Genomic DNA, 114,878 nt, shown 5'->3' on the forward strand with positions numbered 1-114,878 from the left:
TCTACCTGCAGGTCGGGCTCATCACCACGATCGGCGTGTCCGCCAAGAACGCGATCCTGATCGTCGAATTCGCCGAAGAGCGGATCGCCGAGGGGATGAGCGCCTTCGACGCGGCGGTGGAGGCGGCAAAGCTGCGGCTGCGCCCAATCCTGATGACCAGCCTTGCGTTCGTGTTCGGCGTGATGCCCTTGGCGGTGTCGACCGGCGCGGGTGCGGGCGGCCAGAATGCGATCGGCCGCGCCGTGGTCGGCGGCATGTTGTCCGCGACGGTGCTGGCGATCTTCTTCGTGCCGATGTTCTTCGTCGTCGTGCTGCGCCTGTTCGGGCATGGCAAGGACGAGAACGAGCCGCACGACGATGCGCCTGCGCATGACGATCATCCCACGGGCGACACCGCCCATCAGGGGGCCTGACGTGAAGAGTTCCTCGTTTCTCGCCGCGCTGGCGCTGACCAGCGCGCTCGCCGGGTGCAACATGGCACCCAAATACGAACGCCCGACCGGCGCGGTGCCGCTCGCCCTGCCGGAGGGCGGCGTGTACCCGCGCGCCGCCACCGATGCGCCCGACGTGACGCAGATCGGCTGGCGCGACTTCTTCCTCGACGCGCGGCTGCGGCAGGTGATCGAGACGTCGCTCGCCAACAACCGCGACCTGCGCGTCGCGGCGGCCAACGTCCTCCAGGCGCGCGCGCAATATCGCGTTCAGCGCTCGGCCGTGGTGCCGACCACCGGCGTCACCGGGTCGGCGACCTACACCAACAACCTGTTCGGCGCGATCGGCGCGGCAGGCGGCGGCGCTACCGGCGGCACCGGGACGGGCACGGGTGCCGGAACCGGTACTGGCACTGGCACTGGGACGGGTGGCACCAGCGGCGGCAGTGGTGCCGCGGCGGGCGGAGCGGTCGGCGAAAGCTCGTCGAACATCCAGTTCTATTCGGCCAACGTCGGCTTCTCGGCGTTCGAACTCGACCTGTTCGGGCGCGTCCGCAACCTCAACCGCGCCGCGCTCGAGCAATATTTCGCCACCGAGGAGGCGCAGCGCAGCACGCGGATCAGCCTGATCGCCGAAGTGGCGAGCGCGTGGCTGCAACTCGCCGCCGATCAGGAGCAACTCCGGCTCAGCCGCGAGACGCTCAAGACCTTCGAGGAGACGGTGCGGCTCACGAGCGCACAGTTCCGCATCGGAGTCGCCTCCGAGCTGGAGGCGCGGCAGGCGGAGACCAACTATCAGGCGGCGCGCAACGACATCGCGACGCTGACCGCGCAGGTCGCGCGTGACCAGAATGCGCTCAACCTGCTGGCGGGCACCACCGTCACGGCGGAGCAGCTGCCCGATTCGCTCGGCACGGTTGCCTTCACCCGCGACGCGCTGCCTGGCGACGTGTCCTCGGCGGTGCTGCTGCGCCGCCCCGACGTGTTGCAGGCCGAGCATCAGCTGATCGCGCAGAACGCCAATATCGGCGCGGCGCGCGCGGCGTTCTTCCCGCGCATCTCGCTGACCGCGACGATTGGGACGATCTCTTCGGCGCTGTCGGGGCTCTTCGGCGGGGGCACGTTCAACTACAATGCCGCGCCGTCCGTGCAGCTCCCGCTGTTCGACGGCGGGCGCAACGCCGGCAATCTCGATTATGCCAAGGCATCGCGCGAGGCGGCGGTCGCCACCTACGAGAAGGCAATCCAGACCGCCTTCCGCGAGGTCGCCGACGCGCTGGCGCAGCGCGGCACGATCGGCGAGCAGCTCTCCGCGCAGGGCGCGCGCGCCAATGCGGCATCGGTGGCGGCACGGCTGTCCGACGCGCGTTACCGCGCCGGGGTCGATTCGTTCCTGACCTCGCTTGACGCGCAGCGTACCGCCTATTCGGCGCAGCAGCAGCTCGTGACCACCCGGCTGACGCAGGCGAACAACCTGATAGAGCTTTACCGCGCGCTGGGCGGCGGTTTGGCGGGAGAGGTGCCGGCGACGGCCGATCGCTAAGGCCCCTTGCGTCCGGTGGTGATCGGCGTACCCTGTCGTGGAAAAACGACGGAGAGGATTTGGCGATGGTCACCCCGGACGTGCGCGCAGGCGAAGAAAGCCTGGTGATTCTCCAGAGCTTGCTGTGCGTGCTGCGCGAAAAGAACATCCTGTCACGCGCCGATGTCGAAACGCTGTGCGAGCGCGTCGCGATGCGCGCCTCGGCGGCGGAACGCGATCCCATGCCGTGCTGCGCCGAGGCGACCCGCGCGGCGGCGACCGAGATGGCGCGGATCAAGGATTACATCGGCCAGCATTACGGCGGGAAGCACCGGCGGATTTGAAGCTTCCTCCGTCATTCCCGCGCAGGCGGGAATCCAGACGCGCAGGTCCGTGCAAGGGCCGCACCGTCCGAGGTTCTGGATTCCCGCCTTCGCGGGAATGACGGAGTGGATGACCTTCCCATTCCTCGCGCCCGGGGAGGCTTCGTTTGCCTAAACCGCAACGCCGTCATTGCGAGCGCAGCGAAGCAATCCAGAGCCGGACCAGGACGCCCTGGATTGCTTCGCTGCGCTCGCAATGACGAAAAGGAGCATCACCCGTCTCGACCGCCAATGATGACAGGTAGGCGAAAGCGGCGACCATCTCGACGCGCCCCCGCGAACCGGCGTAAGGCGGGCGGGTGATTCAACGGCATATTTCCGCATGACCGCCGAAACCGGGCTCGCCGCGCTGTGGCTCGCCGCCGCGCTCGCCGCGTTGCAGGTGCTGCTCGGCGTCATCGCGCTGCGGCGAAACATGCCGCAGGCGGTCGGCGCGATCCGCGCAGTCGCGATCGTGCAGGGCGCGCTGGCCGCGATCGCGATGGGCGCGCTGATCCGCGCGTTCCTCGACACCGACCTGTCGGTCGTGCTGGTCGCCGCCAACAGCCATTCGATGAAGCCGTGGCTGTACAAGTTCGCAGGCGCGTGGGGCAATCACGAAGGCTCGATGCTGCTGTGGGTGACGATCCTCGGCGTCGCCGGTGCAGCGGTCGCGAAGTTCGAGCATCGCCTCGCGCAGCCGACGCTGGTCGCGACGCTGGCGGCGCAGGCGGCGATCGCGCTCGGCTTCTACGCCTTCCTGCTGTTCGCCTCCAACCCGTTCGCGCGGCTCAGCCCGCCGCCACCCGATGGCGCGGGGCTCAATCCGCTGTTGCAGGACCCGGGGCTCGCCTTCCACCCGCCGACGCTCTACGCCGGCTATGTCGGGCTGTCGGTCGCCTTCTCCTTCGCGGTCGGCGCGCTCGTCACCCGCGATGTCGGGCCAATGTTCGCGCGCGCGATGCGGCCGTGGGTGCTGGCTGCGTGGATCTTCCTGACGCTCGGCATCACCGCGGGCAGTTATTGGGCCTATTACGAGCTCGGCTGGGGCGGCTGGTGGTTCTGGGACCCGGTCGAGAACGCCAGCCTGATGCCGTGGCTCGCCGCGACCGCGTTGCTCCATTCGGTGACGGTGCTCGCCACCCGCGACGGCCTGCGCGCGTGGACCGTGATGCTGGCGGTGGTCGCCTTTTCGATGAGCATGATCGGCACCTTCCTGGTCCGTTCGGGCATCCTCACCAGCGTCCACGCCTTTGCGGTCGATCCGCGGCGCGGGAGCTTCATCCTCGTGCTGCTGCTGCTGTACATCGGCGGCGCGCTGGCCTTGTTCGGCGCACGCGTCGGCAGCGTCCGGCAGGGCAAGTTGTTCGAGCCGTTCAGCCGCGAAGGCTCGCTGGTCGCCAACAACCTGCTGCTGACCGTGATCCTCGGCATCGTGCTGATCGGCACCTTTTACCCGATTATCGCCGCTGCGTTCGATATCCAGCTCTCGGTCGGCCCGCCGTTCTTCGACTCGACCGCCGGGCCGATCGCGCTGCTGCTGGTGGCCATCATGGCGGCCGGGCCGCTGCTCCGCTGGCGGCGTGACGAGGCCGAGGCGCTGATCCAGCGCTCCTTCCCCGCGATCGCCGCCGCGCTGTTCGCCGGGGTCGGCGTGTTCCTGCTCGGCGGGCCGATCGGCGTGCTGCCGCTCGCCGGAGTCGCGCTGGCCGCCGGGCTGGCGGTGGCGAGCGTCGCGCCGCTGGCGAAGCGCAACCTCGCGCGTGCGCCGCTGCACCTGTGGGGCATGGTGATCGCGCACCTCGGCATCGCGGTGTCGTTGGCGGGGATGGCGATCAGCACCGCCTATACGCAGGAGACGTTGCTCGCGGTCGGGGTCGGCGATCCGGCGCGGATCGCGGGCTATACCGTCCGGCTGGAGGGGGTGCGTCCGCTGGTCAGCGACAATTGGAGCGCGCTCGAGGGGCGGCTGGCGGTGACCGACGAGAGCGGCACGCGCTTCGTGCTGCGCCCGCAGGTCCGCTATTTCACGACGCCGGTGACGACCACCAACGAAAGCGCGATCGCGACGATGTGGAACGGCCAGCTCTACACGGTGCTCGGCGCGCTGGGTGACGACGGGCGCTGGCAGCTGCGGCTGTGGTGGAAGCCGTTCGTGACGCTGATCTGGCTGGGCGGGGCGATGATCGCGATCGGCGGCGCGCTGTCGCTGGTCGGGCACCAATACCGGCTGTGGCGGACGAAGCAGCGTGCGGAGGCATTCGCGTGAAGCGCTGGCTGGTGTGGCTGCCGCTGTGCGCGTTCGGCATCATCGTCGCGGTGATCGCCTGGGGGCTGTGGCAGCCCGCCGACCGCACGGTGCGCTCGGCATTGGTCGGGCGACCGCTGCCCGATTTCGTCCTGCCCGCGATCGCCCCCGGCAAGCCCGGCCTGGCCAGCGCCGACTTCAGACAGGGCAGCCCGCGGCTGCTCAACGTCTTCGCGAGCTGGTGCGTGCCATGCGTCGCCGAGGCCCCGCAATTGCTGACGCTCAAGGCGGCGGGCGTGCCGATCGATGCGATCGCGATCAAGGACACGCCCGGCGACGTCGCCGCCTTCCTGCGCCGCAACGGCGATCCCTACGCCCGCGTCGGCGCCGACGCGCACAGCCGCGTCCAGCTCGCGCTCGGCTCGTCGGGGGTGCCCGAGACGTTCGTGGTCGACGGCAAGGGCGTGATCCGCGCGCAGCATGTCGGCGACATCCGCGCCGAGGACGTGCCCGAGCTTCTGCAAGCACTAGCGGACGCGAAATGAAGGCGCTGGCGGTTGTCACCTTGCTGCTCGCCGCGCCGCTCGCCGCGCAGACCGCGCTGCCACGGCTCGCCTATACCCAATTGCGCGACCACGATCAGGAGCGGCAGGCGCGCGCGCTGATGGAGACGCTGCGCTGCGTCGTCTGTCAGGGGCAGTCGATCGCTGATTCGGATGCCGACATGGCCGGCGAAATGCGCGCGCTGGTCCGGCAACGGATCGCGCGCGGCGAAGCGCCCGAGGCGGTCCGGTCGTGGCTGATCGCGCGCTACGGCGATTACGTCAGCTACGCCCCGCCGTTGCGCGCCGCGACCCTGCCGTTGTGGCTCGCGCCTTTGGCGTTGCTCGCACTGGGTGCGTGGCTGGCGCGCGCGACCTTCCGTCGGCGGTGATGCGTCGCCCGGCGTGATCGTGCGTTGAGCGCGCGATTGTTCGGGAGATCGTAATGCGTTCGTTGTTCACCACTGCCCTGATTGGCGTCGGTGCCGGATTGGCCGCCTCGTTCGTCATGGACCGCTTTCAGGACCTCGCCGCGCCCGCCTTCGGAATGGACGGCGGCAATGACGACCCGTCGACCGTCAAGGCTGCCGACACGCTCAGCAACGCGGTCGAGGGCCGACCGCTCACGCAGAAGCATCGCGAAGCGGCGGGCTCGGCGATGCATTATGCGCTCGGGGCAGCGATCGGCGGCGGCTATGCGTTGGCGGTGCGGCAATGGCCGGATCTGGCGAAGGGCTGGGGCGTGCCGACCGGGCTGACGACGATGCTGCTGCTCGACGACCTGCTGGTCCCCGCGGCGGGCTGGGGACCGTGGCCGGAGGCAGAGGTGCCGGGCAATGCCTATGGCCTCGCGTCGCACCTCGTCTTCGGGGTGGCGCTGGAGGGCGTGCGCCGCGCGGGCGAGGCGTTGCCCACCTGAGCCCCACGCGCTAACCCATGTTCCTTGTCTCCGGGGGTGTCGTCCATGTTCTCGCCGATCGTTCGTCCGCTCGCCCTGCTGGGCACGGCCTGTGCCCTGCTCGCCGCGCTGCCGGCCGCGGCGGAATGTACGCGCGAGAAGGTGCGCGTCGACCTGCCCGAACAGCGGTTGGACGAGCGGGTGCAGGCGCTGGCGCATCTGTCGGGGTGCTTCATGGAGGTCGACACCACGTTGCTGACCGACAAGCAGGCGGGGCGGCTAAAGGGGCGGATGATCCCGCGCGACGCGCTCTATCGTTCGCTGCGCGGCAGCGGGCTGGAGGCGGCGCGCTACAAGGGACATTGGCGGATCGACCGTCGCCAGCAGGAGCGGTTCGCACGCCGCGTCGCGACGCTGCGCGCCACCACCGCGGAACAGCGCGAGCGCGATGCGATCAGCGGCCTGCGCGCGGCCGATGTCGGCCACACGCTCCGCCATGTCGAAAAGGCCGTGCCGCGCGAGGTGAACGAGCAGGCGCACCTCAACGTCATCGACCGTGTCCGCTACGATGAGAAGCTTGACCGTGTCGCGCGCAAGATCGGCACGCCGCCCGCTCCGCTGGCAATGGGCTGGGTCGCGCCGGTCAATTAACGCATCGTCATCCCGGACTTGATCCGCATGAAGCAGTCACCGTCATTGCGAGCGTAGCGAAGCAATCCAGGGCCGCATCAGGATGCCCTGGATTGCTTCGCTACGCTCGCAATGACGGTCTACCGCTCCCGCCACCAGATCAGCACCGCCAGCACCACGCCCGCCGCGATCCCGGCGAGGAACCCGATCGAGGGCTGTCCGGCATAGAGGCCGATCGCGGTACCGCCCAGCGCGCCGATCGCGATGGGAAAGCCGCCGGCGGAGGGGGAGCGCGGGGGAGGAGCCATGCCGCGCTGTGCCACGGCCGCCCGCGATGCGCCAGCCGCCGCGACAGGCCGGGGCACGCGCGGGACATGGTTTCGCAATCGTCGTGCATTGGCTCTTCTTCTCGACGAATCGCTCGGCTAGACCGCGAGGCATGTGGCCGGACGTGGGGCGGCACCGCGTGCTGGGTCACGTCGTGTGCGGCGCGATGATTGTAACGGGACCGGCGTTCGCGCAGACCGCGCCCACGCCGCCGCTGGTCGTGCCGCCGGCCCCGATGAGCGATGTCGATCCCAACGACCAACTCGCGCCGCTGCCCGACATCGGGGTCGACTGGCCCGATCTTGCCACCGCTCCCGGTGAGCCGACCGCCGCGGCGAGCAACGTCGCCGCCAGCTTCCGCTACGGCTGGCGGATCGATGGGGTCGACACGGTCGGCGGGCCGTTGTTGCAACAGCGGTTCCGCGAACTGTCGGTGCTGGCCGGCGCGGAGGGCAAGGAGGCCAATGCCGCGCAGCTCGATCGCCGCGCGCGACAGGACGCCGACCTGCTCGTCACCTTGCTCAAGGGCAGCGGCTATTACGACGCCACCGTCACGACGCGCGTCGAGCGCGCGAAGAACCGCCCCGTGGTGGTGCTCGCCGCCACGCCGGGGCCGCTCTATCGCTTCACCGGGGTGACGCTCGCCGGGGTCGAGGCGGTGGGGGCGAAGGCGCCGGTGCTGCGCAACGCGTTCGGCGTGAAGGCGGACGATCCGGTCAATGCCGACGCGATCGCCGCCGCCGAGGCCAATCTGAAGACCCGCATCGGCGAGGAGGGCTTCCCGTTCGCGCAGGTCGGCGACCCTGAGGTGGTGGTCGACCGCGCGACGCAGACCGCGACGCTGGCGATGGAGGTCGCGCCCGGCACCGCCCGACGCTTCGGCCGGATCACCGTCAACGCCGACAACAAGGTGTTCGACGCCGCGCACGTGCAGGACATTGCGCGGTTCAAGCCCGACCAGCCCTTCGAGACCTCGCAGGTCGACGATCTGCGCCGTGCGCTCGTCCAGACCGGGCTGGTCTCGACCGCCGAGGTGCGCGCGGTGCCCGGTGCCGATCCCGGGATCGTCGACGTCGCGGTGCGGCTGGAGCCCGCGCCGCCGCGCACCGTCGCGGTCGAGCTGGGCTATGGCACCGGCGAGGGCGCACGCTCCGAAATCAGCTGGACGCACCGCAACCTTTTCCCGCCGGAAGGCGCGGTGACGCTGCGCGGCGTCGCGGGCACGCGCGAGCAGCTCGGGCAGATCACGTTCCGCCGCAACAACTTCCACGCGCGCGACCGCGTGCTGACCGCGCAGCTCTCCGCCGCGCATCTCCGCCGCGACGCGTTCGACGCGCAGACGATCTCGCTGTCGGCGGCGCTGGAACGGCAGACCAATATCTTCTTTCAGAAGACCTGGACGTGGTCGCTGGGGGCCGAACTGGTCGCCACTGACGAGCGCGACGTGATCGCCTCGACTGGCGTGCCGCGCCGCCGCACCTTCCTGATCGGCGCGCTGCCGACCAGCCTTGGCTATGACGGGTCCGACGACCTGCTCAACCCAACGCGCGGCTTCCGCCTGTCGGGGCGGGTCAGCCCCGAAGTGTCGTTGCAGGACACGGTGTTCGGCTACACCCGCGTCCAGCTCGACGCGAGCAAGTATCAGCCGGTCACCGACGCGATCGTGCTGGCGGGGCGGTTGCGCGTCGGCACGATCCTCGGCGCGCCGCGCGACCAGATCGCACCGTCGCGGCGCTTCTATGCCGGCGGCGGTGCGTCGGTGCGCGGCTACAGCTTCCAGTCGATCGGCCCGCGTGACGTCAACAACGACCCGATCGGCGGGCGCAGCCTCGCCGAATTCGCCATCGAGGCGCGGGTGAAAGCGTTCGGCAATTTCGGCGTCGTGCCGTTCCTCGACGGCGGCAACATCTATACCGGCGGGCTGCCCGATTTCGGTGGCCTGCGTTACGGCGCCGGGATCGGCGTGCGTTATTACAGCAACTTCGGCCCCATCCGCGTCGATGTCGGCACCCCGCTCAACCCGCAGCGCGGCGATTCGCGGATCGCGGTCTACGTCTCGCTGGGGCAGGCGTTCTGATGCGCGCATTGCGCCTCTTCGGTTTCGTCGTCGCAGGCCTGCTCGCGCTGGTCGCGATCGTCGCGGTGGTGATCGATACCGACATCGGCCACCGCATCGTCGCCGACCGCGTCAACGCGCTCCAGCCCGACAACGGCCTGCGCTTCCGGCTCGGGCGGATCGAGGGTTCGTTGTACAGTGAGGCCGAGCTGGTCGATTTTCGGCTCTACGATCCCAAGGGGCTGGTGCTGTCGGTGCCGCGCGCGCGGCTCGACTGGTCGCCATTTGGCTGGCTCCACAACCGGCTCGACATCACCGCGCTCGACATTCCCGTCGCCACGCTCGCGAAATTGCCCGAACCGCGCGACACCGGGCGTAGCGGGCCGCTGCTGCCGAAATTCGACATCGCGATCGGGCGTTTGTCGGTCCAACGGCTGATCGTCGCGCCGGCCGTGACCGGGCGGCTGCGCGACGGGCGGCTGCTCGCGCGCGCCGATATCCGCAACGGCCATGCGGTGGTCGCGCTCGACGCGCTGGTGGCGGGCAGCGACCGCGTCAGGCTGCGGCTCGACTCACGTCCCGACGCGGGCAAGTTCGATATCGCCGCCCGCGCGCAGGGCGCGGCGACCGGGGTGCTCGCGCAGCTGACCGGATTGCGGCGGACGGTCGCGCTCGACGTCAGCGGCGCCGGTGACTGGCGGCGCTGGCAGGGGCGGGCCGTGGCGGTCGCCGGCGGCACGCGGCTCGCCGACCTGACGCTCGGCAATGCGGCCGGTCGCTACACCCTCACCGGCACCGTCGCCCCCGCCAGCGTCACGCGCGGCAAGCTCCAGTCGCTGACCGCGCCACGCGTGCTGGTCGACGGCGCGGGCACGTTCGTCAGCCGCCGGCTCGACGGCACGCTGTCGCTGCGCTCGCCGTCGCTCGCCTTGCAGGCCGAGGGGATCGTCGACCTCGCCGACAGCGCGTTCCGTAATCTGCGCGTGACCGGCCATTTGCTGCGCCCGCCCGCGCTATTTCGCAACATGACCGCGCAGAACTTGCGACTACGCGCGATTCTCGATGGTAATTTCCGCACATTCGCGTTCGATTACCGCCTCACAGCGGACCGCTTCGCGTTCGACAACACCGGTTTCGAGCAGGCGCGCGCCGCCGGCCGCGGCCACTGGGGACCCCGCCCGATCGCGCTGCCGGTCGCCTTCACCGCCGCGCGCGTCACCGGGGTCGGCGACGTCGCAGGCGGCATTCTCCGTAACTTATCGGTGGCGGGGGTGCTGCGCGTCACCGCCGACACCGTCACCGGCGACGGGCTCAAGCTGCGCTCGGACAAGCTGTCGGGCGATATCGGACTGACCCTCGACCTGCACACCGGGCGCTTCGACGTCGCGCTGTCGGGCGCGCTCGGGCGCTACCTGATCCCCGGACTGGGCGTGGTCGACGTGCGCTCGCAATTGCACGTCGTTCCCGGCCCCGACGGCCACGGCACGCGCGTGATCGGTCGCGGCACCGCCCGTATGTTGCGGCTCGACAACGGCTTCTTCCGCAGCCTCGCCGGCGGCCTGCCGCAGATCGAGACGCTGCTGGAACGCAGCCCCGATGGCGTGCTCCACTTCACGCAGCTCGTGCTGACCGCGCCGTCGCTGCGGCTCGCGGGCAGTGGCTATCGTCGCCGCGACGGCACGTTCGTGTTCGACGGATCAGGGACACAAAGCAGCTACGGCCCGGTCCAGCTCAAGCTCGACGGCAAGATCGAGAAGCCGACGATCGATCTCGTCTTCGCACGCCCCAATGCCGCGCTGGGGCTGAGCAACGTCCGCGCACACCTCGATCCGACGCCGCAGGGTTTCGCCGTCACCGCCGCGGGCGGGTCGCGGCTCGGGCCGTTCGATGGCGCGGGCGCGATTCTGTTGCCGCCGGGCGGGCAGGCGCAGATCGCGATCGCGCGGCTCGACGTCAGCGGTACGCGCGCGACCGGCACGCTCGACATCGTCGACGGCGGGTTCCGCGGGCGGATGAATGTCGCGGGCGGCGGCTTCAGCGGCGCGCTCGACTTCACGCCGGTCGGCGCGGTGCAGCGAATCAGCGGCCGGATCGACGCGCGCAACGCGCGGCTCGCCGGTGCGGCGACCGTCCGGCAGGCGCGGGTCGACTTCAACGTGCTGCTCGAACCCGATGGCGCGCGCGTCAACGCCACCACCAGCGGCGCGGGGCTGCGACGTGGCGCGCTGTCGGTGTCGCGCTTCTCGGGGCAGGCGGCGCTGACCGGCGACACCGGCGAGGTGCGCGCGTCGATCGCCGGATCGCGCGGCGTCGGCTTCCGCGTTGATACCGTGACTCAGATCACCGCTGACGGCTATGCGGTCCGCGCTTCGGGGACGATCGGGTCGCAGCCGATCCGGCTTGAGACGCCCGCGGTGCTCCGCCGCGACGGCGACCGCTGGATACTAGATCCAACCAAGCTGACGTTCGCAGGCGGTGCTGCGGAAGTGTCCGGTCGCCTCGGCAACGGCGAGACGGCGGTGCGCGCGTCGCTCACGCGCCTGCCGCTCGGCGTGCTCGACATCGGCTATAGCGGTCTCGGGCTCGGCGGTACCGCGACCGGCACGTTGGAGCTGAACGCCCGCGACGGTGCCCCGCCGACCGGGCGCACCAATCTGACGATCCGCGGCCTCACCCGCTCGGGGCTGCTCAGCTCGTCCGCGCCGATCGACATCGGCGTTGCGGGCGTGCTCAGCCCCGACAAGCTCGGCGTGCGGATGGTGATGGCGTCGGGCGGGCGCACCGTGGGTCGTGCGCAGGCGTTGCTCAAGCCGCTGGGCAGCGGCGACCTCTTCGAGCGGCTGACCAAGGCGGGCGTGTTCGCGCAGCTCCGCTATTCCGGCCCCGCCGACACGCTCTGGCGGCTGACCCGCATCGAGCTGTTCGACCTGTCCGGCCCGGTCGCGCTGTCGGCGGACGTCACCGGCACGGTCGCCAGTCCGCAGATCCGCGGGCTGGTCCGCGCCAGCAACGCGCGCATCCAGAGCGCGACCACCGGCACCGTCGTCACCAACATCCAGACCGCCGGGCGCTTCGACGGGTCGCGGCTGCGGATCGAGCGCTTCACCGGCGATGCCGGGCGCGGCGGGCGGGTGACCGGCACCGGCACGTTCGATTTCGCCGCCGCGAACGGCATCGCGTTCGACCTGCGCATCGACGCCGATCACGCCGTGCTGATCGACCGCGAGGACATCGGCGCAACCGCGACCGGGCCGCTCGCCTTCACGTCGGACGGGGTGGGCGGGGTCATCTCGGGCGACGTGCGGCTCGACAGCAGCCGCTACCGGCTCGGCCAGGCGACCGTCGCCAGCGCGCTGCCGCAGATCAACGTCCGCGAGATCAACGTGCCCGGCGGCGATCAGACCGACGACGATGCCGCCGCGCCGTGGCGGCTCGACGTCCACGCCCGCGCGCGCAACGGCCTGATGGTCTCGGGGCTGGGGCTCTCGAGCGAATGGACCACCGATGTCCAGATCGCCGGCTCGCCGACCAATCCCGCGATCACCGGACGCGCCGATCTCGTTCGCGGAGATTACGAGTTCGCGGGGCGCGAGTTCGAATTGTCGCGCGGGATCATCCGCTTTGCGGGCGAGATACCGGCCAACCCCGCGCTCGATATCGAGGCGGCGGCGAACACCACCGGGCTCAACGCGACGATCCGCGTCACCGGTGTCGCGCAAAAGCCGGAGATCAGTTTCGCGAGCACCCCGGCGCTGCCGCAGGACGAATTGCTTTCGCGACTGCTGTTCGGCACCTCGATCACCAACCTGTCCGCGCCCGAGGCGCTCCAGCTCGCCGCCGCGGTGGCGGCGTTGCAGGATGGCGGCAACGGGCTCAATCCGATCAACGCGGTGCGCCGCGCGGCAGGGCTCGACCGGCTGCGCATCCTCCCCGCCGATCCGCAGACCGGGCAGGGCACGTCGATCGCCGCGGGCAAATACGTGACGCGGCGGCTCTACGCCGAGATCATCACCGATGGCGCGGGCTATTCCGCGACACGCGTGGAGTTCCAAGTGACGCGCTGGCTGTCGCTGCTGTCGTCGATCTCGACGCTGGGGCGGCAGAGCGGCAACGTGCGGGTGTCGAAGGATTATTGAGCGGAGGCTCGAAATAACCTGCTGCGAGACGCCAGCCCGACATCGCTCGATGGCTCCTCAGCACGAACGAAGTGATTGGCGGCAGGTTGATGCTTTGTCTCACCCACCTCGGTTCGTCCCGAGGAGAGGCTGAGCCTGTCGAAGCCTCGTCTCGAAGGACAAGCGCACCCGCTGCCACGCCAATTCACCCTATCCTGCGGCAACACGCCGGAACCCCGCGACAGGGCCATTGTTGAGCGCCAGACGATGACCACCCCACAACTTCTCTCGATCGCAACCCTGATCGGGATGATGGCGCTCTTCATCTGGGGGCGCTTCCGCTACGATGTGGTCGCGATCATCGCGCTGCTCGCCAGCCTCGCGCTCGGCATCGTCGCGCCCGCCGACGCCTTCAAGGGCTTCTCCGACGACATCGTCATCATCGTCGCCTCGGCGCTGGTGCTGTCGGCGGCGGTGCAGCGCTCCGGGGTGATCGAGCGCGTGCTGCGGCAGGTCGCGCGCCGCGTCCGCCGCGTGCGCGGGCAATTGCTGGTGCTGACCGGCTCGGTTGGCGTCGCCAGCGCGCTCGTCAAGAACATCGGCGCCCTGGCGATGCTGATGCCCGCCGCTATCCAGATGGCGAAGAAGAACAACGCCTCGCCGTCGGTGTTCCTGATGCCGATGTCATTCGCCTCGCTGCTCGGCGGGCTGATGACGCTGGTCGGCACCTCGCCGAACATCATCGTCAGCCGCTCGCGCGAACAGATGCTGGGCGAGCCGTTCGGGATGTTCGACTATACGCCAGTCGGGCTCGGGCTGCTGGTCGTCGGCTTGCTGTATCTCAGCATCGCCTATCGCCTGATCCCCGCCGACCGCCGCGCCGCGCCGAGCATGGCCGAGGCGCTCGACATCACCGGCTATGTCACCGAGATCGTGATCCCCGAAGGCTCGCCCGCGGTCGGCGAGACGGTCGAAGCGTTCCTCGACCGCCACGAACATGAGGTGACGATCACCCGCATGGTGCGCGCCGGGATGCGCAGCCATCCGCTCGCGGCGACCGAGCTGCGCGCGGGCGATACGCTGATCCTCGGCGGCGACCCCGATGCGCTCGAACGCGCGATCGCGGGCGACAGGCTGACGATGGAAAGCGAGGAGCGCGAGAAGCGCACCGATCGCGGCGAGAGCGAGATCGGCGTGATCGAGGCGGTCATCAACCTCGGCTCGCCGCTGGAAGGGCAGACCGCCGGGCGGCTCGACTTGCAGGCGCGCTACGGCGTCAACCTGATCGCGATCTCGCGGCGCGACGAGCGCTTGTCGCGACGGCTCGGCAATATCGCGCTGCGCACCGGCGACGTCGTGGTGTTGCAGGGCACGCTCGACACCTTGCCCGAGAAATTGCGCGAACTCGGCTGCCTGCCGCTTGCCGAGCGCGAGCTGCGGCTCGGCACCAGCCGGCGCGGCTGGTTGCCGGTCGCGGTGCTCGGCGCGGCGATGTTCGCGACCGCAATGGGCTGGGTGCCGGTCGGCGTCGCCTTCTTCGCCGCGGCGGCGGTGGTCGTGGTGACGGGGTTGCTGCCGGTGCGCGAGGCGTACAACCATATCGAGTGGCCGATCCTCGTGATGCTCGGCGCGCTGATCCCGGTGTCGGATTCGCTGCGCACCACCGGCGCGTCGGATGTGATCGCGACGTGGCTGGCGCAGACTGCGGCCGTGCTGCCGGCGTGGGGCGCGGTGGCGCTGATCCTCGCGGCGGCGATGGCGGTGACGCCGTTCCTCAACAATGCCGCGACCGTGCTGGTGATGGCCCCGATTGCCGCGCAATTCGCGGGTGATCTCGGCTATCGCCCGGAGGCGTTCCTGATGGCGACTGCGGTCGGCGCGGGCAGCGATTTCCTCACCCCGATCGGGCACCAGTGCAATACGTTGGTGCTGGGGCCGGGCGGCTATCGCTTTGGCGATTATGCGCGGCTCGGCGCGCCCCTGTCGGCGCTGGTGCTGCTGGTCGGCACGCCGCTGATCCTGTTCTTCTGGCCGCTGCATTGATCGGCATCACATAGAAATATCGGCTTCTTTCCGGGGCGTTCGCGGCGCGCGGCGCGTTTGCGACAGCACGTTTCCAGAAGATGTGACGGAGAGAGAAGATGAAGCGTTTCCTGCCGGTCGCTGCCCTCGCCATCGTGCTCGCCACGCCGGCCGTCGCGCAGCAGATGACCCCCAACGCCTATGTCGCCGCCGCCGGTGCCGGTGATCTTTACGAAAAGACATCGAGCCAGATCGTGCTGCAATCGACCAAGGACCCCAAGGTCCGCTCGTTTGCGCAGGGCATGATCCGCGACCACAACAAGAGCACCGCGATGGTCAAGAGCGCGGCGACGAAGGCCGGGCTGAAGCCCAAGCCGCCGGTGATGACGTCCGCGCAGAGCGGGATGATCGCGCAGCTCCGCAAGGAGAGCGGCACCGCGCGCGACCGGACCTACCTGACCCAGCAGCAGACCGCGCACCAGCAGGCGCTAGCACTACATCAGGGCTATGCCGCCAACGGCACCGCGGCACCGCTGAAGACCGCCGCGGGTGAAATTGCGCCGGTCGTGCAGCACCACATCGACATGCTCACGGGCATGTAAGGTCGGGGGACCCTCTATCACTTACCGGCGCCCCGGACTTGATCCGGGGCCCCGCTTCTTCTTGCCCGGCGGGTTGAGACAGCGGGACCCCGGGTCAAGCCGAGACCTCTGCGAAAGGCGCCCGAGAAGGCGGGTAAGGCTTTTCTGGCCGATGGGGGGAGCCGTCAAGCGTGCAGGTAGGTGGGTGTATGTCCCCTGCCGAGAAGCCTCGAACGGGTCGTTCAAGCAGCAGCCCGCCGCAGATTATAGGCGATGGCGGCAAGGTCGACCTGGAGGCGGCATCGTTCGAGGCCGCGGTAGCGCATTCTGACCAGGCCGTAGGAACCGCGCTTGAGTTCGGAAAAGGTCCGCTCGACGGCGCCGCGTATCCGTCCGATCAGCTTGTTGCGCACCGCCTGCCAAGGGGGAAGCGTCGGTTGCCCGCGCACGCGGCGATGCTGGATGCGGTCCTTGATGCCGCGCGCCTTGAGCGCCTCGCGCCGGGCGCGCTTCTCGTAAGCCTTGTCGGCATAGACGGCGCGCTCGTCGCCCAGGATGAGGTCGTCGGCCACTTCGCTCTCATAGGTCTTGGCCGGCGTCACCCGCCGGCTGCGGATCAACCCCGAACCCTGGTCGACACCGACATGCACCTTATAGCCGAAGAACAGCCGGCGTCCCCGGTCGACGCGCGTCCAGCTGGCGTCGGGGTCGTTGGCCGAATGGCTCTCCCCGCCTTCCGCCGGCCGGGCACTGCGCGGCGGACAACGGACCGCCGCCTCCACCAGCGTGGCGTCGATCAACGTACCGGACTTGACCAGGAAGCCTGCCGCATCGAGCTGACGCTGCACCTCGACGAACAGCGCCTCGCCCAGCCCCGCCTCGACCAGCGCCAGCCGGAAGCGGCACAAGGTCGTCTCATCCGGCGTCGGCTCCTCCAGCGCCAGGCCGCAGAACCGCCGGAACGATACCCGGTCGGATAGCGCCTCCTCCAGCCCCGGGTCTGACAAGCCATACCATTGCTGCAGCAGCAGCGCCCGCACCATCGCCAGCGCCCGGTACGGCGGACGTCCCGTCGTCCCGGGCCGCACCCGCCGCACCAGCGCCTCCACCGGCGCCCAGTCGATCAGCGCCGCGATCCGCTCCAACCGCGCATTCCGGCCAAACCCCGCCGGCAAAAACGCCTCCGCAAATCCCCGCTGTTCCATCGACGCCGATCCTCCCACAGCATCGAATCATATCCATGCCGAAACGTCAGCACATTTTCGCAGAGGTCTCGGTCAGCCCGGGGTGACGATGGGAGGGAAACCAAAGGCTGTCCGTCACTTCGGGCAGCTGTCTCCCGCCCCTGCGTCCAGATCGAGGCACCGCCCGTCGAGCCCCGACACCGGCAGTCCGATCGTCGCCGCCAGCGTCGGCGCGATGTCGACCGTTTCAACCGACAGCGGCTGCTCGAATGCGACCATCCCCTTGCGCCAGAACAGGATCGGCACGCGCCGGTCGTAGTCCCACGGGCTACCGTGCGTCTCGACATAGAAGGGTGCCGGGGTGACGATCGTCGTCACGCGCGGCTTGAGCAGCACCATCAGGTCGCCCGATCGCTCCGCATCAGAGGAGGCGCGGGCACGCTCGATCAGCGTCCACGTCTCCGGCGGGGTTTTGGCGAAGGGCGTTGCCGCGATGTCGTCGCGGGTGAACGCCGCGGCGACCTGCGGCATCGCCAGATAGCGGCGCTTCGCCTCGGCGAGCACCTGCTTGCGCCGGGCGGCGGGCACGCTGTCGGCGATGTACACGTCGCTCTCCGGCCCGATCAGCACCGGCCCGGCGATGCCGAGATCACGCCCGATCGCCGCGCCGACCAGCTTGGCGGCGTTGCTGGCGGAAGCATGTTCCTCCATCGGCATCGCGCGCTGCTGCTGGCGCTCGGTCATGTCGTGCGCGCCGTGATCGGCAGTCAGCATCACCTCGTAATCCAGCCCCCATTCGTCGAGCTGCGACAGGAACGCGCCGATCGTCTGATCGAGCTGCGCCATCTGGATGCACATCTCGGAGCCCTGCGTGCCCAGCGCATGGCCGACATAATCGGTCGCCGACGCGCCGACCGCGATCAGGTCGGTGCCCGCGCCCTGGCCGAGCTTCATGTCCTGGATCAACCCCGCCGCCAGCGCGAACACCGCGCCGTCGAGCGCAGGCGAGGCGCGGAACGACTTGGCGTCGCCGCCTGCGCGCTGGAACTGCCCGGTGCCGATCGTCTGCGCGCCGACCGTGATCGGCTGCGCCAGTCCCTTGCAATAGCCGGGCAGCGGCAACGGTGCCTGCGCCCCCGCCAGCAGCTTGCCAACCGCGTCATTGGCGCGGGTCACCACCGCCGGGACCGGCGCGGTGCTGCGCGATGGAAGCGTAACGAAATGATCGGTCGCCCAGAACCACATCTGGTCGGTGTGGTGCCCGCCCATCATGATCGCCGCGCGATCCTTGCCCGCGACCGCGACGACGCGGGTGCGCGGATCGGCACGCTTCATCATGTCGCCCAACGTGTCGACGCGCAGATGCAGGTCGGAAGGCTGGTATTTGTCGTGGTCCGAGCCCGGCGCGCGCTCGTCCTCCGCACAATAGACGACCTTGTCGGGACGCCCGGCGCGTTGGTCGATCCAGTTGTTGGCGATGATCCCGGTATGTGCCGGGCGCATCCCGGTCAGGATCGTCGAGTGGCCGGGGCAGGTCTCGGTCGCGGCATGGCTTTGATAGCCCGACGGGAAGACTACACCCTGCTGGAGCCGGGCCAGCCCGTCGGTGTAGCGGTTGCGGTACTGGGCGAACAGATCCGCGGAGAATTGGTCCACCGAGATCGCGACGATCAGCTTGGGCTTGCCCTGCGGCGTCGCTGCGGCAGCGGCCGACGGCGTCTGGGCGGTGGCGGGAAACACCAGCGCGGCGGTGGTCAGCAAAGCGGCGGCAAACAACGATTTCATCGGGCAACCTTGATGCAACGGGGAAGCGAAGCGGCTATGATCCCGCTCCGATGATCAGGCAAGCAATGCGCGCGGCGCTTTTCACTCTGATGACAGCCGTTTCGCTGCTGCTTGCCGCCACGGCCGGTGCGCAGACGCGGCATGTCGCGATGACGCTGATCGCCGAGAGCGACCGGCCGGCGCCGGGCAGCACCGTCGCGCTCGCGATCCATGCGGTGCCCGATACGGGCTGGCACGGTTATTGGCTCAACCCCGGCGATGCGGGGGTGGCGACGCGCGCCACCTGGACGCTGCCCCCCGGGGCGACCGCGGGGGCGCTCGCCTATCCGCCGCCGGGGCGGCTGGTGATCGCCGGGCTGATGAATCACGTCTACGAACGCCCGTGGACAATGCTGACGACATTGACGGTGCCCAAGGCACTGGCCCCAGGCACCGCTCTGCCAGTGCGGGTCAAGCTCGACTATCTCGTCTGCACGGAGACGATCTGCGTTCCCGAGACGCAGGAGTTGAGCACGCAACTGAAAATTGGCGACGCGCCGGTCACGCCCCAGCGCCGCGCGCAGTTCGACGCTTGGCGCCGCGCGCTTCCGCGCCCGCTTGGCAGTGCCGCGACATGGCAGATCGACGCCGGGCGCTTCCGGCTGTCAGTCCCCTATCCCGCCGATGCACCGCTCGGTCAGGCATGGTTCTACCCGGCGCGAAGCGGCGCGACCGACTACGCCGCTACGCAGACCGTTAATCGCGACGGCGAGCGGCTGGTGATCGAGACCAAGGCGGCGGCCACGCCGGAGCACGGCGCGCTGGAAGGCGTGCTGACGCTCGGCGACGGCACCGCGCTGGCGCTGCTCGCACAGCCCGGCAGCGTCGCGCCCGCAAAGGGGTCGGCGGCACTCGACTGGGGCGTCGCGCTGGCGGCGTTCGGTGGCGCATTGCTCGGCGGGCTGTTGCTCAACATCATGCCGTGCGTTTTCCCGATCCTCAGCCTCAAGGCGCTCGGGCTCGCGCGCTCGGGCGAGAGCGAACGCCACGCGCGGGTCGAGGCGCTCGCCTATACCGCGGGCGTGGTGCTGGTGTGCCTCGCGCTCGGCGCGACCCTGCTGGTGCTGCGCGCGGGCGGGGCGAGCGCGGGCTGGGCGTTCCAGTTGCAGGACCCGCGCGTCGTCGGCGTGCTGCTGCTGCTGATTGTCGCGATCGCGCTCAACCTCGCCGGTTTGTTCGAGCTGCCCACCCCGCGATTCGCCGGGCGCAGCGGCGCGAGCGGCGCGTTCATGACCGGCGCGCTCGCCGCCTTCGTCGCGACGCCGTGCACCGGGCCGTTCATGGGCGCGGCGCTCGGCGCGGCGCTGGTGCTGCCGCCGGTCGCGGCGCTGCTGGTGTTTGCGGGGCTAGGGCTCGGCATTGCGCTGCCGTTCCTGTTGATCGGCTTCGTCCCCGCGCTGCGGCGCCGGCTGCCGAAGCCGGGGATGTGGATGGTGCGGCTGCGCCACGTCCTGTCGGTGCCAATGTTTGCGACCGCGCTCGCGCTCGCCTGGGTGCTCGGGAGACAGGCCGGGGTGGACGGCATGACGATCGCGCTCGCCGCGGCGCTGCTCGCCGGGCTCGGGCTGTGGTGGAGCGGGCGGCGGCAGGCGCAGGGGGAACGGCTGGTCTGGGCGCCCGCGCTGGTCGCGCTGCTGCTGGGAGGTGCCGCGCTCGCCACCGTCCGTGCGCAGCCGGCAGGCGCGGCCATTGCCAAGGTCGCGGGTGCTGAGCCGTTCACCGAGGCGCGGCTCGCGGCGTTGCGCGCGGAAGGACGGCCGGTGTTTGCCTATTTCACCGCCGACTGGTGCCTGACGTGCAAGGTCAACGAAAAAGCCGCGATCGAGACGCGCGCGGTGGCGGATGCCTTCGCGCGCAACAAGGTCGCGGTGCTGGTCGGCGACTGGACCGATGGCGACCCGGTGCTCGGCCGCTTCATCGCGCAGCACAATCGCGCCGGAGTGCCGCTTTACCTATTTTACTCGCGCGGTACCGCCACTCCGCGCGTACTTCCGCAGGTGCTCACTCCGACGATGCTCACATCGTTGCGCTGACAGCTGCTGCACTGCAATGAAATGTTGCACGGGGCGTTGATCTCGCTCAGCATGCGACGAATCCGGTTGTCGGGCGTTGCAGGGGACAAATGGGGAAAGCGGCGTTTGACGAGATCATGGGGGCAAGCAGCGCCGACGGCGCGCGCCCCGAGTTGCGGGAATTGTGTCGGTGGCTCGCCGACACGCCCGACGGCGAGTTGCGTCGTCGGCAGCAATCCGCCGAAACGACCTTTCGCCAGCTCGGCATCACCTTCGCCGTATATGGGGAGAGTGACGCCGGCGAGCGGATCATCCCGTTCGACATCGTGCCGCGCGTCTTCCTCGCCGACGAATGGGCGCGACTTTCCGAGGGGCTGATCCAGCGCGTCGAGGCGATCAACGCCTTTCTCGTCGATATTTATGGCGAGCAGAAGATCCTGCGTGACGGCGTACTGCCCCCCGACCTGATCCTCGGCAATGCGCAATTCCGCCCGGAAATAGCGGGAATCCGCCCCCCGCATGACGTCTGGGCCCATATCTGCGGGATCGACCTCGTCCGTACCGGCCCCGACGATTTCTTCGTGCTGGAGGACAATGCCCGAACGCCGTCGGGCGTCAGCTACATGCTGGAAAACCGCGAGGCGATGGTGCGGCTTTGCCCCGAACTGTTCGCCAAGTTCCGCGTCGCCGCGGTCGACAGCTATCCCGATCGGTTGCTGGAGACGATGCGTTCGGTGGCGCCGCGCGGCTGCGGCGGGAAGCCCACCTGCGTGGTGTTGACGCCCGGCCACTACAATTCGGCCTATTACGAGCACAGCTTCCTCGCTGATTCGATGGGTGTCGAGCTGGTCGAGGCCGCCGACCTCGTCGTCGATGACGATGTCGTCTACATGCGCACCATCGAGGGTCGCGTGCGCGTCGATGTCATCTATCGTCGCGTCGACGACGACTATCTTGATCCGCTCGTCTTCCGTGCCGATTCGATGCTCGGTGTGCCGGGGCTGATCGCGGCCTATGCGGCGGGCAATGTCGCGATCCTCAATGCGCCAGGCAACGGCATCGCCGACGACAAGGCGATCTACAGCTACATGCCTGAGATCGTGAAATATTACTCGGGCAGCGATGCGCGGCTGCCCAACGTCGAAACCTATCGCTGTCGCGAACCGCAGGCGCTCAAATACGTGCTCGACCATCTCGGCGAATTGGTCGTCAAGCTGGTCGATGGCTCGGGCGGCTACGGAATGCTCGTCGGCCCGACCGCCTCATCGGCGGAGATCGAGCGCTTTCGCGCCGCGCTGATTGCGGTGCCCGAACGCTATATCGCGCAGCCGACGCTGGCGCTGTCGACCGTCCCGACATTGGTTGAGCAAGGCGTGGCGCCGCGCCACGTCGATTTCCGCCCGTTCGTGCTGACCGGCGCAAAGGGCGTGCAGGTTGTTCCCGGCGGGCTGACCCGCGTCGCGCTGCGCGAAGGGTCGCTGGTCGTCAATTCGTCGCAGGGCGGCGGGACCAAGGACAGTTTCGTGCTCATGGACGAGCCACGCGGCATGACCCAGACGATGTCGGGCGCGGGGGGCACCATGACGCAGACGCTCGGGCCGGGGCAGGGCTGATGCTCAGCCGCACCGCCGCCTCGCTCTACTGGCTCGGTCGGTATGTCGAGCGTGCCGATTTCCTCGCGCGGCTGATCGAAGCGACGCTGCGCCTCGATGTGCTCTCCCCGCGCTCGGCGGGTGAGGATGCGTGGCGCACCGCGCTCGCGGTCAGCGAAACCGCCGACGCCTTCGCTGCGGGTGGCCATGCGCTGACCCGCGAGGAGGTCGCGCATTTCCTGCTCGACAGCAGTGCGCATCGCGGCTCGATCCTGCGCTGCCTCGCGATGGCGCGCGACAATGCCCGCGCGGTGCGCACCGCGCTCAGCCGGGAGGCGTGGCAGGCGATCAACGGCGCATGGCTGATCTTCGACCAGCGCATGACCCGGCTCGACCCCACCGCGACGCTGAACGTGGTCGATGCGGTCAAGGCCGAGACGCGCGGATTCGAGGGCGCGGTGCACCGGATGCTCCGCAACCAGACGACCTCGTTCATCCGGCTGGGGCAGGCGGTCGAGCGCACCGACAACACCGCGCGGCTGCTCGACGTCAAATATCACATCCTGCTGCCGGAGGGCGAGCGCGTCGGCGGCACGGTCGACCGCGACCAATGGACGACGATCCTGCAGACCGTCTCGGCGGTCACTGCCTATCGCTGGCTGTACAATGACGGCCTCAATCCCACCAACGTCATCGACCTGCTGCTCAGCCGCGCCGAGCTGCCGCGCAGCCTCGCCGCATCGATCGAGGAAACAGTCGCCGCGCTCACCGCGCTTGCCCGCGCCAGCGGCACGCAGGGCGAGGCCGACCGGATGGCGCGCACCCGCCAGGCCCGCGTCGCGCGCACCCGCACCGGCGACGTGATCGCCGCCGGGCTCCACCAGCATCTTCAGGCCCTGATCGTCGAGAATGCGCAATTGCACGACGCGATCGGCCGCCAGTTCAAGTTCCACTGATGCGCCTGACCATCGACCACCGCACCACCTATCGTTTCACCGCACCGCAAGGGCGCGTGGTGCAGCTGCTGCGGATGACCCCGCGCAACACGCACGACCAGACGGTTGCGGCGTGGAACATCAACATCGACTGCGACGCGCGGCTGCGCGAACATCGCGACGGCTTCGGCAACATTACCACGATGCTCTATGCCGAGGGACCGCTGTCGGGGATCGAGATCAGCGTTTCGGGCGAAGTGGTGACCAGTTCGTCGAGCGGCGTGCTCCACGGCACGTTCGAGCCGCTGCCCGCCGCGCTGTACCTGCGCAGTACGCCTGCAACGCACGCCGAACCCGCGCTCGCCGCCTTTGCGCAGGCTGAGGTCGAGGGGCGTGCCCGAATCGCCGCACTCCATGCGCTCAATACCGCGCTGCACCGTCGCTTCGAGGTCGTCGACGGCCGCCCCGAGCCGGGGCTCGCCGTCACCGCCGCCTTCGCGCGCGACACCGCCACCGCGCGCGATCTGGCGCAGATGTTTGTCGCCGCCGCGCGCGCCGCCGCTTTTCCGGCACGTTATGTCACCGGATATTGTGACATATTGGCCGGTGGTCGCGCGACGCCGCACGGCTGGGCGGAGGCGTGGGTCGAAGGGCTCGGCTGGGTGGGATTCGACCCGACCCTCGGGTGTTCGCCCGAGGCGCATCACGTCCGCGTCGCGGTCGCGCTCGACGCTGCGGGTTGTTCCCCGGTCGCGGGGTCGCGGCTGGGAGAGGGCCGCGAATGCCTCGACGTTGAGGTGCAGGTCAGCGGGCAGGATTGACCGCACGCATCGGATCGTATACCACTCGCGCCAACATCAAGAGTCGACCTAGTTCGACGCCAACCTGCTCCCGAGCAAGGTGGCGCCTCCGGCGATGGGGGGATGTGGCCGGACCGGCAACCAACGGGACCTTTCGCCACATATCGTCTTCGACCCCTGATGCCTGAAATCGAGCAACAGGATCAGCGACCGTGACGACCGAGCCCCAGCAATTCGCCAGCGACAATTATGCCGGAGCCTGCCCGGAGGCGCTGGACGCGATGCTCGCCGCCAATGCCGGCTCGGCGGTCGCTTATGGTGACGACGGCTGGACGCAGCGCGCCTCCGACAGCTTTCGGACACTGTTCGAGACCGACGCGGAGGTGTTCTTCGTCTTCAATGGCACGGCAGCCAATTCGCTCGCGCTCGCCTCGCTGTGCCAGAGCTATCACAGCGTCATCTGCTCGTCGGCGGCGCATGTCGAAACTGACGAATGCGGCGCGCCCGAATTCTTCTCGAACGGCTCCAAGCTGCTGCTCGCGCCATCCGCCGACGGCAAGCTGAGCCCCGAAGCGATCCGTACGCTCGCGGGCAGCCGCTCCGACATCCACTTTCCCAAGCCACGCGTCGTCACGATCACCCAGCCGACCGAGACCGGGCAAGTCTATTCGATCGCCGAAGTGCGCGCGATCTCGGCGGTGTGCCGCGAATTGGGGCTGAAGCTGCATATGGACGGCGCGCGCTTCGCCCATGCCTGTGCCGCGCTCGGCTGCACGCCCGCCGCGATCACCTGGGAGGCCGGGGTCGACGTGCTTTGCTTCGGCGGCACCAAGAACGGGTTGATGATCGGTGAGGCGGTGATCTTCTTCGATCGCGCGCTCGCCGAGGACTTCGACTATCGATGCAAGCAAGCCGGGCAGCTCGCCTCGAAGATGCGTTTCCTGTCCGCGCCGTGGATCGGGCTGATCGAGAGCGGCGCATGGTTGCGCAACGCCGAGCACGGCAACGCCTGCGCCGAACGGCTCGCGGCGCGGGTGGCGGATCTGCCGGCGGTGCGGCTTTTGTTCCCGGTGCAGGCCAATGCGGTGTTCCTGATCGCCCCCGATGCGGTGCTCGACGATCTCCGCGCGCGCGGCTGGCGTTTCTACACCTTCATCGGCGGCGGGGCGCGCTTCATGTTTGCATGGGATGCCGACCCGGCGCGCGTCGACCAGCTCGCCGCCGATATCCGCGCGGCGTGTGAGGTGCGGGCGCTGGCGTAATTCGTCACCCCGGACTTGATCCGGGATCCCGCTTTCTCTGCTCCGATCGGGAAGAAGCGGGGTCCCGGATCAAGGCCGGAACGACGCGGATCAAACGGTCAGCGGCTCGATCGCTTCGTCGGGCATCAACACCCAGCCATGCGTGCCGAGCATCTCGATCGGACGATAGCGTGTCTTATACGCCATCCGTTGCGACCCCTTCACCCAGTAACCGAGGTACACATAAGGCAGCCCCGCCTCGCGCGCGCGCGCGATGTGATCGAGGATGATGTAATTCCCGAGCGCGGGTCGCGCGTCCTGATCGGTGTCGAAAAAGCTGTAGACCATCGACAGCCCGTCCGCCTGCCGGTCGGTCAGGCAACAGCCGACCAGCTTGCCCGGTCGCCCGCCGTCCGACGGCTCGCGATATTCGACCACCACCGAATTGACCGGCGAATGTTCGATCATGTCGGCGAAGTCGCCTTCGTCCATCGCTGCCATCCCGCCGCCGGGATGCCGCGCCGACAGATAGCGGCGCATCAGCGTATATTGCTCGTCAGTCGCCCACGGACGGCACGCCGATACATCCAGATCGGCGTGCCGGCGCATCAGCTTGCGCTGCGTGGCGTTGGGCTCGAACTCGTGCGTGCGCACCCGCACCGAGACGCAGGCGGAGCAGCCCGCGCAACTCGGGCGATACGCGACCGACTGGCTGCGGCGGAAGCCGATCCGCCCGAGCGCGTCGTTCAGCTCGCCGGCCTCCGGGCCGGACAATTCGGTGAAAACCTTCCGTTCCTGCCGGCCGGGCAGATACGGGCACGGCTGCGGGCTGGTGACGAAGAAGCGCGGAAAGCGGAAAGGTGCCGTCATGCGTGCCGACCCTTTCCTGCGCTGCCCATGTGACCACCCATCTTCACCGCGAAGCGCCGACGCCTCGATGCCTTCATATGCGACGACGCCTGTCCGGTGAAAAGCCGCTTTACCATGAAAGCGGTAGACCGTTTCAGGCCAGCTCGACGGTGCTCACCTCAAAGCCTACCTCGCGCAGCCCGACCATCAGCCCGTCGAGATGCGCCCGGTCGCGCGCCTCGCATTCGATATCGGTGATCAGACCCTTGGCGGGCAGGGTGGTGAAGACGCGCTGGTGATAGATTTCGATGATGTTCACCCGCTCGCGATCGAACACGCGCATCACATTATAGAGCGCGCCCGGCTGATCCTGAAGCCGCAACCGCAACCGCGCCAGCCGCCCCGACCGCGCCAGATCGCGTAGCAGCACATTGGCGAGCAGACGCGTGTCGATATTGCCACCGCACAGCACGACGCCGATCGTCCGCCCGCGGAACCGTTCGGGATGCGCGAGAAGCGCGGCGAGCCCCGCCGCCCCGGCGCCCTCGACCACGGTCTTCTCGATCTGGAGCAACAGGCTCAGCGCCTCCTCCAGATAGCGTTCGGAGACCAGCACGATATCGTCGACGAGCTGCGCGACCATCTGCGCGGTGATCCCGCCCGGCTCCTTGACCGCGATTCCCTCGGCCAGCGTATCGCCGGCGCACGGCATGTCGGTGCCGTTGATGCGATTGTACATCGACGGATACAGCTCGGCCTCGACGCCGACCACCTCGATCGGACGGCCAGCGGCACGCGCGACGGTCGCCATGCCGGAGATCAGTCCGCCGCCGCCGATCGGCACCACCAGCAGATCGATCTCGGGATGCTCCTCCAGCATCTCCAGCGCGACGGTGCCCTGTCCGGCGATGATCCGCGGATCGTCGAACGGGTGGACGAAGGTGAAGCCGCGCTCCGCCTCCAACACCCGCGCATGGGCGTAGGCGGCGTCGAAATTCTCGCCCTCAAGAATCACGGTCGCGCCGTGCCCCTGCGTCTGCACCACCTTCACCACCGGCGTATTGCGCGGCATCACGATCGTCACCGGCACGCCGAGCCGGTTGCCGTGATACGCCAGCCCTTGCGCATGATTGCCCGCCGACGCCGCGATCACGCCCTTGGCCCGCGCTTCGTCGGACAGTTGCAGCAAGGTGTTGAGCGCGCCACGCTCCTTGTAGGCGGCGGTGAACTGAAGATTTTCAAACTTAAGGTAGACGGTCGCGCCGGTCAGCTTCGACAGCGTCTGGCTGATCAGCGTCGGGGTGCGGACAATTGCGTCGCCGATCCGGATCTGCGCGGCGCGAACGTCGTCGATAGAAACGGGCAGGGCGGGCGGTGTCACGAGCTGGGTTGCCATGGTGGAGGCGTAGCGGAAGGTCGTTACGAAAGGAACACCTGCCCGTGCCCGCCGGTTCGGCTCGGCGGACCAAGATATGAACGTAACCGCAACGCCGTTACGACCGCACGCGCCCTTTCTTGCAACAGAACCATTGAGAGCTACGGCGCCAGAGAACCTCTGCCGATCGAGGGTAGATCCTAACGCAACATCATACCCAATTTGGCGAGCGACTGCGCGACGGTGCGCTGACTGCCGTCAATCTGTGTATGAAGCGCCCGTTCGATGATCGCGCGCGCGCCAGCAGCGTCGCCGCTACCTGTCGCCAGCAGCGCGGTGGCGAGTGCGCCGGAGAAGCATTCGCGGTCGAGCCGTAGCGCGATGGCGACCCGCTCGCGCGCGCGCTCCAAATTACCGTCGAGGATATCGAGCACTGCGAGCGAGCCGTGCGTCTCGGCGAAATTTTGGTCCAGCGCGAGCGCATGGTCGAAACGCGCGCGGCTGGTCGCATAATCGCGCAAGACGAAATGCGCCCAGCCGGCGGCGATCCACGAGCCGAGGTGATCGCCGAACAAGGTCGCGCCGCGATCGAGATCGGCCGATGCCTGTTCGGTCTTGCCGGTCATCAGCCCGGCGAGGCCGCGTCCGATCCACGCGCGCGGGACGTGCGGCGCGCGCGCGAGCACTTGATCGAACAATGCCTCCGCTTCGGAGGGATCGTCGCGGCCGAGCGCGAGCGTGCCGAACGTGGCGATCGCATCGGGGTGATCGGGGGCGAGCGCCGCGCATTCGGCGGCGAGCGCCTCGTCCTCGATATCGATCGCCAGCGTCGACATCGCGGCGGCCAGCGCGCGATGGTCGCGGTGGATGGTGAGATAGTGGCGGCCGGCGCTTTCCGCGGCATCCAGATCGCCGGTGGTGTGGAGCAGGGTGACCCGCAGCGCCGCAGCCTGTGGCAGCGCTCGCGCGGTCGCGTCGTCGAGGACGTCGGCCGCCGCGCTCACGTCCCCGGCCTTCGTCAGCGACCATGCGGCGTTGAAGCGGAGCGCAGGGTCGTCGTGACCCTCGGCAATGAGCGTGCGGAAGGTCGCGGCGGCCTCGTCGAAGCGCGTCGACCGCAGCGCTAGGAGGCCCGCGAGATGGCGCGCGCGCGGCAGCGTGGCATCCGCGCCCGACAGGCGATCGAGCAAGGCGCGCGCCTGATCGACCTGCCCGGCGTCAAGCGCGGCCTCGGCGGTGTCGAGCAGCAGGCTGGGGTTCGCCGGATCGACCGCCAGATAGGAGAGCAAGGTCGCGAGCGATGCCTCGGCTTCGGTCGGGGCGTTGGTGACAGTCATCGGGGTCAGCCCTCCAGCTTGACGATATCGAACGAGCGCAGCGTTATGCGCACCGGGATCTCGTCGACCGATACCACCGACAGGCGCGGGATCGATCGACGCGTAAAGGCCTTCAGATGCCGCCGCAGCGCGCCGCCACACAATAGCACCGGCGCGCGCCCTTCCTTGTGCATCGCCTCGGTCATCGTCGACAGGCGGCGGATCAGCCGTTCGGCGAGCCCGGGTTCGATCGGCAACCCGGCGACGGCGCCGCTCGCGAGCCCGGCGCTGATCTGGTTTTCGATGCGCGGATCGAGGCTGAGCACCGCCAGTTCGTGATGGTCGCCGCGCAACTGGTTGCAGATCGCGTAGCTGAGCCGCTGGCGCAGCTGTTCGGTCAAATCGCCGGGGTCGCGGTGCTGGCGCGCAAGGTCGGCGAGATGCTCGACGATCAGGTCGATGTTCGCGATCGAGACGCCCTCCGCCAGCAGGTTCTGCAACACGCGTTGCAGGTCGGGGACGCCCAGCGTGGTGGGGATGAGTTCCTCGATCAACGCCGGCTGGCGCGTGCGGACCTGCTCGATCAAATGGGTGACGATCGGGCGGGTGAGCAACGTCGCCATCTCGCCATTCACGACGTCGGAGAATTGCGTCATCAACACGGTGATCGGATCGACCACCGTCAGCCCGGCGGCGCGCGCGGCAGGCTCGTGGACCGGCTCGATCCAGGTGGCGGGCAGGCCGAAGCTGGGGTCGGTGGTGGCGATGCCGGGCAGGGTGGGCGGCTTTCCGGGCGCGCCGATCGCCAGCAGCCGGTCGGGGCGCGCCTCGCCGATCGCGAAGCGCGCGCCGAACAGCCGGATGTCGTAGCCATAGCCGCCCAGCCCCGGACCATCGACGATCGCGACCGCGGGGAAGGCGATGCCGAAGCTGCGCTCGGCGGAGCGGCGCAGGCCCTCGATCCGTTCGAGCAGGATCGGCTCTTGCACCTTCCATGCCTCGGCCAGTTCGGCACCGAGGCGGATGTCGATCGCGGCGGGCTGATCGGTGGACGCCGCGGCGGCGTCGGCATCCGGCTCGGCGGCGGTGGCGATCCGCCCCAGCCGCCGCCACGCCAGGAAGGCCAGCCCGCCGATCGCGACGATCGGCCATTTCGGCATCCCCGGCAGCAGCAGCAACGCCATCAGCACCGCGGTGACGATCAGCGGGATGCGCGGGACCGAGGCGAGCTGGCTGAACACTTCGGTCGACAATTCGCGGTCGGCGGACGAACGGGTGACGATGATCCCGGTCGCGACCGAGATGATGAGCGCAGGCAGCTGCGCCGCAATCCCGTCGCCGATCGTCAGCAGCGTGAAATGCTGGAGCGCGTCGCTCCATTCCATCCCGAGTTGCAGCACGCCAACGATCCAGCCGGCGATGATGTCGATCAGCAGGATGATGATCCCGGCGATCGCATCGCCCTTCACAAACTTCGACGCGCCGTCCATCGCGCCGTAGAAACTCGCCTCGCGCTCCAGCCCGCGGCGGCGGCGCACCGCCTCCGTCTGATCGATGAGCCCCATGTTGAGATCGGCGTCGATGCTCATCTGTGCGCCCGGCATCGAATCGAGCGTGAAGCGCGCCGCCACTTCCGACACGCGTTGCGCGCCCGCGGTGACGACGATGAACTGCACGACCACGAGGATCGCGAATACCACCAGCCCGACGACGAAATTGCCCTGCACCGCGAAGGTGCCGATCGAGCCGATCACCTCGCCCGCGCTCGCCCCGGTCAGGATCAGCCGCGTCGCCGCGACGTTGAGCGCGAGGCGATAGAGCGTCGCGACCAGCAGCAGCGAGGGAAAGGTCGAGAATTCCACCGGCTTGGCGACGTAGAAGGTCAGCAGCAGGATTGTCAGTGCCAGCCCGAAATTGGCGATGATCGCCAGATCGAGCATCACCGCCGGGATCGGCGCGAACAGGATCAGCAGGATCAGGAAGATCGCGCCGACCAGTGCGAGATCGCGATTGTTGCGCATCAGGCGATCAATCATCGCGCGTCCTCCCCAATCGGAAATATTGTTCGGCCACGGCGTGATAGTGATGCGCCGCGATCTCGCGCCCCATGTCGCTGTCGCGGAACAACGCGCGGGCGAGCGCACGCTGCTCGACGATCGGAATGCCGAGTCGCCGCGCGGCGGCGCGCAGTTGCAGCGCGTGGCGGTCGGCCCCCATCGCGGTGACCATCGGGGCGGCGTGTTCGGCCGGGCGATAGGCGAGCGCGACCGCGATATGATGCGGGTTGACGATCATCAGATCCGATCCGGGCAGGTTCGCCAGCCCCTTGCTTTGCTTGGCGAAGGCGGCGTGCGCCTGTTTGCGTTTGGCGCGCAGCCGCGGATCGCCCTCGCGCTCGCGATGTTCGCGGGTCACCTCGCGCCGGCTCATCCGCATCTGCTTGGCGAAATCGCCGCGCGCGAGGATCTGGTCGAGGATCGCAAAGGCGGCCGCGGCGAGGATGAACAGCACCAGCAACCGCATCGCGCCACGGTCCAGCGCCTCCACCAGCCGTGGCGCATCAGTGATGCGCGCCGCCGTCCCCGCCAGCGCCGCGCGCACCGCCAGCCATGCGACGATCGTATAGCCTGCCATCTTGAGGACGCTCTTGGCGGCTTCCTTGAGCATCCGCATCGAGAACAGCCGCTTCAGCCCCTTGGCGGGGTTGAGCCGCGTGAAATCGGGCTTGAGCGGGGTCGCGCTGAAGAACAGCCCGCGCAATTGCACGATTTCGACCATCAGCACGATCGCGATCACCGTGCCGCCGAACAGCGCCACCGGTTGCAGCACCGGCCACAGTGCGCGCGCGGCAAGGCTGGTCGCGGCACCCGGCTCCGCCGCGGCTGCGACGCCCGGCCCCAGCGCGCGGCGCATCTGCACCGACAGCAACGCGATCAGCGCCGTGCCGCCGATCGTCACGAACGCCGCAAGCCCGATCAGCCCGGCGACGAAGCCGAGGTCTAGCCCGCGCGCCACCATCCCTTTCTCTCGCGCGCGCTTCAGCTTGAAAGGCGTCGCCTGTTCGGTCCGGTTCTGGTCCTGCCCCTCGGCCATCGCTCAGCGCACCGCGACGAGATCGGGCGCAGCCAGCAGCGCGGCGTCGAGCAGCCGGACGAACACCGTGCCCCCGGCGGCGATCGCGGCGGGCAGCAGCGCCAGCATCACCAGCGTCTTCACCTGAAAGCCGAGCAGTAGCACGTTCATCTGCGGCAGCGTGCGCGACATGAACGCGATCGCCAGATCGACCATGAACAACGCCAGCATGATCGCGCCGCCCAGCGCGCAGGCGATGACGAACCCGCCCGACAGATGCGCCAGCGCCGGCCCTATATCCCCGGCGACCATCCCGCCACCGAGCGGCACCGCCTGCACCGACGCCGCCCAGATCGCGAGCAGCCGCACCGGCCCGTCACCCAGGAAGAACACCGCACCGGCGGCATAAGCGAACACCGTGCCGGCGAGCGGCAGCTGGCTGCGCGTGGTAGGATCGACCAGCGCCGCCAGCCCGAACCCGGCCTGGATATCGAGCGCGCGCCCCACCGTCAGCAACGCGGCAAACGCGAATTGCAGCGACAGCGCCAGCCCGATGCCGAGCAGCAGCTCCCCCGCCGCCGCGACGATCACCCCGTCGTGGGCGGCATCCGACCGCCAGGTCGCGCCGGCCGCGCCCGCGACCAGCCAGCCGGCCAGCGCGATGCTCAGCAACACGCGCACGCCCGCCGGCACGCGCACCAGCGTGAAGGGCGGGGCGAAGGCCAGCGTCGGCACCATGCGCAACGTCAGCAGCAAGGTCGCAATCGCCTGATCCGCCAGCGCCCCCACGTCAGTTCGCGAGCGCGGGGATCGACTGGTAGAGCGCCCCCGCGAACCCGGTCACGCGCCCCATCATCCACGGCCCGATCGCGATCAGCATGAAAGCGGCGACGAGGATCTTCGGCACATAGCTGAGCGTGACTTCCTGCAATTGCGTCGTAACTTGAAAGACGCTGACGATCAGTCCGACCAGCAACGTGGCGAGCAGCACCGGCCCGACGACGAGCAGACTGTTCCACAGCATGTTGTTCAGCAGGCTGAGTGCCCGGTCTTCGCCCACTTTCGTCCCCCCGGATCTGATGCGCCGCTGCATTGGCTCGGCCGTGTTGATGGATAGCGACGATCCGGACTGAAGCAGCGATTGTCGGCACCGGAATGGAGGAATCGTGCGGCGCGAGGTGTTGACCGTCTCGCTGATGCCGGTCGTGATCGCGCTAATTGTCTGGGTAAGGTTGCTGACGGAGCCGCTGACGTCGGGCTTGTAGGTGATCGTCGATTGCAGCGGGCCGTCAAAATATTTTCAGGTCACGCTGGTCTGGCTGGTGGTGGTCGCCTGACCGTTGCGCGTGCTCGAGGTGGTGACCCTTGATGGCGTTCTCAAACCATGCTCCAGCTGTAGCGCAACGTAATCGTCATATGATGAGCGAGCGCGGCACCTGTGCTATAATTACATCACCTTTAGGTCGTCAATCTCAGTAAATAGGCTGCGGTTCACTTCGGTGACGGTTAATTCAAGGGTAAGGTCAGACCGGCCTTCCTCTAATGTCCATAGTGGTGCACGGACTGACCATGCAGGATCGGCGCGACCCTGGATTGCGACGCAATCCAAGTGCTCAAAAAGGTGTAGAGGTGGCTTGATGATTGTACGTCCATAAATGCTTATTGTTCTATCTAAATCGTCTGCTGTCAGCCTTGAGTTGGAACACTTACGGATGGCGGTGGCATATTCGCCATCTGCGAGTGCCTCTAAAAGGCGAAAGACAACTTTTTCGATTGCGTCGGGGGTCATTAGCTCTTCCTTAAGGGCGCCGGTTCCCGGGAATGCGTGTGGGTGTATCTTCCGTTACTCCGATGCTAGCGAAGTAAGCATCAGCTTCTCGAAGCGCCTGTCTTGTTTCGGCATCTGAGCGACCAGCCGCCCGGAGAGCGCCGTAAGCGATCTGTCGTTCTGCCCCGTAAGTGCCACCCCCGGCCACACGTTGCGCCTGCGTAGCCTTGTAGTGAGCAGAACCTTCAAGTGTCGAGGGGCCTTCCAATTGGACCCCCGGAGCAAGCCTTGAGTCATATCCAGGTAAATCTCGAACCGCAGCATCTTGGATGACGTGGTGTGCATCTTTGAGGCCAAGCGATCGAAGGCTACCAACGGATTGAGTTATCGGTGCCGCGATCGCAGCGATCGGGGAATAGCTTATATTTGTCGCTGGTAGCCTCAAGGCGAGGGCGTTGGTGGACCCGGCAAAGGCCGAGACGCCGCCCGCGCGCGCGACGATCCCGCCGTCCATGCTGGCGATGCTCGCATCTCCCGTCCGCGCCACGAACTCACCGTTTCGGATCGACAGCGACGCGTCCCCGGCGCGAGCGCTGAAGCCGCCATCCGCCAGCGCCACGATCCTGCCGCTCCCTGCCGTGACGTAGGTGCCGGCAGCCGATGTGCCCACGCTGTAGCCTTGGCCGCTCAAGCGAACGCCGCTCAGGCCGGCACCGATCTGAAGGCGATTGCCGCCGAGCGACAGGTTCACGCCCGGTATCGATCGGCGTAGCTCCTCCACCGGCCGGGTGATGCTCATGCTGATCTGGCTGACGAGGCGGTCGGCACCCCGCCACAAGTCCTGAAGACTGTCGACACCACGCTCGATGCGGTTCCAAATGCGGCTGAAGAAGCCCTCCTTCTCTCGTCTCGCAACCACGACGATCTCGGGGTTCTGGACGTCGGAGGCTTGAACCGCCGTGGTCACGCCCGAGGCAAGACCGGAGAGGATGCCGCCGCTCCCCGTCAGGCGCGTTCCGGCCATCGCGGTTTGCGTAGGACGCTCGGGCTTGAGCGCGCCCGCCACGATGTCGCCGATGGTGTTCCCTATCACATCCGGCAATGCCGCGACGATGTTGTCGCCGAAGCTGGAGCCATCGATCAGGCTGCGTGTCGCTGCGCCTGCGATCGACGCGGCGGTGCCGGTCACCAGACGGCCTGCGGGCTCGGGCAGGTTGATGCGTTGCGACACACCCGCCACCACGCCGCCCACGACCCCGCCGACTGCGACACCCGCGAAGTCGAAGCGCGATTGCAGTCCGGTGACGACGGCGACCCCCTGCGTCAGCGCATTGCCCAGCGCCCCGCGGGCGACACCCTGCGCGAAGCTGACGCTGCCATCGGCACCGGAGAGTCCCGGTATCTTGCCTAAGCCTGCGCTCACGCCACCCGCCAGTGCGGCGAGCGCCACGCCCTTGAAGGAGAAGCGGTCCTGAAGCCCCGTGGCGAGGCCGACCACTTGGCTGGCGACCGAGCCCGCTGCTGCTGCAACCGCGCCCGTAGCGATCGCGCCGCCGATGCCACCGCCGAGCGCTCCACCCAGCGCGATCCCGACCCCGGCGGTCACGACCACCGCGACCACCGCCAACAGGATCGCGCCGAGGATGCCGCACTTATTCTTCTTCTTGCGGACCTGCGGCTGGGGCTGTGTGGGGCTGGTCTCGTCGGGGATGATGTCGCCGACGACGGCATTGGGGTCGTAGGGGCGGAAGCTGGTGGCGGAGTTGGCGTTGCGCACCACGCCGCGCGGCAGGTTGAGGATATGGCCCTCGATCAGCTGCGTCTGCGTCGACAGGCCGTTGGCCTGCGCGATCTTGTACCACAACGTCTCGTCGCCATAGAGCCGCTGCGCGATGCTCTGCAACGTGTCGCCGTTGCGCACGGTGTAGATGCCCCCGGCGCTGCCCTGGTCGTAGCTGGTGATCGGCTGGAAGTCCGAACCGAATTCGGCCGCCGCGGTGCCGGTGGTCGCGCCGTTGCGGAACGCGCCGGTGCCTTGCGTGGCGGTGCGGGTGGCGACCGACGTGGCATAGTCGGTCTCCAGCGTGCCGTTGTTGCTGACATGCCCCAGTTCGCGCCCGTCGAAGCGGAACCACAATTCGTGCGGGTCGCCGGTCGCGGGGCGGTTGTCGCTTTCGTCGCGGCGGATCACCTGACCCAGCGCATCGGCCTGATAGCTGACGCTGCGCGGGCGCGCGTCGCTGATCTGCGCGGAGAACAGCACGCCCTGGCCGGTGTAGCTGATCTGGGTGAGGTTGCTGACCGAGCCGTTGACGTCGGGCTTGTAGGTGATCGTCGATTGCAGCGGGCCGTCGAAATATTCGTAGGTGAAGCTGGTCTGGCTGGTCGTCGTCGCCTGACCGTTGCGCGTGCCCGAGGTGGTGACCGTCACCGGCGCGCCCAGCGCATAGCCGGCGCCGGAGCCGTAATCGGTGATGGTGTTGGCGACGATCGTGTCGCTGCCCTGCCGCTGCGTCACGGTTTCGGAGAGCGCCTGGCCCTTCTCGTTGTAGGTGACGCTGCGGTCGTAGGCGACGCCGCTCGCGTCGCTGTCGATTTGGCGGGTGAGGCGGCCCGCGCCGTCATAGGCGAGGCTGGAGGTGCCGCCGCTCTGATAGGTGCCGTCGGCCGCGACGGTGCCGAACGCCACGCCCGACAGCTGCCCTTCGGGCAGGTAGCTGTAGCTCTCGCGCCGGGTGGTGCCCGCGACCGTCGTGGTGACGGTCGCGCGGCGCCCGGCGGCGTCATAGGTGACGTCGCTGCCGATCGCGCCGCGCTGGATCGCGCCGTTCACCAGCGCGCCCTTGTTGGTGACGACGCGGTTCAGCGCATCGTAGCGGAACCACTGGTCCTGATAACCGCCCGCGACGAACGCGCCGTTGGGGTCGAGGTTGTTGTAGGTGACCTCTGCGCGGCGGATATTGCCGACCGCGTCGTAGAGATAGGCGATGCGGTTGGCGGGGTTTGCCTGCGCGCCGTCGCGGTCGACCGCATCGCTCCACGCGGTCATGCGGCGCATCGCGTCATAGCTGGCGGTGGCGTTCTGGAGCGTCTCGCTGGTGTCGACTGTCGTGCGGACGCCGTTCTGGAACTCCTCCTTCACCTTGTGGTGGCGGGTCAGCTCCGACGTCTTGAGCCCGCGCTTGTCGTAACCGTAGTCGGTGGTGAGGAAGTCGCTGCCGACGGTCGTGCCGTCGCCGCGCCCGACCGAGACGGTGCTGACCAGCCCGGTATTGGCATAGCTGTAGCGGGTCTGTTCGTCGGCGGTGGTGATCGCCTTGATCCGCCCCGCCAAGTCGTAGCCGTAGCTGAAGACGTGGCTGCCCAAATCGGTGCGGGTGACGAGGTGCGCGAAGCTGTCGGTGGCCTCCACGATCGTGCGGCCGTTGGCATAGGTCGTGGTCTCGACCCAAGCACCGAACGCCCCCAGCCCGGTCGTGACGGCATTGGCGTCCCAGGTATAGGTGGTCGTGGTGCCATCGCCGCCGAAGCTGCTTGCCGCGATGACCCGCCCTTCTACGTCATACGACGTCCCTTCGACCGTTTGATAGCCGGAGTTGCTGTGCGAGACGCGCCGACCGAGCGCGTCATAGGCATAGCCATCGATCGATCCGTCGACGCTCGTCGACTGCACCAAGCGGCCCATCGCATCATAGGTCATCTTCTGCTGCTGTCCGAGCGCATCGGTGGTGATGCGCAGGTCGCCGAAGACGTCATAGGCGTTGCGGGTGACGCTGCCGTCCGGCCGCCATTCCGCGCTGACGAGCGGATCGCCTTTGCCGTAGCCGGTGCCCGCCTGAAGCGCGCGCGTGGTGGTCGCGCCATTGGCGTTCTGCGTCGCGACCAGCCGACCCGAGATGTCGTAGAACATCCGCTCGATGGGGTTGGTCTGGGTGGTGACGCCAGCTTCGCTCGTCACTCCGACGACGGGATGGGTGATGACGGTGCGCCGGCCCAGCGCATTATAGGTATAGCTGGTGACGTTCCCGAGCGCGTCGGTGTCGGAAGCGATCTCGCCGAACGCATTGTAGGTGCGCGCGGTGGAGGCGCTGGTGTCGGCGCTGCCGCTGCGCGCGGGCAGGATCGTGGCGGTCGCCATCCCGCGCTTGTCGTAGGTGGTGAAGGTCGCGACCGTCTTGCCAATTCCGCCCAGGCCGATCGCCACCGCGCCCTGGTTGGTGGTGAGCGCGAGCGCCTGGTCGACGGTCAGCGTCGACAGGTCCGCGCCGTCGCTTTCGATCTTCAGCGTCTGGTTGCCGGCGGCGTCGTAGACGTAGACGCGCGTGACGCCGTCGTCGCTGTTGCTGCGCCAGATCCGCCCGGCGCCATCGTAATCGATCCGCTCCTGCACCACGCCGTTGACCGCGCGCGCGACCATGTCGCCGTGGACATTGTACTGGAACGTCGTGCTGCTGCCGATCGTGAACCAGCCGTTGTCCTGGGTATAGGTGCCGTAGCCTTGGTAGGTGAGCTGGCCGGCGGCGTCGTATTTGTAGGTATACGCCTCCTGTTCGCCGGATCGTGTGTAGCTCTCCCCGACCTTGCGACCGACCGCGTCGTAGAAATAGTTGCGCGTGGTGCCGCCAGCGTCTGTGCTCGACTGCAACCGCCCGCCCGCGCCGTAGACGTAGCTGGTGACGCGCGTACCCCCCTCGACGGTACGGACGAGGTCGCCGAGCCCGTCGTAGCGATAGTCGACGGTCGGGCGGACGGTGGTCGCAGTCTGGTCCGCGAACGGCGCGCGCGTCTCGCGGGTCAGGCGGCCGGCCGTGTCATAGGTATAGTCGACGTAATCGCCGGTCGCCTCGGTCTTGCGCGTGACCTCGCCGAGCGCGTTGTAGCTGTAGCTGATCGTCGCGGTGGTCGTGACGGTCGCCAGCGCGCCGGTGGTCGGATTTACGGTGGAGGCCAAGACATTGCGGCGTGCCTCGGTCCGGCGCTGTCCCTTGCGATCGTAGGTGAAGGCGGACACGCGGTCGGCGGCGTCGTTCGCGGCGAGCGTGGGCACCGTCCCGACCGCGGGCGAGGACACGCGAGCGGCGGAGCGGCGTTCGAGCACCGCATTGCCCTCGGCATCGCGCGTCCAGGTGGTGAGGTAATTCTCCGCGTCGACCTCGGCGATCTTGCGCCCGGCACGGTCGTAATAGGAGAAGGTCTGGCCGCCATCGGGCGCGGCGGTGCGGACCACATTGCCGTTGGCGTCGTACTGCTGGGTAGTGACCAGGGACGTTACTGCGGAGGTATATTGGGTGCCGTTCCACGCTCCGGTGCGGATTCCGGTCGCAGTGGTGGTCGTCAGGCGGTTGAGCGTGTCGTAAGCGTAGCGGGTTTCGCGATAATCGCCGGTCGGTGCCGCGGGCGCGCCACTGCCGGGCGCGTTGAGCGTGACGGGTGTATCGAAGACGCGGGTGCGGATGCGGTTTCCGTTCGCGTCATAGGCGTGATAGGTCAGGACGCCGACATTGCTCGCGGTCGAGCCGATGTAATTGCCCGTCGCGCCGTACGTCCGCAGCTCGGCGATCACGCGATCGAGCTTGTCGTAATAGAATTGGGTGCGCGCGCCGACCGCATCGGTGATCGAGGTGCGATTGCCCCGCGCGTCGTAGGTGTAGGTTTCGGTCGGTGTGACCGTCGTCGTCTGCCCCGGCAAGCCGACACCGACCGCGCTGCCGCTCTTGCTGATCAGCCGGTCGCCGGAGTCATAGGCGTAGTTGGTGACGCGCTGTTCGGGCAGGCCGGCGGCTTCGGTGTCGCGGGTGCGATTGCCGCGCGCGTCGTAGCGATATTGATGCGCGTAATAGCCGGTGGCCGTCTGCTCGCCCGCGGCGTTGTAGACCGGCGCGATGACATATTCCGCCGTCAGCAGCCCACGACGATCGTAGACATAGTCGGTCCCGCCACCAAGCTTGTTCGTGAACTTCTGAACCTGACCGAAGGCGTTGTAGAGCGTCGTCTCGACGAAGCCCTCGGCATCGGTCGTCGTGGTGATGCGGCCGAGCTTGTCGTAGCCGAAGCTGGTGACCGCGTCGGCCGTGCTGGCGATCACGTTGAAGGCGGCGGCAGACGGCGTCTCGCCGGGCGCATATTGGCGCTCGATCGCCTTGTTCGCCCGGCGCGTGACCGTCGCGACCTCACCGAACGGATTGTAGGTGTAGTTCGTGACGTAGTTTTCTGGGTCCAGCGTGGCGACCAGCTGACCGTCGTTATTGTAGTTGCTGAAGGTCGGGTTGCCGCGCGCGTCGATGATCGCGGTCTGCTCGCCGAACGGATTGTAGAGATACGAAACCAGGCCGCCGTTGGCGTCCGTGCGGCTTTGCAGCTGCCCACGACGGTCAAAGGCGTAAGTTGTGGTGCGGCCCAGCGGATCGGTTTCGGTCAGCACGTCGCCGAAGGCGTTGTAGCTGGTCTGGCGCACGGTTTGCGCGCTGGTGCCGAGCGCGTCGGTGGTGGTGATGACCCGACCGGCGCCGTCATAGGCGAACTGCGTGCGACGCTCGTCGCCCGAGCCCTGCGCGACGATGTCCTGTGCGATGGTGCCGTTGGCGTTGTAGACGAAGCTGTGGAAGATGCCGTTCGGATCGCGCCGCGCCAGCAGCCGGTCCATGACGTCATAGCCGTAAGTCGTCGTCGCCGCTGTGCCCGTCAGCGCTGCGGCCAGCGCCGATGCCGTGGTGGTGTCGGTGACCGTCACCGCGTTCGGGAAACGTGCGGTGGCGATCAGGCGTCCGGCGGCGTCGTAATCGTTGCGGGTGACGTAGCCCTCGGCGTCGACCGCGTAGCGAAGCTGACGTGCGTCCGAATAGTAATTGCGGCTGGTGCGGTCGCGCGTCGCGTTGACGTTGCTGGTCGCCCAGGTATCGAGTTCGGCATGGGTCGGGCGCCCGGAGGTCGGGCGTAGCGTGGCGAAGCGCGTCGTCGACACGACGTCGCCCATCGTGTCGTAGCGATATTGTACGACCGCACCGTCCGCTGCGATCGCGTATCCGAGCCGACCCGCCGCGTCGTAGATCGCGAAACTGGTGCGATTGGCGCCGCTGTAGGTCAGGTTGGCGGTCGACAGCGCGGCGCGCACCGATGCCAGCGTGTAGCTGCCGAGCGTTGCGATCGCCCCGGCGTAGCTGATGGTCGAACGAACCTTGCCGTTGACGGTCCCACCGGGCCAGTTGGCATAGGTATATTCGACGACATGGTTCAGCGGATCGATCTCGAACCGCAGGAAGCCTTGCCGGTCGTAGACGTAGCGCGTGGTGCGATCGGCGCTGCCCGGCGTGATCGTGGCGACGATCTCGCCGAGCGTGCCGCTCGCGCGGACCGACTGACCGGCTGCCTGCGCGTAAGCGGTTTCGGCGATGCGGTTGCCGGCCGCATCGTAGGTCATGACCTGCAGATAGCCGGCGCCGTCGAGCGAACCGATCAGGTTGCCGTCGGCATCGTAGAAGCTGCGCGTGACCCGATCTGCGGTCGTCTCGGTGGGAAGGACCTGAACGCTGGGCGGTGTGGTGCGCAGGGTTGCGAGCTGCGCCGCGGTCAATTGCGTCGCATAGTCGCGGACCATCACCAGCCGGTCGGATGCGTCATAGCTGTTGGCGACGACATTGCCGGCGCCGTCGATCGTCTCGGTCACCCGGCCCTTGGCGTCGTACACCTGCCAGGTCCACAGATCGGAGGTGCTGGCGGGGGGCCGGATGTCGGCGATGTCGGGGGAGAGGCTGACGTCCGCGATGGTGCCCAGCGCGGTTGCCGATAGCGTCGTGGCGTATTGGATCGTCGCGATCAGACGATCCGCATTATCGTACCGATATTCGGTGATCTCGCCGAGTTCACCGACGTCGGCGACCTTCCGGCCGACCCGGTCATAGAGCATGAAGCTCTTGGTTCCGAGCGGACTGAACGTCACGCGCGGGCGGCCCAGTCGATCGTTGACGACGATCGTCTCCGCAGAGGGCATAAGGTCGCCCGCCTCACTGCTGGCGATCAGCTCACCGGTCTTGCTGTAGGTCGAGGTGCGCACTAGACCGTTGGCAAGCGTGACGATCGTCTTGGTTGCCGCATCGTCGAAGAGGACATTCGTCGTGCCGCCGTTCACGTCGGTCGAGGCGACGAGCCGGCCGAGGCCGTCATAGACAAAGGTTTCAGTATTCTCGCCGGTCTGGGTGCGCGCCACCAGCCGCCCGGCCTGATCGTAGCGATAGACGATCTCGCGATAATTCTCCGCATCCGACGGCACGCCCGGTGAGGTCGAGGCCGCATAGTCGAGCTGGCGGATGACGTTGCCGCGGATGTCGTACTGATACACGGTTTGCTCGACCGAGGTCTGGTCGCTCAGCCCCTTGACCCAATTGGCCATGTCCACCTCGCTCGGCGCGGATGAGGTCGACAGATTGGTCAGGTCGTAGAATTGATCGGTGTAGGTCAGCGCGACGCTGACGTTTCCGTACGTGTCGTAACGGCGCTCGGTCACACGGCCCGCGCCGCTGATCGCGAAGCGCTGCAACCCGGCGGCGTTGTAGACGTAACGGTCGGTGTGTGCTGCCCCCGGCGAGTTTGCGTCGGAGCTGATCCGTGTTTCGGTCAGCAGCCGGTTGCGTGCGTCGAAGGTGCGCGTGACGGTGACGCCGAGCCGGTCGACTTCCGAAATCGCGTTGCCGTTCGCATCGTACGTGAAGCTGGTGATGCGCCCCAGCGGATCGGTGACGCGTGTGACGTCGCCTCTGGCGTTATAGGTGAAGCTGGTGACCTGCGCGGCCGCGCCCGTGACGGCCGGCGGCGCGACGATCGATGCCAGCGTGCCGTCGGCGTTGTAGGTCATCCGCGTGACCTGTCCGAGCGCATCGGTGACAGTGCTCTCGCTCGATCCGATCGCGATCGTGGTGGTGCGGGTCACGCTGGCGCCGACCGTTTCGGTCACCGTCGAAACCTTGCCCGCGCTGTAACCGATGTCGAGCTGGCTGCCGTCCGACCCGGCGATCCGCGACAGCTTGCCGTCCGCGTAGGTGTAATCCACGCGATAGATCTTGCCGTCGGCGATGCTGTTGTCGTCCGGGGTGAGATCCCAGGTGGTCGACGTCAGATTGCCCGCAGAGTCGTAGCCATAGCGGGTGGTGTGCAGCTTGACCTGATTAGTGGCGGTATCGGTGAAGCGGACCGTCGTCGCCAGAAGCTTGAGCGGGCGTGCGGTATCGGCCGTGTCGTAGGTGAAGGTGATCGAGTCGCCGTTGTCGGCAGTGATCGACGTCAGCCGTGTCGCGACATTGGGGTCATAGGCGAAGGTGAGCGCATTGCCCGCGGCGTCGACACGCTTGTACAAGCGCTGGAACCCGTTCGCCTGATCCGGTCCGTAAAATTCGGTGGTCAGCGTCGCACCGTCGGTGAAGACATACGAGCCGTCGGCCTGTTTGCGCAGCGTGTCATAGGCGCCGGCACCATCGGTGGAGACGAATTTCGACCCGTCCCAATCGAAGGAGACGGTCGATCCATCCTGGCGACCCAGTGTCGCCGTGCCCCCGGTGGCGGTGACGCCGGTGATGTTGAGCCGCTGCTCGCCGGCACCCCAGAAGTTGTTGCCGGCAAGGTTCCCGTTGCCGCCCTGGCTGTTGTAGGTCCGGGTGACGTCGGCGTGAGGGCCACGCCCGACGAGCATGGCGTCCCTTTGGCGGACGACCAGATTGCCGTTCGCGGCGTTGGCGAACACCTGTAGCCCCGCCTGACCGAAGGCGCTGTTGCCGACCAGCCCCGCGTTGCCGAGGATTGTGCCCGAGCCACGTTCGAGACCGCGCTCCGCGCCCGTGAATACCGCCACCATCGAATTGCCCCTTCGAGTGTCCGGCGAATGCCGTTGTCGAGGGGCTTGTCGGGAGGATCGGGCCGGAGTTTAGGTGAATTTGCGCGGGCGACCGCGGGCGGTCAGGCGAGTTCTTTCAGCGGGCGGGTCGCGTCGGCGAGGTCGGCGGGGTCGATGAAGGCACCGTTCGCCACCAGGGCGCGGCCCTGAACATAGTCCTTGACCGCGTTGACCGCGTCGACCGCGATCACCCGGCCGTCACGCAGGTAGACGATCGAGAAGGAGCGCGTCCCGGGATCGCCGCGCACCACCGCGGTGTCGAAGCCGCTCGACACGCCGACGGTCTGGAGCTTCAGGTCGTACTGATTCGACCAGAACCACGGCACCGCGTCGTAGCTGGCCGGGCGGCCTACGATTGTACGCGCGGCTACGACCGCCTGATCGTTGGCATTCTGCACCGATTCCAGTCGGATCGTCGCGCCGCCGGCGAACGCATTGGCATGGGCGGCGCAATCGCCGATCGCAAAGACGTGGGGCAGCGTCGTGCGGCATTGCGCATCGACCAGCACGCCGTTGCCGGTCGCAGCACCCGCCGCCGCCAGTGGCTCCACCGCGGGGACGATGCCGATGCCGACGATGACGATATCGGCGGGCAGCAGTGTGCCGTCCGCCAGCCGTACGCCGGTGACCGCGCCATCGCCCTCAATGCAGGTCACGCCCGACGACAGGAGCAGCCGGACGCCGCGCGTTTGGTGTTCCTGCTCGAAGAAGCGTGACAATGCCTCGCCCGCGACGCGTGCGAGCACGCGGTCGAGCGTCTCGACGAGCGTCACTGCCTTCCCGAATTTGATGAGCGCCGCCGCTGCCTCCAGCCCGATATAGCCCCCGCCGACCACGACGATCCGTTCCGCCGTGGGCAGTTCGGCGAGCAGCCGGTCGACATCCGCACGGGTGCGGATCGCATGGACGCCGCGCAGGTCGTGCCCGTCGCAGGTCAGCCGGCGTGGCTCGCCGCCGGTCGCCCAGATCAATTCGCCATATCCGACGATGCGGCCCTTCTCGGTCGCGACCGTCTTCGCTTCCGCATCGACGGTCACGACCCGCTCGCCGAGCAGGAAGTCGACCGCGCGCTCGGCCCAGAAGGCGGCGGGCCGGATCAGCAGCCGCTCGAAGTTCTTGTCGCCGCTGAGATATTCCTTGGACAGTGGCGGACGTTCGTAGGGAAGCTCGGGTTCGGCAGCGATAATCGCGATCGTGCCGGCGAACTTCTCCTGCCGCAATGCCACTGCTGCCTGCGCACCGGCATGGCCGCCGCCGACGATCACGACATCGAATATGCAGGTCGGTTGGGAGTGGGTCATCCTGCCGACATAGGTGATCAGGCGCGCGATGTGGATCGACAAAGCGCATCTCCGGCACTGACCGCTATTGCGAACCTGTATCAACAATGTATGGCGAGGGTGAGGGAAGGGGCTTTCATGAAGACGTTCACCAGCGGCCTGTTGGTCGCAGGCCTGACCATCGCGTCCGCGGCACAGGCGGCGGCGACCGATGCGTCCGGCACGGCCGAGAGTGGCGCCGATCGCGATATCATCGTCACCGGACGGGCGTCGCCCGCTCCGAAAGCCGCCGACGACAGCTACAAGCCGGCACCGGACGCCTCCACGCTGCGTTCGTCGACGACCCCGCTCGAGACTTCTCAGGCGATCAATATCGTGCCAGCGCAGGTGATCCGCGACCAGCGGCCGCGCTACCTCGACGACGTGCTGACCAACGTCAGTGGCATCACGCAGGGCAATACGCTGGCCGCGACACAGGACACGGTGCTGAAGCGCGGGTTCGGCGGGAATCGCGACGGATCGGTCATGCACAATGGCATGCCGGTGGTGCAGGGCCGCGCGTTCAACGCCGCCACGCAGAGCGTCGAGGTGCTCAAGGGCCCCGCCTCGCTGCTGTACGGCATCATGGATCCGGGCGGGATCATCAACATCGTCGCGCGCAAGCCGCTGCTCGACCCGCATTTGAACGTCGCGCTGACCGGATCGAGCTATGCCAACGCGCGTGCCGGACTGGAGGCGATGGCGGATGTGACCGGGCCGATTGCCGGCGATCTGGCGGGGCGGCTTGTCATTGACCATCAGGACGAGGATTATTGGCGCAATTTCGGGGAGCGCCGCGACACGCTGATCGCGCCGTCGCTCGGCTGGTACGGCGGTGCGACGCAGGCGGTGCTGTGGTACGAATACCGGCGCTTCGACTATCCGTTCGATCGCGGGACCGCACTCGACCCGCGCACGCTCATCCCGCTGGCGATGCCGCGGCGGCAGCGGCTCGACGATCCGAACAACCGCATGTCCGGGTCGAGCCATCTCGTCCAGCTTGCGGTCGATCACCGGCTCGGCGGTGGTTGGGCGGCGCATCTCGCGACCAGCTTCAACAGCGAGGCGTATGACGCGGGGCAGTTGCGCGTCACCGGGGTCAATGTCGCAAGAGGCACGTTGACGCGAAGCAACGACGCAACGATCGGCTCGCTGAGCACCGACGTCTATGCGCAGGCCTATGTCGACGGCGGGTTCGACCTGTTCGGTGCGCGCCACGACGTGATCGTCGGCGGCGAGGGAGAATATCGCCGCTACTATCGGCGCGACCTGATCCGTCAGGCAGTTCGCAACACCTTCAGTTATTTGACGCCCGTCTATGGCCGCGAACCGTTCCCGACGACCGTATCTGCGAGCGACAGCGACCAGACCGACCGTCTCTACAATTACTCGCTGTTCGGACAGGATTCGATCCACCTCGGCGAGCGCTGGATCATAGTCGCAGGCGGACGACTGGTCGGGTTCGACCAGCGCGCCGGGCGGGGGCGGCCATTCACCGCCAACACCGATCTCAACGGCTGGGAGTTCGTGCCGCAGGCCGGGCTCGTGTGGCGTGCGGCGGAAGCGGTATCGCTTTACGCCAGCTATACCCGCTCGCTCAAGCCGACCTCGACGATCGCGCCGCTCGCCGGTGGGGTGACGATTACCTCCGCGTTCGCGCCGGAACGTGGCCGGTCGTTCGAGGTCGGCGCGAAGCTCGACGTGCCGGGTCGCGTGTCGGCGACAGTCGCGCTCTACGACATCGACAAGCGCAACGTGCTGGTATCCCAGTTCAATCCCGCCACGTCGCTGACCGACTATCGCACCGCCGGCCGCGCGATCTCGCGCGGGGTGGAGTTCGACGTCTCGGGCAAGCTGACGCGCGCGCTGAGCGTGATCGGCAGCTATGCCTATACCCACGCGCGGACGACCGACGACCCGGTGTTCGCGGGCAAGGAACTGGCGAACGTCGCACCGCATACCGCGTCGCTGTCGATCGCCTATGACGTCGGGGCGATCGCGGGGGACGACCGGCTGCGGATCGGGGCGGGCGGCCGCTATGTCGCGCGGCGGCCGGGCGATAACGCCAACAGCTTCTGGCTCGACGATTATGTCGTGGCGGACGCGTTCGTGACCTATGATACGGCACTGGCCGGGCGACGGGTGACGTTTCAGTTCAACCTGAAGAACGTCTTCGACAAAACCTATTATCCTTCGGCGGTAAACCCTTACGGTGTGGCGATCGGCGACCCGCGCCGTGCGATCGGCACGATGAGCTTTGCCTTCTGACGGCGGGGCGGCAGCTTAAGACAGGAAGTGGCGCGCCCGGAGGGACTCGAACCCCCGACCAAGGAGGTAGAAGCTCCTTGCTCTATCCAACTGAGCTACGGGCGCCCGCCGATGCGCCTAGCGCGGATTGTCGCGCGAAGGAATGGGGGGCATGATCTGGTCATGGCCGAGGCGACGCACATCACCCCGATCGCGGCGGACCGGGTCGAGCCCGGGCGGCTGCGCTATTACGATCTCGTCATGGCGGCCTTTGTCGCGATCCTGTTGCTTTCCAATGTGCTGGGCGCGGGCAAGGTGGCGCAGGTGCGGTTGCCGGGGATCGGCGACTGGCCGTTCGGCGCGGGCATTTTGTTCTTTCCGATCAGTTACATCATCGGCGACGTGCTGACCGAGGTCTATGGTTATGCGCGGGCGCGGCGTGTGATCTGGGTCGGGTTCGCCGCGACCTTGTTCATGGCGGGCATGGCGTGGGTGGTCGTCGCGCTGCCGCCGGCGCCCGACTGGCGCAACCAGGCGGCGTATGAGGTTGTATTCGGGCAGGTTCCGCGGATCGTGTTCGCGAGCATGTGCGCGTTCTGGGCCGGCGAGTTCGTCAATTCCTATGTGCTCGCACGCATGAAGGTGCTGACTGAGGGACGGCACCTGTGGATGCGGACGATCGGATCGACGATCGCGGGGCAAGGTATTGATAGCCTGATCTTTTATCCGCTGGCCTTCTGGGGTGCGGAGGGGTGGACGCCGCATCTGGTGGTGGTGGTGCTGTTCACGCAATGGGCGCTGAAGGTCGGGTGGGAGGTGTTGCTGACGCCGCTGACCTACTGGGTGGTGGGCGCGTTGAAGAGGGCCGAGGGGCTGGATGTGTATGATCGGGGAACCGATTTTACGCCCTTCCGTGCGCGCGTGTGAGCGGCCGGGAACAATGATCAGCGGGAAATAACCCCCTCATTGGCGCGAAGTACCCCGTCCGGGGCGGGATCGAGCGTCGATAGCAGCACCTCGGGCGCGAACGGGAGCGGTTTTGACGAGTCGGTCAGATTGAGCGCGATCCGCAGCCGCTCGTCGCCGTGCCGGCGCTCGTAAACCAGCACGCCGTCGGGCGCGTCGAGCAGGCGGAAGTCGCCCACCGCCAGCGCCGGATGCGCGCGGCGCAGCGCGAGCAGGCGGCGGTAGAGCGTCAGCATCGAGCGCGGGTCCTGTTCCTGCGCGGCGACGTTGCGCGTCGGCCAATCGGGGTTGAGCGGCAACCACGGCTCGACGGTCGAGAAGCCCGCGAAGGGTGAGGCGTCCCACGGCATCGGCGTGCGCGAACGGTCGCGGCCGATGCCGATGCCGGGCTGGCGAAGCTCCTGCGGATCGCGGATGCGGTCGGCGGGAATGTCGACCTGGCCGATGCCGAGTTCGTCGCCCTGATAGAGCGTCGGCGTGCCGCGCAGCGTGAGGAGCAGCATCGCCGCGACCCGCGCCTGCGCCTCACCGACGCGGGCGGCGATCCGCGGGGCGTCGTGGCTGCCGATCACCCAGTTCGGCCAGCCGTGCGGGGGGAGGCTCGCTTCATAGGCGGCGATCATGTCGCGCAGGGTCGCGGCGTCCCACGCATTTTCGATCAGCTGGAAGTTGAACGGCAGATGCACCTGCGGGCGTTCGGGGGTGCCGTACCAACGCGCGTGGCGGTCATTCGGGAGAAAGATCTCGCCGATCAGCACGCGATCTCCATAGCTGTCGGCGAGCGCGCGCATCTCGGCGGCGATCGCGTGCGCCTCGGGCTGGTCGGTCGAATGCTGCTGGATCAGCCGATCGCGCTCGGTGATGCCGGGACGCCAATAGGGGTTGGGCGGATTGTCGGGAAAGCCCTCCGCCTTCACGATGTGCCACAGCACGTCGATGCGGAACCCGTCGACACCGCGATCGAACCAGAAGCGCATCGCATCGAGCATCGCCGCCTTCAGTTCGGGGTTGCGCCAGTTGAGGTCGGGTTGCTGCCTGAGGAAGGCGTGGAGGTAATATTGGCCGCTGGCGGCGTCATATTCCCATGCCGAGCCGCCGAAATCGCTGATCCAATTGTTCGGCGGACCGCCATCGGAGGCGGGATCGCGCCAGATATACCAGTCCCGCTTCGCGCTGTGCCGGCTGGCGCGGCTCTCGACGAACCACGGATGCTGGTCCGAACTGTGGTTGGGCACGAAATCGAGCAGGACTTTCAGCCCGCGGGCGTGGATCGCGGTGAGCAATCGATCGAAGGCGGCGAGATCGCCGAACAGCGGCTCGATCCCGCAATAATCGGCGACGTCATAGCCGAAGTCGGCCATGGGCGACGGGAAGATCGGCGAGAGCCAGATCGCATCGACGCCCAGCGCGGCGACATGGTCGAGCCGGCGCTCGATCCCGGCGAGATCGCCGACGCCGTCGCCGTCGCTGTCCTGAAACGAGCGCGGATAGATCTGATAGATGGTGCCGCGTTCCCACCACGGGTGATCGGTTCGGTTGCTCATCGCAGGCGGTAACGGCGGGGCGCGGGATGTGATCCCGCTCGGCGGGTGTCATTCCGCCCACCCGTCATTCCCGCGGAGGCGGGAATCCAGAACCTCGGACGTTTCGGTTATCACGAAGACCTGCGCGTCTGGATTCCCGCCTTCGCGGGAATGACGGGTGGGCGGGGAGGGCAGCAACACAACGTCACCATCGGCGCAGGAACAAAGGAACCGCCCGGCTCTTAACGTAGGATAGGGCAGGGGGCAGACGATTTTCGGTTCGGGGCGACAATCCGCATTTACGACGTTCGGCAGTGAGGCCGCGTGGCTCGCCGGGCTGACCGGCTGGATGGTGTTGGGTGCGGTGGTGATCGCGGCAGCGGTCGGCGGGCTGATGTTCGCGGCGCAGCGGAGCCGCGAGGGCGCGCTGACGCATCAGCAGGGCATGCGGCTGGTGCTGTGGGCGGGCGGCGTCGTGCCGACGGTGGTGCTGCTGACCCTGCTGATCGCGACGCTGCCGGCGATGCGGCCGATCGCCGTCAAGCCTGACGATCTGCGCGTCACCGTCACCGGCGAGCAATTCTGGTGGCGGGTCCGCTACCAGCCCGCCGGGCAGGCGGCGATCGACGATTCCAACGAACTGCGCGTGCCGGTCGGGCGTAACGTCGAGCTGCTGCTCGAGGCGGGCGACGTGCTGCACAGTTTCTGGGTGCCGGGGCTGGCGGGCAAGCTCGACATGGTGCCGGGGCGGACGAACAAGCTGGTCGTCCATGCCACGCGCGCGGGGCGATTTCGCGGGCAATGCGCCGAATTCTGCGGGTTGAGCCACGCGCTGATGGCATTCGACGTGGTGGCGATGGAGCCGGCCGCGTTCGATGCGTGGCTGGCGGCGCGTCGAACGCCCGCGCCGGTCGGCGGTGACGGGGCAAGACTGTTCGCCGCGAATGGCTGCGGTGGCTGCCATACGGTCGCGGGCGTATCGGAGGCGGCGATCGGTCCGAACCTGACGCATCTCGGCAGCCGCGCGTCGCTGGGCGCGGGGATGCAGAGGCGGACCCACGCCAATCTCGTGCGCTTCATCAAGCAGGCGCCGACGGTGAAGCCGGGCGCGCGGATGCCCGCCTATCCGCAACTGACGAACGAGGATGCGGCGACGATCGCGCGCTGGCTGGAGCAATCGAAATGAGTCTCCACGCGCAGGACGATCCGGCGCTGCGCGCCGCGCAGGAAGAACGGCTTCGCGCGGTGTGGAAACCGCCGACCGGCTGGTTCTTCCGCTGGACCGATACCAACAACAACCAGGTCGGCGTCTGGTACACGCTGACCGCGTTCGGCTTCATGCTGTTCGCGGGCGTGCTGGCGATGATCATGCGCGCGCAGCTCGCCGTTCCCGAAAACGACCTCGTCAGCCCTGCGACCTTCAACCAGCTGTTCACGCTGCACGGGTCGATGATGATGTTCCTGTTCGCGGTGCCGATGTTCGAGGCGGTTTCGATCATCCTGCTGCCGCAATTGCTGGGCGCGCGCGACCTGCCGTTCCCGCGGCTGTCGGCGTTCGGTTACTGGAGCTTCCTGATCGGCGGCGTGTTCGTCACCGGCTCGATCTTCTTCAACGTGGCCCCCGACGGCGGGTGGTTCATGTATCCGCCGTTCACCACCCGCACCGACCTGTCGGGGCTGGGCGCGGATATCTGGATGCTGGGGCTCAGCTTCATCGAGGTGTCGTCGGTGGCCGCGGCGGTCGAGCTGATCGTCGGCGTGCTGAAGTGCCGCCCGCCGGGGATGCGGCTGAACCTGATGCCGCTCTACGCCTGGTACATCCTGGTCGTGGCGGTGATGATCCTGTTCGCCTTCCCGCCGTTGATCGCGGGCGACGTGCTGTTCGAGATGGAGCGGCTGCTCGGCTGGCCGTTCTTCGATCAGGCGAAGGGGGGCGACCCGATCCTGTGGCAGCACCTGTTCTGGATCTTCGGCCACCCGGAGGTTTATATCGTCTTCCTGCCGTCGATCGCGCTGTTCGCGATGATCGTGCCGACCTTCGCGCGGCGGCATCTGCTCGGCTATCCGTGGATCGTGCTGGCGGCGGTCGGGACGGCGTTCCTGTCGTTCGGCTTGTGGGTCCACCACATGTTCACGACCGGGCTGCCCAAGATCAGCCTCGCGTTCTTCTCGGCCGCGTCCGAGGCGGTGGCGATCCCGACCGGCATCCAGATCTTCGCGTTCATCGCGACCTTGTGGGCGGGGCGCGTGGTGTGGTCGACGCCGCTGCTGTACGTGACCGGCTCGCTCGCGATCTTCGTAATCGGCGGGCTGACCGGCGTGATGGTGGCGATCGCGCCGTTCGACTGGCAGGCGCACGATACCTATTTCATCGTCGCACATCTGCATTACGTGCTGATCGGCGGGACGCTGATCCCGTTGTTCGGCGGGCTTTACTATTATTGGCCGCTGATCACCGGCAAGAAGCTGTCCGACCAGCTGGGGCGCACCGCTTTCTGGTTTCTGTTCGTGGGTGCGAACCTGACCTTCTTCCCGATGCATTTCTCCGGGCTGCTGGGGATGCCGCGGCGGGTGTTCACCTATCCCGCCGAACTGGGGATCGGCGGGCTCAACATGGCCTCGACGATCGGCTCGTGGGTGTTCGCGACAGGCGTGGCGATCGTGTGCGTCGATCTGGCGCTGAGCCCGCGGCGGCGGAAGAGCCCGCGCAATCCGTGGGCGGCGGGGACGCTCGAATGGCTCGCGCATCCCGATGACGAGGATTGGGGCATCCGCTCGGTCCCGCTGATCGAGAGCCGCTATCCGATCTGGGACCAGACGGATTTCGTGAAGAAGGTCGACGAAGGCCGCTTCTTCCTGCCCGATGCGGAGGAAGGGCGGCGCGAGACGATCGTCACGAGCGTGCTTGATGCGCGGCCGGTTCAGGTGGTGCGGCTGGGCGGGCCGAGCATCAAGCCGATGCTGACCGCGATCGCGCTGGGCAGCGTGTTCATCCTGACCACCTATCATTTGTATTGGGCGGCGCTGGTCGGCGCGGTGGCGACGCTGGGGATGGTGCTATGGTGGCTGTGGACCGGCACTGCCGAGATCCCGGAGAAGGACAGCAAGCCGATCGGGCACGGTATCGAACTGCCGCTCTACATTTCCGGCGCTTCGGCGAGCGGGTGGTGGGCGATGTTCATCACGATGATGGCGGATGCGACCGCGTTCTCGGGGCTGGTGTTCGGCTATTTCTTCTTCTGGACGCGCCATGAGGATTTCCCGCCGAGCGGTGTGGGGCTCGACGGACCGGGGGCGTTCTGGCCGATGGTCGCGCTGGCGGTGTCGCTGGCGGGGTGGCTGATGACGATCGCGGCGCGCGAGACGAACCGGCGCGGCATGGTCGGCGCGGCGCGCGCGTTGCTGGCGCTGGGCGCGGTCGCGTCGCTGGCGGCGATCGGCGCGGGGCTGGCGGGGCCGTGGCTGTCGGGGCTGGCGCCGAAGCTGCACGTCTATCCGGCGATCGTCTGGACCCTGGTGATCTGGACCACCGCGCACGCGGGGGTGGGGGCGATCATGCAGCTCTACACACTGGCGCGCAGTCTGGCGGGGAAGATGACGCCCAAATATGACGCCGATGTTCGTAACATCACGGTCTACCAGCATTTCATGGCGCTGACCGCGCTCGTCACCTACGCCACGATCGGCCTGTTTCCGGGGGCGGCATGAAGAACGAAACCCCGCATGGCCCCGAGCGGCGCGGCGTCCGGCATCGGCTGCGCCAATTGCGCGTCACGCTGTGGACGCTGATCGTCCCGCCGAGCGTGTGGGCGGTGCATTTCCTGTTCTGTTACCTCTGGGTGGCGGTGAGTTGCGCCAAGCTGGGGGCGTTTCCCCGGTTCACGGTGGCGTTCGTGATCGGGACATTGGTGGCGGAGGCGATCATCCTTGCCTCCGGGTGGATCGCGTGGGTGCAGACGCGCACGCCCGGCGATCCTGCGCCGCACGATCAGGGGACCGATATCGACCGGCTGCGGTTCCTGGCGGTGTCGACGCTGTTGCTGGCGGGGCTGAGCTTCGTGGCGGTGATCTTCACCGCGGTGCCGGCGCTGATGCTGACGGATTGCCGGTGATCGCGGCGGGGCTCCTGGTGGCGCTGGCGGCGACGGTGCTGGGGTTCGCCGGGTTCGGCATGACCGGGCATATGGCGGCGCATATGGGGGTGGTCGCGGTGGCGGCGCCGGTGCTGGCGTGGGGCATGACGGCACAACTCCCGTCATTCCCGCGAAGGCGGGAATCCAGAACCGCTGACGTTCGCGCCTCTATCGAGACGTCCGCGCGTCTGGATTCCCGCCTTCGCGGGAATGACGGTGGGGGGCAGGGCGACGGTTCAGGTGGGCCGCTGGCGTGGGCGACCGTGGAGTTCGTCGTCGTCTGGGCGTGGCATGCGCCGGTGTTGCGCGGGCTGGCGGATATGCATCCGGCGGTCGCGATCGTCGAGCAGGCGATGTTCCTGGGCGTCGGTGTCGGTCTGTGGCGAGCGGCGATCGCGCATCCGGCGGGCGGGGTCGCGGCGTTGTTGCTGACGTCGATGCACATGACCTTGCTCGGCGCGCTGATCGGGCTCGCGCCGCGACCGCTGTACGCGATGATGGCGATGCATCCTGCGCCGGGGCTGGACGCGCTGGCGGATCAGCAACTGGGCGGCGTCGTCATGCTCGTCGTGGGCGGGGCGGCTTATTGTCTGGGTGGGCTGGCGCTGCTCGGCACGATGTTGAGGGAGCGCGCGGCGGCATGACGATCCGGCTGACATGGAAGCGCGTGGTCGCCGGGTTGCTGGGGATCGTGCTGGCGGGGCTGCTGTTCGCCTGGTCGGGGGTGTTCAACATCGCCGCGTCGTCGGGCCATTGGGCGGTGACCGAGTGGTTCCTGCACTGGACGATGCGCAATTCGGTAAAGACGCACAGCTTCTTCGACTCGCCCAAGGACCCGATCGCGACCGACGGTGGGCTGGTCAGCGCGGCGGGGCATTTCGCCGCCGCCTGCGCCAGCTGTCACGGCGCGCCGGGCCAGCGGCCGTCGCCGGTGATGCAGAAGGCGATGCCGCCCGCGCCCGATCTGGCGGTGAATGCGCGGCAATGGAGCGACGGGCAGCTGTTCTACATCCTGCGCCACGGCGTCAAATATTCGGGGATGCCCACGTGGGGCGCGGACAAGCGCGACGACGAGATCCGCCGGATGGTGGCGTTCGTCCGTCGTCTGCCGGAGATGACCCCGGCGCAGTATCGCGCGCTGAGCGGGCAGGCGCAGGGTGCGGGGACCGCCGACGTCCGCGCGCTGGGCAGCAACGTGCTTTCCGGGTGCGTCGCCTGTCACGGGGCGGACGGGCGCGGGCGGGGGCAGCCGGATATTCCGATCCTAGGCGGGCAACACCCGCGCTATCTGGAGGCGGCGCTGGCGGCCTATGCCGACGGACGCCGCGCGAGCGCGGTGATGGCGAATGCCGCGGCGATCCTGACTGCCGACGAGCGGCGCGAACTGGCGGCGCATTTCGCGGCGCTGCCGGGCCTGCGCGCCGATGCCGTGCCGCGCGGCGACGCGCGGGCGCGGGTGATCGTCGAGCGCGGATTGCCCGAGCGCCAGCTGCCGGCCTGCGCGAGCTGCCACGGCGCGGGCAAGCCGCAGCCGTTGCTGGTCGGGCAGCGCGCCACCTATATCGCGGCGCGGCTGCGCTACTGGAAAGGCGACGGCAAGGAGATCGACGCGCGGCTGCCGCAGAACGTGATGCCGGTAATTGCGCGGCGCATCCCCGAGGAGCTGATCGACCCGCTGGCGCGCTATCTGGCGGGCGAGGCGCGCTGATCGTCATTTCGGGTCGCTAACCCCGCCGCTTTGGTCCAGAACCGGCGGCGCAGACGGCAACCGGCAGGGAGGCGGCGGTGAAGGCCGAGATACACGACGAGACCGACCTCCTCGAAACGCTGGCGCGCAAGAATGCGGTGCTGCAGGCGATCAACCGGATCTTCCACGAGGCGCTGGGCGCGACCAGCGACGAGGCGCTCGGCCGGCTGTGCCTCGCGGTCGCGGAGGACCTGACCGGCGCATCGTTCAGTTTCATGGCGGAGCTGACCCCCGCGCGCGACCGGCTGCACGATCTGGCGATCAGCGACCGCGCCTGGACGGTGTTCCGCCGCGCGTGGCCCGAGGGGGCCGAGCAGCACGTGCCCACGCACCTCGACCTGCACGGCCTGTACGGGCGCGTCATCCTGGACGACGCCAGCCTGATCGCCAACGACCCTGCCGCGCACCCGGACGCGATCGGCACGCCGCACGGGCACCCGCCGCTTCGGTCGTTCCTGGGCGTGCCGCTGCGGCGACGGGGGCGGTTGATCGGGGTGATGGGGCTGGGCAATCGCGTCGGCGGCTTCCGCGAGATCGACCGCGAGGCCGCCGAGGAACTGGCGCCGGCGATCGTCCAGGCGCTGGGCGGCAAGCGCGCCGAGCTGGCGCTGCGCGAAAGCGAGGACATGCGCCGCGTGAGCATGGAGCTGGTCCCCGCGATGCTGTGGCGGACCGACCAGAGCGGCAACAACAAGATGAGCGAAAGCCAATGGGCCGACCTGACCGGGCAGGACGAGCGCGAGGCCGCCGATTGGGGGTGGCTGGAGGCAGTGCACCCCGAAGACCGCGTCGCGACCGAAGCGACGTTCCGGCGCTCCTTCGCACGCGACGAGCCGCTGGAGCATCAGGTACGGTTGCGCGATCGCCACGGCGCGTATCGCTGGTTCCTGATGCGCCAGGTGCCGCGTCGCGACGAGGCGTCGTCGGCGACCCACTGGTTCGGCGCGGCCACCGACGTCCACGACATGCACCTGCTGGAAGAACGACAGCGGCGGCTGGTCGCCGAGTTGCAGCACCGCGTGCGCAACATCCTGACCGTGGTGCGGTCGGTCTTCTCGCGGACGGTGGAGGCGGGCGGGGCGCTGGAGGATGTGGCGGACCATTTCCGCGGGCGGCTGGACGCGCTGGCGCGGACGCAGGCGATCGTCACGCAGACCGCGAGCGGGAACGTCGACCTGCAGAATTTGATCCGCGACGAATTGCTGAGCGTCGGCGTCGCGGATGGCGAGGCGGTGACGATCGCCGGGCCGGACGTGCCGCTGCCGCCGCGTGCCGCGGAGGCGATCGGGCTTGCAATCCACGAACTGGCGATCAACTCGGTCAAATACGGTGCGCTGAAGTGTCCCGGCGCGCTGCTTCACATCGCATGGTCGACCGATGGCGACCGGGATGGTAAACGGAGGGTGCGGCTGACCTGGACGGAGAAGGGGGTGCCTGCCCTTGCAATTTCCCCTTGCCGTCAAGGTTTTGGGACGGAATTGATTTGTGAGGCGTTGCCTTATCAATATGGTGCGGAAACCCGGCTGACGTTCGTGGGCGGCGGAGTCCGGTGCGAGATCGCGCTGCCGTTGCAAGAGGAAGGACGACCATTCTGACCGACGCCATCACCCTGAACGGCCGACGCCTGCTGATCGTCGAGGACGAATATTTCATCGCCTCCGACCTGAAGCGGGCGCTTGAAGCGCAGGGCATGGTCGTCGTCGGGCCGGTCGGCCGCGTCGCCGATGCGCTGACGCTGATCGAGCGTGAGCCGATCGACGTCGCGACGCTGGACGTGAATCTTGGTACCGCGATGTGCTATCCGATCGCGGAGCAGTTGCAGGCACGCGGCGTGCCGTTCCTGTTCCTCACCGGCTATGACGGCTGGACGCTTCCCGAGTGGCTGCGCGACGTGCCGCTGCTCATCAAACCCTTCGACAGCGCGGCGGTGATCGCCGCGGTGCGCGCGCTGTGTGGACTGGAGAGAGTAACATGATCCGTGGACAGCTGCGCAGCGAGGCGCCCGGCATGGCGGTGACCCGCCTGATGGCGCTGGCGCCGCTCGACGGCGCGGCGATGGCGGCGCTGGAACTGGCGATGGAGGAGGCGCGTGCGGTGCGGGTGCGGCGCGACATCATCACCGAGGGACGCGAGATCGTACAGCCGCAACTGCTGCTGTCCGGCTGGGCGGCACGGGTGCGGCTGCTGCCCGACGGTCGGCGGCAGTTCCTCAGCTTCCTGTTGCCCGGTGACCTGATCGGCGCGTGCGATCATCCGCATGCGCTGGCAGTGTCGACGGTGGTCGCCATGTCCGACGCGCTGGTCTGTCCGCTGCCGCAGGCCGAGGCCGGGTCGCCGCTCCACACCGCCTATGCGATCAGCCGCGCGATGGACGAGGGGCATCTGCTGGCGCAGATCACGCGGCTGGGGCGGCTGAACGCGCAGGAGCGGATCAGCGACCTGTTGCTGGAATTGCACGAGCGCCTGACGCTGAGCGGCAGCGCCACCGGCAATGGCTTCGACCTGCCGCTGACGCAGGAGACGCTGGCCGATGCGCTGGGGCTGACCTCGGTGCACGTCAACCGCATGTTGCAGCAGGCGCGGCGCGAGGGCGACCTGCAATGGCGCGTCGGGCATGTGAAGTTGACCGATCCGGCCGGGCTGGCGCGCAAGATCGGGCATGTGCCGGTGCGCGTCGTCGCGAGGTGACGGATATCGTGCGGCGCTGACCGGTTTGGTGGAGTGATGACCGAGGACACGACCGCCGGCGCGCGCGCGATGCGGCGCGACGCACTGGCGCGGCGCGGCGCGCTGATCGAGGCGGCGCGCGCCTGTTTCGCGCGCTCGGGCTATTTCGTGCCGCTGGAGGAAGTCGCCGACGCCGCGGGGGTCGGGCGAGGAACCTTCTACCGCAATTTCAAGGACCGCATGGCGCTGGCGCTGGCGGTGTTCGAGCGCGAGATCGACCGGATGGCGCCGTTGATCGACGCGACGTTGTCGCTCGACCGCGCGCTCGCCAAGCTGGTGACCGAAGGGCGCGAGACGACGGCGCTGTTCGCGCGGCTGGCGATCGACATGCCGCTGGACGGCGAGAATCGTCAGGCGTTCGACGATCTGAAAGCGCGGCTGGAGCGGTTGCTGGTGCCGCTTGCCGCACGTGCGCATCGCGACGGGACGCTGGCGCCGACGATGGGCGCGCACGAGCTGGCGATCGCGATGCGGATGCTGGGCGCGCTGATCAACCCCGCGCCGGTCGAACGCCGTCAGACCTTGCTGGAGGAGGCGCTGGCGCTGATGATGGCCGGGCTACGGCCGCGCTGATCCGGCCGGGTCGGTCCAGCCGAGCCCGAGGCTTTTCTGGACCGCGATGTAATTGTTGGTGAGTTGCGCGCGGCCCTGTTCGGCGCCGATCGTCGCGGACAGCCGCTGCCGCTCGATATCGAGCTGATCGACCAATGTGCTGGTGCCGGCGTCGACGCGCTGCGCGTTGAGCGTGGCGGCGCGGGTGGCGGATTGTTCGGCGAGTAACAGTTGCGCGAGTTGCTGGCGCGCGTTGCCGAAGCGCGAGAGGCTGGTCTCGGCATCTTGCAATGCCTCCAGCACGGTCTGGCGATATTGCGCGTCGGCGGCATCGCGCTGCGCCTCGGCCTGACGGACCGCGGCGCGGTTGCGGCCGAAGTCGAGGAACGACCAGTTGAGCATCGGCGCGGCGACCGTCGCCAGCTTCGACGGATCGAGCACGTCGCTGATCCCGGTGCCGCCGAGCCCGAGGATGCCGAGCAGGTTGAGCGACGGGAATTTGCGCGCGGTGGCGACGCCGATCTGCGCGTTTCCTGCGGCCAGCGCGCGTTCGGCGGCGCGGATATCGGGGCGGTGCTGGATCAGCGCGGCGGGATCGCCGATCGGGACCTCCGCCGGGGGCAGCGGCACCGCGACGACGGTGGCGAGCGTCGCGTCGAGCGTGCCGGGCGCGCGGCCGGTGAGGACCGCGAGCTGGCCCTTGTATTCGTCGATCTGCGCGGCAAGCGGAATGGTCTGCGCATCGGTGCTGTTGAGCTGGTTGCGGAGCCGCTCGACCTGAAGCTGCGAGGCGGTGCCGGCGGCGTAGCGTTGCTCCACCAGCGTCAACTGGCGGCGTTGTAGTGCGCTCGACTGCGCGTTCAGGCGGGCGCGGGCCTGCGCGTCGCGCAGCGCGACATAGGCCTGCGCGACCTGCGCCGATAGCGTGACCTGCGCGTCGGCGAGCTGTGCGAAACGCTGCCCCTCGGTGGCGCGCTGCTGTTCGAGCGTGCGGCGACCGCCGCCGAACAGATCGGGTTCCCACGAGGCCATCGCGCCGAGATTGTAGAAGTCGAGCGTGGTGTCGCTGTTGCCGCCGCCCTGCTGCGCGCCGCCGAGGTTGGTGCCCGGCAGCCGCGCGTTCAGGTACACCGCGCTGGCGCTGACCGATGGCAGCCGCGCGGCGCGTTGCTGGCGATATTGCTCCTGCGCGGTACGCAAATTGGCCTGCGCGGCGTCGATCGTCGGGCTGTGCGCCAGCGCGTCGTCGACCAGCGCGTCGAGCGTCGGGTCGTTCAGCGTCTCCCACCAGCGTGCAAGCCCCGGTGCGGGGGTGAGCGCGGGGTCGGCGGCGCGGACGAATGTGCCGCGCGTCACCGCGTCGGAGGCGACCGCGGGCGGTCCCTTGTAGTCGGGGCCGACGGTGCATGCGCCGAGCAGCGCGAGCGTGAGAAGCGGGAGAGCGTGGCGCATCAGTGCATCGCCGCCGGCGCGGCGCCCCTGGGAAGCGGACGAAGGAAGAAGACGAGCGGGAGGACGACCAATGTGCCCATGCCCATGATCCAGAAGATGTCGTTATAGGTCATGACCAAGGCCTGCCCCTGTATCTGCTGGCCGAGCGCGCGGACCGCGGTCTGCGGGCCGCCGAGCGAATTGGCGGTCGCGGCCATATAGTCCTGCACGCGCACCGAATTGGCGTTGAGCGACTCCTCGATCCGGCGTGCGTGGAACCACGAGCGCTGGTCCTGAAGGATCGCGATCCCGGCCAGCGCGAAGCTGCCGCCCAGGTTGCGCATCGCGCTGAACAGCCCGGAGGCGTCGCCGGCCTCTGACGGCGGGACGGAGCGGATCGCGGCCTGGCTGAGGAACAGCATCGCCAGGATCTGCCCGACGCCGCGCAGCAATTGCGACTCGGTGAAGTCGCTGCCGACCGAATCGATCGTCAGATTGGCGTCGAGCAGCGCCGACGCGCCCATGATGAGCAGCCCCGCACCGACTGCCAGCCGGATGTCGACACGCACCAGCAGGATCGGGACGATCGCCATCATGAACAGGCTGGGGATGCCGGCGAGCAGCACGACCTTGCCCGATTGCAGCGCGTTGTAATTGGCGATCGCGGCAAGGAACTGCGGAATCGCATAGGACGTGCCGTAAAGGACGACGCCGAGCACCAGCCCCATGATCGCGACCGAGCCGAACTGGCGATCGAGCAGCAGCCGCAGCTTGATGACGGGCCGGCGCGAGACGAATTGTCCGGCGAGCAATAGCCCGAACCCGAGCACCGTCACCGCGAACATGTAGCGGATCAGCTCCGAGGAGAACCATTGCTCGCGCTGTCCTTCCTCGAGGAAGACGGTCAGCCCGCCGAGCCCGAGCGCGAGGCCGGCGATGCCGAGCCAGTCGGCCTCGCGGATCAAATGAAGCCGCGACGGTTCGTGGCGCAGCCCGATCAGCAGCAGCAGGACGAGGATGCCGCAGATCGGCACGTTGAGGAAGAAGGCATAGTGCCAGCTGATGTTCTCGGTCAGCCAGCCGCCGATCAGCGGGCCGAGCACCGGCCCCATGATCGCGGTCATCCCGAAGGCGGCGATGCCGATCGGTTGCTGCGACCGGGGCAGGCGCTGCGCGATGATCGTCTGCGCGGTCGGGATCATCGCGCCGCCGGTGAAGCCCTGACCGATCCGGCCGACGATCATCTGCGGCAGCGTGTCGGCCGCGCCGCAAATCACCGAGAAGATCGTGAACAGGATCGCGGCGATCAGCAGGAAGGTGCGCAGCCCCAGCAGCCGTTCCAGCCACGCCGCCATCGGGATGATGACGATCTCTGCGACCAGATAGGCGGTGGCGATCCACGTCCCCTCTGTGCCGCTCGCGCCGATTTCGCCCTGGATCGTCGGCAGCGCGGAGTTGACGATCGAGATGTCGAGCGTCGCCATGAACGCGCCGAGCGTGCCCGCCGCGACCGCGAGCCATGCGGCGAGATCGGCACGCTCCGCCCCGCCCGCGGGCAGGTGGCTGCGCTTCGCGACCGAAGCGCCGGGGGCCGCGCTGGCCATCGTCAGCGCTCCTGCCGGTTGGCCTTGCGTTGTTCGTCGCGCAGCCGCTCGATCTCGTCCTTTGCCGAGCGCGTGTCGACGGTGACCTCGACCGACAGGCCGGGGACGAGCAGGCGGCGGGTCTGCGGCGTCGCCTCCAGCGCGATCCGCACCGGCACGCGCTGCGTGATCTTGGTGAAATTGCCGGTCGCGTTCTGCGGCGGCAGCAGTGAGAATTGCGCGCCGGTGCCCGGCGAGAAGCTGGCGACACGCCCCTTCAGCACGATCCCGTCGAGTGCATCGACCTTGATCTCCGCGGGCTGGCCGGGACGCATCAGCGCGAGCTGCGTCTCCTTGAAATTGGCGGTGATATAGAGCTTGTCGAGCGGGACCAGCGACATCAGCCGCGTGCCGGTGCCGGCATATTGGCCGACGTTGACGGTCTTGTCGCCGACGCGCCCGTCGATTGCGGCGCGGATCAGCGTGGCGTTGAGGTCGACGCTGGCGGCGCTTTGCTGTGCGCGCGCGGCCTGCGCCTGCGCGAGCCCCTGCTTGATCTGCGTCTCGTAGGTGGCGACGCGGCGCTGCTGCATCGCGACCGCCGCTTCCTGCGCGCGCACCGCCTGCGCGGATTGCTGCGCGGCGAGCTGGAGCTGCGCGAGTTGCTGGCGGGTTTCCGCGCCCGAGGCGGCGAGCGGACGATAGCGCGCGACCTCGGCGGCGTCGTGCGCGGCCTTCTCGCGCGCGGAGGCGAGTTGCGCGCGCGCCTGATCGATCGCGGCATATTGTTCGCGGACCTGCGCGCGGGCGCTGTCGGCCTGTGCGTCGGCGACCGCGATCTGCGCCTCGGCCTGCGCGGCCTGCGCCTGCGAATTGCGCGGATCGATGCGGACCAGCGGCTGGCCGGCGCGGACGTCCTGATTATCGGTGACGAACACTTCGGCGACGTACCCCGCGACGCGTGGTGCGACGACGACCATGTCGGCGCGCACCTGCGCGTCGTTGGTGTCCTGCATGTACTGCCCGGTCGCCTGATAGCGCAGGTACCAGACCGTTCCCAGCGCCACGACGGCCAGCGCCACGACGATCAGGATCGTCCTGGCGCGCCCGCTCAGCTTGCGACGCGGCTGCTGCGCCGGGGGCGCATCGTCGCCGCCGGCATCGGGTTCGTTCGAGAGGTCGGCCGCTTCTGCCATCTGTTTCGTTCCGCTTGTTGCAGGCACGCCGCCGCGACGCCCGGCTTACCTAACCGGACAATATGTCCGCTTAGGCGGTTTTCGCAAGTGCGAATGCTGCATTGCACATGTTATTATGAGACAAATGGCGGATTATCTGCTGGGCGGGAGCGGATTGGCGCGATACGCTGTCACCGTTGCGCGACGTGTTGGCGCAGCGCAGGGGAGAATGTCGTCGGTGCAGCACGCTTTCGGTCGTAACCTGACCTATGGCCTTCACGAGACGCTGGGCCGCGCGATCGTCGTCGGGGATTATACCGACAAGTCGTTCCCGAACGAAGCCGATATCGTGCGCGAGCACGGCGTCAGCCGCTCGGTGACGCGCGAGGCGGTGAAGATGCTGGCCGCCAAGGGACTGCTCGGCGCGCGGCCGAAGCAGGGGACGTTCGTCCTGCCCGAAGAAGCGTGGAACCTGCTCGACCCTGATGTGCTGCGGTGGTTGCTGGAGCGCGAGGCGTCGATCGACCTGCTGCGCCACTTTAACGAATTGCGTGCGGGCGTCGAGCCGGAGGCGGCGGCGCTGGCCGCGCGTGGCGCCAGCGAGGAGCAGCAGGCAGGGATTTCCGCGGGGCTGGCGCGGATGGTCGCCGCCGAGCGCGGCGAGGACGATCCGCTTGATTCCGACATCGCCTTCCACGTCGCGGTCCTCCGCGCGTCGAACAATCCCTTCTTCCTTCAGTTCCGCGACATGGTGAGCACCGCGCTGCGCACCTCGATCCGCTTCACCAACCAGATTGCCGGGCGTACAGCCAATATCGCCGAGCATACCGCGGTTCGGGACGCGATCCTGGCGGGGGATGCGGATGGCGCCCATGCGGCGATGCGCGGGCTGATCGTCAACGTCCTGACGCTGATCGAGCCGTCCCCTTCGCCGTCGCTCCGGACTTGATCCGGGGCCCCGCTAACTTACGACCGTTGCCAAAGAAGCGGGGCCCCGGATCAAGTCCGGGGCGACGGTTCAAGGTGGCGGTTGTGCCCCGTCTATAGTGTCCGCAGCATCTGCGCCGGGCGCGCACGCAACGCCGGGATGCTGCCCGCGACGCCGATCCCGATCGTGACCGCGCTCGCCAACCCCAAAGTCGCCGCGACGCGCAGCCAGTCGGGTTCGAAGGCCATGTCGAAGACGTGCGTCACGACGTACCAGCCCGCCGCGCCCCCCGCGACCAGCGCCACCGCCGACAGCAGCGCGGCGAGCAGCGCATATTCGATCGCCTGCGCCGCGAGCACCTGCCGCATACTCCCGCCGAGCAGCTTGAGCACGACCGCGTCGTAGCGGCGCGCGCGCCCGGAGGCGGCGACCGCGCCGACCAGCACCGCGAGCCCGGCGAGCACCGTTCCCGCGGCGGCGACGCGCACTGCGGTCGCGATCTGGCCAAGCAGCGCCGACACCTGTCCGATCACGTCGCCGGTGCGGATCAGCGTGACCGCGGGCATCGCGCGCGCCACGCTGCGCGCGATCGCGCCGTCGCGGGCGGGCGGGGCATAGACGCTGGCGAGCAGGCTATGCGGCGCTTCCTCGATATAGCCGGGCGAGAAGACGATCGCGAAATTCAGGCCGAGCCCCCGCCAGTCGATCTTGCGCAGCGCCGCGATCCGCGCGGGCACGTCGACGCCGAGTACCGAGACGGTGATCGTATCGCCGATCCGAAGGCCGAGCGCCTGCGCGGCGCGATCCTCGATCGAGACGAGCGGCGGACCGTGATAATCGGCGGGCCACCAGCGGCCGGCGACGACCTGATTGCGGGGCGGGACGGTTGCCGACCAGGTCAGCGTGCGGTCGCCGCGGAGCACCCAGGCGTCGGCGGGCAGCGTCTTTAGCTGAGTCGTCGGCACACCCTTGATCGCGACGATCGCGCCGCGCAGCGACGGCACCGCCTCGATCCGGGCGTTGGGGGCGGCGCCAAGGACGGCAGTGCGGAAGGTCTTGGCTTCCTCTGCCGGCACGTCGGCGGCGAAGAAGCGCGGCGCGCGCGCGGGGGCGCTGCCGGCGAGTTCGGCGGACAGGCTCGCGTCGATCACGGCGAGCGCGACGAACAGCGAGAAGCCGAGCCCGAGCGCGACGACCAACCGGTCGGTCGCGGCGCCGGGGCGGTGGAGGTTGGCGAGCGCGAGCCTCGGCAGCGGCGCACGCGGACGCGGCAGCCGCGCGAGCAGGCGGCGCAGCGCGATCCCGACCAGCCACAGCAGCAGCACCAGCCCGGCGATCGCGGCGACGAACCCGGCGGCGAGCAGATGATCCGCCGCCGACCACACAGCGCGCCCGACCAACGCCCCGAGCAGCGCCGCCATCGCCGCGAGCACCCGCCATGATGGGCGGCCGGCGTCGGCGAGCGCGTCGCGGAGCAGGGTCGCAGCGGGAACCCGGCGCGCCTGCGCCAGCGCGGGGAGGGCGAACAGCAGCGCCACCAACGTGCCGAGCACGGCGGCGGTGACGAGCGGGAGCGGGTAGAGCGCGAGCCGTGGCGTGATCGGCAGCGCGTCCCCCGCCACCCGCGCGACGATCCACGGCACCGCCGCGCCGAGCGCCAGTCCGGGCAGCATGCCGGCCGCGCCGACCAGCGCCAGCTCGATCAGGAAGAGCCGCGCGATCAACGTCGAGCGCGCGCCGAGCACCTTGAGGGTCGCGACCATCTTCGTGCGCGCCGCGAGATAGGCGGTCACCCCGCTGCCGACCCCGACACCGGCGATCGCCAGCGCGGCGAGCCCCACGAGCAGCAGGAATTGCCCGAGCGTCGCGATCCCGCCGCGCAGGCCGCGCCCGGCATTTTCGGTGGTGCGCGGGGTCCAGCCCGCATCGGGGAAGCGCGCGGCGAGCCGCTTGCCGACCGCCTCGGCGCGCGCGGGATCGGCGAGCGCGATGCGATAGCCGCTGCGATACAGGCTGCCGGGCTGGAGCAGGGCGCTGGCGTCGAGCCCGGCCATGTCGACCAGCGCCGGGCTGCCGAGCGAGAAGCCGGCGCCGAGCTTATCGGGCTCCTCCGCGATCAGCCCGATGACGCGAAACGGCTGCGTCCCGAGCCGGATCGTGTCGCCGACCCGCGCGCCGAGCCGGTTGGCGAGCGCGGGGGCGATCGCGACCTGTGCGCCATGGGGGCGCGATGCCAGCGCGCCGGGGGCGAGGCGGAACCGCCCGACCAGCGGCCAGCGATCGTCGACCCCGCGCAGCTCGATCAATGTATCCTGATCGCCCTTATGCGCCATCGCGCGCAGCGACACCACCTCCGCGACCGGGCCGGCGGCGGTGAAGGCAGCCAGTTCCTCGGGGGTGGCGCGGCGTTGCGAGACGACCAGCTCGACATCGCCGCCCAGCATCGCGCGGCCCTGCGCATCGAGCGCGGCAAGCATCGCGGCGGACAGGCTGCCGATCCCGGCGAGCGCGGCGGTGCCGAGGAACAGGCACATCGCAAGCAACAGCAACCCGCGCCCGCCGCGGCGCAGGTCGCGGAAGGCGAGGGTGGTAGCAATGCTCACGCGCGGGGCGTATCGGCGACGATGCGGCCGTCGGCCAGCTCGACGACGCGGGCGCAGCGGGCGGCGAGCGCGGGGTCGTGGGTGATGACCAGCATCGTCGTGCCGGCTTCCGCGGCGCGCGCGAACAACAGGTCCATGATCGCCGCACCGGTGGTGGTGTCGAGGTTGCCGGTCGGCTCGTCGGCGAACAGCAGCGCGGGGCGTCCGACCAAGGCGCGCGCGATCGCGACGCGCTGTTGCTCGCCGCCGGAGAGTTGCGCGGGATAATGGCCGGTGCGTGCCGCGAGTCCGACCGCCGCCAGTTCGGCGCGGGCACGGTCGAAGGCGTCGGATTCGCCGGCAAGCTCCAGCGGCACCGCGACATTTTCGAGCGCGGTCATCGTCGGGAGCAGGTGGAAGGCCTGCAACACGATCCCGATCCGCCCGCGTCGCGCGACCGCCAGCGCATCCTCGTCGAGTTTGGTGAAGTCGAGCCCCACGACCTGAACCTCGCCCGCGCTCGGCCGCTCCAGCCCGGCGAGCACCGCCATCAGCGACGACTTGCCCGACCCCGACGCGCCGAGCAGCGCGACGGTCTCGCCGGTTTCCACCGTCAGGTCGATGCCGTGCAGGATGTCGACCCGCGCGGGCGGCTTGCCAAGCGCGAGGCGCACGTTGCGCGCCCGGATCGGAACGCTATCTGAAGCGGATGGAAAGCCGGTCACGAACACGTCGATACGGAGGGTGGTGGTGGCTTGTCCATCCGATCCTGCTGCTGTTGCTCGCCGCGCCGGCCTCGGCCGACCCGCGGGCGCCGTTGATATGGGCCTTCGGCGACAGTTTGACGGCGGGTTACGGGCTGCCCCCGGCGCAGGGCTTTCCCGCGCAATTGCAGGCCGAGCTGCGGCGGCAGGGTGTCGCGGCGACGGTGCGCAACGGCGGCGTGGCGGGCGACACCGCGGCGCAGGGGCGCGCGCGGCTGCGCTGGGGGCTGCGCGGGCTGAAGGCGCGGCCCGATCTGGTGATCGTCGAGCTGGGTGCGAACGATATGCTGCGCGGGCTGCCGGTGGCACAGGCGCAGGCGAACCTCGACCGGATCCTGACCGAATTGCGCGCGCGGAACATCCCGGTGCTGCTCGCCGGAATGCGCGCCGCGCCGAACATGGGCGGCGATTATGCGCGCGCGTTCGAGGGCATGTATCCGGCGCTGGCGAAGAAGCATCGCGTGGCGCTGTATCCGTTCTTCCTCGACGGCGTAGCAGGGCGGCGCGCGCTGTTTCAGGCGGATGGGCTGCACCCGGACCCGCGCGGCGTCGCGATCATCGTCCGGCGGATCGTGCCGCCGGTGCGGCGGGCGTTGAAGTAGCGGGGATCGCTTGGGGCTGCGGTCGGTTGGTGGCTGGCAAGGAGATGCGACCATGATGACCGATCCCGAAAAGCGCGACGACGACGATCAGGCGCAGGCGATGGAAGAGGCGCAGGAAGAAGCCGCCGAGGAACGTGAGGAAGAGGGCGGGTATCAGTAAGCTGCGCTGGCCTCGTTCCGTCGCCCCGGACTTGATCCGGGGCCCCGCTACTTCTTCTATGTGGAAAGAAAAAGCGGGATCCCGGATCAAGTCCGGGATGACGATAGGTTGGTGAGATCGTCCGGGGTGTTGATGTTGGCGAGCATCACGCCGGGCAGGACCGCCGAAGCGCCGATCGTCTCCGCCCAGCGGCGGATCGCGCGGGGCTTGTCGGCGAGCAGATGCGCGAGCAGCGGCTCGGCGAGAATGGCCGGCCACAGCCCGACCGTCGGCGCTTCCGCGGCATAGGCGGGCGCAGCGACGCGTAGCGCGGCGACGACCTCAAGAGGCAGGAACGGCGTGTCGCAGGCGGTGGACAGCACCGCGTCGAAGCCGTGATCTGCGGCGTAGGCGAGCGCGCCCGCGATCCCGCCGAGCGGGCCGAGGTCCGAGACGGGCAGGTCGGGAATGCACGTGACAGGCGCATCGGTGCGGCCGACGACGACGATCGTGTCGCAATGCAGGGTGATGCTGGCGATCGCATGATCGAGCAGCGCGCGTCCGTCGAGCGCGGCCAGCGCCTTGTCGCTGCCGAAGCGGGTCGCGCGGCCCCCGGCAAGGACGGCACCCAGCACTTTCATGAAGCGGAGAAGAGCGGCGATCCGCCCCCCGTCAGAGGGGCGGTATGCCGATGGGTCAGAGCGTGGTGAACACGACGCCGACCACCAGCGCCTGAGCCGCGAGAACCAGCACGGTGCTGGCCGCGGTTTCGAACATACGCATGGGGTTGGTCTCCGTTTGCCGGGTCATACCGGCAAACGGGCAGATGGAGTTTATTGCTTGACGGCGCAACAATCGAACAACGCATTCGCACTTGCACAAATTGCATCGGTCGATGTGACTGAATTTTAACGATCAGCCTTTCCGTCACGCCCCCCCCTCTCGCCGCCCCGGCAAATCCGGGACGACGGCAGGAAGCCGTGTCAGGCGCTGAACACGCGGTCGAAGATCGTGTCGACATGGCGGTAGTGGTAGCCGAGGTCGAACTTCTCGTCGATCTCGGCGGTCGAGAGCGCGGCGGTGACTTCGGGATCGGCCTTGAGCAATTCCTGCAACGACAGCGCGCCATCCGATTCCCATACTTTCATCGCGTTGCGCTGAACGAGGCGATAGGCGTCCTCGCGGCTGACCCCGGCCTGCGTCAGTGCCAGCAGCACGCGCTGCGAGTGGACCAGCCCGCCCATGCGGTCGAGGTTCTTCTGCATTCGCTCGGGATAGACGAGCAATTTGTCGACCACGCCGGTGAGCCGCGCGAGCGCGAAATCGAGCGTGATCGTCGCGTCCGGGCCGATGTAACGCTCGACCGAAGAGTGCGAGATGTCGCGTTCGTGCCACAAAGCGACGTTCTCGAGCGCGGGGGTGACGTAACCGCGCACCATTCGGGCGAGGCCGGTGAGATTTTCGGTGAGCACCGGGTTGCGCTTGTGCGGCATCGCCGACGACCCCTTCTGACCGGGCGAGAAATATTCCTCCGCCTCGAGCACCTCGGTGCGCTGCAGGTGGCGGACCTCGGTCGCGAGCCGCTCGACCGAGCTGGCGATCACGCCAAGCGTCGCGAAATACATCGCGTGGCGGTCGCGCGGGATGACCTGCGTCGAGACGGGCTCGATCGCGAGGCCGAGCTTGTCGGCGACATGCGCCTCGACGCGCGGGTCGACGTTGGCGAAGGTGCCGACCGCGCCCGAGATCGCGCACGTCGCGATGTCCTCGCGTGCCATCGCAAGCCGCGCGCGGTTGCGGCGGAACTCGGCATGGGCCTGCGCCAGCTTGAGCCCGAAGGTGACCGGCTCGGCATGGATGCCGTGGCTGCGCCCGATCGTCGGGGTCAGCTTGTGCTCCTTGGCGCGGCGCTCCAGCACCTCGAGCAGCCGGTCGAGGTCGGCGAGCAGGATGTCCGAGGCGCGCGCGAGCTGCACCGACAGCGTGGTGTCGAGCACGTCGGAGGAGGTCATCCCCTGGTGCATGAAGCGCGCCTCGTCGCCGACCTGCTCCGCGACCCACGTCAGGAAGGCGATGACGTCATGCTTGGTGACCGCCTCGATCGCGTCGATCGCGGCGACGTCGATCCGCGGGTTGGTCGCCCACCACGCCCATAGCGCTTCGGCGGCGCTCTTCGGCACCACGCCCAGTTCGGCCAGCGCGTCAGTGGCGTGCGCCTCGATCTCGAACCAGATGCGATAGCGCGCCTCCGGCTCCCAGATCGCGGCCATGTCGGGGCGGGAGTAGCGGGGGATCATGCGCGCGGTCCTTCAAGGAATAAGGGAGTCGGCGCGCGGGTAGCAGCGTGGGGGCGGGCGGGCAAATTCGGGCGGGCGTCGGTGCGAGCGGAGCGACGCAATCCCGCCAGCCCGGTGCACGCCGGCAGGCCGGACAGTGTGGCGGTGGTCGCGCCCGGCGCTTCCTCCACCGGGCCGTCGGTGCCGGCGCGCGCCTCGATCTGTGCGGCGTCTTCATGGACTGGAAACCTGCACCTGCCATGGCCGCGACCATGTATTCGTTCCAATTCGATCCCATGGCGGACCTGCTGGAGATCCGCTGGCACCGGACGTTCACCCCCGCCGACGTTCTGGTTTACAAGCACGAACTGATGCGCCGCTTTCTGGACGCACGCGTCCGGCCCGGTCACCGCCTGATGATCGACATGAGCGCGTGCGGCGCGCAGATGCAGGATACGCTGGCGGCGCTGGCGGATCACATGCGGCCGTTTCCGAAGGCGAGCCGCATCGCGATGGTCGCGGTCTCCCCGGTGCTGCGCGCGCAGGTGCGCCGCGTGATGAAGCAGCCATATATGACGCTGTTCGACGATGTGCAGGCGGCGCGTGCGTGGCTGATGGATGCCGCAGCCGCCTGAACCCCCGCCCCCCGTTGCTTCGCTACGCGCGCAATGTCGGGGGGGGCAGGGCCGATCGACATTCAGGCCCTTCGCACCGGGTCGGCGTTGTTTTGAACCCGGTCACCCCTGTTCGTCGCCCCGGACCCTACGACAAGCTCAGGAGAGCCTTGATTCGGGGCCCAGCTTCTTCCTGGCGAGCGAAGTGAGAAGAAGCGGGATCCCGGATCAAGTCCGGGATGACGGGAGAGGGGGTGAGGTTTCGACTTGATCCGAGGCCTGTTTTTCGGTGGTCGACAAAGAAGCTGGCCGCGGATCAGGGCCAGGGCGACGGGCCTATGTCAACCGGATCGTTAGCCCCTCGCGCGCGGAGCGGTAGATCGCCTCGACGATGCGGATGTCGCGCAATCCTTCCTCGCCCGAGACGATCGGTTCGCGCCCGTCGACCACGCATTGCGACAGATGATCGAGCTGCCCGGCGAATTGGGTCTTGCCGGGGCCGGGCGGGGGCGTGATTTCCTGTTCGCGCCCGTCGCGGCCGGTCCATAGCCGGTTGCCGTCATAGCGGGTGGCGGGTTCCAGCTCGACGCGTCCCTTGCTGCCCATCAGCAGGATGCGGTTCTGGTTGGCCGAATACATCGACTGGCATCCCGCCAGCGCGCCGGACGGAAATTCGAGCGTCCACTCGATCATGTCCTCGACCTCGCGGAAGCGCGGGTCATTGCGGTCGGTCGATTCGCGCGCGGTGACGGCGATCGGCTCCTCGCCGGTCATGTAGCGCGCGGCCTGCAGGCTGTAGACGCCCATGTCCATCAGCGACCCGCCGCCCGCCAGCGCCTTCTTCAACCGCCACGCATTGGGATCGCCAGCGGTGAAGCCATGTTCGGAGCGGACATAGCGGATCTTGCCGGTGTCGGGTTGTTTCGCCAGCCGCATCGCCGCGATGTTCGTCGCCTCGAAATGGCAGCGATAGCCGATCATCAGCTTGCGCTTGGCGGCCTTGCACGCGGCGATCATCGCCTCGCATTCCGCGACCGAGATCGCCATCGGCTTTTCGCACATCACATGCTTGCCGGCCTTGGCGGCGCGGATCGTATATTCGGCGTGCATCGAATTGGGCAGGCAGACATAGACGATGTCGACATCCGGGTTGTCGCGGATGCTGTCGAAATTGGCGTAGGAATAAATCGCCTTGTCCGACAGGCCATGTTCGGCGGCGACCTTCTTCGCCTTTGCCGCGTCGCCGCTGACCACCGCCGCCAGCCGGCTGTGCGTGCAATTCTTGAACTCGGGGATGATCCTGCCGAGGCCATAGCCGCCGAGCCCGACGATCGCATAGCCGAGCTTACGCTGCGACGGCTGTGCGCAGGCCCCTCCCGCCACCAGCAACGGCGCGGCCGCGATAAGCGTGCGGCGTCCGATCTCCATCCTCACCTCCCTGAATTATCGCGAGCAGGCTGCGGATCGCGGGCCGCAATGTCAACGCGTTCTATTTCAACGTCATAGGTAAGCCCGCCACCACCAGATCGACGCGGTCGGCGATGGCGGCGACGCGCTGGTTGACCCGGCCCGCCACGTCGCGGAAGCGTCGGGCGAGCGCATTGTCGGGGACGATGCCCCAGCCGACCTCGTTGGAAACGAGGATGATGTGCGCGCGTGATTGCGCCAGCGCGGCGACGAGCGCGTCGGTCGCGGCGTCGATGTCGGCATCGGCGAGCAGCAGGTTCGAGGTCCAGAGCGTCAGGCAATCGACCAGCAGCACGCCGTCGCCGACCGCCGCGATTGTCTCCGCGAGCGCGAGCGGGGCCTCGATCGTCGCCCATGCGGCGCTGCGGTCGGCGCGGTGGTGCGCGATCCGCTCCGCCATTTCGGCATCGAACGCCTGCGCGGTGGCGACGAACCGCCACGGCGCGGCGCACGCCTCCGCCAGCGCCTGTGCATGGCGGCTCTTGCCCGAGCGCGCGCCGCCCAGCACCAGTCGGATGCGCCAGGGATCGTCGGTCATCTTGGTCCTTGCCTGTCGCCATGCTATTGCGGATGGAGGCGATCCTTGCCGTAATTCGAGGCCCATGTCGCGCGATCTGACCTTCCACGGCGGCCGTATCGAAGCTGCGGCCCGGCTGTATCCCGACGCGCCGCGCCCGTGGCTGGACCTGTCGACGGGGATCAACCCCTATGCGTGGACGCCGCCGGCGGGGGTGGCGATCGACCAGCACCGGCTGCCATCGGGTGAGGCGCTGGCGGAGCTGCTGGCGGCGGCGGGCGCGGCGTTCGGGTTTGCGGGTGCGCTGGCGGCGGTGCCGGGGAGCGAGCTGGCGCTGCGGCTGCTGGCGACGCTCGATCTGCCGCGACCGTGGCATGTGGTGACGCCTTGTTATCGCACGCATCGCGACGCGTTGCCGGGCGCCGAGGCGATTGCGGCGGCGCGGATCGAAGCGGTGGCGGCGGGCGGTGGGACGGTGCTGCTCGCCAACCCCAACAATCCGGACGGGCGGCTGATCGCGCCTGACGTGTTGCTGTCGGTTGCGCGGACGCTGGGGGAGCGCGGCGGGATGCTGATCGTCGACGAGGCGTTTGCGGATGCGCTGGCGGGGGCGAGCGTGTTGCCGTTGCTGCGCGCGGACGATCCGGTCGTGGTGCTGCGGTCGTTCGGGAAGTTCTACGGATTGGCTGGGGTGCGGCTGGGGTTCGTGGGCGGTGAGCGATCGGTGGTGGCGCGGATCGCGGCGCTGCTGGGGGACTGGCCGGTGTCGGCGACGGCGCTGGCGTATGGCGCGGCGGCGTATCGCGACGTGGCATGGGCGGAGCGGATGCGGTTGCGGCTGGTGGCAGAGGCGGTCGATCTCGATGCGTTGCTGGCCGAGCGCGGGTTGATGGCGCGTGGCGCGTGTCCGTTGTTCCGGCTGGTCGAGATTGAAGATGCGGGGGCGGTGTTTGCGCGGCTCGCGGCGGCCGGTGTTCTGACGCGGCCGTTCGAGGAGCGGCCGGATTTGCTGCGGCTCGGCCTGCCGGGCGCGGGGTTCGGGCGGTTGGAAGCCGCCTTGGCCGCCGATGGCTGAGCCGGTCGCGCTGGCGGCGCTGGCGATCGACGTCGCGGTCGGTTGGCCGGCGTGGCTGTATGCGCGGGTCGGGCATCCGGTCGGCGCGATCGCGAGGGTGATCGGGGCGCTGGAAAAGTGGTGGAATCGTCCGGGGTTGCCGCGTCGGCTGCTTGGCGTCGCGACGATTGCGATTGTGGTGGCGCTGACGATTGTTGTCGCGCTGCTTGCCGAATGGGGTGTGCGGGCGCTTGGGTTCGGTTGGGCTGGGGTGGCGCTGCTGGCGTGGCCGGGGCTGGCGCAGCGGAGCCTCTACGTGCACGTCCGGCCGGTCGCCTTGGCACTGGCGCGGGGCGACCTGCCCGTGGCGCGGAGTGCGGTGGCGATGATCGTCGGGCGCGACACGGCGACGCTGGATCAGGCGGGGGTGGCGCGCGCGGCGATCGAGAGTCTGGCTGAGAGCTTTTGCGATGGGGTCGCCGCGCCGCTTTTCTGGTTGCTGGTCGGGGGCTTGCCGGGATTGTGGGCGTATAAGGCGGTCAATACCGCCGATAGCCTGATCGGGCATCGCGAGGAACGCTGGCGGGATTTCGGCTGGGCGGCGGCGCGGCTGGACGATGTCGCCAATCTGCTGCCGGCGCGTGTGGGGGCGGTGTTGATCTGCGTGGCCGGCGGGGGCGGGTGGCGGGTGATGTGGCGTGATGCGCGCAACCATGCCTCGCCGAACGCCGGCTGGACGGAGGCGGCGATGGCGGGGGTGCTCGGGCTGCGGCTCGCGGGGCCGATCGCCTATGACGGCGTCATCGCGGACAAATCGTGGATCGGGGACGGGCGCGCGGCGGCGTGCGCCGACGATGTGCGGCGCGCGCTGGCGGTGTACGGCCGCGCGTGCGGATTGTTGTGGGTTCTGGCGGGGATAGCGGCATGGGCAAGCTGATGCTGCAGGGGACCGGCTCCGACGTCGGCAAGTCGGTGCTGGTCGCGGGTCTGTGCCGTGCCTATGCCAATCGCGGGCTGACGGTGCGGCCATTCAAGCCGCAGAATATGTCGACCAATGCGGCGGTTACCGCGGATGGCGGCGAGATCGGGCGCGCGCAGGCGACGCAGGCGATCGCTGCGCGGGTCGCGCCGCATGTCGACATGAATCCGGTGCTGCTCAAGCCGCAGGGTGACCGCACCTCGCAGCTGATCGTGCGCGGGAAGATGCGCGGGACGCTGGCGGCGGCGCGGTGGCGCAAGGGGCGGGAGGGGTTGCTCGCCGAGGTGCTGGACAGCTTCAACACGCTGGAACGACAGGCCGATCTGGTGTTGGTCGAGGGGGCGGGGTCGCCGGCCGAGATCAATCTGCGTGCGGGCGATATCGCGAACATGGGGTTCGCGCGCGCCGCCAATGTGCCGGTGGTGCTGGTCGGCGATATCGATCGCGGCGGGGTGATCGCGTCGCTGGTGGGGACGCGCGCGGTGCTCGACGCCGAGGATGCGGCGATGGTGCGGGGCTTCATTATCAATCGGTTCCGGGGCGATCCGGCGCTGTTCGATGACGGTTATCGCGCGATCGAGGCGCGGAGCGGGTGGCGCGGGTTCGGGGTGGTGCCGTGGCTGACGGACGCGGCGCGGCTGCCGAGCGAGGATGGGGTGGTGCTGGAGCGCGCGCGGGCGCGGCCAGGCGGTAGGGTGTTGGTGGCGTGCCCGGTGACGCGGCATATCGCCAACTTCGACGATCTCGATCCACTGCGGCTCGATCCCACGATCGAGGTGGCGATGATTCCGCCGGGATCTCCGTTACCTGCGGAGGCGGCGCTGGTGGTGCTGCCGGGGTCGAAGGCGACGATCGCCGACCTTGTCTTCATCCGCGAGCAGGGCTGGGACATCGACTTGCTCGCGCATCGGCGCAGGGGCGGCGCGGTGCTGGGGCTGTGCGGCGGGTATCAGATGCTCGGGCGGACGGTCGCCGATCCGTTGGGGTTGGAGGGGCCGGCGGGGAGCGTGGCGGGGCTCGGGCTGCTGGCGGTCGATACCGTACTGGGGGGCAGCAAAATGCTGCGCGAGGTGCGCGGGGTGGCGCGCGGCGCGCCGTTTCATGGCTATGAAATGCACCTCGGTGCCACGACCGGCGCGGATACGGCGCGGGCGGTGGCGCGCTATGACGACGGGGGACACGATGGCGCGACGAGCGCCGACGGGCTGGTCGCCGGTACCTATGTCCACGGGCTGTTCGGGCTGGCGGCGCAGCGGCGCGCGTGGCTGGCGGCGGCGGGAGACGGGCCGGATCACGCCGCGTCGGTCGATGCCGCGCTGGACGCGATCGCGGCGGCGCTGGAGCGGCATCTCGATCTGGACGCGTTGCTCGCGGTCGCGCGTGGATCAGCCGCAGAGTAAGGCGGCGAGCAGCGCGCTTTCGACCAGCTCGATCCCCGCGCCATGCGCGTCGCCGTTGATGCCGCCGAGCCGGTGGCGGCACCATTTGGCATAGATCGCGACGAACAGCGGCGCGGCGAGCAGCGGCGGGGCGGCGACCGCCGCCAGCGCGAGCAGCGCGAGCCAGCCGGTCAGGTCGCGCGGGCGGACTGCGCTGGCCACCTGCGCGCCGAGCCCGCTGCCGAGCGGCGGGACCCAGCGCGCCCACGCCAGCGGCGCGATGCGCGCAGCGAACGGGATCAGCGCCACGCGCCAGTCACCGGCGAGCGCGCGGAGTAGGACGAGCTTGGCGATCAGCTGGAGCGCGATCGCGACGGTGGCGAAGCTGCCGACGTGCGGGTCGCGCAGCACCGCGAGCAGTCGCGTGTGGTCGCCATGCGCCGCGCCGACGCCGTCCGCGACATCGCCAAGCCCGTCGAGGTGGAGTGCGCCGGTGACCGCCACCCAGACGACCAGACCCGCGAGCGCGCCGGTCCACGGATCGTGCCGCGCGCCGAGCCACGCCGCCGCGGCGACCAGCGCGCCGATCACCGCGCCGACCAACGGGTAGAAGCGGATCGCGGCGGCGAAATCCTGCTGCGTGCCGGTAGTGCGCGGCACGGGCAAGCGGGTGAGGAAGGCGAAGGCGAGCCAGAGGCGGGTCATGGGTTCAGTTCGGCTGACGCGAGTCGTGATGCAAGGGCGCGGTAGCTTGGCCGTGGATTACGGGAAAATGCATTGGGGAACGACTTTCGGAAAACTTCGCCTCAATGCGTGATGCTGCCGTGAGCGAACCGCCCTTTTTCCCTTTTGCTGGTTCGTTTTTGGAAAGTGTCGAAGCCGGCTACACCAATAGACGATAGCGCCGCATGTGGAGATCGCCCCGTGCATACAGGTCGCTGTCGGCCGGGACCGCTAACGTCCCCTCAAAGCTGGCTCCGGCCTTCTCCAGCGTGCGGCACGATGCGGTATTCTCGGGCCGAACGGTGATCCAGATTTCGTCGAAACCGTGGCCCCGAGCGATCGGCACCAATGCTGTCAGCGCCTGGCTCGCATAGCCGCGCCCCCGATGTTCCGGCTCGACCTTGTATCCCACATGTCCGCCATACAGGCGCATGTAATCAGTATTGCCGAGGCGAAGTTGGATCGTGCCAACAACTTCGCCGCCAGCAACAATGTCGTAGAACTCAGCCGGTGCCCAACCACGTTCCGGGTCAGCCTCCGTCACCTTCTGCAACCTCAACGTGACCGCCATCAACGCCTCTGCTACCGCACAGCCTGCATGGTCTCGGCCGTACCGCCTACGTCGGTTGCTTTCATTCTCTTTCCCAAATGACCATCGTTTTCGGGAAAGGAATAAAGGCCGTGGGCCGGGTCGGTACGTCACTTCGACCCGGATTCGCGGGACCGACCGGCTGAAACCCACGCTCACACACGCAGCGCGACGACCTGCGCCGTATCGGGCCACAGCCGCAGCGTGAGTAGCGCGGCGCAGGGCAGGTCGAACGCCCAGACCTGTCGTGCGTCGAAGCCGCAGGCGCTGGCGAGCGCGGCGCGGATCGCGCCGCCGTGCGTCACGACCAGCGTCGCGTCGGGGAGGTCGGCGAGGGCGGCGGTTACGCGCGCGACCAGTGCCGACCAGCGTTCGCCGTGCGGGGGCGGCGCGGCATCGGGGTCGCGCCAGAAGGCGGCGAGTGCGTCGGTGGGGAGCGTGGCGGGATCGCGTCCGTCCCAGTCGCCGAAATCGAGTTCGCGCCAGCGCGCGTCGTGGTGGACCGGCGCGCCGAGCGCGGTGGCGCAATCGGCGGCGCGCGACAGGTCGGAGCTTACCACCTGCGTGAACGCCGCCCCGGCGGCGATGCGGGCGCAATCGGCGATGCCTTGCGGCGTCACCTTGACGTTGACGTGTCCGAGCAACAACCCCGGGCGTTCCGTCGTGCCGTGGCGCAGCAGGTGGACGGTGCGCGCCTCGGTCACGCCTCTGCCACGCCTGCCTGATCGAAGGTTGCCATCTGGTCGTGCGCGGCGAGGGCGGCGCGGACGATGCTGGCGGCGACCGCCGCGCCGCTCGCCTCGCCGAGCCGCATGTCGAGCGCGAGCAATGGCGTAAGGCCGAGCCGGTCGAGCAGCCGCTTATGGCCCGGCTCCGCGGAGACATGGCCGGCGAGGCAATGATCTACGATCCGCGGACGCGCGGCGGCGAGTGGGGCGAGCGCGGCGCCGACGATGAAGCCGTCGAGCAGCACCGGGATTAGTGCGTGGCGCGCGGCGAGGATCGCGCCCGCGATCGCGGCGATCTCCCGCCCGCCCAGCCGGCGGAGGCGTTCGAAGGGTGTCGTTGCCTCGGCATGGCAGGCAAGCGCCGCATCGACCGCCGCGACCTTGGCGGCGAGCGCCGGGCCGTGGACGCCGGTGCCGGGGCCGACCCAGTCCGCGCCGCTGCCGCCGAAGCTGGCGGCGCACAAGGCGGCGGCGGGGGTGGTGTTGCCGATCCCCATGTCGCCCGGGATCAGCAGGTCGGTGCCCGGTCGCACCGCCGCCGCGCCGGCATCGAGCGCGTCGAGACATTCCGCCTCGCTCATCGCGGCCTCGTGCGTGATGTCGCCGGTCGACTGGTCGAGCGCGAGCGGGACGACGGTCAGCGACAGGCCGGCGGCGGCGGCGAGCGCGTTGATCGCCGCGCCGCCTTCGCGGAAATTGGCGACCATCTGCGCGGTGACGGCGGGGGGAAAGGCGCTGACCCCGCGCGCGGCGACGCCGTGGTTGCCCGCGAAGATCACGACGCGGCCGTCGTCGAGCCGCGGGCGGGAGTCGCGCTGCCACGCCGCCATGAACAGGGCGATCTCCTCGAGCCGGCCGAGCGAGCCGGCGGGCTTGGTCAGCCGCGCCTGTCGTGCCGCAGCGGCGGCGCGCGTCGCGGCGTCGGGCGCGGGCAGTTCGGCGAGCGCGGCGTCGAACGCGGCGACGGAGTCGATACGCATCACGTCACCACGTGCCCGGCGGGGGGCACGCGGACGATGAAGTGACCCTTCACGCCGTCTGGCCAGAGCGCATAGGGCACCTGTCCGGTGGCGCTTTCGACATAATGGCGCATGAAGGTCATGATCGCGTCGGCAGCGGTTTCGTCGGGGGTGAAGCCGCCGAGCACATAGCCGATCTTGCCGGGCGCGCGCAGGTGGATCGTGCAATGCCGGTCGCAGGCGAACAGGCAGGGCATTTCCTGCACGGCGATGGTTTCGAGGAGCGGGTCGCGGGACTGCACCGTGCGCAGCGCGGCGGCGAGCGTTGCGCCGCCGCGTTGCCCATCGGCCCCGTCGCGCGCGGTCGCGGAATGGCGGCAGCTGTTGCAGGCGACCACGGCGGGGCCGTCCTCGACGGGGACGAGGGTCATGTCAGCGGCCTTCGGGGGTGTGGGCGTTTGCGTGGAGTACCGTCATTGCGAGCGTAGCGAAGCAATCCAGGGCGTCCTGGTCCGGCTCTGGATTGCTTCGCTCCGCTCGCAATGACGCACAGGTAGGCCGCCCTTTCGCCAGGAAGAAGCGGGGCCCCGGATCAAGTCCGGGGCGACGGAGGGAGGGGGGCCGACTGTTCACCACCGCCCGATCAGAAACGCCCGCGAAGGCCGGCGTAGACGCTGCGGCCGAGCGTGCCGTAGCGGGCGATCGTCTCGTAGCGCTCGTCGAACAGATTCTCCACGCGTGCGAACAACCGGACGGTGGGCGACAGCGGCAGCTCGCCACGCAGGTCGACCAGCGTATAGCCGTTGAGCCGGGTGGCGTTGCTGGCATTGTCGAACGACTTGCCCGCGAAGCGCGCCGCGACGCCGAGCGAGCCGGACTCCGCGAACGTGTAGGTGGCTGCGACATTGGCGGTGTCGCGCGGGCGGCGCGGCAGCCAGTTGCCAAAGGTGCGGCCCGGCGAACGGTCCTCCGACAGCACCCAGCTGTAATTGCCATCGAGGCTGAGGTGTTCGCCGACCTGCGCGCGCGCGACCGCCTCGACGCCGCGCGCGAAGGCGCGGGCGACATTCTGGTAGTAACCGAAGCGCTGCTCGGTGGTCGAACCCGGCACGAAGCACAGCGGATCGGTGGTGCCGGGGTTGCAGCCGGTGTAGACGATCTGGTCGCGGCTGCGGCGCTCGAAATAGGTGCCGCCGAGCGCGAAGCGCCCGTCCATGAAGCGCTGCTCGGCCCCGGCTTCCCAGCCCTTGGCGCGCTCGGGATTGAGCGCCTGATTGCCGTACTCCGAGAAGAGCTGGTAGAGCGTCGGTGCCTTGAAGCCCTCGCTGTAGCTGGCGCGCAGCACGGTGCCGGTCGGCAGCACCCAGTTCGCGCCGCCCGCGAACAGCGTCTGCGTGCCGAAGCGGCTGTGATCGTCGTGGCGCACGCCGCCGTTGATGGTCAGCCCGTCGAGCGGCGAGACGTTGAGCTGGCCGTAGAAGCTGGTCAGCTCGGCCCGGCCGCGCGCGGGGGCGCCGAGCGCATAGGGGGGCACGAAGTCCGAAGAGGCGGTGCTGAAGCGGCTGACCTCGTTCTCGACGCCGAACACCGCGTCGACACCCTTGGTCACCGCGAGCGTGCCCTGATATTCGAGGCGATGGTTGCGACCGAGCGCGGCGAAGGTCTGTGTCTGCTCGACCTGATCGGGGTTGTAATTGTCGCGGTCGGTGTCGGTATAGCCATAGCCGACGCGGTTGCGGAGCCGCGCGTCGAACAGGTCGATGTTGAGGCCGGCATAGCCGACGAACTCGCGGGTCAGGCCATATTCGGGGGTGTCGCCGCTGAAGCCGTCGAAGTCGTTGCGGCCGTTGGCGTAGGAGCCGCGCAGGTCGGCGCTGATGCCGGGGGCGATCGTGAGGACGGCGCGCGCCTGCACGTTCTGGTTGGTGTAGCCGTCACGCTCGGTCCCGGCCTTGAGCGCGGAGATGCCGTCGGTGGTGAACGTCTGCGCGCCGACGCGCCATGCCAGCGGGCCGGTGGTGCCGCCGAGCGCGGCGCGCGCGCTGACCGTCTCGCGCGAGCCGCCTTCGAGGTCGATGCTGCCTTCGAGCGCGGCGGTCGGCAGTGGGGTGACGATGTTGACGACGCCGCCGATCGCCTGGCTGCCCCACAGGATCGACTGCGGCCCACGCAGCACCTCGATCCGCGACGCGTCGCCGATCAGCAGGTTGGCGAAATTATAGCCGCCGCCGGGCGAGGACGGGTCGTTGATCTTGACCCCGTCGATGACGACGACGGTCTGGTCCGACTCGGCGCCGCGCATGCGCAGCGAGGTGCTGGTGCCATAGCCGCCGTTGCGCGACAGCGAGACGCCGGGGGTGCGCAGCAACAGGTCGGCCACCGACAGGTCCTGCGCGCGGTCGATCGCGGTCTTGTCGAGCACGGTGACCGAGGCGGTGACGCGATCGGCGTCGACCGGCGCGCGATTGGCGGCGACGACGATGTCCGCGCCGGTGTCGGTGGCGGCGGCATCGGGACGCGGCGCTTCTTGCGCGAGCGCGGCGGTGGAGCAGAGGAGCAGAGGGAGGGCGGCGAGACGATGGAACACGATTGGTAACCCCTTGTGACGACGTGAAGCCGGGGGCGTGCCGCCGCGCGCGAGCTTCCTCGCGGCGTCGACCGCCCACGGCGGTTGGCTATCGTCACGCTGGGTCCGTCCGCCGGCTTTGCGCCGTGCGGCCTTCCCGTCCGTTCGGCGCACCCTGGCCGAGCGAAGGACGATCACGAACAGGCAGGTCTCCTGGCTCACGGGTCATCGCCGATGCGCGCCGCCTTCTCAGCCCGGTGCGGGGCCAATGGCGTGTGGCGCGCGGGCTCGCCGCTTACAGTTGCAGGGGCAGCCGGGGTTTACCCGTTCCCTTTTGATCCCCGGTCAGGGGGAACCTGTCGCGGCGCGCGCCCTAGCCGGGGGCGGGGCGCGGGTCAATTGCGCGGAGCATCGTCATTCCCGCGAAGGCGGGAATCCAGAACCTCTGACGTTTCGCTTCTATCGACGGACCTGCGCGTCTGGATTCCCGCCTTCGCGGGAATGACGAACGATTAGAACTCCACCCCGGCCTGCGCCTTCACGCCGGCGCGGAACGGGTGTTTGACCTGCGTCATCTCGGTGACCAGATCGGCGGCCGCGATCAGCGCGTCGGGCGCGTTGCGGCCGGTGATGACCAGATGCTTCATCGGCGCGCGCGCGGTCGCCACCGCCACCACCTCGTCGACGGGAAGGTAATCGTAGCGCAGCACGATGTTCAGCTCGTCGGCGATCACCATCGCGATGTCCGGATCGGCGAGCATCCGCTGCACCTCGTCCCACGCCGCGCGGGCACTCGCCACGTCGGCCGCGCGGTCCTGCGTGTCCCAGGTGAAGCCATCCCCCATCGTGCGGAATTCGATCAGCTCGGGAAAGGCGTCGAAGATCGCCTTCTCGCCGGTGGTCATAGCGCCCTTCACGAACTGGACGACGCCGACCTTCATCCCGTGCCCCATCGCGCGCACTGCCATGCCGAAGGCGGCGGTCGACTTGCCCTTGCCCGCGCCGGTGTGGACGATCAGCAGGCCCTTCTCGACCGTCTTGCCCTCCATCATCACGCGGCGCGCGGCCTGCACGCGGCGCATCTTGTCGTTGTGGCGGGCGTCGCGATCGTCGGTCATGCGCAGCGAGGTAGCGGCAAGATCAGTCCGCGGCCAGCACCGCCTCGATCTCCTCGATCGAAACGCCGAACACCGCCGCCAATGCCTCCGGCGTCGCGCCGCGCGCTGCGAGCGTGCGGATGCGCGACGGGTCTTTGTCGGTGGCATAATGGCGGGTGTCGCGATCGAGGCGCTGTTCGCCGGTGCGGGCGAGCGCGCCGGTGCTCTGGCGGCGGCGCGGGCGCGCGCCGCGTTCCTCGGCGAGCGTGGCGCGGCGCTGCTCCTCCTCAATGCGGCGGGCGACACGCGCTTCCTCGCGGAGCCGCGACGCCGCCTCGCGATCGATCGCGCGCTGTTCGGTGCGCGCGAGCGCGCTCGCCACCCGCTCCTGCGCGCGCCGCTCGCGCTCTTCGGCGCGGCGTGCCGCGCGTTCGTCCCAATCGTTCATCGCGCCCCTCACCGAAAGCGCGGCGTCAAAGCGCCGCGCAGCGGTCAGGTCAAGTCAGCGCACGTCCTCGACCTGATCGAGATACGCGCCATAGCCCTGCGCCTCCATCTCCTCGCGCGGCACGAAGCGCAGCGCGGCAGAGTTGATGCAGTAGCGCAAGCCGCCGCGATCACGCGGGCCGTCCTCGAACACATGCCCGAGGTGGCTGTCGGCACCCGCCGAGCGGACCTCGGTGCGGACCATGCCGTGCGTGGCGTCGTGCAGTTCGGTAACGCGCGCGGCGTCGATCGGGCGCGTGAAGCTGGGCCAGCCGCAATGCGATTCGTATTTGTCGGCCGAGGCGAACAGCGGCTCGCCCGAGACGATGTCGACATAGATGCCGGCGCGCTTGTTGCCGAGATATTCGCCGGTGCCGGGGCGCTCGGTGCCGCTCTGCTGCGTGACGTAGAATTGCTCGGGCGTCAGCTTCGCCAGTGCTTCTTCGGTCTTGGTGTATTCGGTCATGCTCGTTCCTTCGCAGCGGTGGAGCCGGGGGTTCGTCGCATAGGTAAGGAGCCGGGGCGTCGGTTTCACGGGTGCCGCGCGCGACCGGTTTATGACGGAGTGGATCGGAAACGGACCGGTTCCGAAACGGCCGCGCCTGATTAGTCGGCGAGGTGCCCACTCACGCCGAGGCGTCCGCGAGCACGTCCGCCGACAATAGACCAGCCCCGCGCTGCCCCGTTTGCGGCGGCCGGCGGGGCAATTGCCGCCATTCCTGCGGCGTCGTCGCGTTGACTGAAACGCCGCGATCCGGTCCCCTAAAGGTGCGAAATCGGGGGGAGCCGGGGGCATGTCAGGGCTGGTGGACGCTGCCGCGGCGATGATGCGCATGTCATCGCAGCGGATCGACAATGCTGCGCTCAACGTGGCGAACGTATCGACGCCGGGGTACAAGCGGCAAGTGCGCAGCAGCGCGGCGGCGAACGAGCTGTTCGACGCGACGCTGGCGCGGATGCGCGTCGACCTGCGTGACGGCAAGCTGACCGAGACGTCGCGACCGTTCGACCTGGCGATCAGCGGCGACGGCTTCTTCGCGCTGCGCGCCGGGGAGCGGATCGTCTATTCGCGGCAGGGTGCGTTCACGCTGGACCGCGACGGGCATCTGGCGAGCCCGCAAGGCTATATCCTGCAACAGCGCGGCGGCGGCGACCTGACGATCGACGCACGCGCCGCCACGGTGTCGGCGGACGGTACGGTGCTGGACGGGACGCGGCCGATCGGGCGCGTCGCGGTCGTCAGGGCGCGCGGGGCCGACGATCTGGTCGCGATCGACGGCGGCGTCTTCGCGATCGCCGAGGAAGCGGCCGAGACGATCGACACGCCGCTGGTGCGCGCGGGCGCGCTGGAGGCGTCGAACGTCTCGCTGGGCGACGAGATGGTCGGGATGATGGGCGCGATGCGCAGCGCGGAGACGGGCGCGCGGCTGATCCAGGTCTATGACGAATTGCTGGGCAAGGCGATCACCGCCTTCGGGCAGGCCGCGCGATGAGCGACGCCTTCTACGTCGGGGCGGTCGGGCTGAAGGCGCAGGAGCGCGCGCTCGACGTGATCTCGAACAACATCGCCAATGCCAACACCCCGGCGTTCAAGCGCGCCGACGTGCGCTTCGCCTCGATCATCGCGACGCGCGGCGACCCGGACGTTTCGAGCGCGACGCTGAACGATCCGTTCGCGGCGGCCGGCGTGATGGCGCAGGCCGCGGCGGCGATCGACGAAGGCGGCGATTTGCAGGCGACCGGGCACGACATGGATGTCGCGGTGCAGGGGCGCGGCTTCATCGAGTTGATGGCGCCGGGCGGGCAGACGTTGCTGTGGCGCGGCGGCGCGCTGAAGATCGGTGAGGACGGGATGCTGGCGGCGGCGGCGAACGGCTATCCGCTGAAGGCCGCGATCACCGTGCCGCAGGACGCGGGCCGCCTGACGATCGGCGGCGACGGGATGGTGCGCGCGGTGACCGGCACCGATGCTGCGCCGGTCGAGGTGGGGCAGATCATGCTGGTGACGCCCGAGGACATGGGTGCGCTCGGCGCGCTCGACGGCGGGCTGTACCGCGTGGAGGACGAGGGCCGGCTGCGCGCCGCCGCGCCGGGCGAGGACGGGACGGGCACGCTGGTGCAGGGCTCGATCGAACGCTCGAACGTCGAGATGTCGAGCGAGATGGTGCAGTTGATGCTCGTCCAGCGCGCCTATGCCGCCAATGCGCAGATCGTGCAGGCGGCGGACCAGTTGATGGCGATCGCCAACGGGCTGCGCCGGTCGTGATCGACGTGACGCCGGTGACGGTGACTCTGCCCGATGCGACGATCCGGGTGCGCGACGTGCGGCCCGAGGCGCGCGGGGCAGCGGGGGCCGTGGCGATCGCGCGGCTGCCCGCCGGGCGGGGCGAGATCGTGCTGAGCGGGGCGGCGCTCGCGGCGCTGATGCGCCGTGCGGTGCCGAGCCTGTCGGCGCGATCGGTGCGGGCGATGCGCTTTCGGCGGACGCTCGCGGCGCGGGTAACGGCACCGGCTTTCGCACCCGATAAGCCGACGGTCGCGCCGGGCGACGCGCTGACGCTGATCGCCCGGGCGGGCGTGGTGACGGTGGAGCGCCGCGTCACGGCGCTTCAGCCGGCGCGGGCCGGCGGGCGGGTGTTCGTGCGCGACGGGGCGGGGCGGGTGTTCGCTGCGCCGGTGCAGGCGGACGCGCGATGATCGCGATCCTGTGCCTGCTTGCGACGCCGCTGGCGGAGGACATCTATCGGCCGACCAACTGGTCGGCGATGGGCAGCGACCGCAAGGCGAGCGTCGCGGGCGATCTGCTGACCGTGCTCGTCTACGAAACCGCCGAATCGAGCAACGCGACGCGCAGCGATTCGAAGCGCAATACGAACGTGGGCGGGCAGATCGCGGGCGGCGGGGTCGAGGAGCGCGGCGCGCTGCAATTCGGCGGCGGGCATAGCGGCGGCGGCGCGGTGACGCGCAGCGACCGCTTGGTCGCGCAGATCACGGTCAGCGTGCAGCGCGTGCTTCCCAACGGCGACCTGTGGGTCGCGGGGCAGCAGGCGATGCGGCTGAACGGCGAGGCGTCGACGATCGGGATCGAGGGGCGCGTGCGGCCCGAGGACGTGCGCGGCGACAATCGCGTTCTGTCGTCGCGGATCGCGGATGCGCGGATCCTGTACGACGGTAAGGGCTTCGTCGCGGGCAGCGCGAAGCCGGGGCCGGTGCAGCGGCTGTTCCGCTGGCTGGGGCTCGCCTGAGCGATGGCGCGGATCGCTTCGTTCGCGCTGGCGGCGCTATTGATGGCGGCAGCCCCCGCGTCGGCGGCGCCGGTGCCGTTGAGCGGGCTGGGCCGGTTCCACGGTTGGCGCGACAATGCGCTGATCGGATACGGGCTGGTCACCGGGCTGGCGGGATCGGGCGACACGCGGCGCAACGCGGTGACGCGCCAGACCTTGCGCAACGTGTTGCAGCGGCTGGGCACCACCGTCGCCGATGACGAGATCAACAGCCGCAACGTCGCGGTGGTGATCGTCACCGCGACGCTGCCCGCCTCCGCCAATGTCGGCGACCGGCTGACGATCGCGGTGTCGTCGGTCGGGGATGCGCGCAGTCTGGCGGGGGGCACGCTGTTGATGACCCCGCTGCTAGGGCCCGACCAGCGGACCTATGCGCTGGCGCAGGGGCCGGTGCTGGCGGGCGGGTATGATTTCAAGAACGACCTGAACCGCACGCAGCGCAATTTCCCGACCACCGCGATCCTGGAGGGCGGCGCGACCGTCGAGACCGCGGTCGACGCGCAATTGCTGGGGAGTGACGGCAGCGTCGGCTTCGTGCTGAGCGAGCCGAGCTTCGAGGGCGCGGCGCGGATCGCGGCGGCGGTCAACGACCGGCTGGGCGGCGGGGTGGCGAGCGTGCGCAACGCCGACGAGGTGCGGATCGCCTTCCACGGCGACCGCGCGCAGTTCGCGGGCTTCATGGCGCGGCTGGAGCAGGTGGCGGTCGAGCCGGTGCGCGTGCCGCGCGTCGTCATCAACGAGCGCACCGGCACGATCGTGGCGGGCGGCGACGTGCGGATCAGCAGCGTCGTGATCGCGCAGGGGGACCTGAAGGTGACGATCACCGGGGAGCGCAGCGCGTCGCAACCCGGCTTCCTGAACGGGTTCGCCAGCGATTTCGACAATGTCGGCAGCCTGGTGGTGACGAACAGCAAGCTGACCGTCGAGGACCGCGCGCACAACACCGTCGTCAGCTTTCCGAACACCACGGTCGCCGATCTGGTGCAGGGGCTGTCGCGCGCGCGGGTCGATACGCGCGGCATCATCAGCGTGTTGCAGGCGATCAAGGCGGGTGGGGCGCTGCACGCCGCCATCCTGGTGCAATAGGGGAGACGAAGCGGTGGAACCGATCTCGGCGGCGTTGCTCGCCAAATCGCTCGACGGGCTGGCGAAGCGGATGGACGTGACCGCGGCGAACATCGCCAATGCGGGGTCGCGTGGCTTTCGCGCCTCGCGGGTGACGTTCGAGGACAGTCTGCGCAGCGCGGCGGCGCACGGGCCGGCGGCGATCGCCGCAGTGACGCCGCGTATCGAGGCGGCGGCGGTGGCGCGCGTCGCCGACGAGCCGCGCACCGACCTCGACCTCGATACCGCGGCGGCGACCGCCGGGCGCTATTCGGCGATGGTCGAGATCATGGCGCGCGAACTGGACATCGCGCGCACCGCGATCGCGGGAGGTCGGTGATGAGCGAGGCGATGGCGATCAGCCGGTCGGGGCTGGATGTCGAATGGCAGCGGCTCCAGATCATCGCGCAGAACCTGGCGAACATGAACACCAGCCGCACCGCGTCCGGCGCGCCGTATCGCGCGATGCGCGTGATCTCCGGGCCGGACGCGACCTTCGCGAACGCGCTGGCGCGGTCGGGCGGGGCGCGGGGCGTGAAGGTGCTGGGCGTCGAGGCGGTGCCCGGCGCGCGGCGGCGGGTGTATGATCCGACCGATCCGGCGGCGGGGGTGGACGGCTTCGTCGACCTGCCCGCGATCGATCAGGCCGGCGAGATGACGCTGCTGATCCGCGCGTCGCGTGCGTATGAGGCGAACCTCGCCGCGCTGTCGATCGAGCGGCAGATGTATGCCCGTGCGCTCGAACTGGGGCGGGCATGATGGCGCCGGTGGGCGCGATCGAGGGCGTGCTGGCGACGCCGCCGGTGCTGACGATGCTGGGCGCGCCGCCGCCGGTGGCGGCGCCGGGTGGACCGGGGTTCGCCGACCTGCTCGCCGCGGGGATGCGCGGGGTGGAGAGCAAGGTGGCGGCGGCCGATGATCTGGTGCGGCGCTTCACGCTGGAGGATGGCGTGCCGGTGCATCAGGTGACCTTCGCGCTGGCGGAGGCGCGGCTGTCGGTGGAACTGGCGATGCAGGTGCGCGGGCGGTTGCTCGACGGCTATCGCGAACTGATGACGATGCAGCTGTGAGCGACGATCCCGCCCCCGCGCGGCGGCCGTCGCCGCGGCTGATCGCGATCCTGTTCGCTTTGCTCTTCTGCGCATTGGCGATCGGCTATTTCCTGTTCCTGGGCGTCGGCTACGTGCCGGTGTTCACGCAGATGCGCCCCGGCGACGCCGCGGCGGTGGTGGCGCAGCTCGACGCCAAGGAGATCGCGTATCGGCTTGCCGACGGCGGCACCAGCGTGCTGGTGCGCGAGGATCAGGCCGATGGCGCGCGGGTGGCGGTGGCGGGATCGGACGTCGCGCTGAAGGGCGGGGTCGGGTTCGAACTGTTCAACAAGTCCGACATGGGGCTGACCGATTTCGCGCAACGCATCAACTACCAGCGTGCGTTGCAGGGCGAGCTGGAACGCTCGATCATGCTGATCGCGGAGGTGGAGAGCGCGCGCGTGCATCTGGCGGTGCCCGAACGCACAATCTTCCGCGCCGAACGCCGCAACGCCAAGGCGGCGGTGGAGCTGGTCATCAAGCCGGGACGCAGCTTCGACGTCGGGCGCGTGGCCGGGGTGCAGCAACTGGTCGCCTTTGCGGTGCCCGACCTGACCGCGGCGGACGTGGTGGTGCTGGACGGCAGCGGGCGCGTGTTGAGCGCCAGCGCGGTCGATACGCCCGACCTGTCGCCCGAGGCCGAGGAGCAGCGCAGCGTCCGTGGCTATTACCGGGCGCGGGTGCGCGCGGCGTTGACGCAGGCATTGCCGGGCGTGGAGGCCGAGGTGACGGTCGCGGCGCTGGGCGACGGCGCGGCAGGGTGGAGCGAGGGGGAAGCGCGGCGCAATTTCCGGCTGCGCGTGATCGTCGCGACGCCGGCACCGCTGAATGACGAGGATGCGGCGGTAGCGCGCGAGGCCGTCGTGCGCGCGGTGGCGCTGGACGAGGCGGCGGGCGACGAACTGGTGTTCCGGGTCGGCGTCGGGCCGTCGCCGGTGGCGGCACCGGCGGTGGAGACCGTCGCGGTGCCCGCGCCTGGTGTTGGCGCGCAGGCGAAGGCGGGGATCGACTGGACGCCGGTCGGCATCGCGCTCGGCCTGTTGCTGGTGTTCGGGGCGGGGACCGCGGCGGCGGTGCGGCGGCGTGGTGCGCGCATGCTGAACGATGCGGAGCGCGCCGCGATGGTCGCGCGGGTGCGCGCCGCGCTGGCGTCCGGCGAGGCGGCGGCCTGAGATGCTGGGTGCGCTCGTGAAGGAACTGGCGGCGCTGCCGCGCAGCGACCGGGACGCGATCATCGCGGCGCTCGATGCGTCGGAGCGTGAGCGGGTGCTGGCGGCGTTGCGCGACGATCGGTCCGAACCCGCGGCGCCCGGGCAGTATTCGGCGTGGATGACTGCGCTGATCGCGGCGGCGGGCGAAGCCGGGGAGGGCGGCATGACCGCCGAGGCGCGCGCGGCGCTGCTGGCGGTGGTGGGGCGTGCGGCGTCAGCCGGCGAGCGAACCGCGGGGCGGTCGCTGTTGCAGGCAGCTGGCAGCGCCTTCGCGCCGGGGCGTGCGCGGTGAGCGGGATCATCAAGCACGAATTGGCCGGGTTGGCGGTGGACCGGTTGCCGCGCAATATGGTGGCGGAGCGGGTCGCGGTGCGCGATCCTGCGCTGGTCGCATGGGAGGACCGCGTGGCGGCGCTCGAGGCAACGCTGGCGGCGGAGCGGCTTGCCGCCGAGCGCGCGGCGGTGACGGCGCGTGCGGCGATCGCCGAGGCGCGTCGCGCCGGGCTGGCCGAGGCGGTTGCCGACGACAAGCGGCGCGTGACGCTGCTGGCGGACGGAATCGGCAGGGCCGAGGCGGCGTGGCGCGAACGGCTGGCGGCGACCGACCGGCTGGCGGCGCAACTGGCGACGCTGGTGCTGGGGCGGATTTTCGGCGAGTGCGACGACTGGGCGGAGTTGGTCACGCGCGCGCTGACGGAGCAGGTGGCGCAGATCGGCGCGCATGCGATCGTGGCGGTGACGGTCAGCGCCGCGGACTTCGCCGACGCGGCGGGGCTGGCGGCGGCGGTCGGGCTGCCCGCAGCGACCGTGACGTGCGACGCCGCGCTGCCGGCGGGGGCGTGCCGGATCGCGCTGCGGCTGGGGCAGGTCGAGATCGATCCCTCGCGGCAATGGACGGCGTTCGAGGACGCGCTGCGCGAACTGGGTGGCGCGGCATGACGCGGCACGCGTTTCTCGATCGGCTGGCGGAGGTGCGCAGCGTGGCGGCGTTCGGGCATGTCGATGCCGTCGGTGCAGGGCATCTCCATGCCGATGGGCCGGAGTTGGCGCTGGGCACGCTCTGCACGGTCGCTGTCGGGGGTGGGCGGTCGGTGGTCGCCGAGGTGGTGGCGGCGCGTGACGATGGTATTACGCTGGTGCCGCTGGAGAGCGCGGGCGCGTTGCGGCTCGGCGCGCGGGTGACGGCGGCGGCGGACACCGGCGGCTGGCCGGTGGGCGACGGCTTTGCCGGGCGCGCGGTCGATGCCCTGGGGCGGCCGATCGATGGGGGCGGCGCGATCCTCGCCGCGTCTCGCGCGGCGCGGTGCGGCGCGGCGGCGCTCGACCGCGTCAATCCGTCGCAGGTGCTCGTCACCGGGGTGCGCGCGATCGATGGCCTGCTGACGCTGGGGGTCGGGCAGCGCGTCGGCGTGTTCGCGGCGAGCGGGGTGGGGAAGACCAGCCTCGTCGAACAGCTCGCGCGGCAGATCGAATGCGACCGCTGCATCCTGTGTCTGGTCGGCGAGCGCGGGCGCGAGGTGTCGGGTCTGTGGGAGATGACCGCTACGCGGCGCGCGCGGTTCACGCTGGTCGCGGCAACCTCGGACGAAAGCCCGGCGATGCGTGCGCGGGCGGTCGATCAGGCGCTGACGCTGGCCGAATATTGGCGCGCGAGGGGCGAGCATGTGCTGCTGTTCATCGATTCGATCACGCGGCTGGCGATGGCGTTGCGCGAGATCGGGCTGGCGGCGGGCGAGCCGCCGACGGTGCGCGCCTATACGCCGAACGTCTTCGCGGCCTTGCCACAGGTGGTGGAGCGCTGCGGCGCGGTGCGCGGGCAGGGTGCGATCACCGCGATCATGACCGTGCTGGCGGAGACCGACGACGTCGACGACCCGATCGTCGAGGTGATGAAGTCGCTGCTCGACGGGCACATCATCCTGTCGCGCACGCTGGCGGATCAGGGGCATTTTCCCGCGATCGACGTGCCGCGCAGCGTCAGCCGGCAGGCGGGGCGGCTGGCGGCGCCCGATCACGCCGCGGCGATGCGGGCGATCGTCGCGCTGCTCGCCGACCATGAGGAGAATCGGTTGATGATCGAGACGGGCGTCTATCGTGCCGGATCGAACGCGCGCATCGACCGCGCGGTGGCGGCGCGCGAGCGGCTGGCGGGGTTCCTGCGGCAAGGGGCCGACGAGGCGGTGGCGTTCGCGGCGACGGTGCAGGCCGCCAGAGCGGCCGCGGCATGACGGCGCGGGGGCAGCTCCACCGGTTGCGCGCGGTGCAGCACTTGCAGGCGGTCGCGTGCGATCTGGCGGTGCGCGATCATGCCGCCGCGGGCGAGGCGGTGGCGGCGGCGCAGACGGCGACGGCGCACGCCACGGCGGCGGCGCAGGCGGGGGCGGCGGACTGGTATCGTGCGCGGGCGGCCGGTCGCTTCGATCCGCAGCACGACCTTGCGCTAGCGGCGGCGCTGCTAACCGCGGAGGAGCGCGTTGCAGCGTGCGGGCAGGACGCGGCAGGCGCGGCGGCGGCGCTGTCGCACGCAACGGACGCTTGGCGTGACGCCGAGGGGCGGCGACGGGCCGGTGACGCCGTGGCGCGGCGGCTGCGGCAACAGGCGACGCGGGCGCAGGACGAGGCGGTCGCCGACCTGATGCTCACCCGGTTGCTGCAACGGAGGGGTGGGTGATGCGGGTAGATCAGAACATGGTCGCTGCCGGGCGCGCGGCAGGGGTCGTGCCGCCGGTCGACGGCGCGGTGGCGGACGGGCGATCGTTCGCGGACTGGCTGGCGAGTGCCGGGGCGGACGACGGGCTGAGCGACGAGGCGGAGCGGCCGTTCTCGAACGGCACGATGCGCGCGCTGGCACAGCGGTTCGATGCGGATGGCTTGCTGAAAACGGGAACGGTGCCGGCTCCGGGGGGTGCGAACGTCGAGGTGCAGGCGACGGCGGATGCCGTGCCGGTCGCGCCGGCCCCGGTCGTCGCGCCCGAGGTCGCGGCGGGTGCTGCTCCTGCGATCGATGAGTCGCCACCTTCGGCACCGATCCCGGGCGCGGGGGTGCGGGACGATCATGCCCCGGCTCCGCTCGCGACCACGCCGGTCGCCACAGCGATGCATAGCGTGCCGGTCGCGCGCGCTGGGGTGGCGACGCCGGTCGTGACGCCCCGGCCGTCGCGCTTCGCGGCGATCGCGACCGAGCCGGCGGCTGCGGTGCGGCGTGCGCGCGTGCCGGCCACGCCCGGCGTGCAGGTCACGCTGACCGATGCCGAGAACGGCGTCGCCGTCGCGATCGCCGGCGATGTCGCGCGCGAGGACGAGGCGGGGGTGCAGCAGGCGGTGCGGCGGCTGCTCGCACGGCACGGGCTGATGCTCGGCGACATGCGGTTCGTGCGTCGCGTCGGCGGCGGGCGGCAACAGGGGGAGAGATGATGCAGGCGATTTCCGCGACCACGCCGGTCGGCACCAGTGGCGCGAGCAGCGGCACCACGCAGGCGGCAGCGACCAATGCGTTCGGGCTCGGCTTCGATTCGCTGCTGAAGATCATCCTGACGCAGCTGACCTATCAGGACCCGCTGAAGCCGATGGACAATTTCCAGTTCGTCTCGCAGCTCGCGCAATTCTCGCAGATCCAGATCGGGCAGACCGGCAACGACCGGCTCGCCTCGCTGGTCGCGGCGCAGGCCACGATGCAGGCGGCCGGGCTGTTCGGGCGGACGATCGACCTGCTGGCGGACGGCGTGACGGTGAGCGGCAAGGTGACCGCGGTGGCGCTGGCATCGGGCGAGCCGAAGCTGACGATCGAGACCGACGACAAGCGCACGATCGCCGGGCTGGCGCTCGGCAGCGTCTCGCAGATCCGGTAGAGGGGAAACAATCGATGTTCGGCTCGATCTATATCGGCCTCAGCGGGCTCGCGGCCTATTCGCGCGGGCTCCAGCAGATCAGCAACAACGTCGCCAACCTGAACGCGCAGGGGTTCAAGGGCTCGACCGTCTCGTTCGAGAACGTGTTGGGCGCGAGCGGCGGATCGCGCGACGGCACCGCCACATCGGGCGGCAGCGGGGTGCGTGGCGCGGCGAGCCGGCTCGACTTCAAACAGGGCGAGTTGAAGCAGACCGACCGCGACCTGGATCTGGCGATCCAGGGCAACGGACTGCTGATGCTGCTGCGCGGGGACGAGGTTGCCTATACGCGCACCGGCAGCTTCGAGGTCGACCGGCAGGGGCGGATCGTGCTGTCGGGCACCGACTATCAACTGGCGACGCGCGATGCCTCGGGGCTGGCGAGGCCGGTATCGGTTGACCTGTCACGCACCAGCGCGCCGAAGCCGACGAGCAAGGTGACGTTCGCGGACAACCTGTCCGCCGATCTCGACACCGCCAAGCCGCTCGCGATCGGCGATATCGCGGTTTACGATTCCAGCGGCGGCAAGCATGTGTGGACCGCGACCTTCACGCGCGAGACGAGCGGCACCGGCACCGCGCGCAACTGGTCGGTCAAGGTGACCGACGACAAGGGCGCGACCGTCGATACCAAGACGCTGACGTTCAACGGCGGGATCGTCGATCCGGCGACCGCGAAGCTCGACTTCACCGACGCCGGATCGGGCGCGACGGCGAGCTTCGACTTTTCGAGCGGGGTGACGTCGTTCGCGGGCGGATCGGTGTCGACGCTGCGGGTCGCGTCGTCGGACGGATACGGGACGGGCACCTACACGACGTTGGGCATCAACGCCGCGGGCGAGATCGAGATCGGCTATTCCAATGCGCAGAAGCAGGCGTTGGGCAAGGTGGCGATCGTCGACTTCCGCAACACCGCCGATTTGCAGCAGCGCGCGGGCGGGTTGTTCGGCGCGGCGTCCGATGCGACGCGCGAGGTGCTCGCCAGCGGCGATCCGCGCGTCGGCACGATCCAGTCGCGGCGGCTGGAGGCGTCGAACGTCGACCTGACGCTGGAATTCTCCGACCTGATCCTGGTCCAGCGCGGTTTTCAGGCATCGTCGCAGATCATCAGCGTGTCGAACGAGATGATCCAGCAATTGTTCGGCATCCGCGGGCAGGGCTGACGATGACGATCGCATATGAGCCCTGGCTGCCGGCGGCGGCGATCGCGCGCGCGGTGGACGAGCTGCCGGTGCGGCGCGTGGTCGGCGACTGGGCGGCGGCGTGGTTCGTCGGCGTGGCGCCGACGGTGCGCCCCGCCAGCGGGCCGGTCGAGACGCTGGCATCGGGAACGCCGTGGGTGAGCGAGGGCGTCGCGCTGGTGGTCGGTGCGGACGCCGAGGCGGTGCTAGCCGAGCTGATCTTCGGGGCGGTGCCGGCGGACGCGACCGCGGGCGATCGGACGACGATCGCGTCGGTGGTCGCGGCGTGTCTCGCCGATCTCCGCGCGCGGCTGGCGAAGGTGGTCGGCGCGGCGGCGTGGCGAACGGGCGAGGTCGCGCCGGCGCGGCGCTGGCAATGGCGCGTCGATGCCGCGCGCGCCGCGGTTCTCCATGTCGCGGTCGAGGAAGCGGCGATCGTGCGACGCGTGCGCGCGGCGCTGCCCGAGGTCGACGGCGTACCGCTCGTCGCGCTGGCCGATGCAATGGCGTCGCAGCGCGTCGACGTGGCGGCGCTGGTCGGTCGCTCGCGGGTGACCACCGTCGAGCTGACGCAACTGGCGGGCGGCGACGTCGTGGTGCTCGACCGCGCGCTCGACGCGCCCGCGCCGCTGGCGATCGACGGCGTCGCCGGACCGCTGCGCTGCGCGATCGTCGAGCATGACGATCATCTGACCCTGACCCTTGTCGATCGAGAGACGCCGTGACCGCACCGACCGAAACGAATGATGCCATGGCGCGGACGCTGGCCGCGCGGATGATCGACCATGTCGAGGTCGAGCTGGAGGCGTTCGTCGGCGCGGCGCGGATGACCGTCGCCGAACTGGCGGCGCTCGCGCCGCTGGCGGTGGTCGCGCTGGAGGCGCCGCTCAATCGCGCGGTCGAGCTGCGGCTGAACGGCGCGGCGGTGGCGCGTGGCGAGCTGGTCGCGGTCGGCGACCGGTTCGGGGTGCGGCTGACCGAGATCGCGCCGTGATCTGGGTGGCAGCCGCCGCGGCGACGCGGCTGGGCGGCGGTGGTGCGCCCGACATCCCGGTCGCGCGGATCGTGCTGGCGTTCCTGCTGTGCATCGCCGTCGCGGGGCTGGCAATCCTGTTGTTGCGGCAGCGCGGCGCGCCGCTCGCATGGCGACGGATCGGCGAGGCGCGCGGCGCGATCGAGATCGGCGAGGTCCGCCGCCTGACGCTCCACGCCGACATCGGGGTCGTGCGGCATGCCGGGCGCGAATATCTGCTGCTCGTGCAAGCCGGCGCGGCGTCGGTTCTGCATGAGCGCGACGTCGACGAGGGGCCGGCGGCATGACCGCGGCGACGATGGCGATGACCGCGCTCGACATGCCGGCGGGCACGTCGGACGTGATGCGCACGACGATCATGCTGACGATGCTGGCGATCCTGCCGGCGGTGCTGATCAGCATGAGCAGCTTCGTGCGGATCGTCATCACGCTGTCGATGGTGCGCCATGCGTTCGGGATGCCCGAGACGCCGCCCAATCCGGTGCTGGTCAGCCTCGCGCTGTTTCTCACCGCTTTCTCGATGACGCCGACGCTGACCGCGCTCAACGACCGCGCGGTGCAGCCGTTTCTGGCGCGGCAGATCGACCTGCGCGACGCTTATGTGCGCGGATCGGCACCCTTGCGCGACTTCATGCTGGCGCAGACGCGGGACAGCGACATCGCCGCGATCTATGCCGTCGCGCATGTCCCGGTGCCCGCGCGGCCCGAACAGGTCGAGCTGCTGAAGCTGGCGCCCGCGTTCATCATGAACGAGCTGCGCGTGTCGTTCACGATCGGCTTCGTCATCCTGCTGCCGTTCCTGCTGATCGATCTGGTCATCTCGGCGATCCTGCTGGCGCTGGGGATGATGATGGTGCCGCCCGCGACGATCTCGCTACCGATCAAGCTGTTGATGTTCGTGCTGATCGACGGCTGGAGCCTCGTCATCCAGGGCGTGCTCGGCAGTTTCCGGTGAAGCGACCGCGCGCGACCGGGCTGGACGTGGTGCTCGATCCGCAGCGCGCGGAGGCGTCGCTGTGGCGGCGCGCGCGGTTCGAGGCGGACGTCGGATCGCGCGAGACGTTGTTCAACCGCTACCTGCTGCTCGCGCGGTCGGTGGCGGCGCGGCATTTCCGGCGGCGGCGCGCGGTGGAGCGCGGCGATCTGGAGCAACTCGCCTATGAGGGGCTGTTGCAGGCGATCGATCGCTTCGATCCGCTGCAGGGCGTGCCGTTCGGCGCCTATGCGCGGCCGCGGATCGCGGGCAATGTCGCCGACGGCGCGACGCGGATGACCGAGATCGAGGCGCAATTGAGCCGCCGCTACCGGATGCAGCAGGAACGGCTGCGGACGTTGAAGATCGACGGCGGCGGGGACGCGTTGACCACGCTCGCGGATCTGGTCGTCGATCTGGCGATCGGGTTGATGCTGGAGGGGACGGGGATGCTGGCCGACGAGGATGACGCGGACGCGCGGCCCGGAGCCTATGAAGGGCTGGCGTGGCGGCAGACGCAGGCGGCGCTGGCGGCGGCGCTGGACCGGCTGCCGCAGGGCGAGCAGACCGTGATCCGCCAGCATTATCAAACGGGCATGAGCTTCGCGCATATCGCAGAGCTGCTGCGGTTGAGCCGCGGGCGCGTCTCGCAATTGCATCGCAGCGCGGTCGAGCGGCTGCGGCGCTGGTTGCGGCACCATCGAGGATGAAGGGAATGACGTTGCTGAGCGATGCGCGAATGCAGGAAGTGGTCGACGCAGTGGCGGCGTCCGACGATGCCGATCTGGCGATCGTCGACCGCGGGCTGACCGAGGCACCCGACGATCCGCGGCTGCACTTCCTGCGCGGGTCGGTGCTGGCCGGGATCGGGCGGCCGATCGAGGCGCTGGCCTCGCTGAAGCAGGCGGTGGCGCTCGCGCCCGATTTCACGATCGCGCGGTTCCAGCTCGGCTTCTTCCAGCTGACCTCGGGCGAGGCCGCGGAGGCGTTGTCGACCTGGGGGCCGCTCGCGCTGTTGCCCGAGGACCATTATCTGCGGCTGTTCGTCGGCGGGCTGACCTATCTGATCCGCGATGAATTCGTGCCCGCGGTGGCGGATCTGCGGCGCGGGATGGCGGCGAACGTCGAAAACCCGCCGCTCAACCGCGACATCCAGTTGATCGTCGACCGCGTGATCGACATTCCCGCACCCGTCGCAGCGACCACGGAGGCGAGTTCCGCGACCAGCCTGCTGCTGGGGCAGTTCGGCAGCGGGCGGGTGCATTGACGTGACGACGATCGGGATCACCGACCGCGTCCTGCTGATCCTGCGCGAGCGGTTGCGGCGGAGCGAGCACGCGACGACGCGCGGCACCGCACCGGTGGGGGAGCGCGCCGCATCGCCGCACGAGCGGATGGAAGCGCTGGCGGCGATCCGCGACCTGCCCGACCGCGATTTCCGCCGCGCGGTGGTGCGCGGGCTGCTCGGCGAGCAACTGGGGGAGGCGCTCGCCGCCGACCCGGCGTTCGATGCGATGAGTGCGGAGGTGTTGCGGATCGTCGAGGGATCGGACGAGGCGCGCGCGGTGCTCGACCGAGCGGTGGAGGAGTTGCGGGGGCGGTAGGCTTACTCCCCACCGTCCCCCCTGCGCAGGCAGGGGCCCATGTCTTTCGAATGTGTCGGGACGATCGACACATAAGCCATCCTCATCGTGTCAGATGATCCGCGGCACGACGCAGACATAGGCCCCTGCCTGCGCAGGGGCGACGACATTTGGTGGCGAATGCCGCGCGCCATTCGGGGCGCACGATCGCCAGCAGCGCCGGGGTGACCGGCACTGTCATCTCGTACATCCCCTCGGCATAGGATCCTGCGACATATTGGCCTGCGACCAGCCCGATGCGGTCGATGGCGCGGCGGTCGGTCGAGCCGAGCAGCACCGTCAGGTCGAAGATCGGCGGGCAGGGGAAGATGTCGTCGCTGCCCGGATCGCTCCCCAGCCGCCTGCGCCGCTCGCCCTTCAGCCACACGCACCAAGCCGGCCCCAGCACGCGCTGCATCGCCGCGGGCGATTCGAACATCGCCCGCGGGTCGACCCGCCGCGCTTTCGCCTTGTCCCACACCAGCGGCTCCCGCGCGGTGTTGCCGTGCGCGCCGCCGGTGAAGCGATAGGTTTCGCCCGACAGGCTCAGTAGCCGCGGGGTTTCGGTGACGACTTTCCACTCGCGGTTCGCACTGTCCCTGCGGAACGGATAGCCTTCCTTGAGCGCGTCGCGGCGACTGGCCGCCGCCATCTTCGCGGTGCGCGTCCGCAGCCACGCCCGGTCCTCCTCCAGCCAGCGGCGCAAGGGGGCGATCCGCGCCGCAGCGTCGGGGTAGATGTACGAGAAATCGAGCGTGGCGGTCTTTGCCGCGACCTTCGTCTGCGCCGTCGCCGTCGCCGCCAAGGCCAGCAAGATCAACCCCATCAACCGCCGCATGACATCCCTCGCCAAAGTCGTGCCGCTTCCATATGGCAGCGGACATGAACCGACGCCATCTTACCGCCACGCTGGCGGCGCTCGCCGGCCTTGCGACGACGCTGCCCGCGGGTGCCGACGCGCTGATCGACAACGTCAACGGCCTGACGCTCAACCGCGACCGGCAGGTGGTGCGCTTCAAGGCGATGGTGATCGACGCGCAAGGACGGGTCGTCCGCCTGATCGCCCCCGACGAACAACCGCCCAAGCCGACCAAGAAGAACCCCGGCCCGCGCTACGACTGGCGTGCGGACATGAAGGGGCGCGTGCTGGTGCCCGGGATGATCGACGCGCACGGCCATGTCATCGAACTGGGGCTGGCGGCGCTGACGCTCGACCTGTCCGACACGCGCTCGCTCGACGAGGCCAAGGCGAAGATCGCCGACTACGCGCGCGCCAACCCGGACCGGCAGTGGATCATCGGGCGCGGCTGGAACCAGGAAGTGTGGAAGCTCGGCCGCTTCCCGACCGCCGCCGATCTCGACGCAGTGGTCGGCGACCGCCCGGTGTGGCTGGCGCGCGCCGATGGCCATGCCGGCTGGGCGAACAGCGCCGCGCTCAAGCTGGCCGGCGTCACCGCCGCGACGCAGGCCCCCGCGGGCGGGCGCGTCGAGAAGCCACTCGGCGTGCTGATCGATCGCGCCAAGGAACTGGTCGAGCGCGTCGTGCCCAAGGTCAGCCCCAAGGACCGGACCGCCGCCTTCCTCAAGGCGCAGCAGATCCTGCTCGGTTACGGCGTCACCGCGGTCGCCGACATGGGGACCAGCGTCGACGACTGGATGACCTATCGCCGGATGGGGGACATCAACGCGCTGCGCGTCCGCATCATGTCCTATGGGCTTGGCATCGACACTGCGGTGACGATCGGCGGCACCGGCCCGACGCCGTGGCTGTACGACGACCGGCTGCGGCTGGAGGGGGTCAAGCTCTACGCCGACGGGGCGCTCGGATCGCGCGGCGCGTGGCTGAAGGCCGATTATGCCGATGCGCCGGGGCAGCGCGGGCTCGGCTTCCTCGCCGACGACCAGTTGCAGAACATCATGAGCCGCGCCGCGATGGACGGCTATCAGGTCGCGGTCCATGCGATCGGCGACCGCGCCGACAAACAGGTGCTCGACGCGATCGCCGAACTGTCGGAGACGTACAAGGGCGACCGCCGCTGGCGGATCGAACATGCGCAAATCGTCGATCCGGTCGATATGGCGGCATTCGGCAAATACCATATCGTCGCCTCGATGCAGCCGACGCACCAGACCAGCGACCGCCTGATGGCCGAGGCGCGGCTGGGGCAGGCGCGGCTGGCGGGCGCCTATGCGTGGAAGACGCTGCTCGACGACGGCGCGACCTTGGCGTTCGGGTCCGACGTTCCGGTCGAGAAGCCCGACCCATGGGCGGGTTGGGCGGCGGCATTCACGCGCACCGATGCCGATGGTCAGCCGGTCGGCGGCTGGCACCCCGAACAGGCGGTGTCGCGCGAACAGGCGTGGTGGGCCTATACCGGCGGCGCGAGCTATGCCGGGTTCGCCGAGCAGAAGTTCGGCACGCTCGCCCCCGGACAGCGCGCCGACTTCCTGTTGCTCGATCGCGATCCGATGACCGCGACGCCGGCCGACCTGCGCCAGACGAAAGTGCTGGAGACGTGGATCGGTGGGACGAAGGCGTGGGAGCGTAAATAGGCCGCGCCGACCTGCGCCTTATGTCGCCCCCACACGCCACGCCGCCCCACACGCTACGTCGCCCCGGCCTTGAGCCGGGGCCCCGCTTCTTCTTCTGTGCGCCACGCCAGAGCATGAGCCGTCGAAGCTGAAGCCCCATCCCGGCGAATGCCGGGGCCCAGTTGAGGGACGCTGACGATGCGCGTTGCGCTTCGTCTGCGTGACCTTGCGACCTGGACCCCGGCGCTCGCCGGGGTGGTGGTGGGTGCGGTTCGGGCCGGTTGATCACACACTCAGGAAGCGGGGCCCCGGATCAAGTCCGGGGCGACGGCGGTGGTGCGGCGTCGCCCGATCACGTCCGTGGCGACGGCGATAGGGCCCGTGTGCCCCGCTCAGAACTCCGACCAATCCTCCTGCACCGCCACCGCCGCGCTGCCCCGGCTGCGTGCGGTGGCAGCGATCCGGGCGCCGGCCTGTGCCGCGCGCGCTTGCATCTGGTGGACCGGCGACGCGGTCGGCGCGGCATAACCCGCAGCGCCCGTCGCCAGCCGGAACCGGCCGACCTCGCGCGCCATCACGTCGGTTTCCTCGACCAGACTGCGCGCTGCAGCGGTGGCTTCCTCGACCATCGCGGCATTCTGCTGCGTCACCCCGTCCATCTCGGACACGGCGGTATTGACTTGCTGAAGCCCCGTCGCCTGCTGCTCGGCAGCGGAGGCGATGCTGCCGACCAGCGTGCTGATCTCGCCGATCCGCGACGTGATCCGCTGCAACGCCGCGCCGGCCTCGGCGACCAGCCCGACGCCCAGATCGACCTGCTCGGTGGAGGCGGTGATCTTGGTCTTCACGTCCTTGGCGGCGTCGGCGGAGCGCTGCGCCAGCGCGCGCACTTCGCTTGCGACCACCGCAAAGCCCTTGCCCGCGTCGCCCGCGCGCGCCGCCTCGACGCCGGCGTTCAGCGCCAGCAAATTGGTCTGGAACGCGATGCCGTCGATCACCGCGATGATCTCGCTGATCTCGCTCGACGAGCGTTCGATGCCGTTCATCGCCTCGACCGCGCGGCGGACGACGTCGCCCGATGCTTCGGCGTCGCGGCGCGTCTCGACCACCACCGCGTCGGCGCGCGTCGCGGTTTCGGCGGTTTCCTTCACCGTCGTCGTGATCTCGTGCATCGCCGCGGCGGTTTCCTCCAGCGAGGCGGCCTGCTGCTCGGTGCGCTGCGACAGATCGTCGGACGCCTGGCGGATGTCGTTGGCGCCGTTGGTGATGCCCGTCGCGCTGCTCGTCACCGCGGCCATCGCCGCCGATACCGCGGCCATTGCCTCGTTGAAGTCGGTCTTCAGCTTGGCGAAGGGCCCGGTCAGCTCGGCATCGATCCGCGCGGTCAGATCACCCTGCGCCAGCGCGCTCAGCCCGCGGCCGATATTGTCGACGATCAGCGCCGTCTGTTCTGCCTTGGCGCGTTCGGCGGCGGCCAGCTGGTTGCGGAACTGCACCATCACCTTGGCGAGCTGCCCGACCTCGTCGGCGCGTTCGTCCACCGCGACCTGCGCGTTCAGATCGCCGCCGGCCAGCTTGCCGAGCGCCTCGGTCATCGCCTTGATGGGGGTCGCGATCCCGCGGATCAGCGCGAGCAGCAGGAACCCGGCGAGCGCCAGCGCCGCGACGACCAGCCCGAGCGACAGCACGCGCGACAGCGAGTAGAGCGAGCGCGCCTCACCCATTTCCTTGTCCATCAACGCCACTTGAATGTCCTGGGACGTCGAGGCTTCGTTGTTGGCGCGATCGAACAACGGCTGACTGGCACGGAACGCCTGGGTCGCCTCTTCATTGCGATTGGCGGCGCCAAGCTGACGCGTGACCTCCGAGCGTGCGATGAACGCTGTCCATAGCTGCCGGAACCGCGCCAGCGACGTGCGCGCCTTCGGATTGGTCACCGCTTTGTCGAGGAAGGTGAGGTTCTTGTCGATCAGCGCCAATTGCGCGGTGGCGGCTTGGTCCGCTTCGCGGATCTTGCCGGGTTCGAGCGACAGGATCACCGTCGCCTCGGCGATCCGGTAGTCCGAGGTCGCTGTGTTGACGGTCGCGATCGCCACCAGCTTGTCTCGGCGTTCCTTGCCAAGCACTTCGGTCGAGTGGTTCAGCCTGCCCTGCGTCCAAAGCGACATGCCGGCGATCGTCACGACCACCAGCGCCAGAATACCGAATGCGAGCAAGAGTTTGCGGCCAATCGCAAGATTTTTCATTACCACGGCCTCTACCGAATCGAAATTGATCGGGCCAAGTGATACTTGGGCAATGCTTGAGATCGCGTTAAGTTAGGTGCGAACCGGCCCTATATGACGCGGTAGGGCACGATGCCGCGCACGTCGGCCTCGACCGCGATCGCGCGATCGGTCGGCGGAAAGGCACGCTGGTCGCAATCGGTGCGCGGGCAGAGGCGGCAGCTGATCCCGATCGGGGTCGCGGCGCGCAGGTCGACCGCATCGGCATAGACGAAGTCGGCGGCATGGGTCGCCTCGCACCCCAATGCCACCGCATAGCGACGCGGAGCGCGCGCGAAGCGGCCCGACGGCTTCACCAGCCCCTTCGCCATCGAGACATAACGAACCCCATCTGGCGTCTCGGCATGCTGCACCAGAATACGGTCGGGGATCGCGACCGCTTCATGGACGTGCCACAGCGGGCAGGCACCCCCGAAGCGCGCGAATTGCAGCCGCGTCGCCGAATGGCGCTTGGTGATGTTGCCCGCCATGTCGACGCGACAGAAATAGAAGGGGATGCCCGCCGCGCCGGGCCGCTGGAGCGTCGAGAGCCGGTGGCACGCCTGTTCGAAGCTGGTCCCGAAATGTCGCGACAACCGGTCGATGTCGTGGCGCAGCGCGCGCGCGGCCTCGCGGAAAGCCTGATAGGGCATCAGCATCGCCCCCGCCGCGTAATTGGCAAGCCCGATCGCGAGCAGCCGGCGCGCCTCCGGTTGCGCCAGTCCCGAGGCAGCGACGATCGCCGCGATCGGCGCGGCGAAGGCCAGCGCGGCGATGCGATGCGCGATCAGGAAACGGCGGCTTTCCGGCGGCAGCGCGGCGTTGAGGCGCAGCACTGCGCCGTCGAACCGCGCCAGCGGCGCATCCTCGCGTGCCTCCGACAGTAGCGTTACGCCATGCGCCGCGAGCGCCGCGTCGATCGGGGTCGTCTCATGCGCCCGTGCCCAGTCTTCGGCGGCGCGATCGAGCGGGTCGATGTAATTGCCCGCCTCGTGGAACCAGTCGCGCACCGCCTCCCACGGCAGGCGCGCGCCGACTCCGGCGGTCAGCGCTTCCTCGGCGAGCGCGACGCGTTCCTCAGCGGCGCGCTTGGCGGCGTGGAGCGCGATCAACCGGTCGGCGAGCGCCGGGCGTTCCTCCGCCAGTCGCGCGACCTCCTCGGGCGGTAGCGGCGCGACCGCCGGATCGGCCAGCGCCTCGCGTAGCGCCACCAGCCGCCGCGCCGGGATCGCGCCTTCGATGTCGGCCAGTGCGGCGGGGAAATGTTGCGCCAGCGCCGCGCTCACCGCGGCGGTCAGCGGGCGCTCGTCGCTTTCGAGCTGCGAGAGATAACTGACCGACAGCCCGAGCCGCGCCGCCATCGCCCGCTGGTTGAGCTGCGCCGCCCCCCGCAACGCGCGCAGCTGCGCCCCGGCATAAAGCCGCGCCTTCACCTCCCGTCGCCCCGCCGCCCGCCACCGTCGCGAAGGCCACCGTCGCCCCTGCGAAGGCAGGGGCCCATGTCTGTATCGTGCTCGCGGATCGTCGACACACCAGCCTTCCTCGCCGTGACAGCCCGGCGCGCAGCACGACACAGCCATAGGCTCCTGCCTACGCAGGAGCGACGGTGGTTTGCAAGGTGGCCCTTCGCAAGTTCGCAACTTCACATTTGCCCCGCCGCCGCCCGGCGGGCACAACGCTCGCCGCGTCCGGGAGAGAAGAATGTCATCGACGATCGCCGAACTCGAAAGCCGCCGCGCCGCCGCCCGCGCGGGTGGCGGTCAGAAGCGCGTCGATGCGCAGCACGCCAAGGGCAAGCTGACCGCGCGCGAACGCCTCGACGTGTTGCTCGACGAGGGCAGCTTCGAGGAACTCGACATGTTCGTCGAGCACAATTGCACCGACTTCGGGATGCAGGACCAGATCGTCCCCGGCGACGGCGTCGTCACCGGATCGGGGACGATCAACGGCCGGCTGGTGTTCGTCTTTTCGCAGGACTTCACCGTCTTCGGCGGGTCGCTGTCCGAACGCCACGCGCAGAAGATCTGCAAGATCATGGACATGGCGCTCAAGGTCGGCGCGCCGGTGATCGGGCTCAACGATTCGGGCGGCGCGCGCATCCAGGAGGGCGTCGCGTCGCTCGGCGGCTATGCCGAGGTATTCCAGCGCAACGTGCTGGCCAGCGGCGTGGTGCCGCAGCTCAGCCTCATCATGGGGCCGTGCGCGGGCGGGGCGGTCTATTCGCCCGCGATGACCGACTTCATCTTCATGGTGAAGGATTCGAGCTATATGTTCGTCACCGGCCCCGACGTGGTGAAGACCGTCACCAACGAGGTCGTCAGCCAAGAGGCGCTGGGCGGCGCGGTGACGCACACGACGAAGACCAGCGTCGCCGATGTCGCCTTCGACAATGATATCGAGGCGTTGCTGGCGGCGCGCGACTTCATCGACTTCCTGCCGTCCTCGAACCGGGAGGGCGTGCCCGAGCGTCCGACCGACGATCCGTGGGATCGCGCCGAGCCAAGCCTCGACACGCTGATCCCCGCCAACGCCAACCAGCCGTACGACATGCACGAGCTGCTCGCGAAGGTCGTCGACGAGGGCGACTTCTTCGAGATCCAGCCGGCGCACGGGGCCAACATCATCTGCGGCTTCGGGCGGATCGAGGGGCGCACCGTCGGCTTCGTCGCGAATCAGCCGATGGTGCTGGCCGGCGTGCTCGACATCAATTCCAGCCGCAAGGCGGCGCGCTTCGTGCGCTTCTGCGATGCGTTCGAGATCCCGATCGTCACCTTCGTCGACGTGCCCGGCTTCCTCCCCGGCACCGCGCAGGAGCATAACGGCATCATCAAGCACGGCGCCAAGCTGCTGTTCGCCTATGCCGAGGCCACCGTGCCCAAGATCACCGTCATCACCCGCAAGGCCTATGGCGGCGCCTATGACGTGATGGCCTCCAAGCATCTGCGCGGCGATCTGAACTATGCGTGGCCGACCGCCGAGATCGCGGTGATGGGCGCGAAGGGCGCGGTCGAAATCATCTTCCGCGGTCGCACGCCCGAGGAGATCGCCGAGCGCACCGCGGAATATGAAGCGCGCTTCGCCAACCCGTTCGTCGCGGCGAGCAAGGGCTTCATAGACGAGGTGATCCAGCCCCACTCCACCCGCCGCCGCATCGCGCTCGGCCTGCGCAAGCTCCGCAACAAGGCGCTGGAAAATTCGTGGAAGAAGCATGACAATATTCCGCTGTAACAGCCGTCATTGCGAGCGGAGCGAAGCAATCCAGGGCGTGGCGCGGAACACCGGACAGTTTCGTTACGCTCGCCATGACGAGGTTGAGGCGTGAAGCAGCCGGCGGTCTACATCATGGCCAGCAGACGAAACGGCACGCTCTACGCCGGTGTCACCTCGAACCTCGCGCAACGCGTGTGGCAGCATCGCGAGGGAGCCGTTGCGGGCTTCACGCAACGTCATGGTTGCAAGACGCTGGTCTGGTTCGAGAGTGCGGACACGATGGACGCGGCGATTACCCGCGAGAAGCAAATCAAGGCAGGATCACGCGCCAAGAAGATTGCGTTGATCGAGGCAATGAACCCCGGCTGGCACGACCTCTACGAGCAGATCGCCCATGGATAACGACATGACACACGCCCCTATCGTCATTGCGAGCGCAGCGAAGCAATCCAGAGTACCGCGCGCTGCCCTGGATTGCTTCGCTACGCTCGCAATGACGGTAGAGTCGCGGTGATGTTAGGCCGCCTCAACCACGTCGGCATCGCCACGCCGTCGATCGCCCGCGCGGTCGAGACCTACCGGACGCTGCTCGGCGCAGACGCGATCGGCGAACCGTTCGACCTGCCCGCGCAGGGCGTGAAGGTGTGCTTCATCGACGCGCCCAATACGCAGATCGAGCTGATCGAACCCTTTGACGACACTTCCCCGATCGCGGGCTTCCTCAAGAAGAACCCCGCCGGCGGACAGCATCACGTCTGTTTCGAGGTGCCCGACATCCACGTCGCGGTCGCCGAACTAACGAACAAGGGCGCGACGATCCTCGGGGAGCCGCGGATCGGTGCGCATGGCACGCCGATCGTCTTCGTTCACCCGCGCGACATGGGCGGGGTGCTGGTCGAACTGATGGAAACGCCGCAGGAGGGCGCGCATTGAGCTACGAGACGATCACCTTCGACCTCACCGATCGCGTCGCGACGCTCGCGATTGACCGGCCGACGCGGATGAATGCGCTCACCCCGCGCGTCTTCGCCGAACTCACCGCGGCGATCGACGCCGCGCTCGAACAGGGCGCGCGCGCGATCGTGCTGACCGGCACCGGCGGGGCGTTCTGTTCGGGTGCCGATCTCGTCGGCGATGGCGGCGCGCCGATGCCGCGCGACCTCGGTGAATCGCTCGACACCAGCTACAATCCGTTCGTCCGCAAGGTCGCCGCGCTCGACGTGCCGTTCCTCACCGCGATCAACGGACCCGCGGTCGGCGCGGGGCTCGGGCTGGCCTTGCTCGGCGATATCAGCGTCATGGCGCGCTCGGCCTATGTGCTGCTCGCGTTCGTCAACATCGGGCTGGTGCCGGACGCGGGCGCGACATGGTTGGTCGCCAAGGCGGCGGGGCGCACCAAGGCGCTCGAAATGGCGCTGCTCGGCGAGCGCGTGGCCGCCGAGGACGCGCTCGCCGCCGGACTGGTGACGCGCATCGTCGACGATGCGGAGGTCCTCCCCGAAACCCGGAAGCTGGCGGCGAAGCTCGCCGCCGGGCCGTCGGTCGCAATCGGGATGATCCGCAAGCAGGTCGCCGCCGCACTGTCGCTCGACCTCGACCAGTCGCTGGCGGTCGAGCGCGAGAACCAGACCCGCGCCGGCCATACCCGCGACTTCGCCGAGGCAGTGCGCGCGTTCGGCGAGAAGCGTAAGCCGGTGTTCGAGGGCCGCTGAGCATGACCGAAGAGCGCAATCTCGGCGAAGACAGCGGCGCGGCGGCGGCGATCGGCACGCCCGCGCCGACCGGCACCGAAAGCTGGGCCGCCGCCGCCGCGAAGGAGGTGAAGGGCCGCGACCTGACGTGGCACACCCCCGAGGGGATCGACGTCAAGCCGCTCTACACACCCGCCGATGTGGAGGGCTGGGACCCCGGCCTGCCCGGCTTCGCGCCGTTCGCGCGCGGGGTGCGCGCGTCGATGTACGCCGGTCGCCCGTGGACGATCCGCCAATATGCCGGCTTCTCGACCGCCGAGGAATCGAACGCTTTCTACCACCGCAACCTGAAGGCGGGGCAGAAGGGGCTGTCGGTCGCGTTCGATCTCGCGACGCACCGCGGCTACGACAGCGACCATCCGCGCGTCACCGGCGACGTCGGCAAGGCCGGGGTCGCGATCGACACCGTCGAGGACATGAAGATCCTGTTCGACGGCATCCCACTCGATCAGATGAGCGTCAGCATGACGATGAACGGCGCGGTGATCCCGATCCTCGCCTTCTTCATCGTCGCGGGCGAGGAACAGGGCGTTGCGCGCAAACTGCTCGACGGGACCATCCAGAACGACATCCTCAAGGAGTTCATGGTCCGCAACACCTAATATCTACCCGCCCGAACCGTCGATGCGGATCATTTCCGACATCTTCGCCTACACCTCGGCGGAGATGCCCAAGTTCAACAGCATTTCGATCTCCGGCTATCACATGCAGGAAGCCGGCGCGACGCAGGTGCAGGAACTGGCCTTCACCATCGCCGACGGCATGGAATATGTGAAATACGGCGTCGCCAGCGGGCTCGATATCGACAAATTCGCCGGGCGGCTCAGCTTCTTCTTCGCGATCGGCATGAACTTCTTCATGGAGATCGCCAAGCTGCGCGCCGCGCGCGTGCTGTGGCACCGCGTGATGACGCAGCTCGGCGCGAAGGACGAGCGCAGCAAGATGCTGCGCACGCATTGCCAGACCAGCGGCGTCTCGCTGACCGAGCAGGACCCGTACAACAATGTCATGCGCACGACGATCGAGGCGATGGCGGCGATGCTCGGCGGGACGCAGTCGCTCCACACCAATGCGCTCGACGAGGCGATCGCGCTGCCGACCGACTTCTCGGCGCGGATCGCGCGCAACACGCAATTGGTGATCCAGGAAGAGACCGGCATGACCAATGTCGTCGATCCGCTCGGCGGCAGTTACTATGTCGAGGCGCTGACGAAGCGGCTGGTCGACGACGCCTGGGCGATCATCGAGCGCGTCGAGCGCGAGGGGGGGATGGCCAAGGCGGTCGCGGCGGGCTGGCCCAAGGCGATGATCGAGGAAGCGAGCGCCGCGCGCGCCGCGCGCGTCGACCGCGGCGAGGACGTGATCGTCGGCGTCAACAAATACCGCAAGGACAATGAGGATCCGGTCGAGATCCTCGCGATCGACAATCATGCCGTCCGCGAGGCGCAGGTCCGCCGCATCCGGCAGGTCAAGGCGGCGCGCGATGAGGCGGCGGCGCGCGCCGCGCTCGACGCGTTGCGCGAGGGCGCGCGCGGCGACGCCAATTTGCTCGCGCTCGCGGTCGACTGCGCACGCGCCCGCGCCACGCTCGGCGAGATTTCCTCGGCGATGGAGGACGTCTTCGGCCGCTACGGCACGCAGCCGACGCCGGTGAAGGGCGTCTATGGCGGCGCCTATGTCGACGACGCCCGCTGGGCGCGGCTCGAGGACGGCGTCGCCGCCACCGAGCGCCGGCTCGGTCGCAAACCGCGGATGCTGGTCGCGAAAATGGGCCAGGACGGGCACGATCGCGGCGCTAATCTGGTCAGCAGTATGTTCGGCGACCTCGGCTTCGAGATCGTGCCGGGGCCGCTGTTCCAGACACCGGAAGAGGCCGCGGTGCTGGCGTTGGCGAAGGACGTCGACATCGTCGGCGCGTCGAGCCTCGCCGCCGGGCACAAGACGCTGATCCCCGAGCTGATCGGCCATTTGCGCGACGCTGGCCGCGCCGACATCAAGGTGATCGCCGGCGGTGTGATCCCCGCGCAGGATTATCAGGCGCTGTTCGACGCGGGCGTGCAGGCGATCTTCGGGCCGGGCACCAATCTGATCACCGCGGCGGAGGAAGTGTTGCGGCTGCTCGGCCACAACATGCCCCCGCAGGGGGAGGCGGCGTGATGGGCGCGACACCTCACCCCAACACACCACGTCACCCCGGCGAAGGCCGGGGTCCAGTTGCGGGCGGCCCGCGAGATGCGGAAAGGTCCCCCAACTGGGCCCCGGCCTCCGCTGGGGCGACGGCAGTGTTGGGGATGATGGCATTGGCAACATCGCTGCTGACCACCCCCGCCACCGCGCAGACGCAGGCCGACATGAACGAACAGGCCGCCGCCAGCTACAAGGCCGCAGACACCGCCATGAACGCGCAATGGCCGCGCACCTATGCCGCGATGAAGCGCCGCGACGCCACCGCGCGCGACGGTTTCGGCTATGCCGCCGCCACGCTCGCCAGCCAGCGCGCGTGGCTGACGTTCCGCGACAAACAGTGCACGATCGAAGGCGGCGAGTTCGCCGGCGGCTCGCTCCAGCCGATGGCACGCTTGCAGTGTCTGGCGCGGCTGACCAAGGAGCGCACCACGCAATTGAAGGACCTGATGTGGCAACGCTGATCGAGACGACGACCCGCAACGACTGGACGCGCGAGGAGATCGCCGACCTGTTCGACCTGCCGTTCGACGAGTTGATGTACCGCGCGCAGACCGTCCATCGCGCGCACCACGCGCCGTCGGAGGTGCAGCTTTGCACGCTCCTGTCGATCAAGACCGGCGGCTGCCCGGAGGATTGCGGCTATTGCTCGCAGTCGGTCGCGGCGGAGAGCGGGGTCAAGGCGACCAAGCTGATGGACGTACAGGCGGTGCTCCAGCGCGCCGCCGAGGCGAAGGACGCCGGCTCGCAGCGCTTCTGCATGGGCGCGGCGTGGCGCAACCCCAAGGATCGCGACATGGACGCGATCATCCAGATGATCGAGGGCGTGCGCGGCATGGGGATGGAAACCTGCATGACGCTGGGGATGCTGACGCCCGCGCAGGCGCAGCGGCTCGGCGAGGCCGGGCTCGATTACTATAACCACAATATCGACACCTCGCCCGAGCGCTACGGCGACGTCATCACCACGCGGACGTTCGGCGAGCGGCTCGACACGCTCGAGAACGTCCGCTCGGCGGGGATCAACGTCTGCTGCGGCGGGATCGTCGGCATGGGCGAAACCCGCGCCGATCGCGTCGGCTTCGTCCACGCGCTCGCCACGCTGCCGCGCCACCCGGAGAGCGTGCCGGTCAACGCCTTGGTGCCGGTCAAGGGCACGGTGCTCGGCGACATGCTCGCCGACACGCCGCTCGCGAAGATCGATGACATCGAATTCGTCCGCACCGTCGCGGTCGCGCGGATCACGATGCCGCTGAGCATGGTGCGGCTGTCGGCCGGGCGCGAGAGCATGGGCGAGGCGACGCAGGCGCTTTGCTTCATGGCGGGTGCGAATTCGATCTTCACCGGCGACAAATTGCTGACCGCCGGCAACCGCGGCGAGAGCGCCGACGCCGCGCTGTTCGCGAAGCTCGGCGTGCGGCCGATGGAAGCGCCCGAGCCGATGCGGGTGTGCGAGGCGGCGGAGTGAGCCACCGTCGCCCCTGCGCAGGCAGGGGCCCATGTCTGTCGAATGACGCGCGCGGTTTGACACCGCCGCGACGTGCCTGTGTCAGCCGGCACCGAATGACGACACAGACATAGGCCCCTGCCTGCGCAGGGGCGACGAAGAACGAAAACAGGAGAGGCCGTTGTTCAAAAAGATCCTGGTCGCCAATCGCGGCGAGATCGCGTGCCGGGTGTTCCGCACCGCCAAGAAGATGGGCATCGCCACCGTCGCGGTCTATTCGGATGCCGATGCGCGCAGCCCGCATGTGCTGATGGCGGACGAGGCGGTGCGGCTCGGACCGGCGCCGGCGGCGGACAGTTATCTCAAGGCCGAGCTGATCCTGCTCGCCGCAAAGGAAACCGGCGCGGACTGCATCCACCCCGGCTACGGCTTCCTCTCCGAGCGCGAGAGCTTCGCGCGCGCCTGTGCCGAGGCCGGGATCGCCTTCGTCGGTCCGCCGCCGAACGCGATCGCGGCGATGGGCGACAAGATCGAGTCGAAGAAGCTCGCCAAGGCGGCGGGCGTCAACGTCGTTCCCGGTCATCTCGGCGAAATCGGTAACACCGACGAGGCGGTGCGGATCGCCGCGGAGATCGGCTTTCCGGTGATGATGAAGGCCAGCGCGGGCGGCGGCGGCAAGGGGATGCGGCTGGCGTGGTCCGAACAGGACGTCCGCGACGGCTTCGAGGCGACCAAGCGCGAGGGGCTGGCGTCCTTCGGGGACGACCGCGTGTTCATCGAGAAGTTCATCGAGAGCCCGCGCCACATCGAGATCCAGCTGCTCGGCGACCAGCACGGCAACATCGTCTATCTCAACGAGCGCGAATGCTCGATCCAGCGCCGCCACCAGAAGGTGGTCGAGGAGGCGCCGTCGCCGTTCGTCACTCCCGCAATGCGCAAGGCGATGGGCGAGCAGGCGGTCGCGCTCGCGCGCGCGGTCGGCTATTACAGCGCAGGCACGGTCGAGCTGATCGTCTCGGGCGCGGATACGACCGGCGAGAGCTTCTATTTCCTCGAAATGAACACCCGGTTACAGGTCGAGCATCCGGTGACCGAGGAGATCACCGGGCTCGATCTCGTCGAACAGATGATCCGGGTCGCGGCCGGCGAAAAGCTGTCGTTCGGGCAGGACGACGTGCGGCTCGACGGCTGGTCGATCGAGAACCGCGTCTATGCCGAGGACCCGTATCGCGGCTTCCTGCCGAGCATCGGGCGGCTGGTGCGGTATGCGCCGCCGGCGATCACCGACAATGACCCGTCATCCCCGCGCAGGCGGGGATCCAGAACCTATGTCGCCGATGGGGCCGACGCGTCCGCGGGTCTGGATTCCCGCCTTCGCGGGAATGATGGCGGGGGCGGGGAGGACGCGGTTCGCATCCGCGTCGACGACGGCGTCGCCGAGGGCGGTGAGGTGAGCATGTTCTACGACCCGATGATCGCCAAGCTCGTCACCTGGGCCCCGACCCGCGAGGCGGCGATCGACGCGCAGGTCGCCGCGCTCGACGCGTTCACGATTCAAGGACCCGGCACCAACCTGCACTTTCTCTCGGCGCTGATGCAGCACCCGCGCTTCCGTTCGGGCAACATCACCACCGGCTTCATCGCCGAGGAATATCCCGACGGCTTCCAAGGCGCGCCCGCCACGCCCGCATTGCTGACGACGCTCGCTGCCGTCGGCGCGGTCGCGGCGCACGCGCAGGTGACGCGCGCGCGGCTCGTCGACGGGCAGCTCGGTCTCGTCCTGTCCGCGCCCGCCGATTGGGTCGCGCGCGTCGACGGCCAAGATCACCAAGTGACGATCTGCGACGGCCGCGTGACGGTCGACGGCACCCCGCTCGACGCCACGATCGCCTACACCCCCGGCGCACGCACTGCGCAGGTCGACGGTGACGACCCGCTGACGGTCGCGATCGCCAAGGGCCGCGACGGCTTCACGCTCACCGCGCGCGGCAACAGCCACAAGGTCCGCGTCCTCCCCGCGCATGTCGCGCCTTATGCCGCGCATCTCATCGAGAAAGTCCCGCCCGACCTGTCGAAGTTCCTGATCGCGCCGATGCCGGGGCTGCTCGTCCGCCTCGATGTCGCGAAGGGCGACCGCGTCGAGGCCGGGCAGGCGCTGGCGGTGGTCGAGGCGATGAAGATGGAGAACATCCTGCGCGCCGAGAAATCCGGCACCGTCGCTTCGGTGCAGGCGCAGGCCGGCGACAGTCTCGCGGTGGATCAGGTCATTCTCGAGCTGGAATGATGCCGCCGCGACATATCGCGACATATTAGCGCTGGACGCGTGCCTTATGCGTGCGTCATGCACGACGATATGAGGCGCGTTCTTCTCTGCACGACGATGGCGCTGGCGGCGGCCGGCTGCTCCGTTGGCCCCGATTATCGTCCGCCCGCCGCCGCCGAGTTGGCGGTGCCCTCCGGCTATTCGGTGCGCGCCGCGCCGACGCCCGAGGATCTGACGCGCTGGTGGCAGCGGTTCGACGATCCGGTGCTCGGGCAGTTGGTTGAGCAGGCGTCGGCGGCGAACACCGATGTCGCGCAGGCGGTGGCGCGGCTGCGGCAGGCGCGCGAGGCGCTGGTGCAGAGCCGCGCCGACCTGCTCCCGACGCTCAGCGGCAACACCGGCTACAG

At 69.1% G+C, this 114,878-nt stretch carries 102 protein-coding genes, 1 tRNA gene, 1 pseudogene and 2 riboswitches (2 of these 106 only partly in view); of the genes and pseudogenes, 67 read left to right on the forward strand and 37 right to left on the reverse strand.

What is annotated here, in order from left to right:
• The 8 genes from SPHPH_RS0116950 to SPHPH_RS20580 form a co-directional block, all read left to right on the forward strand.
• Positions 1-413, forward strand: partial view of an efflux RND transporter permease subunit gene (locus tag SPHPH_RS0116950; RefSeq protein WP_028967767.1) — the 3' end only. The gene continues 2,776 nt to the left of window position 1, outside the view; 413 of the gene's 3,189 nt are visible here — the last part of the coding sequence; its start codon lies off the left edge, out of view; its stop codon occupies positions 411-413.
• 61 nt (positions 414-474) lie between these two features.
• Complete coding sequence (locus SPHPH_RS0116955) at positions 475-1,974, forward strand: efflux transporter outer membrane subunit (RefSeq protein WP_156026184.1); 1,500 nt, start codon at positions 475-477, stop codon at positions 1,972-1,974.
• Between the two features lie 104 nt (positions 1,975-2,078).
• Positions 2,079-2,297 carry a hypothetical protein gene (locus tag SPHPH_RS0116960; protein WP_238303169.1) on the forward strand — a complete coding sequence of 73 codons (219 nt, stop codon included), beginning with the start codon at positions 2,079-2,081 and terminating at the stop codon, positions 2,295-2,297.
• Between the two features lie 361 nt (positions 2,298-2,658).
• Entirely contained in the window at positions 2,659-4,584 is a 1,926-nt protein-coding gene (locus SPHPH_RS0116965) for a heme lyase CcmF/NrfE family subunit (RefSeq protein ID WP_028967770.1), read from the forward strand.
• Complete coding sequence (locus tag SPHPH_RS0116970; protein WP_028967771.1) at positions 4,581-5,108, forward strand: DsbE family thiol:disulfide interchange protein; 528 nt, start codon at positions 4,581-4,583, stop codon at positions 5,106-5,108. The genes SPHPH_RS0116965 and SPHPH_RS0116970 overlap by 4 nt, the downstream gene beginning before the upstream one ends.
• Entirely contained in the window at positions 5,105-5,497 is a 393-nt protein-coding gene (locus SPHPH_RS0116975) for a cytochrome c-type biogenesis protein (RefSeq protein WP_028967772.1), read from the forward strand. The genes SPHPH_RS0116970 and SPHPH_RS0116975 overlap by 4 nt, the downstream gene beginning before the upstream one ends.
• A gap of 53 nt (positions 5,498-5,550) precedes the next feature.
• Positions 5,551-6,024: a hypothetical protein gene (locus SPHPH_RS0116980; protein WP_028967773.1), complete on the forward strand. Its 474-nt coding sequence runs from the start codon at positions 5,551-5,553 to the stop codon at positions 6,022-6,024.
• A 45-nt stretch (positions 6,025-6,069) separates the two neighbouring features.
• On the forward strand, positions 6,070-6,654 hold the full coding sequence (locus SPHPH_RS20580; RefSeq protein ID WP_051273091.1) for a hypothetical protein: 585 nt from the start codon (positions 6,070-6,072) through the stop codon (positions 6,652-6,654).
• Positions 6,655-6,773: 119 nt separating this feature from the next.
• On the opposite strand, the gene SPHPH_RS21475 is transcribed toward SPHPH_RS20580, so the two are convergent.
• Positions 6,774-6,941 carry a hypothetical protein gene (locus SPHPH_RS21475; protein WP_202900677.1) on the reverse strand — a complete coding sequence of 56 codons (168 nt, stop codon included), beginning with the start codon at positions 6,939-6,941 and terminating at the stop codon, positions 6,774-6,776.
• A gap of 131 nt (positions 6,942-7,072) precedes the next feature.
• Between SPHPH_RS21475 and SPHPH_RS0116995 the strand changes: the two genes are divergently transcribed.
• The 4 genes from SPHPH_RS0116995 to SPHPH_RS0117010 all read left to right on the forward strand — a co-directional run bounded on the left by SPHPH_RS0116995 (position 7,073) and on the right by SPHPH_RS0117010 (position 15,755).
• A complete protein-coding gene (locus SPHPH_RS0116995; RefSeq protein ID WP_028967774.1) occupies positions 7,073-9,037 on the forward strand; it encodes an autotransporter assembly complex protein TamA in 1,965 nt (654 codons plus the stop codon).
• On the forward strand, positions 9,037-13,152 hold the full coding sequence (locus SPHPH_RS0117000) for a translocation/assembly module TamB domain-containing protein (protein ID WP_156026079.1): 4,116 nt from the start codon (positions 9,037-9,039) through the stop codon (positions 13,150-13,152). Before SPHPH_RS0116995 ends, SPHPH_RS0117000 begins: the two co-directional genes overlap by 1 nt.
• Before the next feature lie 246 nt (positions 13,153-13,398).
• Entirely contained in the window at positions 13,399-15,174 is a 1,776-nt protein-coding gene (locus tag SPHPH_RS0117005) for an SLC13 family permease (RefSeq protein ID WP_028967776.1), read from the forward strand.
• A 98-nt stretch (positions 15,175-15,272) separates the two neighbouring features.
• Positions 15,273-15,755: a DUF4142 domain-containing protein gene (locus tag SPHPH_RS0117010; RefSeq protein WP_028967777.1), complete on the forward strand. Its 483-nt coding sequence runs from the start codon at positions 15,273-15,275 to the stop codon at positions 15,753-15,755.
• Positions 15,756-15,976: 221 nt separating this feature from the next.
• Here SPHPH_RS0117010 and SPHPH_RS0117015 read toward each other — a convergent pair whose 3' ends face one another.
• Together SPHPH_RS0117015 and SPHPH_RS0117020 are read right to left on the reverse strand one after the other, a co-directional pair.
• Positions 15,977-16,939 (reverse strand): IS5 family transposase, encoded by a 963-nt coding sequence (locus tag SPHPH_RS0117015; RefSeq protein ID WP_028967778.1) that lies wholly within the window; start codon positions 16,937-16,939, stop codon positions 15,977-15,979.
• Between the two features lie 114 nt (positions 16,940-17,053).
• Positions 17,054-18,703, reverse strand: coding sequence for an alkaline phosphatase family protein (locus SPHPH_RS0117020; RefSeq protein ID WP_028967779.1), 1,650 nt, complete (start codon positions 18,701-18,703; stop codon positions 17,054-17,056).
• Between the two features lie 65 nt (positions 18,704-18,768).
• Here SPHPH_RS0117020 and SPHPH_RS0117025 point away from each other — a divergent pair, with 65 nt between their 5' ends.
• From SPHPH_RS0117025 to SPHPH_RS0117045, 5 genes are all read left to right on the forward strand, one after another.
• Positions 18,769-20,775, forward strand: coding sequence for a protein-disulfide reductase DsbD family protein (locus SPHPH_RS0117025; protein WP_028967780.1), 2,007 nt, complete (start codon positions 18,769-18,771; stop codon positions 20,773-20,775).
• Positions 20,776-20,864: 89 nt separating this feature from the next.
• The gene (locus tag SPHPH_RS0117030; RefSeq protein ID WP_028967781.1) at positions 20,865-22,367 is read left to right on the forward strand and encodes a circularly permuted type 2 ATP-grasp protein; all 1,503 of its coding nucleotides are present in this window, start codon (positions 20,865-20,867) and stop codon (positions 22,365-22,367) included.
• Positions 22,367-23,302 (forward strand): alpha-E domain-containing protein, encoded by a 936-nt coding sequence (locus tag SPHPH_RS0117035; RefSeq protein WP_028967782.1) that lies wholly within the window; start codon positions 22,367-22,369, stop codon positions 23,300-23,302. Before SPHPH_RS0117030 ends, SPHPH_RS0117035 begins: the two co-directional genes overlap by 1 nt.
• Entirely contained in the window at positions 23,302-24,102 is an 801-nt protein-coding gene (locus tag SPHPH_RS0117040) for a transglutaminase family protein (protein ID WP_028967783.1), read from the forward strand. Before SPHPH_RS0117035 ends, SPHPH_RS0117040 begins: the two co-directional genes overlap by 1 nt.
• A gap of 28 nt (positions 24,103-24,130) precedes the next feature.
• Positions 24,131-24,236, forward strand: a riboswitch (SAM-I-IV-variant riboswitch).
• A 57-nt stretch (positions 24,237-24,293) separates the two neighbouring features.
• A complete protein-coding gene (locus SPHPH_RS0117045) occupies positions 24,294-25,343 on the forward strand; it encodes a threonine aldolase family protein (RefSeq protein ID WP_028967784.1) in 1,050 nt (349 codons plus the stop codon).
• 90 nt (positions 25,344-25,433) lie between these two features.
• Here SPHPH_RS0117045 and SPHPH_RS0117050 read toward each other — a convergent pair whose 3' ends face one another.
• The 10 genes from SPHPH_RS0117050 to SPHPH_RS0117095 all read right to left on the reverse strand — a co-directional run bounded on the left by SPHPH_RS0117050 (position 25,434) and on the right by SPHPH_RS0117095 (position 44,883).
• Positions 25,434-26,192 (reverse strand): arginyltransferase, encoded by a 759-nt coding sequence (locus tag SPHPH_RS0117050; RefSeq protein ID WP_028967785.1) that lies wholly within the window; start codon positions 26,190-26,192, stop codon positions 25,434-25,436.
• 133 nt (positions 26,193-26,325) lie between these two features.
• Entirely contained in the window at positions 26,326-27,567 is a 1,242-nt protein-coding gene (locus SPHPH_RS0117055; protein ID WP_028967786.1) for a threonine ammonia-lyase, read from the reverse strand.
• A gap of 179 nt (positions 27,568-27,746) precedes the next feature.
• Positions 27,747-28,883, reverse strand: coding sequence for a tetratricopeptide repeat protein (locus SPHPH_RS0117060; RefSeq protein ID WP_028967787.1), 1,137 nt, complete (start codon positions 28,881-28,883; stop codon positions 27,747-27,749).
• Between the two features lie 5 nt (positions 28,884-28,888).
• A complete protein-coding gene (locus SPHPH_RS0117065) occupies positions 28,889-30,898 on the reverse strand; it encodes a flagellar biosynthesis protein FlhA (protein WP_028967788.1) in 2,010 nt (669 codons plus the stop codon).
• Positions 30,891-31,955, reverse strand: coding sequence for an EscU/YscU/HrcU family type III secretion system export apparatus switch protein (locus SPHPH_RS20585; RefSeq protein WP_051273093.1), 1,065 nt, complete (start codon positions 31,953-31,955; stop codon positions 30,891-30,893). The genes SPHPH_RS0117065 and SPHPH_RS20585 overlap by 8 nt, the downstream gene beginning before the upstream one ends.
• A 3-nt stretch (positions 31,956-31,958) precedes the next feature.
• On the reverse strand, positions 31,959-32,723 hold the full coding sequence (locus SPHPH_RS0117075) for a flagellar biosynthetic protein FliR (RefSeq protein WP_028967789.1): 765 nt from the start codon (positions 32,721-32,723) through the stop codon (positions 31,959-31,961).
• Between the two features lies 1 nt (position 32,724).
• A complete protein-coding gene (locus tag SPHPH_RS0117080) occupies positions 32,725-32,994 on the reverse strand; it encodes a flagellar biosynthetic protein FliQ (RefSeq protein WP_028967790.1) in 270 nt (89 codons plus the stop codon).
• Between the two features lie 387 nt (positions 32,995-33,381).
• Complete coding sequence (locus SPHPH_RS21260) at positions 33,382-33,723, reverse strand: DUF7668 domain-containing protein (RefSeq protein ID WP_156026080.1); 342 nt, start codon at positions 33,721-33,723, stop codon at positions 33,382-33,384.
• 10 nt (positions 33,724-33,733) lie between these two features.
• Positions 33,734-43,543, reverse strand: coding sequence for a LysM peptidoglycan-binding domain-containing protein (locus SPHPH_RS20100; protein WP_037488785.1), 9,810 nt, complete (start codon positions 43,541-43,543; stop codon positions 33,734-33,736).
• 101 nt (positions 43,544-43,644) lie between these two features.
• A complete protein-coding gene (locus SPHPH_RS0117095) occupies positions 43,645-44,883 on the reverse strand; it encodes an NAD(P)/FAD-dependent oxidoreductase (RefSeq protein ID WP_028967791.1) in 1,239 nt (412 codons plus the stop codon).
• 117 nt (positions 44,884-45,000) lie between these two features.
• Between SPHPH_RS0117095 and SPHPH_RS0117100 the strand changes: the two genes are divergently transcribed.
• Complete coding sequence (locus tag SPHPH_RS0117100; protein ID WP_081668677.1) at positions 45,001-47,169, forward strand: TonB-dependent siderophore receptor; 2,169 nt, start codon at positions 45,001-45,003, stop codon at positions 47,167-47,169.
• A 28-nt stretch (positions 47,170-47,197) separates the two neighbouring features.
• On the opposite strand, the gene SPHPH_RS0117105 is transcribed toward SPHPH_RS0117100, so the two are convergent.
• A tRNA-Arg gene (locus SPHPH_RS0117105) sits at positions 47,198-47,274 on the reverse strand.
• Positions 47,275-47,331: 57 nt separating this feature from the next.
• Here SPHPH_RS0117105 and SPHPH_RS0117110 point away from each other — a divergent pair.
• Entirely contained in the window at positions 47,332-48,075 is a 744-nt protein-coding gene (locus SPHPH_RS0117110; RefSeq protein ID WP_051273096.1) for a queuosine precursor transporter, read from the forward strand.
• A 17-nt stretch (positions 48,076-48,092) separates the two neighbouring features.
• On the opposite strand, the gene SPHPH_RS0117115 is transcribed toward SPHPH_RS0117110, so the two are convergent.
• On the reverse strand, positions 48,093-49,658 hold the full coding sequence (locus SPHPH_RS0117115; protein WP_028967794.1) for an alpha-amylase family glycosyl hydrolase: 1,566 nt from the start codon (positions 49,656-49,658) through the stop codon (positions 48,093-48,095).
• A 250-nt stretch (positions 49,659-49,908) separates the two neighbouring features.
• Between SPHPH_RS0117115 and coxB the strand changes: the two genes are divergently transcribed.
• The 9 genes from coxB to SPHPH_RS20590 all read left to right on the forward strand — a co-directional run bounded on the left by coxB (position 49,909) and on the right by SPHPH_RS20590 (position 58,817).
• Positions 49,909-50,823, forward strand: coding sequence for a cytochrome c oxidase subunit II (gene coxB, locus SPHPH_RS0117120; protein WP_028967795.1), 915 nt, complete (start codon positions 49,909-49,911; stop codon positions 50,821-50,823).
• The gene (gene ctaD, locus SPHPH_RS0117125) at positions 50,820-53,345 is read left to right on the forward strand and encodes a cytochrome c oxidase subunit I (protein WP_028967796.1); all 2,526 of its coding nucleotides are present in this window, start codon (positions 50,820-50,822) and stop codon (positions 53,343-53,345) included. The genes coxB and ctaD overlap by 4 nt, the downstream gene beginning before the upstream one ends.
• Complete coding sequence (locus tag SPHPH_RS0117130) at positions 53,342-53,749, forward strand: hypothetical protein (protein ID WP_051273098.1); 408 nt, start codon at positions 53,342-53,344, stop codon at positions 53,747-53,749. The genes ctaD and SPHPH_RS0117130 overlap by 4 nt, the downstream gene beginning before the upstream one ends.
• Complete coding sequence (locus SPHPH_RS0117135; protein ID WP_028967798.1) at positions 53,746-54,414, forward strand: cytochrome c oxidase assembly protein; 669 nt, start codon at positions 53,746-53,748, stop codon at positions 54,412-54,414. The genes SPHPH_RS0117130 and SPHPH_RS0117135 overlap by 4 nt, the downstream gene beginning before the upstream one ends.
• Positions 54,411-55,478 carry a c-type cytochrome gene (locus SPHPH_RS0117140; RefSeq protein ID WP_028967799.1) on the forward strand — a complete coding sequence of 356 codons (1,068 nt, stop codon included), beginning with the start codon at positions 54,411-54,413 and terminating at the stop codon, positions 55,476-55,478. The genes SPHPH_RS0117135 and SPHPH_RS0117140 overlap by 4 nt, the downstream gene beginning before the upstream one ends.
• Before the next feature lie 77 nt (positions 55,479-55,555).
• Positions 55,556-57,112 carry a sensor histidine kinase gene (locus tag SPHPH_RS20105; protein WP_028967800.1) on the forward strand — a complete coding sequence of 519 codons (1,557 nt, stop codon included), beginning with the start codon at positions 55,556-55,558 and terminating at the stop codon, positions 57,110-57,112.
• Complete coding sequence (locus SPHPH_RS0117150) at positions 57,067-57,492, forward strand: response regulator (protein WP_238303173.1); 426 nt, start codon at positions 57,067-57,069, stop codon at positions 57,490-57,492. Before SPHPH_RS20105 ends, SPHPH_RS0117150 begins: the two co-directional genes overlap by 46 nt.
• The gene (locus SPHPH_RS20110) at positions 57,489-58,205 is read left to right on the forward strand and encodes a Crp/Fnr family transcriptional regulator (protein ID WP_037488787.1); all 717 of its coding nucleotides are present in this window, start codon (positions 57,489-57,491) and stop codon (positions 58,203-58,205) included. The genes SPHPH_RS0117150 and SPHPH_RS20110 overlap by 4 nt, the downstream gene beginning before the upstream one ends.
• A 36-nt stretch (positions 58,206-58,241) precedes the next feature.
• Positions 58,242-58,817: a TetR/AcrR family transcriptional regulator gene (locus tag SPHPH_RS20590; protein ID WP_051273099.1), complete on the forward strand. Its 576-nt coding sequence runs from the start codon at positions 58,242-58,244 to the stop codon at positions 58,815-58,817.
• Here the strand turns inward: SPHPH_RS20590 and SPHPH_RS0117165 are convergent.
• The 3 genes from SPHPH_RS0117165 to SPHPH_RS0117175 are packed head-to-tail and all read right to left on the reverse strand — an operon-like array spanning position 58,803 to position 63,006.
• Complete coding sequence (locus SPHPH_RS0117165; RefSeq protein ID WP_028967802.1) at positions 58,803-60,248, reverse strand: efflux transporter outer membrane subunit; 1,446 nt, start codon at positions 60,246-60,248, stop codon at positions 58,803-58,805. The genes SPHPH_RS20590 and SPHPH_RS0117165 overlap by 15 nt on opposite strands.
• Complete coding sequence (locus tag SPHPH_RS0117170) at positions 60,248-61,831, reverse strand: MDR family MFS transporter (protein ID WP_028967803.1); 1,584 nt, start codon at positions 61,829-61,831, stop codon at positions 60,248-60,250. Before SPHPH_RS0117170 ends, SPHPH_RS0117165 begins: the two co-directional genes overlap by 1 nt.
• 2 nt (positions 61,832-61,833) lie before the next feature.
• The gene (locus tag SPHPH_RS0117175) at positions 61,834-63,006 is read right to left on the reverse strand and encodes an HlyD family secretion protein (RefSeq protein ID WP_028967804.1); all 1,173 of its coding nucleotides are present in this window, start codon (positions 63,004-63,006) and stop codon (positions 61,834-61,836) included.
• A gap of 217 nt (positions 63,007-63,223) precedes the next feature.
• Here SPHPH_RS0117175 and SPHPH_RS0117180 point away from each other — a divergent pair, with 217 nt between their 5' ends.
• Entirely contained in the window at positions 63,224-63,934 is a 711-nt protein-coding gene (locus SPHPH_RS0117180) for a FadR/GntR family transcriptional regulator (protein ID WP_420329295.1), read from the forward strand.
• Between the two features lie 92 nt (positions 63,935-64,026).
• Here the strand turns inward: SPHPH_RS0117180 and SPHPH_RS0117185 are convergent, their stop codons facing one another.
• Positions 64,027-66,516, reverse strand: coding sequence for an ABC transporter permease (locus SPHPH_RS0117185; RefSeq protein WP_028967806.1), 2,490 nt, complete (start codon positions 66,514-66,516; stop codon positions 64,027-64,029).
• A complete protein-coding gene (locus SPHPH_RS0117190) occupies positions 66,513-67,220 on the reverse strand; it encodes an ABC transporter ATP-binding protein (RefSeq protein ID WP_051273100.1) in 708 nt (235 codons plus the stop codon). The genes SPHPH_RS0117185 and SPHPH_RS0117190 overlap by 4 nt, the downstream gene beginning before the upstream one ends.
• Here SPHPH_RS0117190 and SPHPH_RS0117195 point away from each other — a divergent pair.
• Positions 67,205-67,861 carry an arylesterase gene (locus SPHPH_RS0117195; protein WP_051273102.1) on the forward strand — a complete coding sequence of 219 codons (657 nt, stop codon included), beginning with the start codon at positions 67,205-67,207 and terminating at the stop codon, positions 67,859-67,861. The genes SPHPH_RS0117190 and SPHPH_RS0117195 overlap by 16 nt on opposite strands.
• Positions 67,862-68,107: 246 nt before the next feature.
• Here the strand turns inward: SPHPH_RS0117195 and mobA are convergent, their stop codons facing one another.
• From mobA to purB, 3 genes are all read right to left on the reverse strand, one after another.
• Positions 68,108-68,641 carry a molybdenum cofactor guanylyltransferase gene (mobA, locus tag SPHPH_RS0117205; protein ID WP_028967809.1) on the reverse strand — a complete coding sequence of 178 codons (534 nt, stop codon included), beginning with the start codon at positions 68,639-68,641 and terminating at the stop codon, positions 68,108-68,110.
• A 55-nt stretch (positions 68,642-68,696) separates the two neighbouring features.
• Positions 68,697-68,855 carry a hypothetical protein gene (locus SPHPH_RS21620; protein ID WP_238303175.1) on the reverse strand — a complete coding sequence of 53 codons (159 nt, stop codon included), beginning with the start codon at positions 68,853-68,855 and terminating at the stop codon, positions 68,697-68,699.
• A gap of 128 nt (positions 68,856-68,983) precedes the next feature.
• Entirely contained in the window at positions 68,984-70,297 is a 1,314-nt protein-coding gene (gene purB, locus SPHPH_RS0117215) for an adenylosuccinate lyase (protein ID WP_028967810.1), read from the reverse strand.
• A gap of 47 nt (positions 70,298-70,344) precedes the next feature.
• On the opposite strand from purB, the gene SPHPH_RS0117220 reads away from it, so the two are divergent.
• Positions 70,345-70,911 (forward strand): class I SAM-dependent methyltransferase, encoded by a 567-nt coding sequence (locus tag SPHPH_RS0117220; RefSeq protein WP_156026082.1) that lies wholly within the window; start codon positions 70,345-70,347, stop codon positions 70,909-70,911.
• Positions 70,912-71,226: 315 nt separating this feature from the next.
• On the opposite strand, the gene SPHPH_RS0117225 is transcribed toward SPHPH_RS0117220, so the two are convergent.
• Both SPHPH_RS0117225 and cobU read right to left on the reverse strand, forming a co-directional pair.
• Positions 71,227-72,318 carry a Gfo/Idh/MocA family protein gene (locus tag SPHPH_RS0117225; RefSeq protein WP_028967812.1) on the reverse strand — a complete coding sequence of 364 codons (1,092 nt, stop codon included), beginning with the start codon at positions 72,316-72,318 and terminating at the stop codon, positions 71,227-71,229.
• Between the two features lie 61 nt (positions 72,319-72,379).
• Positions 72,380-72,895: a bifunctional adenosylcobinamide kinase/adenosylcobinamide-phosphate guanylyltransferase gene (gene cobU, locus SPHPH_RS0117230; protein WP_028967813.1), complete on the reverse strand. Its 516-nt coding sequence runs from the start codon at positions 72,893-72,895 to the stop codon at positions 72,380-72,382.
• 64 nt (positions 72,896-72,959) lie between these two features.
• Here cobU and SPHPH_RS0117235 point away from each other — a divergent pair, with 64 nt between their 5' ends.
• The 3 genes from SPHPH_RS0117235 to SPHPH_RS0117245 are packed head-to-tail and all read left to right on the forward strand — an operon-like array spanning position 72,960 to position 76,307.
• Positions 72,960-73,949: an aminotransferase class I/II-fold pyridoxal phosphate-dependent enzyme gene (locus SPHPH_RS0117235; RefSeq protein WP_028967814.1), complete on the forward strand. Its 990-nt coding sequence runs from the start codon at positions 72,960-72,962 to the stop codon at positions 73,947-73,949.
• Entirely contained in the window at positions 73,942-74,865 is a 924-nt protein-coding gene (gene cbiB, locus SPHPH_RS0117240) for an adenosylcobinamide-phosphate synthase CbiB (protein ID WP_028967815.1), read from the forward strand. Before SPHPH_RS0117235 ends, cbiB begins: the two co-directional genes overlap by 8 nt.
• Positions 74,853-76,307, forward strand: a complete 1,455-nt coding sequence (locus tag SPHPH_RS0117245) for a cobyric acid synthase (protein ID WP_028967816.1) — start codon at positions 74,853-74,855, stop codon at positions 76,305-76,307. Before cbiB ends, SPHPH_RS0117245 begins: the two co-directional genes overlap by 13 nt.
• Here the strand turns inward: SPHPH_RS0117245 and SPHPH_RS0117250 are convergent.
• The 9 genes from SPHPH_RS0117250 to msrB all read right to left on the reverse strand — a co-directional run bounded on the left by SPHPH_RS0117250 (position 76,293) and on the right by msrB (position 83,900).
• Positions 76,293-76,991: an adenosylcobinamide-GDP ribazoletransferase gene (locus SPHPH_RS0117250; RefSeq protein ID WP_028967817.1), complete on the reverse strand. Its 699-nt coding sequence runs from the start codon at positions 76,989-76,991 to the stop codon at positions 76,293-76,295. The two genes, SPHPH_RS0117245 and SPHPH_RS0117250, sit on opposite strands and share 15 nt — an antisense overlap.
• A gap of 178 nt (positions 76,992-77,169) precedes the next feature.
• Entirely contained in the window at positions 77,170-77,580 is a 411-nt protein-coding gene (locus tag SPHPH_RS0117255) for a GNAT family N-acetyltransferase (protein WP_051273106.1), read from the reverse strand.
• A gap of 173 nt (positions 77,581-77,753) precedes the next feature.
• The gene (locus tag SPHPH_RS0117260) at positions 77,754-78,302 is read right to left on the reverse strand and encodes a histidine phosphatase family protein (RefSeq protein WP_028967819.1); all 549 of its coding nucleotides are present in this window, start codon (positions 78,300-78,302) and stop codon (positions 77,754-77,756) included.
• Entirely contained in the window at positions 78,299-79,306 is a 1,008-nt protein-coding gene (cobT, locus tag SPHPH_RS0117265) for a nicotinate-nucleotide--dimethylbenzimidazole phosphoribosyltransferase (protein ID WP_156026083.1), read from the reverse strand. The genes SPHPH_RS0117260 and cobT overlap by 4 nt, the downstream gene beginning before the upstream one ends.
• Positions 79,306-79,716 carry a DUF1636 domain-containing protein gene (locus tag SPHPH_RS0117270; protein WP_028967821.1) on the reverse strand — a complete coding sequence of 137 codons (411 nt, stop codon included), beginning with the start codon at positions 79,714-79,716 and terminating at the stop codon, positions 79,306-79,308. Before SPHPH_RS0117270 ends, cobT begins: the two co-directional genes overlap by 1 nt.
• Before the next feature lie 212 nt (positions 79,717-79,928).
• Positions 79,929-81,872, reverse strand: coding sequence for a TonB-dependent receptor plug domain-containing protein (locus SPHPH_RS0117275; protein WP_037488791.1), 1,944 nt, complete (start codon positions 81,870-81,872; stop codon positions 79,929-79,931).
• Positions 81,873-82,037: 165 nt separating this feature from the next.
• Positions 82,038-82,226: riboswitch (cobalamin riboswitch) on the reverse strand.
• A 137-nt stretch (positions 82,227-82,363) separates the two neighbouring features.
• Entirely contained in the window at positions 82,364-82,969 is a 606-nt protein-coding gene (gene cobO, locus SPHPH_RS0117280) for a cob(I)yrinic acid a,c-diamide adenosyltransferase (protein ID WP_028967823.1), read from the reverse strand.
• A gap of 22 nt (positions 82,970-82,991) precedes the next feature.
• On the reverse strand, positions 82,992-83,396 hold the full coding sequence (locus tag SPHPH_RS0117285) for a hypothetical protein (protein WP_051273108.1): 405 nt from the start codon (positions 83,394-83,396) through the stop codon (positions 82,992-82,994).
• A gap of 54 nt (positions 83,397-83,450) precedes the next feature.
• Entirely contained in the window at positions 83,451-83,900 is a 450-nt protein-coding gene (gene msrB / locus SPHPH_RS0117290) for a peptide-methionine (R)-S-oxide reductase MsrB (RefSeq protein WP_028967825.1), read from the reverse strand.
• A gap of 328 nt (positions 83,901-84,228) precedes the next feature.
• Between msrB and SPHPH_RS0117295 the strand changes: the two genes are divergently transcribed.
• The 23 genes from SPHPH_RS0117295 to SPHPH_RS0117405 are packed head-to-tail and all read left to right on the forward strand — an operon-like array spanning position 84,229 to position 98,802.
• Entirely contained in the window at positions 84,229-84,927 is a 699-nt protein-coding gene (locus SPHPH_RS0117295; RefSeq protein ID WP_028967826.1) for a flagellar hook-basal body protein, read from the forward strand.
• Positions 84,924-85,700, forward strand: coding sequence for a flagellar hook-basal body protein (locus SPHPH_RS0117300; protein ID WP_028967827.1), 777 nt, complete (start codon positions 84,924-84,926; stop codon positions 85,698-85,700). Before SPHPH_RS0117295 ends, SPHPH_RS0117300 begins: the two co-directional genes overlap by 4 nt.
• Positions 85,697-86,131 carry a hypothetical protein gene (locus SPHPH_RS0117305; protein WP_028967828.1) on the forward strand — a complete coding sequence of 145 codons (435 nt, stop codon included), beginning with the start codon at positions 85,697-85,699 and terminating at the stop codon, positions 86,129-86,131. Before SPHPH_RS0117300 ends, SPHPH_RS0117305 begins: the two co-directional genes overlap by 4 nt.
• A complete protein-coding gene (locus SPHPH_RS0117310; protein WP_028967829.1) occupies positions 86,128-86,679 on the forward strand; it encodes a flagellar basal body L-ring protein FlgH in 552 nt (183 codons plus the stop codon). The genes SPHPH_RS0117305 and SPHPH_RS0117310 overlap by 4 nt, the downstream gene beginning before the upstream one ends.
• Before the next feature lie 3 nt (positions 86,680-86,682).
• Positions 86,683-87,804, forward strand: coding sequence for a flagellar basal body P-ring protein FlgI (locus tag SPHPH_RS0117315; protein WP_028967830.1), 1,122 nt, complete (start codon positions 86,683-86,685; stop codon positions 87,802-87,804).
• Between the two features lie 13 nt (positions 87,805-87,817).
• Complete coding sequence (locus tag SPHPH_RS20120) at positions 87,818-88,162, forward strand: flagellar basal body rod protein FlgB (protein ID WP_051273111.1); 345 nt, start codon at positions 87,818-87,820, stop codon at positions 88,160-88,162.
• Positions 88,162-88,581, forward strand: coding sequence for a flagellar basal body rod protein FlgC (flgC, locus tag SPHPH_RS0117325; RefSeq protein WP_028967831.1), 420 nt, complete (start codon positions 88,162-88,164; stop codon positions 88,579-88,581). The genes SPHPH_RS20120 and flgC overlap by 1 nt, the downstream gene beginning before the upstream one ends.
• Entirely contained in the window at positions 88,578-88,892 is a 315-nt protein-coding gene (fliE, locus tag SPHPH_RS20125) for a flagellar hook-basal body complex protein FliE (RefSeq protein ID WP_081668679.1), read from the forward strand. Before flgC ends, fliE begins: the two co-directional genes overlap by 4 nt.
• A complete protein-coding gene (gene fliF / locus SPHPH_RS20595; RefSeq protein WP_028967832.1) occupies positions 88,889-90,085 on the forward strand; it encodes a flagellar basal-body MS-ring/collar protein FliF in 1,197 nt (398 codons plus the stop codon). The genes fliE and fliF overlap by 4 nt, the downstream gene beginning before the upstream one ends.
• Position 90,086: 1 nt before the next feature.
• A complete protein-coding gene (locus SPHPH_RS0117340) occupies positions 90,087-90,416 on the forward strand; it encodes a hypothetical protein (protein ID WP_156026084.1) in 330 nt (109 codons plus the stop codon).
• Entirely contained in the window at positions 90,413-91,063 is a 651-nt protein-coding gene (locus SPHPH_RS0117345; protein WP_028967834.1) for a hypothetical protein, read from the forward strand. Before SPHPH_RS0117340 ends, SPHPH_RS0117345 begins: the two co-directional genes overlap by 4 nt.
• Positions 91,060-92,352 carry a FliI/YscN family ATPase gene (locus SPHPH_RS0117350; protein WP_028967835.1) on the forward strand — a complete coding sequence of 431 codons (1,293 nt, stop codon included), beginning with the start codon at positions 91,060-91,062 and terminating at the stop codon, positions 92,350-92,352. Before SPHPH_RS0117345 ends, SPHPH_RS0117350 begins: the two co-directional genes overlap by 4 nt.
• The gene (locus SPHPH_RS20135; protein WP_037488794.1) at positions 92,349-92,795 is read left to right on the forward strand and encodes a hypothetical protein; all 447 of its coding nucleotides are present in this window, start codon (positions 92,349-92,351) and stop codon (positions 92,793-92,795) included. The genes SPHPH_RS0117350 and SPHPH_RS20135 overlap by 4 nt, the downstream gene beginning before the upstream one ends.
• Complete coding sequence (locus SPHPH_RS0117360) at positions 92,792-93,538, forward strand: hypothetical protein (RefSeq protein WP_156026085.1); 747 nt, start codon at positions 92,792-92,794, stop codon at positions 93,536-93,538. The genes SPHPH_RS20135 and SPHPH_RS0117360 overlap by 4 nt, the downstream gene beginning before the upstream one ends.
• Positions 93,538-93,972: a flagellar hook assembly protein FlgD gene (locus SPHPH_RS20140; protein WP_037489874.1), complete on the forward strand. Its 435-nt coding sequence runs from the start codon at positions 93,538-93,540 to the stop codon at positions 93,970-93,972. The genes SPHPH_RS0117360 and SPHPH_RS20140 overlap by 1 nt, the downstream gene beginning before the upstream one ends.
• Before the next feature lie 14 nt (positions 93,973-93,986).
• Complete coding sequence (locus SPHPH_RS0117370; protein WP_028967837.1) at positions 93,987-95,174, forward strand: flagellar hook protein FlgE; 1,188 nt, start codon at positions 93,987-93,989, stop codon at positions 95,172-95,174.
• Between the two features lie 2 nt (positions 95,175-95,176).
• The gene (locus tag SPHPH_RS0117375) at positions 95,177-95,917 is read left to right on the forward strand and encodes a FliM/FliN family flagellar motor C-terminal domain-containing protein (protein WP_028967838.1); all 741 of its coding nucleotides are present in this window, start codon (positions 95,177-95,179) and stop codon (positions 95,915-95,917) included.
• Positions 95,918-95,943: 26 nt separating this feature from the next.
• The gene (locus SPHPH_RS0117380; RefSeq protein WP_028967839.1) at positions 95,944-96,186 is read left to right on the forward strand and encodes a FliM/FliN family flagellar motor switch protein; all 243 of its coding nucleotides are present in this window, start codon (positions 95,944-95,946) and stop codon (positions 96,184-96,186) included.
• Complete coding sequence (locus SPHPH_RS0117385) at positions 96,183-96,512, forward strand: hypothetical protein (RefSeq protein WP_028967840.1); 330 nt, start codon at positions 96,183-96,185, stop codon at positions 96,510-96,512. The genes SPHPH_RS0117380 and SPHPH_RS0117385 overlap by 4 nt, the downstream gene beginning before the upstream one ends.
• On the forward strand, positions 96,509-97,180 hold the full coding sequence (gene fliP, locus SPHPH_RS0117390) for a flagellar type III secretion system pore protein FliP (protein ID WP_081668680.1): 672 nt from the start codon (positions 96,509-96,511) through the stop codon (positions 97,178-97,180). Before SPHPH_RS0117385 ends, fliP begins: the two co-directional genes overlap by 4 nt.
• A complete protein-coding gene (locus tag SPHPH_RS20145) occupies positions 97,177-97,908 on the forward strand; it encodes a sigma-70 family RNA polymerase sigma factor (RefSeq protein WP_051273112.1) in 732 nt (243 codons plus the stop codon). The genes fliP and SPHPH_RS20145 overlap by 4 nt, the downstream gene beginning before the upstream one ends.
• A gap of 5 nt (positions 97,909-97,913) precedes the next feature.
• Positions 97,914-98,465, forward strand: a complete 552-nt coding sequence (locus tag SPHPH_RS20150) for a hypothetical protein (RefSeq protein WP_051273113.1) — start codon at positions 97,914-97,916, stop codon at positions 98,463-98,465.
• A 1-nt stretch (position 98,466) separates the two neighbouring features.
• Positions 98,467-98,802 (forward strand): hypothetical protein, encoded by a 336-nt coding sequence (locus tag SPHPH_RS0117405; RefSeq protein ID WP_028967842.1) that lies wholly within the window; start codon positions 98,467-98,469, stop codon positions 98,800-98,802.
• A gap of 82 nt (positions 98,803-98,884) precedes the next feature.
• On the opposite strand, the gene SPHPH_RS20155 is transcribed toward SPHPH_RS0117405, so the two are convergent.
• Positions 98,885-99,646 carry a DUF4163 domain-containing protein gene (locus SPHPH_RS20155; RefSeq protein WP_238303177.1) on the reverse strand — a complete coding sequence of 254 codons (762 nt, stop codon included), beginning with the start codon at positions 99,644-99,646 and terminating at the stop codon, positions 98,885-98,887.
• A 56-nt stretch (positions 99,647-99,702) separates the two neighbouring features.
• On the opposite strand from SPHPH_RS20155, the gene SPHPH_RS0117415 reads away from it, so the two are divergent.
• Entirely contained in the window at positions 99,703-101,373 is a 1,671-nt protein-coding gene (locus SPHPH_RS0117415) for an amidohydrolase (protein WP_028967843.1), read from the forward strand.
• Positions 101,374-101,744: 371 nt separating this feature from the next.
• On the opposite strand, the gene SPHPH_RS0117420 is transcribed toward SPHPH_RS0117415, so the two are convergent.
• On the reverse strand, positions 101,745-103,598 hold the full coding sequence (locus SPHPH_RS0117420) for a methyl-accepting chemotaxis protein (RefSeq protein ID WP_037488796.1): 1,854 nt from the start codon (positions 103,596-103,598) through the stop codon (positions 101,745-101,747).
• Between the two features lie 89 nt (positions 103,599-103,687).
• A complete protein-coding gene (locus SPHPH_RS0117425) occupies positions 103,688-105,049 on the reverse strand; it encodes a helix-turn-helix domain-containing protein (RefSeq protein ID WP_028967845.1) in 1,362 nt (453 codons plus the stop codon).
• A gap of 268 nt (positions 105,050-105,317) precedes the next feature.
• Between SPHPH_RS0117425 and SPHPH_RS0117430 the strand changes: the two genes are divergently transcribed.
• The 9 genes and pseudogenes from SPHPH_RS0117430 to SPHPH_RS20165 form a co-directional block, all read left to right on the forward strand.
• The gene (locus tag SPHPH_RS0117430; RefSeq protein WP_028967846.1) at positions 105,318-106,844 is read left to right on the forward strand and encodes an acyl-CoA carboxylase subunit beta; all 1,527 of its coding nucleotides are present in this window, start codon (positions 105,318-105,320) and stop codon (positions 106,842-106,844) included.
• 114 nt (positions 106,845-106,958) lie between these two features.
• Positions 106,959-107,228: a GIY-YIG nuclease family protein gene (locus tag SPHPH_RS0117435; RefSeq protein ID WP_037489883.1), complete on the forward strand. Its 270-nt coding sequence runs from the start codon at positions 106,959-106,961 to the stop codon at positions 107,226-107,228.
• Positions 107,229-107,336: 108 nt separating this feature from the next.
• Positions 107,337-107,759 carry a methylmalonyl-CoA epimerase gene (mce, locus tag SPHPH_RS0117440; RefSeq protein ID WP_028967848.1) on the forward strand — a complete coding sequence of 141 codons (423 nt, stop codon included), beginning with the start codon at positions 107,337-107,339 and terminating at the stop codon, positions 107,757-107,759.
• A complete protein-coding gene (locus SPHPH_RS0117445; protein WP_028967849.1) occupies positions 107,756-108,538 on the forward strand; it encodes an enoyl-CoA hydratase-related protein in 783 nt (260 codons plus the stop codon). Before mce ends, SPHPH_RS0117445 begins: the two co-directional genes overlap by 4 nt.
• Positions 108,539-108,540: 2 nt before the next feature.
• Positions 108,541-110,734 (forward strand): annotated as a pseudogene (gene scpA / locus SPHPH_RS20160) (methylmalonyl-CoA mutase).
• A gap of 137 nt (positions 110,735-110,871) precedes the next feature.
• The gene (locus SPHPH_RS21265) at positions 110,872-111,225 is read left to right on the forward strand and encodes a lysozyme inhibitor LprI family protein (RefSeq protein ID WP_028967850.1); all 354 of its coding nucleotides are present in this window, start codon (positions 110,872-110,874) and stop codon (positions 111,223-111,225) included.
• Positions 111,213-112,229: a biotin synthase BioB gene (gene bioB / locus SPHPH_RS0117460; RefSeq protein ID WP_028967851.1), complete on the forward strand. Its 1,017-nt coding sequence runs from the start codon at positions 111,213-111,215 to the stop codon at positions 112,227-112,229. The genes SPHPH_RS21265 and bioB overlap by 13 nt, the downstream gene beginning before the upstream one ends.
• Before the next feature lie 160 nt (positions 112,230-112,389).
• Entirely contained in the window at positions 112,390-114,492 is a 2,103-nt protein-coding gene (locus SPHPH_RS0117465; protein ID WP_028967852.1) for an acetyl-CoA carboxylase biotin carboxylase subunit, read from the forward strand.
• A gap of 69 nt (positions 114,493-114,561) precedes the next feature.
• Positions 114,562-114,878 carry the 5' end (the start) of an efflux transporter outer membrane subunit gene (locus SPHPH_RS20165; protein WP_051273356.1) on the forward strand. Its footprint extends 1,195 nt past the window's final position, so the window shows 317 of its 1,512 coding nt (coding positions 1-317); the start codon lies at positions 114,562-114,564; its stop codon lies beyond the right edge, outside the window.

Source organism: Sphingomonas phyllosphaerae FA2 (genome assembly GCF_000427645.1).
GTDB classification, from domain to species: domain Bacteria; phylum Pseudomonadota; class Alphaproteobacteria; order Sphingomonadales; family Sphingomonadaceae; genus Sphingomonas; species Sphingomonas phyllosphaerae.

Excerpts from the sequence above, each read along its gene's own strand:
- SPHPH_RS0117245 (WP_028967816.1), top strand. The coding sequence starts at position 74,853 with ATGGGCAAGCTGATGCTGCAGGGGACCGGCTCCGACGTCGGCAAGTCG.
- SPHPH_RS20150 (WP_051273113.1), top strand. The coding sequence starts at position 97,914 with ATGACGTTGCTGAGCGATGCGCGAATGCAGGAAGTGGTCGACGCAGTG.
- SPHPH_RS0116965 (WP_028967770.1), top strand. The coding sequence starts at position 2,659 with ATGACCGCCGAAACCGGGCTCGCCGCGCTGTGGCTCGCCGCCGCGCTC.
- SPHPH_RS0117005 (WP_028967776.1), top strand. The coding sequence starts at position 13,399 with ATGACCACCCCACAACTTCTCTCGATCGCAACCCTGATCGGGATGATG.
- SPHPH_RS0117435 (WP_037489883.1), top strand. The coding sequence starts at position 106,959 with ATGGCCAGCAGACGAAACGGCACGCTCTACGCCGGTGTCACCTCGAAC.
- SPHPH_RS0117040 (WP_028967783.1), top strand. The coding sequence starts at position 23,302 with ATGCGCCTGACCATCGACCACCGCACCACCTATCGTTTCACCGCACCG.
- msrB (WP_028967825.1), bottom strand. The coding sequence starts at position 83,900 with ATGACCGAATACACCAAGACCGAAGAAGCACTGGCGAAGCTGACGCCC.
- SPHPH_RS21265 (WP_028967850.1), top strand. The coding sequence starts at position 110,872 with ATGGCATTGGCAACATCGCTGCTGACCACCCCCGCCACCGCGCAGACG.
- fliP (WP_081668680.1), top strand. The coding sequence starts at position 96,509 with ATGACCGCGGCGACGATGGCGATGACCGCGCTCGACATGCCGGCGGGC.
- SPHPH_RS0117270 (WP_028967821.1), bottom strand. The coding sequence starts at position 79,716 with ATGACCCTCGTCCCCGTCGAGGACGGCCCCGCCGTGGTCGCCTGCAAC.
- SPHPH_RS0117255 (WP_051273106.1), bottom strand. The coding sequence starts at position 77,580 with ATGGCGGTCACGTTGAGGTTGCAGAAGGTGACGGAGGCTGACCCGGAA.
- SPHPH_RS0117315 (WP_028967830.1), top strand. The coding sequence starts at position 86,683 with ATGGCGCGGATCGCTTCGTTCGCGCTGGCGGCGCTATTGATGGCGGCA.
- SPHPH_RS0117130 (WP_051273098.1), top strand. The coding sequence starts at position 53,342 with ATGAAGAACGAAACCCCGCATGGCCCCGAGCGGCGCGGCGTCCGGCAT.
- SPHPH_RS0117165 (WP_028967802.1), bottom strand. The coding sequence starts at position 60,248 with ATGCGCCACGCTCTCCCGCTTCTCACGCTCGCGCTGCTCGGCGCATGC.
- SPHPH_RS0117300 (WP_028967827.1), top strand. The coding sequence starts at position 84,924 with ATGAGCGACGCCTTCTACGTCGGGGCGGTCGGGCTGAAGGCGCAGGAG.
- ctaD (WP_028967796.1), top strand. The coding sequence starts at position 50,820 with ATGAGTCTCCACGCGCAGGACGATCCGGCGCTGCGCGCCGCGCAGGAA.
- SPHPH_RS0117370 (WP_028967837.1), top strand. The coding sequence starts at position 93,987 with ATGTTCGGCTCGATCTATATCGGCCTCAGCGGGCTCGCGGCCTATTCG.
- SPHPH_RS0116980 (WP_028967773.1), top strand. The coding sequence starts at position 5,551 with ATGCGTTCGTTGTTCACCACTGCCCTGATTGGCGTCGGTGCCGGATTG.
- flgC (WP_028967831.1), top strand. The coding sequence starts at position 88,162 with ATGAGCGAGGCGATGGCGATCAGCCGGTCGGGGCTGGATGTCGAATGG.
- SPHPH_RS0117285 (WP_051273108.1), bottom strand. The coding sequence starts at position 83,396 with ATGAACGATTGGGACGAACGCGCGGCACGCCGCGCCGAAGAGCGCGAG.
- SPHPH_RS0117340 (WP_156026084.1), top strand. The coding sequence starts at position 90,087 with ATGCTGGGTGCGCTCGTGAAGGAACTGGCGGCGCTGCCGCGCAGCGAC.
- SPHPH_RS0117415 (WP_028967843.1), top strand. The coding sequence starts at position 99,703 with ATGAACCGACGCCATCTTACCGCCACGCTGGCGGCGCTCGCCGGCCTT.
- SPHPH_RS0116975 (WP_028967772.1), top strand. The coding sequence starts at position 5,105 with ATGAAGGCGCTGGCGGTTGTCACCTTGCTGCTCGCCGCGCCGCTCGCC.
- SPHPH_RS0117170 (WP_028967803.1), bottom strand. The coding sequence starts at position 61,831 with ATGGCCAGCGCGGCCCCCGGCGCTTCGGTCGCGAAGCGCAGCCACCTG.
- SPHPH_RS0117100 (WP_081668677.1), top strand. The coding sequence starts at position 45,001 with ATGAAGACGTTCACCAGCGGCCTGTTGGTCGCAGGCCTGACCATCGCG.
- cobT (WP_156026083.1), bottom strand. The coding sequence starts at position 79,306 with ATGCGTATCGACTCCGTCGCCGCGTTCGACGCCGCGCTCGCCGAACTG.
- SPHPH_RS0117115 (WP_028967794.1), bottom strand. The coding sequence starts at position 49,658 with ATGAGCAACCGAACCGATCACCCGTGGTGGGAACGCGGCACCATCTAT.
- SPHPH_RS0117055 (WP_028967786.1), bottom strand. The coding sequence starts at position 27,567 with ATGGCAACCCAGCTCGTGACACCGCCCGCCCTGCCCGTTTCTATCGAC.
- SPHPH_RS0117000 (WP_156026079.1), top strand. The coding sequence starts at position 9,037 with ATGCGCGCATTGCGCCTCTTCGGTTTCGTCGTCGCAGGCCTGCTCGCG.
- SPHPH_RS0116955 (WP_156026184.1), top strand. The coding sequence starts at position 475 with ATGGCACCCAAATACGAACGCCCGACCGGCGCGGTGCCGCTCGCCCTG.
- SPHPH_RS0117295 (WP_028967826.1), top strand. The coding sequence starts at position 84,229 with ATGTCAGGGCTGGTGGACGCTGCCGCGGCGATGATGCGCATGTCATCG.
- SPHPH_RS0117110 (WP_051273096.1), top strand. The coding sequence starts at position 47,332 with ATGGCCGAGGCGACGCACATCACCCCGATCGCGGCGGACCGGGTCGAG.
- SPHPH_RS0117140 (WP_028967799.1), top strand. The coding sequence starts at position 54,411 with ATGACGATCCGGCTGACATGGAAGCGCGTGGTCGCCGGGTTGCTGGGG.
- fliE (WP_081668679.1), top strand. The coding sequence starts at position 88,578 with ATGATGGCGCCGGTGGGCGCGATCGAGGGCGTGCTGGCGACGCCGCCG.
- SPHPH_RS20100 (WP_037488785.1), bottom strand. The coding sequence starts at position 43,543 with ATGGTGGCGGTATTCACGGGCGCGGAGCGCGGTCTCGAACGTGGCTCG.
- SPHPH_RS0117035 (WP_028967782.1), top strand. The coding sequence starts at position 22,367 with ATGCTCAGCCGCACCGCCGCCTCGCTCTACTGGCTCGGTCGGTATGTC.
- SPHPH_RS0117020 (WP_028967779.1), bottom strand. The coding sequence starts at position 18,703 with ATGAAATCGTTGTTTGCCGCCGCTTTGCTGACCACCGCCGCGCTGGTG.
- SPHPH_RS20155 (WP_238303177.1), bottom strand. The coding sequence starts at position 99,646 with ATGGGGTTGATCTTGCTGGCCTTGGCGGCGACGGCGACGGCGCAGACG.
- SPHPH_RS0117015 (WP_028967778.1), bottom strand. The coding sequence starts at position 16,939 with ATGGAACAGCGGGGATTTGCGGAGGCGTTTTTGCCGGCGGGGTTTGGC.
- SPHPH_RS0117350 (WP_028967835.1), top strand. The coding sequence starts at position 91,060 with ATGACGCGGCACGCGTTTCTCGATCGGCTGGCGGAGGTGCGCAGCGTG.
- cobO (WP_028967823.1), bottom strand. The coding sequence starts at position 82,969 with ATGACCGACGATCGCGACGCCCGCCACAACGACAAGATGCGCCGCGTG.
- SPHPH_RS0117430 (WP_028967846.1), top strand. The coding sequence starts at position 105,318 with ATGTCATCGACGATCGCCGAACTCGAAAGCCGCCGCGCCGCCGCCCGC.
- SPHPH_RS0117010 (WP_028967777.1), top strand. The coding sequence starts at position 15,273 with ATGAAGCGTTTCCTGCCGGTCGCTGCCCTCGCCATCGTGCTCGCCACG.
- SPHPH_RS20135 (WP_037488794.1), top strand. The coding sequence starts at position 92,349 with ATGACGGCGCGGGGGCAGCTCCACCGGTTGCGCGCGGTGCAGCACTTG.
- SPHPH_RS0117375 (WP_028967838.1), top strand. The coding sequence starts at position 95,177 with ATGACGATCGCATATGAGCCCTGGCTGCCGGCGGCGGCGATCGCGCGC.
- SPHPH_RS0117175 (WP_028967804.1), bottom strand. The coding sequence starts at position 63,006 with ATGGCAGAAGCGGCCGACCTCTCGAACGAACCCGATGCCGGCGGCGAC.
- SPHPH_RS0117420 (WP_037488796.1), bottom strand. The coding sequence starts at position 103,598 with ATGAAAAATCTTGCGATTGGCCGCAAACTCTTGCTCGCATTCGGTATT.
- SPHPH_RS21260 (WP_156026080.1), bottom strand. The coding sequence starts at position 33,723 with ATGACCCCCGACGCAATCGAAAAAGTTGTCTTTCGCCTTTTAGAGGCA.
- SPHPH_RS0117025 (WP_028967780.1), top strand. The coding sequence starts at position 18,769 with ATGCGCGCGGCGCTTTTCACTCTGATGACAGCCGTTTCGCTGCTGCTT.
- SPHPH_RS0117310 (WP_028967829.1), top strand. The coding sequence starts at position 86,128 with ATGATCGCGATCCTGTGCCTGCTTGCGACGCCGCTGGCGGAGGACATC.
- SPHPH_RS20585 (WP_051273093.1), bottom strand. The coding sequence starts at position 31,955 with ATGGCCGAGGGGCAGGACCAGAACCGGACCGAACAGGCGACGCCTTTC.
- cobU (WP_028967813.1), bottom strand. The coding sequence starts at position 72,895 with ATGACCGACGATCCCTGGCGCATCCGACTGGTGCTGGGCGGCGCGCGC.
- SPHPH_RS0117225 (WP_028967812.1), bottom strand. The coding sequence starts at position 72,318 with ATGGAGATCGGACGCCGCACGCTTATCGCGGCCGCGCCGTTGCTGGTG.
- SPHPH_RS0117030 (WP_028967781.1), top strand. The coding sequence starts at position 20,865 with ATGGGGAAAGCGGCGTTTGACGAGATCATGGGGGCAAGCAGCGCCGAC.
- SPHPH_RS0117250 (WP_028967817.1), bottom strand. The coding sequence starts at position 76,991 with ATGACCCGCCTCTGGCTCGCCTTCGCCTTCCTCACCCGCTTGCCCGTG.
- SPHPH_RS0116995 (WP_028967774.1), top strand. The coding sequence starts at position 7,073 with ATGTGGCCGGACGTGGGGCGGCACCGCGTGCTGGGTCACGTCGTGTGC.
- SPHPH_RS0117235 (WP_028967814.1), top strand. The coding sequence starts at position 72,960 with ATGTCGCGCGATCTGACCTTCCACGGCGGCCGTATCGAAGCTGCGGCC.
- mobA (WP_028967809.1), bottom strand. The coding sequence starts at position 68,641 with ATGAAAGTGCTGGGTGCCGTCCTTGCCGGGGGCCGCGCGACCCGCTTC.
- purB (WP_028967810.1), bottom strand. The coding sequence starts at position 70,297 with ATGATCCCCCGCTACTCCCGCCCCGACATGGCCGCGATCTGGGAGCCG.
- SPHPH_RS0117050 (WP_028967785.1), bottom strand. The coding sequence starts at position 26,192 with ATGACGGCACCTTTCCGCTTTCCGCGCTTCTTCGTCACCAGCCCGCAG.
- SPHPH_RS0117095 (WP_028967791.1), bottom strand. The coding sequence starts at position 44,883 with ATGACCCACTCCCAACCGACCTGCATATTCGATGTCGTGATCGTCGGC.
- SPHPH_RS0117380 (WP_028967839.1), top strand. The coding sequence starts at position 95,944 with ATGGCGCGGACGCTGGCCGCGCGGATGATCGACCATGTCGAGGTCGAG.
- SPHPH_RS0117195 (WP_051273102.1), top strand. The coding sequence starts at position 67,205 with ATGGAAAGCCGGTCACGAACACGTCGATACGGAGGGTGGTGGTGGCTT.
- SPHPH_RS20110 (WP_037488787.1), top strand. The coding sequence starts at position 57,489 with ATGATCCGTGGACAGCTGCGCAGCGAGGCGCCCGGCATGGCGGTGACC.
- SPHPH_RS21475 (WP_202900677.1), bottom strand. The coding sequence starts at position 6,941 with ATGGCTCCTCCCCCGCGCTCCCCCTCCGCCGGCGGCTTTCCCATCGCG.
- SPHPH_RS20590 (WP_051273099.1), top strand. The coding sequence starts at position 58,242 with ATGACCGAGGACACGACCGCCGGCGCGCGCGCGATGCGGCGCGACGCA.
- SPHPH_RS20140 (WP_037489874.1), top strand. The coding sequence starts at position 93,538 with ATGCAGGCGATTTCCGCGACCACGCCGGTCGGCACCAGTGGCGCGAGC.
- SPHPH_RS20580 (WP_051273091.1), top strand. The coding sequence starts at position 6,070 with ATGTTCTCGCCGATCGTTCGTCCGCTCGCCCTGCTGGGCACGGCCTGT.
- cbiB (WP_028967815.1), top strand. The coding sequence starts at position 73,942 with ATGGCTGAGCCGGTCGCGCTGGCGGCGCTGGCGATCGACGTCGCGGTC.
- SPHPH_RS0117065 (WP_028967788.1), bottom strand. The coding sequence starts at position 30,898 with ATGATTGATCGCCTGATGCGCAACAATCGCGATCTCGCACTGGTCGGC.
- SPHPH_RS0117060 (WP_028967787.1), bottom strand. The coding sequence starts at position 28,883 with ATGACTGTCACCAACGCCCCGACCGAAGCCGAGGCATCGCTCGCGACC.